Origin of the sequence: Arthrobacter sp. G119Y2, assembly GCF_038069765.1 — a bacterium.
Taxonomy (GTDB): domain Bacteria; phylum Actinomycetota; class Actinomycetes; order Actinomycetales; family Micrococcaceae; genus Arthrobacter_B.
Genome location: NZ_JBBPFS010000008.1, coordinates 1 through 115343, shown reverse-complemented (window position 1 = coordinate 115343; position 115343 = coordinate 1). Strand labels below are relative to the sequence as shown.

Here is a 115343-nt window from a genome sequence, read left to right as displayed (position 1 = left end):
ACACCAGAATGAGGCCTCAAAACAATGCCCAGGTTTGATTACGTGAAACCGCCGGAAAACACGTCTGTGCCTTATAAGCCGAGGCATCCCGTCCGCCAGCGCAGACGTCCGCAACGCCCCCGGACCGGAAATTTGCGTCTTCTCTTTGAGCTCGCCCTGATCCTCATCATCGTTATCCTGCTTTCCGATGGCGGTAATGACGGAAGTACCGCTGCTGCTCCGGATGAGGATGCGGTCACTGCCTCCGCGGAACCCACCGGGCCAGCTGCGGCGCCCGTTTTTCCCGGTGAGATGCGCGGCGATGTTGTGGGGCAGCCCGAAGATTCCCTCACCATCGACGGGCTCAGCGTCACCGCCTCGGAACTCTTTGACGGAAAGACGACGACGTATGACGATTCGCCGACCCTGTGTACGTCCACCACACTGAAGAACAACTCCGGCGCGCAGATCACGTTCGACACCTTTGACTGGAATCTCCAGACACCCGGAGGACTCATTAATTACACCGTTCAGTATGGAAGCGATAACCAGCTGGGCGCTGGCGGAAAAATAGCGCCGGGCGGCTCGACCAGCGGCGACGTGTGTTTCTCCAATGACGAAGCCGGTCCGGGGCAGTATGTCCTGCTTTACACGCCCCCTCTCACCTCCGACTATCAGCCGCCCTCCGGCCGTGCCGCCTGGCTCCATTTCCGGTGACGGACACCTATTGGTCCGCCAACAGGGTCTCCAGGACCAGCTGCACCGGTTCGGTGCCGGCCATGCTGCGGCGCACCACCGCGTAGATGGAGCGGACGGGAGCGGGGCGAACCACCGGGATCCGGCGGACGTTGGCGGGCAGCTGCTGGGCGCTCAGTGCCGGCAGCACCGTGATGCCGATGCCGGCGCTGACAAAGGCGATGGCGGTGGCATAGTCGTGGGCTTCGATCTGGAAGGTAGGGGTGAAACCCGCGGCCGCGCAGGCATCCAGCAGGTTTAGCCGGCACAGCCCGTGGGCGAAGTCGTTGTCCACCCACTGTTCCCCGCCCAGTTCCGCCAGCTCGATCTCCGTCCGGCAGGCAAAGGGATGATGGTCGGGCAGCACCGCCACGTAGGGGTCGTCCACCAGGTGGTGGGCGTCGAAGCCGCTGCCCGGAGTGATGCTCCCCTTGCGTCCGACCACCAGCTGGATATCGGGACGGTCCTCCGGGTCCAGAGCGACGTCGTCGCGCAGCTGCAGTTCCAGCCGGACGCCGGGCAGGTCGGTGGTCAGCCGCCGGGCCACTTCGGGCATCCAGGTGGCACCGACGGATGCGAAGTAGGCCATGGACAGCCGCCCGTTGCGTCCGGTCCGGAGATCGGACAGCATCGTCTCCGCCTCACTGAGCCGGGCCAGGATCTCTTCCGCCTGCGCTGCCACCGCCAGCCCCGCCGCCGTCGGACGCAGGCCGCGGCCGGCACGCTCGAGGAGGGTGAGGCCGGTTTCGCGCTGCAGGATCGTGAGGTGCTGACTGACCGCCGAGGGCGTGTACCCGAGGTTGGCCGCGGCGGCGGCCACGGAGCCGCTGGCCACCACGGAGGAGAAGATTCGAAGCCGGTGCACATCCAACATGCGGCTGACTCTACAGCTGTACTGAAGTGTGGATCAAGAATCGGAACTGGTGCTAAAGCCACCAGCGGGGAAGACTACAGGCATGACATCTACAGCTTCCCGCAGCGTTTCCGTTTCCAGCGGCGCCACTCCGCGCCTGTGGGCCGCGATGGCGGTGACGGTGGTGCTGTGGGCATCGGCCTTTGTCGGCATCCGGTCCGCCGGTGCGGACTACTCCCCCGGCGCCCTCACGCTGGGACGAATCGCGGTGGGGGCGGTGGCCCTGATGGTCATCGCCGCTGTGGCGGGACGACGACGCCGGGTGGCTGAAGCGGCGGCCGCCGGCGGGCCGGGCGGCCAGTCGGCGCACGGACGGCTCCGGGGCCGGATCCTGGCCCTCGTGATCGTCTGGGGGCTGGCCTGGTTCGGGGTGTACAACCTGGTGCTGAATGCGGCCGAACGGCACCTGGATGCCGGCACCGCAGCACTGCTGGTGAACCTGGCGCCCATGATCGTGGCTGTGCTCGCCGGACTGCTGCTGGGCGAGGGCTTTCCGCGGCGGCTGATCATCGGCATGCTGGTGGCCTTCGCCGGCGTCGCCGTCATTGCGGCCGCCACCTCCACCGGAACCGTCGATCCGGTGGGCGTTGGTCTCGGCCTAACCGCAGCCGTGCTCTACGGCGGTGCGGCCACCCTGCAGAAGCGGCTGCTGCAGTACGTGGACGCCGCCACCATGACCTGGATCGGGTGCCTGGCCGCGGCCGTGGCCTGCCTGCCGTTCCTCCCCGAACTGGTCCGGGAGCTATCTGCGGCGCCGCTGTCCTCCACGCTGGCCGTGGTGTACCTCGGGATCTTCCCCACGGCGATCGCGTTCACCACCTGGGGCTATGTCCTGGCGCGGTTCAGCGCCGGCCGCACGGCCGCCACCACCTATGCGGTGCCGGCCGTGGTGGTGCTGCTGTCCTGGCTGCTGCTCCGTGAGGTGCCGCCGGTTGCGGCGCTGTTCGGCGGGGCGCTGGCCCTAGCGGGTGTCGCGGTGGCGACGCTGCCGCGGCGGCGGACGGCCGCCGTCGTCGTTAGTCCTTAGCCGATCCCGTCGCGGATGATCGGGCAGGTCATGCAGTGCCCGCCGCCGCGGCCCCGGCCGAGCTCGGCACCCACGATCGGGATAACCTCGACGCCGGCGTTGCGCAGCGCCGCGTTCGTCTGGGTGTTGCGGTCATAGGTGAGCACCACCCCGGGCTCCAGTGCGACGGCGTTATTCGCGCTGTCCCACTGCTGGCGCTCGGAGGCGTAGTAGTCCCCCGCGGTCTCGACCAGGCGCAGCTGCCGGTAGCCCATCGATTCGGCGACGACGTCAACGAAGCGGCGGTCCCGCTCGTCGCGCACTTCCAGGCCCGGAGCCTTGTCGGAGGGGTGGATGGTGAAGGCATGAATGCCGTCCACGATGGCCGGATGGATGGTGGCCAGGTCCCGGTCGGCGAAGGTGAAGACGGTGTCCAGGTGCATGGCGGCGCGCAGCTTGGGCATGCCCGCGACCACGATCCGCTCGGCGGTCTTCGCCTGGAACAGCGCCTGCGCGAGCTGGGTGATGGCCTGCCGGGAGGTGCGTTCGCTCATGCCGATCAGCACGGTGCCGTTGCCCACCGGCATCACGTCGCCGCCCTCCAGGGAGGCCTGGCCCCAGTCCAGTTCCGCGTCGCCCCACCAGATTCGAGAGCCCGTGTAGTCCGGATGGAACCGGTAGATGGCCTGCATCAGCAGGGTCTCGTCGTGGCGGGCCGGCCAGTACAGCGGGTTCAGCGTCAGTCCCCCGTTGATCCAGCACGTGGTGTCGCGGGTGTAGAGGGTGTTGGGCAGCGGCGGCAGCAGGTATTCGGGCCGGCCCAGGGATTCCCGGACCAGGCCGACGTAGCCGGAGAGGTAGTCATCGGGAAGGTCCGACGTCGTGAGCCCGCCAATGAGGATCCGCGCCAGTTCCGGCCCGCTGAGTGAGTCCAGGAAGGCCCGGGTGCCGGGCACCAGGCCCAGTCCGACCCGGTTGGCGATGATCTTGCGGTCCAGCAGCCAGGTCCGCGCCTCGGGAATGTCCATGGTGGAGCCCAGCAGGTCGTGCAGTTCCACCACGTCCACGCCGCGGCTGCGCATCTTGTTCACGAAGTCCAGGTGGTCGCGCTGGGCGTTTTCCACCCACATCACGTCGTCGAAGAGCAGGTCTTCACGGTTGGTGGGGGTGAGCCGTTCATGGGCCAGCCCCGGGGCGCAGACGAGGACCTTGCGCAGTTTCCCGACCTCCGAGTACACCCCGTAGTTGGCGGCGTTTGGTGCGGAGGTGGCGGGAAACATGTGGTTCTCCTTGGAATATCCAGCCTGCTTCGCTGCAGGCTGCCGGGGTTTTGTTCGATGCGCTTTGCTGGAACGCAGCGCATATAAATGTGGAGGGGCGGACTTATTGTCCGTCCCTCCACAGTCTAGAAACTTAGTGGCCGCTTTCAGCCTGCTGGGCCTGCTTGCGGCGGCGGAGTGCCTCGTTCACGGCGGGATCGTCGAGCCCGCCCAACCATTTGAGCAGTTCGGGTCCGGCGGCCGGATTGGCGGCGACGGCGGGGCGGGCCTTGGGCTCGTCGGTGGCCAGTTCCTGCAGCCGCAGGCCGGTGGTGCCCGGGTCTTCGGCTTCGGCCAGGATCGCGACCTCGGCCGGGTCCACGTCCCGCGGCCTGGCTGCTGATGCTCCGGCATCGACGATGTCCGCCGCCGGGATGTTCATCAGCGGGGTGGTCCGCTTAGTGGACGGGGCGTTCTCGTCAGCGGGATGTTCCTGCATTTCGTTCTGCACGGGATCTCCTTTATCAGTAGCCTTACTGCCATCCTTGCAGAAGGTGGGGCAGGGTCCGAATCCGGACCCGCACGTGCCTCGTTCAAAGAGGCACTCCGGATTCGATCCCGTCCGGCGGATCTGCGGCATCGCACCCTCATTGAGCGGGCGCTGACCTATCTCCGCGAAGGCAAGCGTTCGATGGCCAGGAAAGACTTCGAGAAGGTGCTCGCTGAGAACAGCGCGTACCCGGGACTGCGCGAGCACCTCGCGGATCTCCAAGATTGAGCGGGGCAGCGACCTTCTTGTGACATTACTAGAGGCAGCACGCCTGGAACGAAGTGACTCCTCCATTGTCGCGCTTCAAGGGTTCAGGAAATTCAGCCAGGTTCAATAGTGCCCTTCCTCAACCGCCGCTTTCGCAACCGCTCTGGGAATTACAGCTAACCCACGAACGCCTGCTCGTAAAGCGCAGCTTGACTCGGCACTATTACTCCCGAGACCCGGAGAAGAACACTTCCATCGAAGTAGTGGTACGCAGTCCCGAAGGCCGGCCCCATGCTGCGCAATGTGTCCTGAATATAGGTCGAGCGGCTTTGAGCATCTTCAGCATTTGCAAAAACCTCTACCACCGCTCCGCCGTCAATGCCCGTCTGCGTGGGGTCAGCCGAAGCATCTGCAACCCACGCTGCCGTCATATACTGCCCGGGACGCCCGATCAGGTTGTTTGAGTCATTGTTTTCGGTCACTTCTGTAACCGACGAGACCGAAGGGATGGCAGCCTGAAGTCGCTCAGCAACGGTCAATGCCCCTACCGGCTCGGGCGGCACTTCAGCCGGTTCCTCAGCTGAGGACGTTGTCTCCGGACTGATTACAGTTGCGGTGGAAGGCGCCGGTTGATTTTCGGCGGATGGCCCGCCCTCCGAAGAGCAACCGGCTAATGCAATTGCACCAAGAACTAACAATCCCAAAACATGCTGCTTTCGCATTATTCCCCCAAAGTATACGAAATCTTTTCCAAAGACTATCTGGTCCCTGGGATCCCGATGACAGTTCGACAGGGATTGGTTGAGTTCATGCAGCTAAGACTGCTGTCAGATCATTGGCTCTACTACTGACGGCGTGCACCGTAGTCGTCAATACACGTCGGGCGTTGCCGGTCAGCCTGCCCTCCACGAGCGCCCTACCCGTTGGGGTCAGCTTTGTGTCTTAGACGAGGATGTGCTGAAGTTCCACATCCGAGTAGCCGGCTAGGTCCGGCTCGCAGGAAGGTCCCGTCAGACTTCGGGATGAGGATCTGTGCCATGCCATCCGGTTTAACTGGGGGTGCTCGGGCGTTGTCCAGATCGGTTGAGGGGAAGTTGGCCGTGATCCGGATTGGAGGGGAGGCGTAGGCGGCGGACGGTAACGGATGTAATAGCGTCTCTGAGGGCCCATAGCCCCCTGTTTCGACGGCGACATGCCGGAGCTTCCTCGACCGTACAATTGGCCTATACGTGCGACATCAATAATCGCTGCACGGCAGGGGCTCCGCGATGACCAGTCAAGCAATCAGTCTCCTGCCGCCAGCACAGAAAGTGGTAGCAGTGGCCGGCAACAACAACGCCAACCTGGTGTGGAGCATCGCAAATATCCTGCGGGGCACCTACAAACCCGCACAGTACGGGTCGGTGATTCTGCCCTTCACCATCCTGCGCCGCCTCGACTGCGTCCTGGAGGAGACCAAGGAAGCGGTCCTCGCGGAGCAGGAGGCAAAGAAGGACCTGAACATTCCGCTGGACACCTTCCTGCAGAAGGCCTCCGGGTACAGCTTCTTCAATACGTCGCCCTTCAATTTTCAACGTCTGCTGAATGACCCCAGCAACATCAGGGCGAACATCGAGAACTACGTCCAGGGATTCTCGGAGAACACCCGCGACATCTTCGAACGCTTCGAGTTCTACAAAACACTCGAGAAGCTCGATGCGGCGGACCTGCTCTACCACGTAACCAAGGCCTTCGACACAATCGATCTGCACCCGGCCACCATCAGCAACATTGAGATGGGCCTGATGTTCGAGGAGCTCATCCGCCGCTTCGCTGAAGCCTCCAATGAGACCGCCGGTGAGCATTTCACCCCCCGCGAGGTCATCCAGCTGATGGTCAAGCTGCTGCTGAACTACGACGACGAAGTCCTCACAAAACCGGGTATCGTGCGCAGCATTTACGACCCCACCGCCGGAACCGGCGGAATGCTCACAGTCGCCCAGGAGCACCTGCACGAACACAACCCGAGTGCCTCACTGGTCGCCTACGGCCAGGAAATCAACGACGAGTCCTACGCCATCTGCAAGGCTGACCTGCTAATCAAGGGCCAAGACATTTCGAAGATTTCTGTCGGCGACACCTTGGCCAATGATCAGAACATTGGTCAGCAGTTCGACTTTATGCTCTCCAATCCGCCGTTCGGGGTGGAATGGAAGAAGATCCAACCGCAGATCCAGCGCGAACACGAGCTGCACGGATTCGACGGCCGCTTCGGCCCGGGACTTCCCCGCGTCAGCGACGGGTCGCTGCTCTTCCTGCTCCACCTGGTGAAGAAGATGCGACCGGTGCACGAAGGCGGTTCCCGGATCGGCATCGTCCTCAACGGCAGCCCCCTGTTCACCGGCGGCGCCGGATCCGGCGAGTCCGAGATTCGCCGCTACCTGATCGAGAATGACCTCGTTTCGGCGATCATCGCCCTGCCGACGGATATGTTCTACAACACCGGCATCGCCACCTACGTCTGGATCCTGTCCAACGCCAAGAAGCAGAAAGCCCCGGGCCGTGAGGGGACGATCCAGCTGATCAACGGTGTCGAGTTCTACCGCAAGATGCGCAAGAGTCTCGGCTCAAAGCGCAAGGAACTCGGCCCGGAGGACATCAACCGGATCGTCCAGCTCTACGGAGCATTCGAAAACGACGGCGAGACCTCCAAGATCTTCGACAACCGGGACTTCGGCTACTCCACCATCACGGTCGAACGCCCACTGCGGCTGAACTTCGCGTTCACATCCGAGCGGGTCGATGCGGCCCTGGCGCAGAGACCTGTCCTCAAACTGGCGCATAATGACCAGGAGCTCCTCGAAAAGACACTGCGGTCTGCTGCCGAGGAAACCGGCCGGGTGTACAAGAATCGTGAAGAGTTCCTAAAGATTCTGAAACCTCTGCTGAACGGTACTGGCCTAAAGCTGCCGGCGCCGGTTTTCAAAGCGGTGCTCGCTGCCCTATCCGAACGTGATGAAACCGCGGACATCTGCACCGGGCCCAAAGGCAAGCCTGAGGCGGACCCTGATCTCCGCGACACCGAGAACGTGCCGCTGAACGAAGACATCCAAACGTACTTCGAGCGTGAGGTCCTCCCCCACGTTCCAAATGCCTGGATCGACGAGTCGAAAACCAAGATAGGTTACGAGATTCCATTCACGCGACACTTCTACAAGTACCTTGCGCCCCGCCCATTGGAGGAGATCGATGCCGACCTCACCAAAATCATCAGCGAGATCACGGATCTGCTTACAGAGGTTGAGCAGTGAAGGGAGTGTCGCCGTACTCGGAATACAAGGACTCAAAAATACCGTGGGTGGGCGCCATACCCAAGGAATGGAATGTCAGCCCCCTCTTTTCGGTCGCTCATGAAAGCAGGTCGAAAAATTCTGAGGACAGCGAGACCAACTTGCTCTCACTCAGCTATGGCCGAATCATCCGCAAAGATATCAATGCCGTGGGTGGTTTGCTTCCTGCCTCGTTCAGCACCTATCAAATAGTTCGACAAGATGACATAGTCCTGCGATTAACGGACCTCCAGAACGATAAACGCAGCCTTCGTTCCGCCATTGTTCCAGAGCGGGGAATTATAACCTCCGCCTATCTAGCGCTGAGTCCGACTCAGGTCGGTCCTCGCTTCCTCTCATATTTACTCCGGTCTTACGACCTTCAAAAGGTCTTCTATTCGATGGGTGGCGGTCTACGCCAGTCCATGCAATTCTGGGACCTCAAATGGCTTCCCATAGTTCTGCCGTCTGTAACAACTCAAGAATCGATTGTCCATTATCTCGACCGCGAGACGGCGAAGATTGATGAGCTGACCGCGAAACAGGAGCGACTCATCGAGTTGCTGGCCGAGAAGCGCCAGGCCATCATCACCCAAGCCGTCACGAAGGGGCTCGGCCACTCAGTTCCCACCAAGCCTTCTGGCATCCCTTGGGTTCCAGCATCGCCCATCCATTGGACGGCTTCGCGAATAAAGTGGACGCATCCAAAGCAGGAATCAGGGACGAGCGTCAACGGAACGGATGTCCCCGCCGGCTCAGGACATATAGGCGTCCTTAAAACTGGTGCCGTATCCAAGGGGTACTTTTTGGCTAGTTCCAGTAAGACCGTGGTACCCGAAGACGTCGACCGGGCGACGTGCCCCGTGCGGGGCGGAACCCTCATCGTAAACCGCGCGAACACGCCAGACCTCGTTGGATCAACCGGTGTGCCAGAAACCGACATACCTACGCTTTTCCTCTCAGACAAGCTATGGCAAATCGAATTCAAAGAGGCAAATACGCGGTTCATGTACTGGTGGACTAAAACAGATGGATACCGCTCACAAATACAATTTCGCCGCGTAGGCGCCAGCTCCAGTATGCAAAACCTCTCCTATTCTGACTTTCTTACGGTCGATCTAGCGGTACCACCCCTTAGTGAGCAGGGCGAAATAGCCCGATACCTCGACGGCAGGACGAAACAACTCGATACCCTCGCGTTGAAGGCGCAGCAGGCCATTTCGCTGCTTCGAGAGCGCCGCTCCGCCCTCATCTCCGCAGCAGTAACCGGCAAGATTGACGTACGCGAAATGGCGGCCTGAGCATGGCGCTTCCACAATGGCACGGTTTTATCGACCCGGTTATCCGGATCATGGCTGACGGACAGACCCGGCGAAATGCAGAAATCCGGGCGACCGTCGCCGAACGCGAACACCTCAGCGAGGAAGACATGGCGGAAATCATGTCCTCCGGTGAGGCACGCTGGGCCAACCGCATCAATTGGGCGGTCTTCGATTCGATGAAGGCGGGCCTGCTTATCCGGGAAGCCCGCGGGCAGTACCGGATCAGTGACGAGGGGCAGACCCGTGCAGCTGGCAGCGCCCGGCTGACACACGAGACACTGATGGAGTACGAGCCGTACCGCGCGTACCAGAACATCTCCCGCCGTCCCAAGGCTGCAACTGTCAGCGCACTGCCGGGTTCCGCGGAAGACGCCAGCGCCGTCGTCTTTGAGCCCGACCCGTCTGAGACCCTGGAGCAATCAGCTGCCCAGCTGAACCAAGTTGTCATTGACGAGATCTACCGCAATCTGCTGGAGCTTTCCCCCGATGCCTTCGAGCACCTGATCCCCTTTGTAGTGCGGGCACTGGGCTACGGCACGGACCGGGAGGACAACCTCAAGCCCACGCAGCGTTCCGGGGACAAGGGCGTGGACGGCATCGTCTGGCAGGACGCCTTGGGCTTCGACCGGGTCTATCTGCAGGCGAAGAGGTATTCCGAAGGCAACAACGTCGGCGCGCCCGAGGTCCAGGCGTTCAGCGGTGCGCTCGGCCAGTTCCGGGCCACCAAGGGCATCTTCATCACCACGTCCAGCTTTACCAGCGGTGCACGGGCTGTAGCCCGGGATACCGCGCACTACACGCTTATCCTGATCGACGGTCAGCGACTAGCTACGCTGATGTTCGAATACGGAGTGGGCGTACAGGTGGACCGCACCGTCGTCGTCAAGAAAGTCGATCAGGACTTTTTCGACAAGTTCTAGGGGGAAGAACGTAATGGCACAGCACAACGAAGTGATGTTCGAAGAGGAAATCTGCCAGGCACTCGCGGCCCAGGGATGGATCTATGAGCCTCAGCGCAAGGCGAGCGAGCTTTACGACGCCGAACGCGCCGTCGTACCCGAAGACGTCATCGGCTGGCTGCAGGACACCCAGCCCCATGAGCTGGGCAAGGTCCTCAAACCCGGCGATTCCCTGGCCGAACGTACCTTGGCCGAGCACAACCTGCTGAACCGCCTGTGCAAGGTGCTGGACAAACCCGCCACCAAGGAAGCCGGCATGCTCTCCGTGCTGCGCACCGGGTTCAAGGATGTGGCCGCGAAGTTCGACATGTGCCAGTTCAAACCCGCGATGGGGTTGAATCCTGAAACGCTGGAGCGCTACGGGAAGGTCCGGCTGCGGGTCATGCGTCAGGTGCACTACTCCACGGTTGACACCAAGAAGAGCATCGACCTGGTCCTGTTCCTGAACGGGCTGCCAATCGCAACCATCGAGCTAAAGACTGACTTCACCCAAAACATCAACGACGCCGTCGCCCAGTACCGCCACGACCGCCTGCCGCGGAACGCCAAGAATAAGGAAGAGCCGTTGCTGGCCTTCGGCCGCCGTGCCCTGGTGCACTTCGCCGTCAGCAACGACGAAATCCAAATGACCACCGAGCTGAAAGGCAAGGGGACCCGGTTCCTCCCCTTCAACCTCGGGAACGGCGATCACGCCGGGAACCCGGTCAATCCCACCGGATCCGCCAGTAGCTACCTCTGGGAGCAGGTTCTGCAGCCCGACGCGTGGCTCAACATCATCGGCAAGTTCCTGCACCTCCAGGTCAGCGACAAAACCGATCCGGTCACAGGCGAACGCGTTATCAGCAAGTCGCTGCTGTTCCCCCGCTACCACCAGTGGGATGTTGTCACCAAGCTCATCGAAACGGCACGCTCCGAGGGGCCGGGGCAACGTTATCTCGTGCAACACTCGGCAGGGTCGGGGAAAACGAACTCCATTGCCTGGACGGCACACCAGTTGAGCTCCCTGCACGACGCGAAGAATGAGAAGATCTTCGACTCCGTCATCGTCGTGACGGACCGTACCGTGCTTGACTCACAGCTGCAGGACGCGATCTACCAGATCGAGCACAAGTCCGGGGTCGTTGTTCCGATCAAGGGCACCGGCGGCTCCAAGTCCGCCGAACTTGCCGAGGCCCTGATCGCCCGGACGCCCATCATCGTCGTCACTATCCAGACCTTCCCTTTTGCTGTGAAAGCGATTGCTGAGTCGAAGGCACTTCAGGGCCGCAATTTTGCGATTATTGCCGATGAGGCCCACTCGTCCCAGACCGGGTCCACCGCCAATAAGGTCAAGCAGGCACTCTCTGTTGAGGAGCTCTCCGATGTCAACGACGGCGGCGAGATCGACATCGAGGCATACCTGGCCGCAGAGATGGCCGAGCGGGCGGACGCAAAGAACATCAGCTACTTCGCCTTCACGGCCACCCCGAAGGCCAAGACCTTGGAACTGTTCGGCCGCCCCGGGTCGAATGGACTCCCCCAGCCGTTCCACTTGTACTCAATGCAGCAGGCCATCGAGGAAGGCTTCATCCTCGACGTGCTGCAGAACTACACCAGTTACAAGGTGGCCTATCGGCTGGCGCACAACGGGCGCGACTACGACTCCGAAGACAGCAAAGTGGAGAAGTCCGATGCCCTGAAGTCGCTGATGAACTGGGTGAAGCTGCACCCGTACAACATCAGCCAAAAAGTCCAGGTCATCGTCGAGCACTTCCGCGCCAACATTGCCTGGCGGCTGGACGGCAAGGCCAAGGCCATGGTGGTCACCGGCTCCCGCAAGGAAGCTGTCCGCTACAAGCTCGCCATCGACAAGTACATCGCCGACGCCGGGTACGCTGATATGGGCACGTTGGTTGCGTTCTCCGGCGAAGTGAACGACCACGTCTCCGGGACGGAATCCTTCACCGAGATCAACATGAACTCGGGGCTCAAGGGCCGCACACTGCCCGAGGCCTTCAAGACAAATGAGTACCAGATCATGCTGGTTGCCAATAAGTTCCAGACCGGCTTCGACCAGCCGTTGCTTGTTGCCATGTACGTGGATAAGAAGCTTTCCGGCGTTTCCGCCGTGCAGACGCTGTCCCGGTTGAACCGCACCGCCGTCGGAAAGGACCAGACGTTTGTCCTCGACTTCGTAAACAAGCCTGAGGAGATTCTGGAATCGTTCAAGCCTTACTTCCGTGAGGCACGGCTAGAGGCCACATCCGACCCTAACGTTGTGCACGATATGCAGAGCAAGCTGGATGCCGCGCAGATCTACTTGGATTCGGAAGTGGACGGGCTTGTGCAGGCGTATATCCGGGAAGAGGGCAACAACGTTCTCTCGGGGTGGGTTGCTCCTGCTAAGTCACGGTTCAACACCCGCTACAACGCAGCGGTCGCGGCCGGGGACAAAACCACTCAGGACGAGCTGGACCTCTTCCGAAAGTATTTGGGCTCGTTTGTCCGTGCCTACGATTTTCTGTCCCAGATCGTGAACTTCGCTGACCCTGACTTGGAGAAGCGGTCCATCTACTTCAAGCTCCTGCTTCCGGTACTTCGGGTGAACGATGCTCCGGTGGCCTTGGACCTGTCGGGCGTTGTCCTAGCCAAGTACGCGCTGAAAGACAAGGGACAGGCGCAGCTCCAGCTCGTGGATGATGACGAAGCATTTCTGAAGCCAGCGACCGATATAGGAACCGGTGAAACGAAGGACCCGGTGCTTGCGAGTTGGGAGGAGATCATTCAGCAGGCCAACCTGCCTTTCGATGGCGAAGAGCTGGACGCCGTGGCCCACTTCGTGGAGGGCGTGCGGCGCGAGCTGGTGAAGAACGAGACCCTTCAAACTCAGGCGCGCAATAACTCCCGCAGCCATTTTGGCAGCAGCCCACACCTCGAAAACGCGGTTAGCGACGCCGTCACGAACTCCATGGAGAGTCACTACAACCTGAGCCTGCAGGCGTTGGGGGACAAGACCAAGATGCGGGCGCTCCTGGCGATGCTGAGCGGGTTGATCTATGAGGAGTTGCAAAAATAGTTGCAGGCATCCAAATAACCAGAACCCTGCTGCGCATTCTGGTGACCATCACAAGTTGTACCTCAAACCACGCGCACACTTCGGGTCATGTGGCCAGAAGACCCACATCGTCTCGGTCTCAAACGTGTAAGTAGGACCACCAGGGACTCACCGATCCACAAGCGAGGCTTCTGAATCTACAGAGACGTCCCGAAGGGCGGTACCGATGACAAAAGTTGCGGTGACCCTTCTACAGCAGTGCGGGATAGAGTCTTAGAGGGAACATGCTAGATCGAGGCTAAGGACAAGGCCCAAGATGTTTGAAGTTGTGTATGGAGAAAGTCGCAATCGCTACGCGGCAAGAGCTTTGGCGAAACGACTGGATGATGTCTTGGATGAGGGGACTGTGTACCTCGGTTACCCAGTGTTAGCCACTGCCGATGAAAAGGTCCAGCTCGATGCCCTTCTTGTTAGTCGTGCGCACGGAGTCGTCGCCTTCATCTTGTCAGACACCCAACCTTTCACGAGCGACGAATGGTCGGACTTAGTTGCCGAACAAGACCGTCTATACGCTGTATTGGAAAGCCACTTAAGCAGACACGATTCATTGCGTTCCGGTCGACGACTGGCGACATCACCGAATACAGCTACCATCTTCCCAAACGCGCCCCATAACGATACAAATGAAACACCTGACGAAGGTTTTTTCGGAGCGCTAGACGAAGCTATTACGTGGCTCGAAGGGCTGACACCTGTTTCTGAGCCGATTGAACGTGCATTGCATGCGGCATTGCAAAGGGTCACCACGATAAAGCCTGCGAAAAAGCGTGCTTCGGTAGTAAAACCTACTTCGAGAGGTGCGGTCATGAAGCAAATAGAGAAGGGAATCGCTAATCTTGACCGCTGGCAGAAAGCAGCGGCGATCGAAAGCCCTGAGGGCCCGCAGCGCATTCGGGGGTTAGCTGGATCCGGCAAAACGGTCGTGCTGGCCCTAAAAGCAGCATATTGGCATTCTCAGCATCCCGAGTGGAATATAGCGCTAACATTTCATTCACGTGCTCTCTACCAGCAAATTGACGATTTGGTTACTAGATTTGCTTTTGAACATATGAACGACAAGCCCGATCCAGATCGACTACGAATCGTTCATTCGTGGGGCTCGAGCGGAAAGTCTGGCATATACAGCTTAATCGCCAGGTCTCTTGGAGAGGTGACTCGTGACTGGTCTTACGCAATGGCAACATACGGGCGAGACAACGCTTTTCAGGGTGTCTGCCGCGAGCTGCTACTAGTTGCACAGAACCGAAATATCGATCCCATATTTGATGCAGTCCTGATCGATGAGGCACAAGATCTTCCTCCAGAATTTTTCCAGCTTGTCTACCTTTTCACGAAGGAACCTAAGCGGATCGTGTGGGGATACGATGAGCTTCAAAAGTTGTCAGACGCTGCCATGCCTTCAACCGATGAGTTATTCGGCAAGGGCCCTTCAGGTGAATCACTTATTAGCCTAGCGTCCGGCGAGGGAGAAGCTAGGAGAGACATAGTCCTTCCAATTTGTTACAGAAATACCCCATGGGCATTGGCAACTGCCCACGCGCTCGGCTTTGGAGTTTACCGATCTGGAGGCCTTCTCCAGCATTTCGATGAACCTACACTCTGGAAGGACATTGGCTACAACGTTCTTCGCGGCAGCTTAGAAGAGGGAACAACTGTTACTCTAGAGCGTTCCGCGGAAAGCTACCCGTCATATTTTCCCACACTTGTGCGGCCTGACGACGCGGTTATTCTGAAGCCTTTCGTGACAGAAGCGGAACAGGATTCCTGGGTGGCTGATGAGATTGTTAAGAACTTGGCGGATGACGAACTCGAGCACGACGATATCCTCGTCGTACTGCCTGACCCTTACCGCGCCAAGTCCCGTGCACCTCGACTTATGCGGGAATTGCACGCGCGAGGCATTCCTTCACATCTTGTCGGTGTCAATACCAGTGTTGATGAGGTCTTCCAAAACGGTTCAATCGCCCTAGCTCACATCCATCGCGCCAAGGGTAATGAAGCGCCAATGGTATATGCGATCGATTCACAATTTGCGTCATCAGATTTTAACTCAGTTACACGTAGAAACAGTCTCTTTACTGCGATTACGAGGAGCCGGGCCTGGGTACGAATCACTGGATTCGGCGATAAAATGTCGACAATTACCAGTGAAGCTACTGAAGTCGTCAACAATGGCTACCAACTCAAGTTTCCAATTCCTACTAAAGCCGAGCTGGCCGAGCTACGCCATGTGCACCGAGATCGCCCTGAACGGGAGGAAGCCGCCATCAAAAAGGCCACAGACAGTTTGATGACCTTCCTGGAAGCAATCGAACGCGGTGAGCTGGACATCCAGGACCTCCCCCCCGCAGTCCGAACACGCCTGACGCGGAGGCTTAGGCGGGGAGTATCTGATGACGACGCTTAGAACGGTCCGAGACGACATCAGGAATGTGCTGGACTACCTCGTTCAAGCCGAGCTCGCCCTGTTCACCAATGAGGTCTCCATGAGTGATCCGCTCGTTTCCTTTCACACCCAAAACAAGGAAGTTCCATTTCTTTTGAACCGAGCGCATCCTGGAATAGACCAGTACCTCTCTTGGGCCGAGTCCGGTGCTTATTCCGCGATGTTGTTTGATGGGAGCCTTTTACAGGCGACCTACCAAATATCTGACGGACTAGTAGTTGGACACAGGTTGGCGTATATCCCTTGTCCCTACGATGTTGACCTGGACTTACTTGCCGAAGGCGCGCCGATAGTTGACGTAATCGATTTATATCTAGACGATATGCCCGTACTGCGTTCACCTATAAGATTTGACTACGACCCCGACGCTGCGGGGATTGGACACCCAGCGACACATATGACGGTGAACGGTACTTCATGCCGTATCGCATGCATTGCGCCATTACACATTCATCGGTTCGCAGACTTTGTTTTTCGAAACTTTTATGCAGAATTTTGGCTCGTGCACCAGTCGTTTTTTGAAGCTGCCTCCTCAAGGCATATTGGCACTAAATCACTCACTTCTTCCGAAAGCCGAATACCTCATTTTTCTTGGGACCTTAACGCTGCACCTGTCTGAGTTCTTGATTTGACGTACTCATGCAGGCGAGCGCTGACCAATCACCTTCTGAATTCACTTCTCGCTCCGTCTTTGACTCGTTCGATGCACGTGGCGGGCGAATTCGGTCCTCGGTGGGCTGGTGCGGATCACTTGGCGTTTCAGCTGCACCCATCTCTTTACCAATGTGCAGTACAGCAGCGGAACAGGGGCGCTGCCAACTAGACAGGTACGAAACCTTCTCTTGGAGTTGCGCGGTGATCTTGTCGTCATTGCTTTCAAGGACGTGCACCAGGCCACTGAGCAACTCTGCGCTTTGTTCTCCGGCATGATGTCCCCGGATATTGCCAGGCAAGCATGATTTGAAACCATTGCCGTCAGGCCCGAGGTTAAACGTCCTGCTCCCGGCGCGTTTACATTCTAGTCGTTGTTAGCGAGCCACAGCGCTGGCCTGCGTATAAACATCCGCCGGCATCGGCCGCTGGAGTTTCCAGGTGATCGCAATCGGCTTTGACCCGGTGTGGTTCATATAGTCCAGTTGCCCCAGGCAAACGTACGGCATCGTCAGACCCGACTCATCGTTTTCACGCGCACGCGTGAACAGCAGGATCTGCGTACCGGCCGCCTTGTGGTCCAGATAGCGCTGACCCACCGGGCTGGTGGGGGATGTGCTGTTCTGTGATTCCCAGTGGAACACATCCGGGCTCATCGCATAGTCCTTGTACATGATGCTGGCAGCCCGATCCTTGGCATCTTTTTCCACCGTCACGAAGAACGCGTCGGTTCGGGTGTCCTCACACCAGGCCACACCTTCCCGGTGCCGGGCCTTCCGCCCATCCAGCGCCAGGTAGCCCAGCGCAGCCAGCACTTCTTCCCTCCTGTAGGTCGCGTGCGAGTACAGGGGCACGTGTGCCAGTCCGCGGCCCAAGCCCTTGGGGGAATAACGCGTTCGTTCGACACCGAGAGCAACCAGTTGCCGGATCTCGGCACAAACCGCCGGGAAGCTCCGCAGGAAATCGAAGCCGGCGTCGTAGGAGGTGAATTTCCCGCCCTCAGGCCACAGCGCAAAAAACAGCATCCGGGCAAGTGTCTGCTCACGGAATCCCAACTCCTCGTACCGCGGAGCACCAGCGGACACCAGCAGGGTGTACGCCTTGGCGCGTTCGGGATCGTCCACACAGAGCAGCGTGGTCATACGGCGGAGCAGCAGCGTCTCCTCCGCGACCGATCGCTGTTCATCCCCGCCCAGCAAAGGCGCCGGACCGGAGCCGGCTTCGGCCAATCCCGCAGCACGGATCAGAGAAGTCCAGGATTCCCCTGTTTTCCGGTAGACGTCCTCCAGTTCGCTGCCGGACTTCCGCAGGAAGTTCGCCAGGTTATTGTCCTTATGGAAACGTATGTCTGCGATCAACTGCGGCCGGTTGCTCCGCAACTGGATAATGAGGCCGTCCGTGATGATCTGCTGGGACACCCGGTCCAGCACAATCTGGGAACCCGAGGGCAGGAAAGGGAATCCCTTCTCCACTGCTTCTTTCAGTCCCTTTCGCCGAAGTCCGGTCATGGCGTGCAGTTTGTTGTCGAACCGGAACTCCCGCCGCTGCTGACCAATGAAGTCCAGGACGGTGAGCACGGCTTTGTCTTTGGCCCGGCGAAGGCCGCGGCCCAGCTGCTGCAGGAAGATGGTGGAGCTCTGGGTGGGCCGGAGCATCAGAATGGTGTCGACTTCGGGCAGATCGAGCCCTTCATTGAAAACGTCCACGGCGAAGATGCAGTTCAGCTCCCCCTTCCGCAGCCGGCTCAGTGCCGCTTTGCGCTCCTCTTCCGGAGTCTCACCCGACACCACTGTGGAGGGGATACCTGCCTTATTGAAAACGTCGGCCATGTATTTTGCATGTTCCACGGAAACGCAGAATCCCAGCGCCCTCATATCCTCAACGCTGGTGACCGTGCGCCGGGTTTCAGCGATGATCTTGGCCGCCCGCGCATCGTTGCCGGTGTAGACATTGCTCAGCTGCGTGGTGTCGTAATTGCCGCGCTTCCATTCCAGCTGGCTGAGGTCGACGTCGTCGGCCACTCCAAAGTAATGAAACGGGACCAGCAGGTTGGCTTCCAACGCATCCCACAGCCTCAGTTCGCTGGCCACCCGGCCTTCGAAGAACTGATCAGCAACGTTGACGCCGTCGCCCCGCTCCGGGGTAGCGGTGAGCCCGAGCAGCTCTTTCGGTTTGAACCAATCCATAATCCGGCGATAAGTCGCTGCCTCAGCATGGTGGAACTCGTCAATGACGACGACGTCGAATTGGTCGGGTGCGAGCGAGTCCAGGCCCTTCGCGGCAAGAGACTGCACGCTCGCAAACACATGTTTCCATTCGGAGGGCTTGTGCTTACCAACGAAGAGCTCGCCAAAGTTGCCGTCCTGCATCACATTGCGGTACGTGGACTGTGACTGGGCCAGGATTTCCTGCCGGTGCGCCACGAACAGCAATGTCAGCTTGCGTCCGGCGGCGTCGCAGAGCCGCTTGTAATCCAGAGCGGCGATAACCGTCTTTCCGGTGCCGGTGGCGGCGACCAGCAGGTTTCGGTGGTGGCTGTGGACCTCCCGTGCTGCCTCCAGTTCCTCGAGCATGCCCTGCTGGTACGGGTGCGGCTTAACCTCCAACCCGGTGGAACCCTGCGGAATAGAGGTCTTCTTACCACCGTTGGTGGCGAGAGCGGCGTCGAGCTTGTCGCCGTCGCGGTCCGGGTCGTAAGGCTGGAACTCCGGCTGCTCCCAGTAGCTGTCAAAGGTCACTTCGAACTTCTGCAGCAGCTCCGGAGTTCCCACGGCGGACAGCTTCACGTTCCATTCCAGGCCTTCGAGCAGGGCCGGAAGGCTGAGGTTTGAGCTGCCGACGTAGGCCGTATCGAAACCGGTATTCCGGCGGAACAGCCAGGCCTTGGCATGGAGGCGGGTGGCCTGTGTCTCGTAGTTGATGCGCACTTCCGCGCCGTAGGTGCGAACCAGCTCATCAATGGCACGACGCTCTGTGGCCCCCATGTAGGTGGTGGTGAGCACGCGCAGGGGAACCCCGCGCTCCCTTAGCGTTTCCAGGGACTTGCCCAGCAACCGCAGGCCACTCCAACGGATAAAAGCGCACAACATGTCCACCCGATCCGCGGACGCCAGCTCGGCGTTGAGCTCGGAGGCAAGACTTGGGTCATCCTTGCCGTTCGTCAGCAACGCCGGCCGGCTGAAGGACGTGGACGGCCGGAAGACCTGGCGGGCAGCCAGCCCTTCCGGCGGGAACAAGGAGGTCAGCTGCTGCGGCCCGGCCTGGATCAGTGCCGCGCCCTGCAGGTCGCTGAGGATGCTGTTGGCCACTGCTACGCGATCGGCTGGCGCGGCTGCGGCCAGGGCACGCCGTGCCTGGTTGGCAATATAGCGGGCCAGGACCTCTGGTGAGAGATCATCCGCGACCGTTTCAAAGGCAGCTTGCAGTTCAGGCTGCGTCTCCATCCGAGCTGTTAGATCTTCCGTGTGCAGTAGCTCGTAGAGACCTTCCGCCAGAGGCTCTGACTCTCCCCCATGAATGTTCAGCAATGCCCAGCCCTCTTATCAATTCCAGCAGTTTCTATTCCCAACAGCCTCCGGCCACTAGTTAGGATGTCCCTCCCGACGGTCCAGGCCTGGACCTAATCACCCGCGGTGCTGGAGCCCATTGATGAAGATACCCACCCGGACAACTTGCTGGAAGATCCCTGTCGACCGACTACCCGTCATGTCCAACAAAGTTTCGTCAAACGGGCGACCAGGATGTGTATGGGGGCGTTAGATACATCAGCTCCATCGCAGGATCGACGATCGGGGCTTCGAGTCCGTCGAACTCTGCCCGGAAATCCAGGCCTTCTTTAGTTTCCACTGTTGTAATCCTAGTCAAGACCCCAATCGCCTCCCCGCGAGCTACGTTGAAAGTCCTGCCAAAGTGCTTCGTCTTTAGACTGCCAGCTTTCAGCAGCGTCCACCCTCAAACTCCCGGACGCTTATCCGTGTGATCTAACGTCGGAGCGCATACAGGGCACGTCTTGTAGGTCTCCATTCGCTCCGCGCTGGCACGAGTCATAAATTTAGGCATATCGGGGGCGTTGTCACTTCCATGCCAGTCACGTACCCGCTCCAGGTCTGCGAAGTAGGGTTCCCACGCAGCGTCGCGATCCATGAACTGGCGCATGCTTGGACATTCGGGACGATGAACTTTTCCAGCACCGGAGAGAACGAAGCAATCGCCAGAATCGATCCAACGGCTCACGGTGAGCTTCTCCCTTCGTAGCGCGGCAATTAGCTCCTGGGCTAATTCCTCGTCGCTTAGATGCCCGAGGCGCCGTACATAGTCCTCCTGCTCGTAAAGGGCCCTTGCCGCTGCCTGTTTCCTCTCATGGATGGCCCTTACAGTCTCACTCATGATGTCCTTCCGTCGTCTCCAACGCCCAGCGTAGAGGATGGTTCGATCCTTTTATGCACCCAGCCATGTTGCATCCAGACACTTCGACAAGTGCCGCCTGGTACGCACCCCGGGGCCCTGAGTGCCGGACATCGGTGCTTCGAGTTCGGCCCGGCGCGGGCGCGGACCCGTTGCGCACGGTGGAGTGATCGATGGCTCCGCCGAAGGCTCCTCCCCCGCAGCACCATAAACTCTCGTCCACCTCCAGGGCACCGCCGTCGCCCTTCCCCAGCACGCACAACAGGTTCATCGCGCCGGTGAGTGGGCGCTCCCCAGCTCCGATCGGTTGGCTTTTTGGCCGAACTTGATGATCACTGCGTACCCCAGACAGACCCCGGCTGCCACGGCACCTGTTGCAGGCCACACTCGGTCAATCCCCCCAGGGCTCAGATACCAAGCAGCGACTGTGCTCACGCTCAAGCAGAACACCGACCACCAGTCCGCTCTGCGACGGAACACGACCAGCAAAGCAGCCAAATGCACGGTAACTGCCGTGAGCAATGCCGGCAGCACGAACCACCAGCTGCCAGTTACAAGACCGGTTCCCGCCGCAGCTAGCAGTACAACGCCTTCGGCTATGGAGGTGCTGCGTACCCAGGCGAGTCCTCGTCCGGTTGGGCGCCCGCTGGCGGAAGTTTTTGCACCCAGCAACACCGAAACGACGGCGATACAGACTGCCGCAAGAGCGCACGCCGCAGCCCACGAAGGGGTTGCAGCTAGGAGAAATGTGGCTGTGTAGGAGACAGTGAACAGGACCAACAGGGTGGTTGGCCCTTGCCGTGGTCGTGATCCCTCAATCGGATCCATTTATGGTTCCCGTTCGCTTGGTAAAACGTTGGCGGTTTGGTGCTATGAAAAGGGGTGCGGTAAATCTCTGACGCAGTCGGTCGCCTTTCCAGCGAGCAACTTTGCCTGTTCGAGGGGCCGGGCGGAAGTACGAACACGTTGCGCGTGCCAGCCGAAGTCAAGTTGCGTGAGTGCCGGCGCCAAGGTCATGGTCGTGGCAAGCCCCAAATCTGTCTGGAAAGGCGCGGTTTGCACCACCCGGAATGTCTCGATTCCGGTCTTTCCGAGGGTATCCACGAGAGCCTTGGCGATGAGCTGAACGTCTAACGGCGGGCTCGAGTGGACCAAGTTCCCGGAATGGTTTTGCGAGCGTGCATCTCCGCTGTGAAGGATTGAGGAATTATCCGCCAGATGAGCCACATTGCCCAGGGCACAGGCTTCCTCCACGCGGCCGCAAAGGATGGAGTACGCCGGGTCTGAGCTGAAAACGGGAAGTAGAGGATGATCATCGATGTCACTGGCCAGCTGGGGGTTTTCGAGTAGTTCCCTCACCCGGTCACGTCGATTCGATACTAGCGATTCACGGTCGGGAGCATACGCCACAGCTTCGGTTATTGCCCTCAGAGCAGCCGTTTCGAGGTCCAGATGGGCGGCTGCCCCGAAGGCACGCACTTGTGGTGTGACGACACTAGCGACAAATACGGGAACACCCCATTCGTTCCTAAGAAACCCGAGTTCGATTTGCCAACCCAATAACCGGATCCTGGCGGTCATCTCAGCGGCGCCCGGCACGGAATCCACGGCCACAGGAATTGCCGGGATCTTGCCGTACCAGGCGTTGACGAAGGTGTCTCGCTCGATCAGTTCCAGCAAGCCGAAAAGAGTAGCTTCCGCAACCGAAGACCCTGTTGCGCACCCTGATGAGGTGCCGAGGAACCACCGTGAATAAGCGGGTGTTTCCCCGTAATAAACGGCCTCGCGGGGGACCCATACCTCCTCGCCAGTGACCAGAGACTCTCCGCGTACCCACTCGTGTTCTTCGTGCCGATCAAACAGGGCAATTTTGCCCTTGTAAGCATCAGAGGGATAGGCGTCAAAGTCAGTGGGGCTCAGTGCACGCCCGGGCAGCGCAGCAGCCGAGGAGATGATACAGCTACCGCCGTCCTGCTGAGATCCGACCAGTCGCTCCATTCCTTCGACAAGGGCAGCGCGCCGTGAATCTGCAAGTGACGCAGCTTGACCAGACCAGGTCAGATGCCGGGAACTCTGTTCTGACTGAAGCGTGGTGACCCCTGAAGCTGGAGAGAGTGTAGTCCACTCGACGGAATCGTTGATTTCAGGTGCTAACCTCGCGGCAGCAGGGTTGACCAGGCCGTTCTCGTTCCAAGCCACCATTTGAAGGCTTTTGGCCCGTAATGAAAGACCATCCACCCACTCCGGATTGTTAGCGCTCCGGCTTCGTGGGTCTTGCACCGGTGTCCCGTCGTTGCTCCACTCTGTCGTGCGGCTGTCGATCGTGACGTCGGCTCGACGGGTGAGACCGGAGCACTGGTCGATCTCCCACAGTGCCACAGCTGGGTTTGGGTTTTCCAATAGTGCTAGGTCGTGCATGGCATCAGCGATGGGACCGAGGAGGGACCCGTTCTCCGCACCACCCACACGGCGCAGCCCGGCACCCGCGAACAGGCGCACCTGAAAAAGTGGACGCGTACGTATCCAGTGGTCGGTAACTTGCCTCGATTCCGCTTCATCTCTGCCGCCGGTGTTTGCAACCACCAATGTGGAAGGAGCCGTCCAAGTGACGGATTGCTCGGACGTGCGGTCATGCAGGACCCCCTTCACCGTTCTCAGCCCCAGCGCATAGTCTTGCGGGCAATCAAGTAAAGGATGCCTCCTACGACAATGAGGTAGAGACTCGAAATCCCTGTCTGGCTCCACTCCCCGATTCCAGTCAGCAGGAAAGTGATGACTTCTCGGATATGGAACACCGGAGTCCATGGAGCACTGGATTGCACCCAGTCGGGCATGTAGTCGAGGGGCATCATAGCCCCGCCGAACACGCCAAGACCCATAACAACGATCATTGCCAGCATGGTCACAGCGGTCATGGACGGCAACACATTGGCTAAGATAACGCCCAAGGAAAAAAACATAAAGTACCCCAGCACCACTCCTGCCAGAGCCAAGGGTGCTGTTCCACTGAGTGTCATTCCCAGCCACGGGGAAACCGCTATGACCACCAGGAAGATCGCCTGAACGATCGCAATCATGCCACCCACCAGAGCCTGTGCCACCAGGATATTGCCGGCACTCACCGGGGCACTCCGCAGCACTAGCAGCATGCCGTTCTCATGCCAGGCGGCAATGTGCTGAGATCCGGCAAAAACCGCAACAAATGCTATGCCAAAGGCAACAACATTTGCGGATATCTCATTGACTGAGTTTCCGCCATCCGCGGAGGGCATGTCTCCCAATCCCAGCACCAACGCCACTAGCAGCACAGCCGGAAAGACAAAGGTGAAAAAAAGAGTCGCGAAGTCTCGGAGATCCGCCTTGAACATCACCCGGGACAGGGTGGAAGTTGTCGTGGTCATGCTTCGTAGTTCCGTCCGGTGTAGGCCATAAAGGCAGTTTCAAGGGACCCGCTAAATACTTGGGCATTTCCGGTGTCAATGCCTGCTCCCGCCAGTTCTGCGAAGGCCAGGGCAGTGTCTCCGGTACAGGCATGCAAGCCAGACATATCAACGTCAACGGACGTGATCGTTGACAGTGCGGCGACTCGGTCTGCTTGATGCACAGCAGCGGGCAGCAGAATAGTCGCCTCAACGCCTGTCTCAGCAATCAGCTCACTCGGGGATTTCGTTACCAGTACTTTTCCGGCGTCCAAGATTGAGACCACGTCACACAATCGGGAGGCTTCCTCCAGATAGTGGGTGGTGTAGATCGTGGTCATGCCCCTGAACTCGGGAGAACGCAGCAAATCGACGAGGTTGTGCCGAGCCGCCGGGTCCAGACCGGCGGTCGGTTCATCCAGCAGCAGCAACTGCGGCTCGTGCACCAATGCTGAAGCAATGGCGAGGCGTTGCCGCTCTCCTCCCGACAGTTTCTCGGCCCGGGTATTGGCGTGCCGCGCCAGGTCGAGTACCTCCATGAGACGCCCGGTCCGTGTCTCACCGCTTCCATAAATGCCGGCCAGCGCGGACAGGTGCTCCCTAACGCTGAGCTTCGGGAAGAACGCGGTCCGCTGTGGCTGCACCCCGACTTTACGGTACAGGTTCTCGTCCCGGGGCCGGGGTGGCTGACCTAGGACCCTAACCGTGCCAATGCTCGGAGGACGGAAACCCAGGATGATGTCGAAGAGCGTGGATTTTCCGGCACCGTTAGGACCAATTACACCGTGAAAGGTTCCGGTTTGGACTGTCAAATCCACGTTACGGAGGATGGATTTTCCCCGTATGGACAGGGACACATCAGAGACCTCCACAGCCACTGGATCTTGGGATAACACGCGGAACTCCTTCTTTCGGTGAGGGGCGCTGGGCGCAGGACGAAGCCTGCACCCAGCGCCGGATAACTACATCAGACGTGCCGTTACCGCATTAAGCAGTGGCGCACGAAGCCGTCGAGGAGCAGCACGAGGTGCACGTCGACGAACAGGATGACGATGAAGAGGAGCAAGTGGAGCCAAAGGCCATCTCCGAGTAGTCAACGAAGTCTTTTACCTCGAGGGTATCGACGTCGAAAGCGTCCAGCTCAGCGGCCAAAGATGCAAGGTTATTCATTTTCTTCCCCATTTTCTGTGTGTTTTACTAAATGGCTGATTCACTGATGCGAATCAGAGCAGTGCGAGCCGAATGGCCCACACGCTTGCCAGCAGGAAGCTAATGACTGTCCCTGCCAGCAAGACTGGATACACGCGCACTAATATGCGTGTGAAGCGTGGAAGTCCGCGCGGCAGCTTTCGGCGGCGGAGCAGAGTTAGAAATGCGACAGATTGGAGCTGATCTACAGAGGATAATACCTCGAGAAATCTCGTACCGTCCGTGTTTGGGAAAAAAGATACAGCCAAGGCGATAACAATAAGGTCAACGAGTACTGCAGCCCCAGAAATGTACCTCAGAAATGATCCCTCCGGTGCAAAAAAGAACAGCGACAAAGGCACCAATGCTAAGCACAATGAGACGATCGGCCCAACCGCCACTACTCGTGCGCGGCGGCTTCGGGAAAGCAAGCCAAGCCCGTCCAACTGCGTGTTTAGCATAGGAATGATGCCAAACCGCGTGATGGAGAGGTGCGCTGGTCGGCCGGCCAGCGCACGAAACGTGCCCACATGTGCAGCTTCGTGCACCACGGTCACACCAATGTTCCACACGATCGCCACCAGAAATGCAGTGACGAACCATGCAGCACTCTGCGGATGAACCACTGTTAATAAGACCGATGGTGCAGCGATAACCATGACGACCGCTGATGCGACGGCCAGAGCCAATGCAATACCTAAAACGGGTGTTGTAGTTAGTGCATCGATGGACCATCTTGTAGGCGCGAAACGACTGAACCCGTTAGCGGCTGGAGCCCAAACACCAGTGCGCGTCGTGGATCCTATGTGCGCGCGGCTGTCCAAAACGTCAACAGCTGCAGCAGCGACAGTGAATGGACGGTCGATCATTCCAAACATCATTAGTTTGTGCAGCACACCAGCGACAGCCTGCGGAGGCAAAGGCATGCCTTGCCCTGCCAATTCTTCGGAAATTTCGGAAACGGTTCGGCTTCCGTTCACCAGGTCCAAGACCATGCGCTCCCGTAACCCGATACGGAGGATGCGCTGCTGCCCCTGAACAGATGCATCGGTTAGCACTTGTTCCCCGTCCCAACGCGCAGGTCCAATTTGTGTACCCGCTACCAGCGACGGCTGCCACGCTGTGGCCGCCTGACTCGGGCTTCCTGAAAGGGGCACATTCATGTGGTCGTCTCCATAGCCTGGGAAATCTGGAAAGCGATAAACGCTTCGTCAGCAACGGAGACCATCATTCGGTTGTTGGTCATGTGTATCAACGAATGGCAGAGTGACCATGCCGCCGCCTCGATACTCTCAGGCGAACGGCGTTCATCCTGGTAATCGAACTGAAGCACTCCCTCCGCATAGAGCTGTTCCAGGTCGCTGCGGACCCGGAGATTCGTCTCAGCCCAGTCACGGAGCAGTTGCGGCATTCCTGCCAGTTCGTTGTCCGCGATGGCCGGGAGGAGAGGAAGCATTTTTAGCCGTAGGTTCGCAACAGACGAAGCATGCATACTTTGCCCGCCTTCGGTTGTGTATTCGGTGCCTTCCGCGTAGCCGGAGATCCATCTCTGGTGGTAGGCGACGAAGAAGTCCCGAACCAGCTCGCGGTCACGCAGGAAGGCACACGCAGTGACAAAGCTCAGCTGAGTGGCTATTCCCAGCAAGAGAGTGCGGACGTCCTGGTTTCCGCGCTGCATAACCTTCACCGCCATAGAGGTGGAAGCGACGAAGTGCCGCTCGGCCAGTAGCATGCACTGCTCGCCGCCGTACCGGAATATTTCGCGTTCGTAAGGCCGTCGGTGGATGGAGTTGTTAGCCATAAAGACCGGGTTTCCGTCAGCATCGAAAAACCGAGGACGGTCTGCTTCTGTAAATTCGCCCACGAAGAGTTGCTCATAAAAGCCGTATTCCGTGAGCTCCACCATCGGATGCATGGACGGCCGACGCTTCAGGTATTCCTGCACCGGAACGATGACCGCAGCATCTACGGACGCTGAATCTACACTTCGTGGCACGCGGAGACGCAGCCTTACATGACTGCCCTCAAGCCAGTAATTTATATAGAAATAGTCGCGCACAAGGCCGCGCTCAATAAGTGATTCCACCAGCGGAATGAGGCACTCGGAAAGTAAAACATTCGGCATGCCCCCGTAATAAATGTGGTAGGCAACCCACCGGTAGGCACTTTCAGACGCCAGTGTCTCTTGTAATGATTCAGGCTCTGGCTTATACAGATCTGTTGTCAACGTCTAACCCTCCTCTTCTTCGCTGAGCGATATTCCCACCATGGCCTCGGTTACCCTCTGCGTGCTGTCCAGAACACCTGCCGACTCCTCCGGATCGGGCAGCAGCTCGGTGATTTCCACGACGGCTTCTGCATCAGCTAAACGGAGTTGGCTTCGAAGGTTGGCAACGCAGAGAGCCAGAGAAGCGTCGAAATAGAAAGGTTTTGCCCGGCTCCCGCTTCCGCCTTCCAATACCCGCAAATATGCCCGGGCCGGCACCCCATGTACCGCCCAGAAGCGCGACCATGCGAGAAACCCATCAGAGGTCAGTGGATCTGCGAGAGGGAGATCAGAGGCACGCATTAGCACGGCGGCCCTCACCACCACCATTCCCCCGAGCACCATGCGTGGGCGGACGATTATCCGTCCGGATTCCGGTACCTCTTTCAGCAGGTCAGCAGGCTTGTGGCTGAGATTACCCCCCGGGGTGAGAAGTGAAAGTGACTGGTGAAGCCTCGGTGTGGCGGCACTCACCAGATAACCGGAGTATTCCGGGTGCACCAGGTCCCCCGACGATCGGTTATTGAGGGTCACACACTGGCGCTTTTCATCCCATTTCAACTCCAGATCCTCGAGGTAAACGTCATTAGGTGCGGGGCGCAGCGGGTCCCCGGGCACCCGCAAACGGCGGCTTAGCACGGGTTGATGAAGATTCAGGTTCGAGAAGACGCTGCCCCCGGTGATCTCGACCAAACTCACGTTGCGCTCCGCAGCTTTATGTTCTATGTCCTCGGTCAGCTCCCTGGCTGATGTGTCAATCGCGTGGGAGAACCGAGAGACATGGAACCCTACGCCGCCGAAGCAGTCATTGAGCACTGTAGGGCTGCCCGGGGCACCGGATCGTTGCAGGAGCAGATTCAGGTGACGAAAGGGCGCCCGGATGGTTGGGGCGTGGTCCAAACGCGTCCGCAGCTCGATCGACAGATCGACAGGTGCGCCTGCAAGGATCTGGGTAAGATCAGCGGCGTCAAGCGTAGTGGAGTGCTGAAGCGACCTAAGGTCTTCGATTAGACCGCGTCGGGATTCCTCCCAACGCCACGCACCGCCCCACCTCAGCCAAGGATCTTCACTGAGGTCTGCAGTCGGAACGCGGTCAACTGCGTAGGCCTCGTAGGAGTTCAACAATTCTGTGTGAAAGCCGCGAAGAACTTCCGCGACGTTATCCACGGGCTTCCCGGCCTCAACCATATGGAGAAAATAGCCGTTTAAAAGAGCCCTCTTGCTGTGTAGGGTATCCAAGAGATCGATGAATGAGACCAGGTCTCCGGCTCCGTAAGAAGATAACAGCATCTTGTCGACTAGCCCCGGATCGGTTGCGGGAACGATGAGATCCTCATAAACAACCGAGCGCGGTGCCGGAGCATCAATGCCCGCGGCTGCGTAGGTTTCCTCCACCAGGCTGCGCAGCGATCGCACGAGTGCGGCCCTTGCCCTGGGATCTGTCTGACCCGCAAGTGACGCAGCCAAGGACCGATACCGGTGCAACTCATCTGCTAGCCGCGACCCCTGTTCCGAACCTGAGGCAAGCTGGCCCAAAGCGTGGTCGAAACCGGCGGAATCAAAAGCATCGATTTCTCGTGCGGGTGTCACGATGGCACCCAGGCGTGCAAGGCCTGCGACGAGATCCCCGGCCCGCTCACGGCTCAACGCACCCGCCTTCACTACGTCATCCACCAGTTCACCCCAGGTGGCCTCTCCTGCGCCCAACAGTTCTGCCACCAGTTTCATAACAGCATCGGAGCGCAGCTCGACGTCGGATTCGACACAGGCCGCGTAGTCGTCTCTGGTTTCAACATCCTTAAAAGTCCACACCGCCCGGTCAACTGTCCTCACACCCTCCGCCTCGCGGGTATAGGGGCTCAAGCGCACGATGAAACCCCGCATGAGTGAATGGTCATTCGCGACCGCCGAAAGGACACGGGCGAGTGGATATACATTCCATCGAGAACGTGTGCGGCTGATTTTGGCAGCGTTGCTCCCGGGAAAGGCAACAGCCCCCAAAGTGGAAAAAGGAGTTGTCTTCGCAGCAGCGCGCAGTAAGTATGCGATCATGGAGCGCTCGGCACGTTTTCCCCGCTTGTCCACAACGTCACCCGCATGCACACCGCGGCCGTATCGCTCTGCCGCCTCGAATAAGTCCGGGGCAGACACAGCCAACCCTCGTTGGAATTCAGGCTCCTCTGCCAGACGGACCAGACGGGCCCGTTGTGAACCTAGTAAGTCCTCAAAGGAGTTCGACAAGACAGATTCGAAGGCCAACCAGACACCAACATCATTGGCGGCCGCCCCCCATACACCTGCTACGTCGTTTCGGTCATCATCGCTCAGAGCACTCAGGTGAGCCGCAACTGCGGCAGCATCAAGTTTGTAGAGGCTTCGACGAAGAGCGACCAGTTGTTTTGTATCTTGGCCGCCGCCGCGACGAGCGGCGATCAAACTGAATACTGAATCACTAATCTCGCTCCGCCCTCGCCGCAGATTACCAAGAGCGGACCAGTAGCCTTCATAATCCTTGCGCGCAGACGGATCGTTGAGCTCAGATAATGCTGTCACGGGGACACCGCCTACGCGCAGCTGCCAGTACCTATCGAATACTGCCACCGGGAATCTCATACCGAGCCCCCCGCACATAGCTCGGCGCGCACTCTGCCGCTGGGCGCGTCCCTGCCTAGCATGATCATGAGCATGGGCGCCGACTCGCCGGTGTCCATGCCGGCATGATCGGCATGGGCAGCAGCGTCAAAGCCCAACACGGTACCCGTGCCTACACCGATTGCGCTGGCTTCCGTCAGCATGCTTTGACAAGCGGCACCAACCATCGCGTTGGTGAGTCGGTAGCCCCGGACGCCATGCTCTTCCGCGGCGGCGGTTACCTCGCTGCAAAGTATGACGGTGCAGGAAGCCAAGCGGGCAATGTAATTATGTAGGAAGAACGTTCCCTCCAAGAACTGAGTCTGATCCCCCTCATCAATGAGCTGCATACCGCTGTCGTCTTTCTGAAGATAAAGGCCAGGGGCATATCCTTCGACCTTATTTACATAGACCAGGAACTGCAGGGCGGGGCGATAGGGTGAACCGGCGGTCAAGGACCTCGCGGCCTCGTGAGCTCGGGCAAGCAGGATACCCAGCTCTGCCTCAGAAATTGATGTGCCATCGAACCGGCCAAAACTTGTTTCTCGTCCCGTGAGCGCCCGCCAGCGCTCGGTCCGGTTAATGGCGACCTTCGTAAGGTCCACGGCACAAAGTGATGTACGAGCGGAATAATCCGGTTCCTCGAGTGCCATGTCACGCTGGAGCGCCTGTGTGGTCGGGAAGTCCACAGCCTCCCGATCCTTCGGGAGGGCAGGAGGCCGGTGGGAACTGGCATTCTCTGCTACCTGACTGCTTGCCAAAAGGGGTTCCGATGCCACTTCGTCCCAAGCCTGGACTGCATATATGCCGTCGTGAAGGGGGTTCAGACCCAGAATTCGGGCTATGGCCGTTTCATCAACTTCCATGTCCCAAGTTGCCGCAACACCCTCGCCTAAAACCTCGTGTATTGCACCAAAGTACGTACCGATATCCATTGAGGTTGCTTGGTAGGCGAAGTCGTTGTATTTGAATGCCGAACGCCAATAGTTGATCGTGTAACAGAGATAGCTTCCAGCGACGAAAGGGTAACCCTGCGCCCGGCGCAATTCATCCGTGCAGTCCTGACTACTAAGTTGCTCCCATCCATTGGCAATGACGGAATAGTGGTAGAGGCCCGCTGCCAAATCTCCCCCAGTACCTTGCACCAAATAGACGTCAACGCAGTACCGGCCTCCTCCGGATGCAGACCCGCGGCCCCACTTCACACTGGACACGTGAGAATGGACTTCCGGTCGATCATTGAGATTGACGCTCAATCGGAGGCTGCTGATGCCGTATGCGACGTGGCATACATCAGTCAAGGTTTGCAAGTTGGGCTGCGGACATGGCGCAAAAAGGCCAGCGCCCGGGGACGACGGAGCAACTGGCCGGAAGGCTACGTCCCGGTAGGCACTAAAGACGAGGGGCGCGGTAGCCCAGTCCACCTCCCACTTGTCATTGGGTAAGCCGGAGCGAACGCGGTTGAGGATGAGGTCCGCGTAGCGGTAAGCCGCTTCCTTCTCGGGGACATCGGACCAGGGCTGGAGCAGTTGCAAGGGAGCTCCTTTACGGGAAAGGGTGGGGAAAGACATGGGGAAAGTAGGATCCGGAATCGTAACCGTGTTCTTCGAGGTACTCTCTGCTCCGTTTAGCCAGCCGCTCCATTTTTAGGGCGCGCTGTCGGCCCCATCCGAAGTCAAGCGGCAAGAGGCCCGGCACCACAGCCTTGAAACAAGAGAATCCGTGTCTGCGAGAAAGCGTTGACGCCACATTCACGGCGATGGGTGAAAAACCCGCCTCCTCGATTCGCCTGACCGTGTCTTCCAGGTCCGACTCAACAGAGTCCCCCGCATCATCTCGGCGAGCCAAAGAGGCTAATGAAACGGGGGGCTGTCCTATGTCTCCTACAGGTGTGGGTGCAGGAGACTCAGCGGCAGCCCACCCTGTCAACCAAGCACGTGCCTCGGGCAACCCAAACAGATCCGCATGATCCTCCACCGTGCGTACGAGAAAAGGGTCCGCAAGCATAGCCTGCAATTCAGTACGACGTTGATCTGCGTGCTCCTCAACGACCTGGAAGTCGGAGGCTGCCTCGACGAGAGCGGAACGCAGGGCGCGTTCAGGGCTCGGATGCGAGCCGGCCCCCAGACAAACTCCCCCGGAGGGAGTGTCGCACACCACTATCACCGTCGGCACGGAGATACCGACCGTGGCATCCAAAAAGCGGATATTGCGCCCAACCAAGCGGAGGCGACGCAGATAGTCGAGAGACTCCGCATCGCAGATTGTCGTTTGGTCAATCACGGGAAGCGGCAGGTTGCCATACCACGCTAGTAGGAACGCGTCACGTTCGATAACCTCGAGAAGCCCGTAAAGCTGTGCTTCTGCGTCCGTTCCACCCACTGCACACCCGTTGGAAGAATCCTGGACATACACAGGCTCATCGATACGGGCTTCAAAATAAACAGTGCGCGTTGGTAAAGCAACCTGGTTGTTGTTGGAGAGATCAACGCCCAGTGTCCAGGCTCCAATCACCGGGTTTGGCAAAGGCCAGTGATCCGGATCTAAACCGAAATCTGACGGGGTGACTGTCCGGACACCTTCGGGAACCATCTTCAGAACCTCATCCGGATCGGGGTCGGCGCAACATATGCGTTCGATACCCTCCACCAGTCCGACATGCATCGAGAGCGATGACGTATCGCAATGGCCTCCCCACGCCCGGATGTAATGAGACTCTTCTCCGTACTGAACGAAAAAACCAGACACTTTGGCAGTAATCAGGGAAGTCGCGTCCTCCGTCGTCGTGGCCGAAAGGACACCGGCAACAGGGTTGGAAAGGTCTTTAAGATCCCCGCTGCGGAAGTAGGAAGCGATCGGCTTGGTCCGGTATTCACTTGGAGTGGTCTCTGCGGGTTCAATTACCTCCCGATGTGCAGCCAGGTTTTTGCAATGGGCGCGGCACACAAAATTCAAGCGATAGATTCCCAAATCGTGGCGCCCAATAGCGACCGATTGACCGGAGTCATGGCCTGGAGCGAAAGCATCCACATAGGCACCCAAGAAGGGATGTCGCGCTTCAGGATGGGACGCCCGTCGCTTAGAAGCAGGAGAACGCAAATGAAAATTGTCCATGTCACGGACCCGGGCCGTGGCACACTCCGGGCATTCTCCCCGTTTGGGCAAGACTACGTACCGATCAGAATCCGCCTGCAGCATTGTCTGTTTCCTATCAGTGGATTGCCGCAACGACGGCTTCTAGGCCGCAGCCAGCCAGTGCATCAGACCTGATTATTCCCAGATAAGCCTCGCTCGATTGGCTTGGAACATCGGCGCCCGATGCGCCATCTGTCCTTTGGTCTTGCAGCAATGCAAGCACGTCGATATCCGGCCAAGCCAGCATCGATTCGGTTTTTGTCCCTTGAGGCAGCTGTTTCAAGGACAATAATTCGATGGCGGCCGCGGCAGCGGCTGCGGACCGTGAGCCCCCGGCGGCTGCATGCCACTGCACGCTTCCTCCGTTTTCCTTCCAGATTGCTGCTACAACAGAGATTCCGGCGGCTTGACCCAAGTCAATGAATGTAAGCGAGGCTTTCGACGGCAATATGTCGAGCAGGAAATCGGTTACAGAGTCCCCCGGACTAAGAGAAAACTGAACACCGTTTGGAGCCTGCGCATACGCGTCGACACGGTATTTAACGGCGGCTTTGTCAATTGCCCGGCGGGCAGCGTCCTCAGCGGTGAGGCCAATACCAACTGCGGAGTTGCTCCCCGCAGGAGCGCCTGCAGCATAGGCACGCGACGGTCGCAGAAACGATTCAGTGAGGATCTGATACTCACGCCCTGACTCGTTCCGCAACGTCGCAACGACGTTATCGGGTTCGAGTCTCGCAACAATGTCCTCATACACCTTGGCAATCGCATCGATACGGGCATCCGCTAACGTCCACAAACTTGCACCGGTCCGTTTGCCTCCCGCCGTTGTGGATACTACGGCTACTTTGAGCGGTAATTGCTTCAATTCAGCATCATCAAACCCAGTCGCAGGCATCGTCACGTCACCGGTCAAATTCCGCCAACCGGGGTATTCGCTTGCTCGTGAGTCGCTGAGCGCCGGTGACAGTACCGCGGGCGCCGGCACGACGTCGGCGGGGCTTACGGTTGCTGGGCTTCGCTCTTCTGAGGGCAGTACGCGGTGGGCCGTGGTCTCTCCGGTAACGACGTTCAGAGCGATGGCACCCTGACTCGTTTCAGCCTCGACTGCGCCTGTAAGTCCTTTGAACGCCTCATAAGACAGCAGAGCTCCGAGCATGCGCTGGACCTGGACCGTGGCTGCACGTCCGGTAAGCGGGTCGAGCCCTTGGTCAGCTGCCAGCAGACAGTCCTCAAGGTCTGTCATACGGCCCGCACGCTGAAGGGCTGTCACGGCATCAGAGCAGTTAGGGTTCGCCTGATTTGGTATGCCCCAGGTATGTGGCAGGGCCCAAAGAGTGTCGCCGTCCGGAACGATTACCAGAAAGCGTTCAGGGTGTGCACGTTCTTGTGCCTGAAACCAGGCTAAGGCTTCAGCTGTCGGGCTCACGATGATGTGATGAGCTGGGCTGAGACCCAGTTCCGTCTCGATGCGGAGACCTGCGGGCAGCGCGCGCGAGGCTGCCGAAACGGGATCAGTGATCAGGTGCACGTTATTGTGGCCGTTAGCCAGGAGATTGCGGGCTATGGTCTCGGTAAGGGCTGATAGCCCGATCAGATGGACCGAGGTCTCTCTAAAACGAGCGAAATCGGCATGCGGAGTGTCCGAATATTGGGCAAGGAAGGCTATTTGTTCGGCATATTCGGTCCGGTCTCTGGCGTCTACCTTGTCGATATCGGTCTGCGAGATCCAGCGCAAAAAGCCCTTTTCCGTGAGCGGACCCAATAGACCCTCTACAGTGGGCCACCGCGATGCGCCTATGGCAGCCTGAAGCTCTCCTCTGCTGACAGTTCCATCCAGGAAAGGAACAAGCCGTTCGAACAGCTGATAGGCTCCTCGTCCCGAGAGCTCAAGAGACGGCCCGGGTGACGAAAGCAGAAGACCGGAATTCGTCTCCGAATAGAAAGTGTCTCGCCTTAAATATGCGCGCGCCTCTGAAGACGATGCCAATGTATTCCCCCAAATACTTGATTTCACGATTACCATCACGAATGGATTATCTCCACCCCTTTGGAATCATCTGCATGGAACTATACACACGATGCACGGTTCACGGAAGGCCTAATTTGGTCCAGCAGCAACGTGCGGATTACGCGTAGATTCTGACGTTTACTGCGCTCAGACAGCATGCGAATTACACCGGGTGAGCGGCCATGAATGCGGCTACCCGGACCCACAAGCTTTAGGGGCTCGTTGATACACGAACGTAAACCATGACCAATCACTAGAGACAACAGCATCTCGGCCCTTAGGGCAGATCGAAGCGTAGAAACCATACCCTTGGTCTGGGGTTGAGTATCCCGACACGGCAAATCCGACGTACTGTTAAATGATCCTCCCCTTCGACCCGGCTAGGCTGGCGCTACATCAATCGTGGGCCCGCCGAGGGCACCACAACGTAATGCCAGCAAGGCGAAAGTCATCAACAGGGGGATCATCCAAGTGAGTGAACCGAATCAGCCGAACAACAATCCCGGACCGTGGAATGCGCCGCAGGGTCCGGGCCAGCAGGCTCCGCAGGGTGGGCCTCAGAGCGGAAGCCCTAACCCCGGCCCTCCGGCCGGACATCCCTACCCCGGCCCCCAGGGCGGCCCCGGCTACGCGGGCCAGACCGGCCAGCCGCAGGGCTACGCATACCCGGGCAGCCCGTACGGCCAGATGGTTCCCGCCGAGGAGCCGGCCCGCCCCAAGCAGGTCAACCTGGCATTCTGGTTCCTGATCGCCAGCGCCGTTCTGGGATTGATCTCGCTGCCAATCGCCATTGCCTACATGAACTCCCCGGAGTACCTCGAGTATCTGGAGACGGTCAGCCGGGACTTGGGGCTGGAAGTTGACTCAGCTTCCCTGTCCGCCGCCATCGCGAGCAGCTCGGCTACCTCGGTAGTGTCCGGCATCATCGGACTGGCTGTCAGGGTGGGGCTTGCCTTCCTCGTTCGGGCGGGCTTCAACTGGGCACGGATCGTCATCACGGTCTTCGCTGTGCTCTCGCTCTTCTCGCTGATCGGTCTGTTTGTGACCGGACCGGTGGTCGGCGTCCTGACCCTCGCAGCAGTTGTGGCAACCATTGCCGCGATCGTCCTGCTGTACATGAAGCCCTCCGGCGAGTATTTCGCACGGAAGAAGGCCTACCGGCAGGCGCAGAAATTTGGCGGCTACCAGGCGTAATACCCACTGACCCCCGGACCGGAGATGGTGCGCCCAGCGCACCAGACATCTCCGCGCCGGGGGTCTTTTGCTGCCCGCGCTGCCCTCTTCGCCCGCCCCAGCGGACCAGACGCTGCTTCCCGTCACGGTGGGCCTGAACGCCGGCAGGGCGGGCTTTCGCTCGGCAGCCTCAAGTAGCAGCAGGCCCGCCGGGTACACCTAGACCGTGATCAGTAGGATCAGGCCCATTGCTCCCGTCAGCAGGACCGCACAGCTTGTCCACAGAACAGCGTGCACATCAGCAGGAAAGCGTTCGGCCGCGATGCCGGTGACCCGCGAGGAGTAACGGCGGCGCTGGGTAAGGTAGATGCCGACGGCGAGGGAGCCTGTCACCGTGATGAGAACGAGAACCCACAGACCGTAGTGCGGAAGCCAGCGCAGAAAAATGAGCGCGGCGGTGAAGAGCGCCATCACGGTCCGGCCCCAGGCCAGCGTGGTGCGTTCGGGCTGCAGCCCGGGATCCTGATGCACAGGGACAGGTCGCCTGCGCATCAGTCCAAGAAAACCAAAATGGCTACAACCGCTGCCGTCGCCGCCCCGACCAGCCCCAGGAGCGGGACGATGAGGGGTACAGGCAACGGTCTTCCGTGCCGCATACTCGATTCCACGGAAATCCACCGCACTGCGGCACCGGCACTGATCAGCATTCCGGTAGCCACCAGGGTTACGGCCAGGACCTTGCGCAGGAGTTCGGGAAAGGCCTCGACGGCGAACGCCTCCAGCGCCAGCCCGCCGGCGAGGAAGCCCAGCGAGGTGCGAATCCAAGCGAGGAAGGTCCGTTCATTGGCCAGTGTGAACCTGGGGTCCGGTTCTGTGCCGCCGGGGAGCACCTTGCGGGTCAGCCAGCCGCGTTCATGGTCCTGCTCGGTCATTGCTCTCCTGCCAGGGGTCTCCGCCCATCGTATGCCGGTGGGGCCAGGGAGGACGAGTCTCCCCCGTTCCCCCCAACACAACGGTTGGAGATGGCCGATTTGATCAGTTTTCCCGGGCAGTCGGAAACTTAACCTTCGGATTCCTCCGTCTCGATACTGATCATCCAGCTGGTGCCGAACCTATCGGTCAGCATGCCGAACAGATCACCCCAGGGTGCCTTTTCCAGCGGCAGGGTCATCTGACCGCCGTCGAGCAGTTTGTCCCAGTAGCCGCGCAGCTGCTCGCCGTCGTCCCCGCTCAGCGAGATGGAGTAGCCGCTGCCCTCATCCAGATTCACGTTGCTGGGGGTGTCCGAGGCCATGAGCACCAGCCCGTTGTCGGTCGTCAGGGCGGAATGCATGATCTTGTTCGCCTCGGAGGGGTCCTCGGCCATGCCCATGTCCGCGAACGTGCTGCTCTCCAGGGTTCCGCCGAAGACGCTCTGGTAAAAAGCCATGGCCTCCCGGGCGTTGTCCCGGAAGCTGAGGTAAGGGTTCATGGTGGTGGCCATAGCGGTCTCCTTGTATTCCGTGGGATGGCAGTAGTTGCAGCTACGCTGCCAGATTAAACGTTGGCACAGGCGGTGAGGAAGACGCCTCCATTGATTCCGCCTTGTAGATCAGATTTCGCCTCGTAGATCGCGATGCTCGCTATTCGTCGTCCAGCACCCGGCATCACGACTTGCACCTCCGACAGAATCGCATATTGGGGAACTAGTTCTGAGACTTCTCATACGGCAGCCCCGTTCGCGACGAGACCGCCCCTACATTGGGTTGCTCGCACGTCGGGCATGATCTCGCGAGTACCCTCGGGCCTACGCAATGACCAGTAGATGGAGCTTTGCACCATCGGAGCGCTGGTTTCCGCAATACCAATCCTATGCGCGCCCCGGCCAGTCCCCACTCAATTCATGGAAGCCGCAGGTCGTCAGCTCACTCCTGTTGGCACACTAAGGACGTCCTCTGACCCGTGCCGTAGTATTTCACTAGGATCAAGGAAAGGGGAGAAATGTCAAAACGACCAGGGGTAGGAAATGAACTCCTCCAACAATTACAACGTTTGCAGGCGAGCGATCGTGCAGCGGCGTTTATCCGATCTGTTTTAGCCCCGCTTTACTCTTCAAGCGTCCTCGAAGGGGTGGTTCAGTTCACAGGGGGAGCGATGCGCCACACAATGTGGGCCGATGCGATTCGGGCATCCCATTTCTCGGTAAATCAACCCCGGAAAGCCCGCGCGATAGATTCACTTCGCGATGCTGCATATATCACCAAAAGGATTGCTGATACTTTGCCGCCTGATTCAATTGCTAGCCGGTGGTCCCTGCGTCTAGAAACGCTGGCCGCATCGCCGGACCTCCAATGCCACAACCCTTCACCAACTCACGATACTGCCTCGGGCCGGGCCCATCTGCTCGAGGTGTTCATGGCTGGCTGGGAGGGCCAGCATGGCAGCATTGAGCACCAAAGAATATGGGCACATGAAGCGGCCGTGGAGTTACTCGCGACACGCCAAAGCATAACGAATGTCATGGGGCGCTTGATGCAGCTTCTATCGTCCGCATCAGTCCTACCCAGATCCGAAGCAATGATTGCTGTACTTTGGCCAACCCCGGAGCCTTACCGTTGCTTACTAGCTTTGGAGGGTACTCGTAAAATCTCCGGCCTTGGCACACATGTATCAGTGCTTGATCCAAATGCGTCACAACTCAATCGGTGGGGCAACGCGAAGTCACGTGCTCTTGGAATGCTCGATAGGATTTCAGCCAATCATAACGATCGTGGGATCGCGCTGATTTCCCCAATCGCTCTAGAAGTATCTGTTGAATCGAACGACAGTCTGTCTGCTGCCTTACTCGCCCGAGAAATGGTTGCTGACGTGCTTGCGCCCCTGGTCGTCCAACATGGAACCTTCCAGCCGAGGTTGAACGAGTTTATCGCTACATACCACGAGGGCACCGAGAGGTTTACAGAGCATGACCTCCGCCCGCGAGACCTTGAGCAGACTACCGCAATGAACCTCTCCTGGTCATCATCATTATTGCCCGCGCTTCGAGTCTGGCAATTGGTAAGAACGGGACCGGGCAAGTTGACGACAGCGGCACTTAGCTGGGTCACTCTAGAGGCTGCAGGACACGAGAATGCTAAGAATTCACAACTCGCAAAGGTCTTGGCACTACACGCCTATCGAACCGAATTTGTGGCTTCCTACAGACGAACCGTAAGTGGAATCCTAAGCCTGCATCAGTCCTCCCGGAAGCTTCAAACACAGGTTGAGGTTCACGCTCGAAAAGCAGAGAGGCTCCTATCTCACAGCCAGAAGACGAACGCCAGAACCCATCTGCTCGAGAAGGCTGAGCATGAACGCGTTAAGTGCATCAGGATTACAGCGGAAGCCGACCACGCAAGACAAACTTTTGGTCTGGCATCCTCCAGCTTAGAGGCATATCTCGGATCTGACATCTCAGGAAATAGTAGGGACCTGCTACTGCGAAAGCCAGATAAATGGCTTGAGATCCTGATTGATACACAGCAAAGTGATAGGACGCCGACGACGAATAATATTCTCTTAGCGCTTCCCCCTGAAGGCAAGCTGAATCTTGAGTGGGCCGGGGCTTTGTTTAGCAACGCGAACGAAGCTGAGAGATTTCTCGTCGGAACTCAGCAACGAATATTGGGCCTACTTAACGCAATGTACGCGGCTCGGAACATGAACCTCCATGCGGGTCTCCACCGTATAGATGGTGCGGAGACAATTGATACCTCATCCGTCGAGATCGTGGGCCGGGTGCTTGAGGTTATCGCCTCTTGGTCGCAGCCCTCTTCGCCTATTCCCCCCACTTTAGATTCAGTTGTCAACGAACTCTCTGATCGATATGAGGCATGCTTGCAAGACCTACGAAACGGAAAGTGCCTCGCCGGGGAATCGGTTTTCGAGCTCACAGGACCAAAACACTCCGCGGCCCAGACACCGGCAGTAGCCTCCCTCGCCAATTAGGAGTTCCGCCTTGTCACAACAGGCCATCATTGCGCGAGTTTTATTTTCACAAAGCAAAGGCAGTGTAGAGTAGTATTTACAAAGTACTTGGGCATGGATTAATTACACCCTTGCGGCGCCATCAGGAGTTAATGACCTTCGGGGATAAGTTTACCCAGGAAGCCACTGCCTAGCTGTAAATCTTATGCAGGTTGTGAACGGCGTGGCAAAGTTAAATAGAGGCGAGGGTCTACAGTCATCCGACCTACGGAGACCCTCGTGACCCACGCTAACGCGCCCATGAGCGAAACCGGACGACTGCGCCTGGCACAAGTTGTTGTCGAGTCCGGATGGCCCTTGCGCCGGGCCGCTGAACGCTTCAGATGCTCGCCGGCAACAGCGAAGAAATGGGCCGACAGATACCGCTCCCGAGGACCGTCGGGGATGCATAATCTTTCCTCGTGGCCATTGTTCTGGCCGTATCAAACACCCGTTCGGACCGAGCGACGGATCGTCACCCTGCCGTTCACCCGGCGATGGGGACCGCGCCGCATCGCTCACCACCTGCACCTGGCCCGGTCCACCGTCGAGAAAGTCCTGCGCCGCGACCGCATGCCCCTGCTTTCGCATCTGGATCAGGCCACCGGATTGCCGGTCCGCTGGCCTAAACCCATCCGTATGAACACACGCTTCCCCCGGGGGCCTGGTACACGTGGACATCAAGAAATTCGGTCGTACCGGACGGCGGCGGACACCGGATGGTGGGCCGGTCCGCCGGAACCCGGAACAAGACCCGCACCGAAGCCAACCGCAGGCCCGGCTATGCCTACCTCCATCACGCAGTGGATGATTACTCCCGGCTGGCCTACTCCGAGATCCACACCGACGAGAAGAAAGACACCGCCGCCGGTTTTAGCAGCGCGCCCGGGAGTTCTTCGACGGGCACGGGATCACCGTTCTGCGGGTGCTCACGGATAACGGTTCCTGCTACCGCTCCAACGCCTTCGCGCAGGCTTTGGGACCGGGCATCAAACACAAATTCGCCCGGCCGTATAGGCCGCAGACCAACGGGAAAGTTGAGCGGTTCACCGCACTCTGGCGACGGAATGGGCGTACGCGAAACCCTATAAGAGCGAAGAAGCCAGGATCGCTAATTACGATGTCTGGCTTCATCACTACAATCATCATCGACCCCATACCGGGATCGAGGGCCTCTCAGCTATCGAGCGCGTTCATAACGTCCGTGAGAGTCACATCTAGCGCGCATTCCGCCGCCGGCTGAACCCGAAGGCCACCGCCGCCAGCAGCACCAGCCCCTTGATGATCTGCTGCCACGCGGCGTCGACGGACAGGATGGACAGGCCCTGGTTCAGCACGCCCATCACGAGTCCGCCGATGACCGCTCCGATCACGGTCCCCACGCCGCCCTGCACCGACGCTCCGCCGATGAACACGGCCGCAATGGCGTCCAGTTCAAACCCGCCGCCGGCGGAAGCCACCGCTCCCCCGGCGCGGGCGGTGCTGACTACGCCGGCCAGCCCGGCCAGGAAGCCCATGTTCACGAAGATGAAGAAGTTCACCCACTGCGTCTTCACCCCGGACATCATGGCCGCGTTCAGGTTCCCGCCCATGGCGTAGATGTGCCGGCCGAAAACGGTCCGGGTCAGCAGGAACGAGTACGCCAGCACCAGCGCCGCCAGGACAATCAGGATGATCGGAGTGCCCCGGTTGTACGCCAGCAGGTAGCACAGGTACATGATGGCCACCACGGCAATGCCGATCTTGAACCAGAAGGACAGGCTCCGCTCACGCGGCAGGCCCAGGCGCTGCAGGTCCGCGCGGGCCTTGAGCTGCTGCATGATGACCGCCACCGAGGCAATGGCCCCGATGCCCAGGGTGATGAGGTCCGGTGTGCCGGTGGTGGGCAGGGTGCCGGAGCCGATCGCGTTGAACGGCCGGGGCAGGCCGCTGACCGTGCCGCCGGTGAGCAGCACAAGGGCCACGCCGCGGAAGATCAGCATCCCGGCCAGCGTCACGATAAAGGCAGGTATCCCCACAAACGCCACCCAGAACCCCTGCCACGCGCCGATCAGGGCGCCGACGGCGAGCGAGAGGACAACGGCGCCCCACCAGGGCAGTCCCCAGTTGTTCATGGACAGCGCCGCCACGGCACCGACCACCGCCACCACCGAGCCCACGGACAGGTCGATGTGCCCGGCGATGATCACCATGACCATGCCGATGGCCAGGATCAGCACGTAGGCGTTCTGCTGGATCAGGTTGGAGACGTTGCCCGGATACAGCAGCCGTCCGCCGGTGAGGACTTGGAAGAGCAGGATGATGACGACGAGCGCGGCGAGGATGCCGTACTGCCGCAGGTCCACGCGGAGACGTTTTTTCGACGTCGCCGTGGGGCGCGGCGGGAGCGGTGCCTTCGCCTGTTCGGGAGTGGTGGTGGTCACGGTGCTTGTACTCCTTGGGGTCGGGCTGCGGTCATGTGCCGCATCAGTTCTTCCTGTGTCGCGTCGGCGCGCTGCACCTCGGCGGTGAGCCGGCCTTCGGCGATCGTGTAGATGCGGTCGGCGAGCCCGATCAGTTCGGGCAGTTCGCTGGAAATGACAATGACGGCTTTGCCCTGCGCCGCCATTTCGTTGATGATTCCGTAGATTTCAAACTTGGCGCCGACGTCGATGCCCCGCGTCGGCTCGTCGAGGATCAGCACTTCGGGACCGGAATAGATCCATTTGCTGAGCACGACTTTCTGCTGGTTCCCGCCGGAGAGGTTTCCGACGAGCGAGGACACGTTGGGTGTCTTGATGTTCATCTGCTGCCGGTAGTCGTCGGCGACGCCGTATTCCCGGTTTCGGTCGATGATGCCCAGCCGCGCGAGTTTCCCCAGGGCAGCGGCCGAAACGTTCACCACCACGCTGCCGATGAGGTTCAGTCCGTAGCGTTTGCGGTCCTCGCTGACGTAGGCAATGCCGTTGCGGATTGCCTCGCCCACGGTCCGGGTGCGGATTTCCTTCCCGTCCTTGTACACCGTGCCGGAGATGCCGCTGCCGTAGGAGCGCCCGAAAATGCTCATCGCCAGTTCGGTGCGGCCGGCGCCCATCAACCCCGCAAAGCCGACAATCTCGCCGGCGCGGACGGAGAAGGACGCGTTGTCCACGACGACGCGGTCCACGTCGATCGGGTGGTACACCGTCCAGTTCTCGACCCGGAATTTCTCCGCGCCGATGTCCGGTTCGCGCGGCGGAAACTGGGAATCCAGCGGCCGGCCCACCATGGCCCGGATGATGCGGGTTTCAATGTCGTCGGTGTCGGCGACCGGGAAGGTTTCGATGGTGCGGCCGTCCCGGATCACGGTGACCGTGTCGGCGATGGCCCGGATCTCGTTGAGCTTGTGGGAAATGATGATCGAAGTGATGCCCTGGTCGCGGAGCTGGGCGATTAGCCCCAGCAGGTGGGCCGAGTCGCCGTCGTTCAGGGCTGCCGTGGGCTCGTCCAGGATCAGGATCTTCACCTTCTTGGACAGCGCCTTGGCAATTTCCACCAGCTGCTGCTTGCCCACGCCCAGCTCGAGGACCTTTGTGGCCGGGCTTTCAACCAGGCCCACCCGCTCCAGCAGCGCTGCGGCCTCCAGATTGGTCCGGTTCCAGTCGATCACTCCGCCGCGGGCCACTTCATTGCCCAGGAAGATGTTCTCGGCGATGGACAGGTACGGGCTCAGCGCCAGCTCCTGGTGGATGATCACGATGCCGTCCCGCTCGCTGTCATTGATCGATCCGTAGCTGACTGCTTTGCCGTCCAGCGTGATGGTGCCCTCGAAGCTGCCGTGCGGGTAAACACCGCTGAGCACCTTCATCAGGGTGGATTTGCCGGCCCCATTTTCGCCGCAGATCGCGTGCACGCCCCCGCGCTCAACGTCCACCGAAACGCCGTCGAGCGCTTTGATGCCGTTGAACTCCTTCACAATCCCGTCCATGGAGAGGATGACGTCATTCATGCCGTTCTCGTTTCGGTACAGGGACAAGCGGGGCGCGGACCTGCCGCGCCCCGCTTGTCCGTAAGGAAGATCGTGAGCCTAGAGTCCGACGTCGCCGGCGCTGACGAAGCCCGAGTCCACCAGCGTGGTCTGCACGTCATCCTTGGTGACCACGAGCGGATCCAGGATGTAGGTGGGAACCACCTTGACCCCGTTGTCGTACGTTTCGGTGTCGTTGACCTCGGGATCCTCCCCGGCCACGAGCGCATCGATCATGGCTTCAACCTGTGCGCCGAGTTCGCGGGTGTCCTTCCAGACCGTCATCGACTGGCGGTCGGTGAGCAGCGCCTTCACATTGGCGGCGTCGGCATCCTGGCCGGTGATGAGCGGCCAGTCGGTTCCGGGCGTGTAGCCGGCACCGTCCAGCGAGGCTTCGATGCCCAGCGCCAGGCTGTCATTGGGCGAGAGCACGACGTCGACCTTGTCACCGCCGGTGTAGAAGGACTGCAGCCGGTTGTCCATCTCGGCCTGCGCGTCCACGGACTGCCAGCCGAGGATGCCGATGGACGTCCATTCGTCATTGCTGGCCGGGGACTTGCCGGAGGGGACCACCAGCTGGCCCTTCTCCACGTAGGGAAGCAGCACGTCCCAGGCGCCGCCGAAGAAGAAGGACGCGTTGTTGTCATCCGGGCTGCCGGCGAAGGGCTCGAGGTTGAACGGGCCCTTGCCCTCGGCCAGTCCGAGCTGCTCTTCGAGGAACTCGCCCTGCAGCTGGCCGACCTTGTAGTTGTCGAACGTGGCGTAGTAGTCCACCGCATCGGTTCCGTTGATCAGGCGGTCGTAGGCAATGACGGTGACGTCCTGCTCCTTGGCGCTCTCCAGGGTGGGGCCGAGGGTTTTGCCGTCAATGGCCGCGACCACGAGGATCTTCGCCCCGCCGGCAACCTGGTTCTGGATCTGGCTGATCTGCTGGTCGGTCTTGTCATCGGCGTACTGCAGGTCCACGCTGCAGCCCTTGGCTTCGAGCTTTTCCTCCAGGCCCTCGCCGTCGTTGATCCACCGCTCCAGGCTGCGGGTGGGCATGGAAATGCCGACGTTGCACTCGGCGGCGTCGCCTTCGCCGCCGGCATCGTTTGAGCCGGCCGGGGCGCAGGCGGACATCCCGGCTGCGAGCCCGAGGGTCAGAAAGAGGGTCGGAACATGCTTGATTCGGGTCATCATTGGGCCTTCGAAAAGGATCCGCCTGCTGCTGGGTCTTGGGCCGTCCGTCGCGGGGGTGCAGGCGGGGCCACGCTGTAGTGCTTGGGCTGGATCGGACGGGTACAACGCTGTAGCGCCACCGGGGACGGAGCGGCCGTCCCGGATTTGCAGGCGGGGACAACAATCCCACCGCGGAGGGCGGCAGGCAAGCATAGTTACCTAATTGCAACCGCAACGGCCCCTGGGTGCGCGTGGTCCTGTTGGCGGGCCCGGGCCTCTGCCTACCCCTCGGCTTGCTCGGCGGCCGGGGCTCCCCCGGTCCCCGGATCCGCTGCCCGGCGGTAGCCGCTCGGCGGCAGGCCCAGAACATCACGGAAGGCTGCGGCGAGGTGGGCATGGTCTGCGTAGCCCAGGTCGGCGGCAACGTCTGCAATGACGGCGCCGGGGTCCGAGCGCAGCCGGTCGGCTGCCTCCTGCAACCGGTAGCGGCGAATCATCGCCAGCGGAGGCAGCCCGACATGGCGCCGGGCCAGCCGCTGCAGGGTGCGGACGGAGACGCCCAGCCGATCCGCGGCCTGATCCACCCGGGTCAGCGACGAATCCGTGCGGATCAGGTCCTCCAGTCGGTTGGCCAGCCGGGCTTCGGCCACCGGAACGGGAATCTTCGTCTGGAGCCAGGACACGACGACGGCGGCGGCGCGGGCGCGGCGGGCGACTCCGCCGTCGTCGTTCCCGTTCTCGTTCTCGTTCCCGTTCCCGTTCCCGTGGGAGTCATTGGCGCCGCCGCCGGTTTGCTCTCCTGTTTCGGAGCCCATCGCGGCGAGGACGGCAGCGTGCAGGTCCGGGGCCAAATACTGAACTTCGGCGTCGCGCAGGGCGCCCGGATCGGAGGTGAAGGCAGGCACCGCGGCAGGCCGCAGCAGCACGCCCACCGCCCAGCCGCTGCCGCGCAGGTTCCGGTGTGAACTGCGGGTGGCCGGACCGGAAAGGCTGATGCCTTCGGGCCCAATGACGAGGTTCAGGGCGGGGAACGGCAGGATGTCCTGCCGCGAGACGACGCCGGCGCCGAGGTTCCATTCCGGAATCCAGAACCAGCGGACGCGGTCTTCCAGCTCGTGCGGCGGAAGCAGGCGGTGGAAGGCGGGCAGCCGTGCCGGATAGAGCAGGCCTCGTTCGTCCACGGTTTCCTCCTTCCCGGGAGGTGGCGATCCGGAGTGCTTGTCGCGAATCTTCAAGCTCGGGCTGCCGGCTTTTCCCTAGCCTGACACCATGACTACTTCAGAGAACACCACAACGTCAGAGTCTGCAGCCCGGGATCAGGGTACCGCGCCCGTTGCGGGCGTCACCGGCGCGCACACCACCAACGGTTTGCCGCACGGCTCCACCAGTCTCACACCGTTTCTGGCCGTTCCGGGAGCCCGCGAAGCCATCGAGTTCTACCGGGACGTTTTCGGTGCCCGGGTGGTCGATGTGACGGAGATGGGCGGCGTCGTCGTGCACGCTGATCTGGACTTCGGCACCGGGAGGCTGCAGCTTGGCGAACCCCATCCCGACTACGGCCTGGCGCCTCCGCCGGCCGGCGACGGTGACTGCTATTCCATGGGCCTGTACTGCTCCAGTGTGGACGACGTCGTCGCCCGCGCCGAAGCGGCAGGCGCCGTGGTCCGGGAACCGCTGGCCACCTTCGTCAGCGGTGACCGGTTCGCCAGCATCCGTGATCCGTTCGGGGTGCGCTGGTCCGTCATGACCCGGGTAGAGGATCTGTCCGAGGAGGAAAGCGCGCGGCGGGTGGCCGAGTGGGCGGCGGAGCAGCAGGGGTAGGCCCTGGGCACGCTCCCCGTCGCGGCAGCTCCTACTGGAAGTCGGCGAGCCAGAGGTCGGGCCCGAACACTTCGTACTGAATGTCCCGGGGCGGGACTCCGCGGGCGATCAGCGAACTGCGGACAGCCTGCATGAACGGCAGGGGCCCGCACAGGTAGTACTCGGCGTCGGCCGGGAGATCCACTGCGCTCAGGTCCATGAAGCCGGTGAACTCGCTGTCCGGCTGCGCGTCGCCGGAGGGTTCCAGGAACCAGGTGAGGGACGAGGCCCGGGACAGCTTGGCCAGATCCGCCTGGACCTGGTCCCGCAGGGCAAAGGAAGCGGCCGAGTTGTCGGCATGCAGCAAGGTCACCTGCCGCAGGGACGCGGACTGGGCGAGGTGGGAAATCATTCCGGCCATGGGTGTGATGCCGATGCCGGCACTGGCGAAAACCACCGGCCGGACGCTGGACTGAAGCACCACGTCACCGAACGGAGCCGAGAGCAGCACCTCATCGCCCACTTCCACCGTGGAGTGCAGCAGGTTGGAGACCTCCCCGTCCGGGGTGGACTGGCCGTGCACGCGCTTGACGGAGAACTGGCGGTGCCGGCCGTCGTCGGCGCGGGTAAGGCTGTATTGGCGCGGCTGGTGGACGCCGTCGAGCATCAGCGCTTTCAGCGAAACGTACTGTCCCGGCAGGGAGGGCAGCACGTCCCGGTCATCGGTGCGTTCGACCACGAAGGTCACGACGTCGTCGGTCTCGCGGATCTTCCGCACCACCCGCCAGGTGCGCCAGACGTCCTCGGGAGCCAGGTCCGCCGCGGAGTACAGGTCCCGTTCCGCATTGATGAGGACGTTGGCCATCAGCCAATAGACCTCATCCCACGCAGCAGCCACCTCGGCGGTGACTGCCTCGCCCAGCACGTCCCCGATGGCCCACATCAGATGGTTGTGGACTACCCCATACTGCTCGGGCCGCAGGCCGAGGGAAACATGCTTGTGGGAAATCCTCGACAGCAAATGGTCCGGCAGTTCATCGGGCTTGTTGACCAGGTAGCCGGCGAATGCCGCCACCGAACCGGCCAGGGCCAGCTGCTGCTTTCCGCCGGCCTGATTTCCCCGGTTAAACAATCCGTCCAGCAGTTCCGGTTTCTCGTTGAACATGTGCGCGTAGAAGCGCCGGGCAATTTCGCCGATATGCTCCCCCACCACGGGCAATGTTGCCTCAATTACCGGGCGGGATGTATCTGACAGCACTTCGGGCTCCTTTGCCGCATTGTTCGTGGACCGTGGAAATTGCCCAGGCCCAAGAGGTTCGGAATCCGCAGCGCATTATCTGCATCAAAGAGACCGCGACCGGAAAACCCGTTTCCGGATATCACAGTACCCTCTGTTCTACGTGTTGTAGAAATTGGGCGGGACGCTACTCCCCGGACGGCTGGCCGCGAACGGCGGACCACTTCTCCCCCAGGGCTGCATCGGCCAGCGGCTGCCAGTTGTTGGTCTGCAGCAGCGAGGCCACGGTGTCCCGGTTGATGTCGAGTTCCTGGCCTTCCGCCGCCACAGTCGGGAAGCAGACCCACAGCACCCCGCCGGGCTCCACGGCAGCGGCGGCGCCGGTCAGATCATGGGCCAGGTCAGCTGCGGTCCCGACAAACAGAATGACGACGTCGGCCGGCATGCGCGCGCCCGGCTCGGCCACAAGCGCCTGCTCGGGCAGGTACGGTGCCACCTCCGGACGGTCCTGCGCGCCGTAAACGGTAACCCGCTGCGCGGCGGCAACACCGAAGGGCTGGGCGGAGGAATCAGCAGAAGACATGGGTGGAACTCCATTTCACGGGCGTGAGGCGGTCTGGGCAGGGATGTCCGGCGGGCACGCCGACCAGCCGGTTGTTCCCATTCTTTCAGGTTCCGGCATCGGTGCAGGTCACGGCGGGTTTCGACCGCGCCGGGAGCTTAGTTCCTCCGCGGGGGACCGCTAAGCCAGCAGCACCCCTACAGCTTCCCGCCGGCACCGGAGGGCGGCGATCCCGCTGGCAACGGCAACCAGGAGCATTGCGCCCATGGACTGCAGCCCGGTGAGGGTGTCCCAGGCCAGGGCAAGCGTCAGGCTGACGCTCACGGCAAGAACTCCCGCCGCGGCCGCGAGTGTCCCCCGGGTGCGCAGAGCGAGCGCGATCAGGGCCAGACCGTAGACCGGGCTGAAGACGAGGTCGAAACCGATCAGGGGAACGGAAAGCACCGCCAGCCCGGTCAGTGCGGCCAGGGCTCCGCGCTGCCGGCGGATGCCGTTGCGGCCCTCGGACGCCGCGGTGAGCAAGTAGGCGCCCAGGATCAGGAGAGCAGGGACGGCACCCCACAGCAGGAAAACCGGATAGGCCGGCGTGAAGGGGCTGCCGATTTCCCGAACCGCAATCCGGAGCACCGACAGCAGCGACCCTGCGGCAGCCGCTGCCAGAAGCGAAGCATCTGCAACCCGGTCGGCTCTGTGCTCGGCGGGGACGGCCGGAACGGACATGTTTGGATCCTCTTCGAGTGGTACGGCGCTTTGGCCGCTTATCCCGAGCACCCTACACGCACCGGAATCCGGTAGGCAGAATATGCGCAGGCGGGACGGCGCCTCCCGTCGGCCCCTCCCCTAAGGGGGCTCCCATGGCACCCTCATCTCCACGCAGCGTGATTGTCACCGGCGGCAGTGGAAGCGCTGACCCTGATTCTGGCCCGAGAACTGCGCGGGGCGGAACATCACGGTCAATGCCGTACCCCCAACGCTTGACCTGCTTCAGTTCCGGCTCAGGCGACGGCACCGGCTCGGATTCACCCTGCGCCCGAGGCCCAGAAATACCATCCCTGAAAAAGGATCCAGATCAGCAGCTGGGCGAGGAGAAGGAAGAATGTCACGGCAGACAGCACAAGTCCGGTGATCGCCGCCGCCGTGGCCATCGACATATTCCTCCTTCCGATAATGAGGGCGGCAACGGCCAGGGCGATCCCCACGGGCCCAACCACAAGCGCCAACCCCAGGGCTGCGATATCCACCACGCACAGTACGCCCGCGACCAGCGAGCCAGCTGCCAGCCATCTCACGGTCTTCACCCGCTGCGGCGGCTGCGGGTAACCGGGAGGATGCGCGTGACCCGGCCGCTGCCGAAAAGTGGCAGGTGCCATTTCAGGGGGTCGAGGCAGCGGCGGATTACCGGGCTGCGGCTGTTGTGAATCCTGCGGATAAGCCGATTCGAACCTGTTGTCCATGTTTCCCCCAAGAGGTGGGTGTGCGCGGCTTCCGGCCTCAGAACGAAGTGATTGCAAGGCCGTCGCAGCGCCGTTTCCTCATTGTCAGCGACACCGGCTGACTTCGGGCAGACAGCTCAACAGTTGGGGATAACTTCCGCCCCTCCTAAACGGGACCCCGGTCCTTCCAACCGGAGGAGCAGAGGGCTGCGCCCGGGCCGGTACCATCGAAGGGGCGAATCTCGCTGTGCGTGTCCCGGCACAGGCACCGCCATCCACCCCCAGCTCCAAGGAATCCAATGCCGTTGAACAAGAAATCACTCACCGGCGACGGGTTTACCGGTTTCCGGCCCATCATGTCTTTGGACGTGAACCGGATTCCGCATCGTCAGGGAATCTTTGTTCTGCTGCGGCCCGCTGAATTTGAACCGCGGTTCCTTGCCGTCAGTACGGCCGGGGTTTTCAAGAAGAAGAACCCTTCCCTGTCGCGTACCGAGCTCTCCGCGGAATGGGTTCCCGACGCGGACGTCCTGTTCATCGGCAAGGCCGGCGCCGGCAGCAAGGGCAACCGCGGGCTCCGCCGCCAGATCTCGGAATTCCTGGATTTCGGCAACGGAAAGCCGCCGGGACACTGGGACGGCCGGTTGATCTGGCAGCTAACTGATGCGGAGGACCTTCTCGTGGCGTGGAAGGAGCTGCCCGCGGAGGAGCTCAACGCAGCCCTGGCTGCGTATCACGCACAGTTCCTCGGGCTACACGGCCGGTTGCCGTTCGCCAACCTTGTACAGGCCCGCACCTAGGGCAGCGACGAGATATCGCGCCAGCCTGCGCGGTGGGGGCCACGGTCGAGGCAGCCGTCTGGGCGGCGCACCTACCGGCGCACCTTCCGGCCGCGGACGCAGCAGGAGCCCGGGATAAAAGTCCCGAGCTCCTGCCGGTGCGAGTGCAGAAGAAGGCTAGGGGGTGGTTTTCACCCGGTCAACCGCATCCCCGCACCGTTCGCGGTTCACGCTCCTCCCGGTGCTCGGCGGGCAAATCCTGTTGCCTGCTCGAAGGCCCGTGCCACCTGCAGCAGGACAAAATCTTCCCCGTGGTTCATCACCATCTGCAGCCCTACCGGCAAACCCCCGCTGCTGAACCCTGCGGGCATCGACAATGCGGGCAGCCCCGTCGCCGAAATCAGGCAGGCTGAACGCATCCAGTCCAGATATGTCGTCAGCTCCTCGCCGTTGATACTGGTTGGATAGCGCAGCTCCGCGTCGAAGGGCAGGACCTGCGCGGCGGGCGCCAGCAGAATGTCATACCGGCCAAAGAATTCCTGAACCGACAGATGCAATCGGGTCCGCGCCGCGGCAGTGTCAACCACATCCTGTCCGGTCAGGGACCAGCCCTGTTCCACGTTCCAGCGGATCTCGGGTTTGATGCTCTCGGGGTGCTCCCGCACCGTGTCCCCGAGCATCTGGACGAATTCCAGGGCGCGCACGTTCCTGAACACTGTGTCTGCATCCTGAAGATCAGGGCAGGCCTGTTCCACCCTCGCGCCGAGTTCCTCAAACACTGCCAGTTGGGCTTCAAGCACCTTGAGCACTTCCCGATCCACCGGAACGCCCAGCCCGAAGTCCGGCGTCCAGCCGACCCGCAGGCCGGACAAATCCCGCACCAGCGGCCGGGCAAAATCCTCGGCCCGGACCGCACTCTTTGACGGTTCGGCCGGATGCGGGCCGGCCACCGCGGTCAGCATCAGTGCTATGTCCGCGACATCCCGGGCCATTGGCCCGCTGCGGCCCAGCCAGCCCCACAGGTCCCGGACGGGCCACGCCGGAACCACGCCGGCCGAGGGCCGGAAACCCACCACATTGCAGAACGACGCCGGTATGCGCAACGATCCGCCCATGTCGCTGCCGTCGCTGACCGTTTGGATCCTGGCCGCCAGCGCCGCCGCTGCCCCGCCGCTGCTGCCGCCGGCGCTCAGGTCCGGAGCATAGGGGTTGGTGGTGGTTCCGAAGACCTCGTTGAAGGTGTGCGACCCGGCGGCGAATTCCGGCACGTTGGTTTTGCCGGTCGTCACCGCCCCGGCTGCCTTCAGCCGCGCGATGATCAGGTCATCGGCGTCGGGTATGAAGTCCCGGAACAGCGGCGAACCCTGAGTGGTGCGCATCCCCTTGGTGTTGTGCGTGTCCTTGTGGGTCATGGGCAATCCGTGCAGCGGCGGCAGCGGGTGGTCGCCGGCGGACGCGGTGACCTGGTCGGCAGCCGCTGCACGGTCGCGGGCGCCCTCCGGGTCGAGCGTGACCACTGCGTTGATGGCCGGGTTCACCTCGGCGATCTGGTCCAGATGTGCGTCCAGGGCTTCGCGGGCCGAGACCTTCCGGGAGCGGATCGCAGCGGTGAGTTCCACAGCGGTCAGGGACTGCAGCTCCCGGGATGATGCCGACAGAGCCACGGCTAGGCCCCTGCTCCGCCGACCCGGGTCCGGATCGCGGCCAGTGCCGCGGTCAGACCGGTTTCCAGAGTGGGTTCGGGCGCCGGTGCGAATTCCGGATGGTGGTTGCCCGGTACCGGGGTTTCGCTGTTGAGCCTTTCGGAAAGGGTGGAGCCGAACATCCAGTACACCGAAGGCACCCCGATCGCGTCGGCCAGCAGGCCGAAGTCCTCGCTGCCCATGACCGGGGGCACATCGCGGACGTTGTCCTCCCCCAGCGCGGAGCGCAGCTGCTCCGTTACCTCGGCGGTGGCAGCGGGATCGTTGTAGCAGCGGGGGAAGCTCGAGATTTCCTCGATCACCGGCTCGGGCGCGCCGGAGGCTGCGGCTTCGGCTGTGATGATGCGGCGCAGGGCGGTGAGTACCTGATCGCGCACCGCCGGCTCAAAGGTGCGGACGTTGAGCGTGAACTCCGCGCTGGCGGGAATGATGTTTTCCTTCAGGCCGCCGTGGAAGGTGCCCACGGTGACCACCGCTGACTCCCGGGGCGGGACCTCCCGCGAGAGGATGGTCTGGATCCGCACGATCATGTGGGCGCCCAGCACGATGGGATCAATGGACTTCTCCGGCTGCGAACCGTGGGCCTGCCGTCCCAGTACCGTGACTTTCCAGGAGTCTGCCATGGCCATGGCGGTGCCGCTGCTGATTTCCAGGCCGCCGGCCACACCCGGCCACACGTGCTGGCCGTACACCACCTCCGGCTGCGGGGCCTTTTCCCACAAGCCGTCGGCCAGCATGGCACGGGCACCGGCAGCGGTCTCTTCGCCGGGCTGGAAGATGAAGACCACGGTTCCGGACCAGCTGCCGGTGCTTCGGGCCAGCAGCTCGGCGGCGGCCAGGGCCACGGCCATGTGGGTGTCATGTCCGCAGCCGTGCATCACCGGTACCCGGGTCCCGTCTTCCAGGGTGCCCTCGGCCGTGCTGGCGTACTCCAGTCCGGTGTTTTCGCCGATGGGAAGCCCGTCGGTGTCCGCGCGGAAACCAACCACGGGTCCGGGGCCGTTGCGCAGTACCCCGACGACGCCGGTGCCGCCGCAGAGGAAGGCGTCCAGTCCCAGCTCCTCCAGGCGGCCGAGCAGGAATTTGGATGTATTGGTTTCCTGCATGGACAGCTCCGGGTTTGCATGCAGGTACCGGTAGGTTTCCTGCAGCTTCTGCTGATCGGTTGTGCTGTAACCGTGGCTGGCAAGAATGTCATTGGTCATGGGATGGGCCTTTCGGAGACGGTAAGGGGTAGGAGTAGGAGGCGGGCGGGAACAAGGGCAGGCGCGGGGTCAGTTGACGAGTTCAGGTGCCGCTCCCGCGGTTTTTCGATCCCGGACCCACCAGGCGAGGGCAGCGGTCAGCAGCACCGTAAGCCCGGTGGAGAGCTTGGCCAGGGCCGGGACCAGCGGTACCACCACAAAGACGACAACCAGGGCCACGGCCACGGCCACCAGGGTGATGCGCGGCTGCTTGGCGGAAACCACCAGCTGGACGATCACGGCGCCAATGATGGACGGGAAGATGTAGAGCCGGGCCACGTCCATGACCTGGACGGGAATCAGGGTCAGGAGCCAGGTGCCCAGCAGGCCGACGAAAACCAGCATGGAGAAGACGTGGACCATGGCAGCGCCGCAAATGGCCATCAGGGCCGAGAAGTCCGCTTTCTTGGTGCCGGGCCTGGCCCCGATGGTCGCCTGGGCGACCATCGCGGAGGGCAGCAGCTTGTTGGCGATGTTGCCGATCATGAACGCCTGGTACATGGCTGCGGGGCCCAGCACCGGGTAATAGGTAATCGGTTCAACGAACCAGAGCACAAAGAAGGAGGCGCCGACGGCGAGCGCGGCGGTCCAGACCATGGTGCCGGTAATGCCGAGATCGGCGAAAAACACCAGGTAGGCGGGGCCGGCGAGGGACAGCAGCAGGGCGGCAAGCATGGTGAGCCGGCCCCAGCGGGAGGTGGTCTTGTCGAAACGGGCAAGGCTGGCGGCGGAATCGGCGGCCAGTGCAGATGTTGACATCAGGTTCTCCTCGAACAGTCGTTGGGGCGCGGGCTAGGCGGCGAGGCCGGAGGTGTGGGCGATGTAGGCGATGACCAGCCCCAGGACGATGGAAATCCCCAAGCCCCACTCCCGCAGCCAGGGTGCGTTCAGCTTCTTCGCCAAGAAGAGGCACATCCCCATGACAATGGCGGAGGCCACCACCGTCAGGACGTGCACGCTGCTCTTGGGCAGCTCGGCGATGCCCAGGCTGGCGAAGGCACCGAGCAGGGCCGCGGTGGGGATGATCGACATCAGGGCCGGGTTGACGTCGCGCAGCTTGCTGTCTCCGCGCTTGAGCAGCGGGGTAAAGATCAGGCAGCAGACCATCCACATGGCACCGGACAGGCTCATGGCGGTGAACGCGACGGCGTAGACGGTCTGGTTGTATCCCTCGCCGCCCAGGACAGCGTCCATGGTTCCGGCCGCAATGCTGGCCGACGCCGTTTCAGTGGCGGCCGACCCGACAAGCCCGATCCTGGTCAGCACGGCGGGTGTGCCGAAAAGGGACAGCAGCGCGATGCTCACGAGCACCACGGCCAGTGAGGGGCCGATGGCTGCCACGGCCCCTGCGCGGAAGGACGCTTTGAGCTCCGCGGGGCTGATTTCTGCGGCCGGTCCGGCGGCGGTTGCTGCCCGCATATAGATCAGGCTCTGAATGATGACGACGGCAAATACCGCCAGCGCGAAGACCCACAGGATGGGGATGTTGGCAATTTCCAGGATGTCCGTTGAGCTGCCGTTGCGCGGCAGGATGAGAAGTGACGAGCTCATGGGGGTTGGCTCCTTCAGTGCGTGCGTGGAGGGTGGGGGAAGTGGTGCGTGTCCAGCCGGATCAGGGTGTCTGCGAGCACCCTGACGCCGGTGGCGATCTGCCCGGTGGCAGTGAATTCCTCGGGGCAGTGGCTTTTGCCGTTGGCCGAGGGAACGAAGATCATTCCCATGGGCGCCAGCGCAGCCATGTGGACGGCGTCGTGCGTGGCGCCGCTGGGGACGGGAAGCCAGGAAACACCAGCTGCGTCGCAGGCGGCGGCGGCCAAATCCTGGACTCCGGGTGCTGACCGGACCACCGCGTTGTCGGTGGTCCAGCTCAGGTCCGCCTCGACGCCGTGCTGGCCGGCACGGGCGGCGATCTCCTCGGCCAGCCGGCGGCGGGTGCCGGTTAACCAGGATTCGTCGACACTGCGTACTTCGCCGTGCAGCCGGACCAGTGAGGGAACCACGTTGGGCGAGCTGGAAGCATTCTCCAGCCGGGTGACGGTGGCGACGCCGTGTTCGGGTGCGCCGCAGCCTTCGGCCCTGATGGCCAGAACGGCTTCCGCCGCGGCGACCATCGCGTCCCGGCGGTCGTCCATGGGACGGGTGCCGGCGTGGTCGGGGGTGCCGGTGAAGCTGGCGACCAGACGTTCGATTCCGGTGATCGCTGTGACGATGCCGATCTCGGTTCCGCGGGCCTCCAGCACCGGGCCCTGCTCAACGTGCAGTTCCAGGTAGGCGTGCGGCCGCCGTGTTCCGGTCCAGGCTGCCCTGCCGAGCAGGTCCGAAGGGTCCAGGCCGAAGTCCTCAAACGCGGATGCCAGGGTGCGGTCCGAGTAGTCGGTGCGGGCGAGGTCCCGGGGCGTGAGTTCCCCGGCCAGGGCTCGGCTGCCGAGGCAGCTAAGGCCGAACGGGTTGGACTCCTCTCCGAGGAAGTCGACAACCAGCAGGTCCCGGCCGAGGACGGTCCCCGATTCCCGGAGGGTTTCCACCGCGGCCAGTCCGCCGAGGACGCCGACGACCCCGTCAAACCGCCCGCCGCCGTCGACGGTGTCCGTGTGTGATCCGGTGACCAGCGGCGGGGCCGCCGGGTTCCTGCCGGGCAGGCGGCCGATGATATTTCCCGCATCATCAACGTGAACCTGCAGCCCCGCGGCGCGCATCTTGTCGGCGACCCAGTGACGGGATTCCCGGTAGGACTCGCTGAAAACCTCGCGGGTCCACCCGGGCCGGCCGGTACTGCGGAATTCGGCAAGATCCGTGAGGGCCGAATCCAGCCACTCGGTGGCGCCGGCATCAGCTGTATAAAGACCAGGCACTCGTCCTCCTAAATGCAATCGATTGCGCAACTGCCAAAAAAACACCCCGCCGGGGCGGGAGTGCCCGGCTGCACGCCGGGGTTGGGCACTACCCTCACATGCCGAACCCCACTAGTCCAGATCTTTTAAGGAATTACCTGAATATTTCGCGGCCTGATTTCGCCGTGTAAATTCTTGAATTCTTTTCGGTTAAATTGCCGGTTGCGGCCCGCGGTCGGGTCTAGACTTGCTCTTCCGGCAGGAGCCCCCTGCCCGTTGTTCCATAACCGCTTCTCCGGGAAGGCCCGCATCATCGGTGCAAACAGTCAGCGGCGTCCCTCACGTCCGGCCACGCTGGAAGACGTTGCCCGGTTGGCCGGGGTGCATCCGTCCACTGCGTCCCGTTCCCTGGCCGAACGCCCCGTGCGGATCAGTTCCGCCACAGTGGAGCGCGTCCGCGCAGCCGCCCGCACTCTGAACTACCGGCGGGACACCGCCGCCGCGGCCTTGCGCACCGGCAACTCCCGCCTGATTGGAGTGCTGGTTCCCCGGCTCACCGATATTGTCCTGGCCACTATGTACGGCGGGCTGGATGCCGAAGCCGCGGCCCAGGGCTATGGCGCCGTGGTGTCCAACGGGCTGGATGACCCCCTGGTCCGAACCGAACGGCTGGGTGCGCTGTTGGCACGCCGCATTGACGGCGTCATCCTGGCCGACGCCCGGCAGGGTGACACCTTGGCCGACGAGCTGGCAGCCGGCGCCGTCCCCTATGTCCTGGCCATGCGCACCCTGCCCGGCCATGTGTCCGTCAGCACGGATGACGCCGAGGGCGGCCGGTTGGCCGCGCGGCATCTGTTGGAGCTGGGCCACAGACACGTTGGTGTAGCTGCCGCCGACCCCCTGGCCAGCACGGGACGGGACCGCACCGCGGGGTTCCGCGAAGTGTATGCGGCCGCCGGCTGGCCCGTTCCGGACGCCCGGGTAGCGGCGACGGGTTTCGGCGTCGCCGCCGGACGCCGCGCCGGCACGGAACTGGCGGCCGTGGAACCGGCGCTGTCGGCTGTTTTCACCGTTGACGACTACACCGCCGTCGGCGTCATGGGGGCCATGCGCGACGCCGGACGCACGGTCGGCGCCGACCTGTCCCTGATGGGCTACAACGATGTGGGGCTGGGGGCTGAACTCCCCGTGCCCCTGACTTCCGTCCGGTCAGACATCGACTCCATGGGCCGGATAAGCGTCGCCCTCCTGATGGACCGGATCGCGGGCCGCGAGGTTTCCTCCGTACTGTTGCCGCCCGTACTCGTTCCCCGGTCATCCACTGTGCCCGTCCGTCCGGGCGGCTAATCACGGCTGGACCTCACGGCGGCAAAGGGGTTGACTGGTGCCCATGCCCCTTACCGGTGAATATGCCCCCAGTTCCAGCAAACGAGCCCGCGAGCAGGCGGAGCTGATCGAAAGTTCCGGCGGAACCGAGGGCACCACCCTCGGCGGCCGTCCGGTCATCCTGCTGACCACGGTCGGTGCGAAGTCCGGAAGGCTGCGCAAGACGCCGCTGATGCGGGTGGAGCACAACGGCGACTACGCCGTCGTCGCTTCCCTGGGCGGCGCTCCCAAGCATCCCGTCTGGTACTTCAATATCCAGGCCAACCCCCATGTGGAGCTGCAGGACGGACCGCAGAAGTGGGACATGCGCGCCCGCGAAGTCACCGGCGAGGAGAAGGCCGCGTGGTGGGAGCGGGCCGTCGCCGCCTATCCCCCGTATGCCGACTACCAGGCGAACACCGACCGCGAGATCCCGGTGCTGGTCCTGGAACGGATGGACTAGCTTTACAACGCATACGACGACGGCGGAACCGCTTGGGCTCCGCCGTCGTCGCATTCTGCTGCCGAGAATCGATCTTCCTTTGCCCGCAGGCCTTAGTTGCCGGACCGCTTCACGTACTTGCCCCGGGGCTCGCCCACCATCCCGCCGTTGCCGAAGACCTGGGCGCCGCGGAGGTAGGTGTCGGTTACTGCGGCAGTCAGCTCGAAACCTTCAAACGGGGTGTAGTCCTGAGTGGAGAGGGAATCCTCTGCCCGGACCGTGTACTGCACGCCGTCGTCCACCAGGCAGAAGTCCGCGTCATAGCCCACGGCCACGTCTCCCTTGCCCGGCATCCCGTAGCGGTCCGCCGGATTTTTCGAGACCAGCTCGGCGATCCGGTTGTAGGACAGACCCCGCTTGCGTCCCTCGGAGATCATGCCGGGCAACAGGTATTCCGCGCCGCCGAAACCGGACTTCGCCAGGAACACATCATCACGGGGATCGCCGAACTTGGTTTCGTCCTTGCAGCAGGCGTGGTCGGACGTCACCCAGGAGAAGTTGCCGGCAAGCAAGTGCTCCCACAGGGCCTCCACGTCTTCAGGCGAACGCAGCGGTGGATTGACCTTTCCGCCCATATTTGCCGTGTTGTAGTCCGCCAGCAGGTGCCCCACGGTCACTTCGCGGCGGAAATTGATGTGCGGGAACGTCTGCTGCATCATCATGGCCGCTTCGATTGCCTTGCGGGAGGACAGGTGCAGCAGATTGATATTCGGGAGCTCGGTCTCGTACGCCAGGTAGGAGGCAATGGTGATGGCCAGCCCCTCCGAATGCGGCGGGCGGGAGGCGCTGTACGCCTCGAGTCCCTTCAGCTCCCCTTCGGCCTCCACCATCTTGGTATAGGCCCGCATGATCTCAGCGGTTTCGCAGTGCAGGGAGAGGGAAATCTGGTCCGCGATGTCAGCGTACTTCGGGTCCCGGCGCGCCTTTTCAATGGCACGCATGACGAATTCGAAGTGAGCGTAGTCGTAGGAGTCCTCCGGCGGAATCATCAGGAACTTGCCCTGGTCACTGGAGCTGCCGTGCAGGCCGTGGATGCCGTAGAACATGAAGATCTTGAACGAGGGCACCCCCATGTCCAGCAGATCGGGAATCTCCTCAATGTGTTCCTTGAGGATCGGGGCCACGTGGAAGCCGTAATCGATGTAGGCCCGGCCGTCCGCTGCTTCAAGGATTTCCGGGAAGATCTCCTTGTAGGGGCCGGACTTATTGAGGTAGTAGGCGCCCGTCCGGATGTACGTGATGCCGCTGGTGACACCGCCCTGGGCACTGGCCCGGCTCTCGCTCTCCGTGTCCTCTCCCAATTCGTTGTAAATGCCCCAGTGCTGGTGCACGTCAACGACGCCGGGGAACAGGTGCTTGCCGCCGCCGTCGACCACTTCAGCGGCACTTGATGCATCGATGTTCGCCTCTACGGCAGCGAATTTTCCGTCCTTGATGGCGAGGTCCAGGGCTTCGGCGCCGTCGCCGCCGGGCCGGACAACCTGGACGTTCTTTACCAGCAGGTCATAGTTGCTCATGGTTTCCTCTTTCTACTGTGGGGTAAGTCAGTTGGTGGTGCCGTGCGTCGGAAGTCCGCCGGCATCGGCTTCGGTCAGATCCTGGAACAGGACGGCCAGGTCGGTGCAGTCCTGCAGGGTGCGGCAGCTTTCCCGCAGGCGTTCCCGGGCGGCCGGGGCCAGCGTGCGCCGCGCGTTGTCCTCAAATTTGCGGCCCAGGTCTTCGAATCCCAGCGGCCGCTGGGGTCCGCCCCGGGTGGTGAGGACCTTCTCGGTCACCGTCCGTCCGTCGGCCAGACGCGCGGTCAGCACGGCGGGGAACTGCATCGGGAAGATGGCCGTGCATTCCTCATCGGCCACCACCTCCACCCTGGCCATGATGGAGCGGCGCAGCTCATCCTGCGCCAGCTCGTCCGTGTAGTCGTCGAGGCCCACTTCAAGCCCTCCGCCGCCCAGCAGCCCGGCGGCCACCGCATACGGGCCGGAGAACTGCGCCATGTAGCCCGTCTCCGGTTTCTGTTTTACGGCCAGCGGTTCCCCGATGGTGCGCAGGTTCGGCGCCGGTACCCCGAGGGTGAAGGACTCGACGTCATCGGGCAGTATCCCGGCCCGGCGCAGGGCCGCAGCGGCATCCACCGCGGCGTGGGTGAAGTGGTTGGCCGGGTACGGCTTGAAGAAGATGTCCTGCACCTGCCACCGCTCCCCCAACCCGTCGGTGATTTCGGCAGGGTTGAACTGCCCGTGCAGCCAGGCCTGGAAGAAGCCGAAGCGTCCTTCGAGCACGGTCGGCGGGCCGGTGAGGCCGTAGCGGACTAGGTCCACCGCGCTCACCGCCGAATGTGCGGCCCAGCCGCAGTGAATCCGCTTGACCGTTCCGCCGGTGCGGTTGGACTCGATGATGCCCGAGGCCATGGAAGCAGCCACCCCCAGCGCATCGGTGACCCACTGGGCCTTTCCGTGCAGGGCTGCGACTCCGGCCGCGGCACCCATCGCTCCGCAGATCGAGGTGGCATGCTGGCCGTGCTCGAAGAACGTGGAGTTCTTGGCCTGGGTGTCATATCCGGCCATCCCCAGCCGGACACAGATCTCCAGCCCGACGGCGATCGCACGGATGGCATCCCGGCCGTCTTTTCCGGCGGCCTGAGCCGCAGCCAGCACGGCGGGGATGACACTCGCGCTGGGGTGCAGCACGGAGGGCAGATGGGTGTCGTCATAGTCCAGGGAATGCGCCAGGACACCGTTCACGAAGGCAGCCTGTCCTGCCGGCAGCAGGTCAGCGACGCCGACGGCGGAAGCCGCCGTCGTGCCGCCCTGGTCGGCGGCCCAGCGGCGGGCTGCCCTGCTGGTATCCAGCGGTGCTGCGGCCGCAGCGATGCCCAAAATGTCCAGCACCCGTGACTTGACGCTTTCAATCACCTCGCCAGGCAGGTCCTCATACCGGACACCGGCGGCGAAGTCACCCAACTGCTGGGCCAGTGTCCGTTCTCCCCCGGTCATTTCTCCCGCGCTCATGCGGTCACCAGCGCCAGCGGACGGACGGGTGAACCGGTGGCGCCGTAGATGTTCAGCGGCACCAGCACAAAAGTGAACTCGTAAAGCTGCCGTTCGGCCAGTTCCTCCAAATCGAGGGCCTCGATGATGTAAATCCCGTTTTCCACCAGAAACACCCGGTGGGCCGGAAGGGACGAGTGTCCCCCGCCCGGAGCCAACCGCTCGAAGGCGATGGAGTCGGCCCCTGCCGCGTGGATACGCTGGCCGGCCAGCCACTGTGCTGCCGCCTCACTGATTCCCGGAACCCCGGAGTCCTTGCCGACGAAGGGGGTTCCTTCATCGAACTTCCGGCCCCAGCCGGAACGGATCAGCACCACGTCTCCCTCGTGCAGGTCCACGCGCTGGGCGTCCAGGCAGCCCTGCAGGTCGGCGACGGTGATTTCGTATCCGCCGTCCAGCACCTCTCGGCCCAGGAAGCCGGCGGCGTCAAGCAGAATGCCGCGCCGAACCATCGGCTCGATGGTGTGGACGCCGTGCTCCACATATTTGCCGCCCAGGCAGGACTGCCCGGCGTCGGCTCCGCCAAAGAGCAGGCCGTCCTGGCTGACGTGGGCGAGCGCGTCAATGTGGGTGCCCACGTGCGTTCCGGTGCTGATCATGTCGTTGGCAGCGCTGCCGCCGTCGGCCCGGACCATGTCGCCGTGCCGGCGGGGCAGCGTGTGCCAGAACTGGGGATGGTTGGGAGACTGCGGCATGCCGACGCGCAGCTGCCGCCCCAAATCCACGGATGTGATGCCGTTCTTAACCGCATCCAGCAGTGCATCGCTCATCTGATAACTTCACTTTCCCTCAATGTCCGGACGTCCTCGTCCGTGTAGCCGATTTCGTTCAGGATTTCCGCGGTGTCCTGGCCCAGGCCGCGGCCCGTGAACCGAATCTGGCCGGGGCTCTTGCTGAGCCGGAACATGACGTTGTGCTGCAGGACCGGGCCTAGATCCGGGTCTTCCACTTCGAGCAGCATTTTTGTTTCCCGGATGTGAGGATCCTCGACCACATCACGGGCGTCGTACACGGCGGCCACGGCGGCGCCCGCTGCGGAGAAGGCCGCCAGTACGTCCTCGCGGCTTCGATCGGCGATCCAGCTGCCGACGTAGCTGTCCAGCTCTTCCACGTGTTCCACACGGGTGTTGCCGGCGGCGAACCAGGGCTCGGCGATGACTTCGGGGTGGCCCACCAGTTCCATCACCCGCTCCGCGATCCGCTGGGCGCTGGTGGATACAGCCACCCATTTGCCGTCCTTCGTGAGGTACGTGTTGCGGGGCGCGTTGTTGGTGGACCGGTTGCCGTGTCGCTGCCCAATCCGGCCCAGCTGCTGGTACACGGTGGGGCTGGGCCCCACTGCGGTCATGATCGGTTCCAGGATGCTCATGTCCACGGTTTGCCCCTCCCCGGTCGTATCCCGGTGGCGCAGCGCCATCAGCACTGCCGAAGACGCCGCGATCCCGCAGATGCTGTCCGCCAGCCCAAAGGCCGGCAGAGTGGGCGGCCCGTCTTCGGGCCCGGTCAGGTGTGCGAAGCCGCTCATGGCCTCGGCCAGCGTGCCGAACCCGGGCAGGTCCTTGTAGGGGCCGGTCTGGCCGAAGCCGGTCAGCCGCACCAGAACCAGTCCGGGGTTCAGCTCGCTGAGGACTTCGGGGCCCAGCCCCCAGCGCTCCAACGTTCCGGGACGGAAATTCTCCACCACCACGTCGGCTGTGGCCGCGAGACGCCTGAACACTTCAGCGCCGTCGGGAGTGCTCAGGCTCAGGGCAAGGGTGCGCTTGTTCCGGGAGATTTCCTTCCACCAAATGGAAACCCCGTCTTTGCTTTCGCCGTGACCGCGCATGCTGTCACCCATTTTCGGGTGTTCAATCTTGATGACCTCTGCGCCGAAATCGCCCAGCATCTGGCAGCACAGCGGTCCGGCCAGGATGGTGGACACGTCCAGGACCCTAAGCCCGTTCAGGGGACCGGTGTCTGCTGCTGTTGACTGCCGGCCGTCCGTTCCGGCCAGATCAGGGGGTGGTGCTTGCTCGCTCACGTTGTCTCGTTCCGTTCTGGGTGTCGTTGCAGTTCTCGCCGGTGCCACATCCGCGGCCTCTCCGGTCACCGAGTCTCCCGTCATGAGGACTCCGGCGCCGATGCTGATGCGGCCGCGTGTTCGGCGGCCAACAGGGCCAGCCCGAGGGCCGGCAGCAGGCCGTTGCCGGCTAGGTACCCTCCCGCGCCGTGGCCGGAGATGCCGTTCGCCGCGCCGCCTGAGGCGTAGAGGCCGGGGATAGCGGCGCCGTCAATCTTCAGGACCCGGGCGTCACCGTCCACCCGGAGCCCGCCCTGGGTGTGGAACAGTGCGGGCTGGACGGAAATTGCACCGATTCTTCCGGTCAGCGGCGCCTCAAAAAAGGTCCGCCCGAAGCTGTCTGGTGCGTCTCCTGCGGCAATGCGCCGGGTCTGCTCCAGCGTCCGTTCCAAGCCCGCAGGATTAATTCCTGTGGCCGCAGCCAGCCCTGCGGTGTCTTCGGCCCACTTCAGTGCCCCCGATTCGACGGTTGCCCGGAAATCGGCGAAACTCTCGCAGGCATCAAAAATGCGTTGATCCAGCACAATCCAGGCCTGCCCGTCCGCGTGCTTCAGCGATTCGAGCGCGTATTCGGAGTAGCCCACGGTCTCGTTGCCGAACCGCTGCCCTTCCCGGTTCACCAGGAATCCCCCATGCATGACGGTGGCCCAGCCGGCCAAAGAGGCCGAGGCCGTGGCGAGCGCGGCATGTCCCTGGTATGCATCCAGATACGCGGTATCGGCGCCAAGTCCGGTTCCGATCCGCAGTGCGTCCCCTCGGGACTCTTCACTGCCGTAGTACTGGGCCCCGGCAATCTCCGGGAGGTGCTCGCGGACCAGGTCGCGATTGTTGCCGAATCCATTGGTTGCCAGCAGAACCGCCTTGGCCGGAATCTCTTCAGTGCCGTCGGGAGTGGTGACAACGACGCCGGTCACTGTCCCCGCTTCCGTGGTTACGTCCACCAGGCGGGCCGGAGCATAGAGGTCAATCAGCGGTTCCGCTGCAACGCGTTCCCAAACCGCATCCAGCAGGGCCGTGCCGATCCGGCCGGGCACGGTGTGGCAGCGGTAGCTGCTGTGGCCGGGATAGGAGAAGTCGGTGACCAGCGTCAACGGGAGCTTGAGGTCGTCGGCCATCCATTCGACCAGGCGGGCGCTGACACCGGCCAGGGCCTCCGCCAGCACAGGGTCGGCGGTCCCCTTGGTTTTCGCCATGATGTCCGCAACGAAGGCTTCCGGCGAATCGTCCACTCCGGCCTCGGTTTGCCAGCGTGAACCGGCACCGGGAATCATCGCCGTGGACATTGCGGTGTTGTTTCCGCGCCGGAAGTGTTCATTGGTCTCGACAACTAGGACCGACAATCCTAGTTGGGCCGCACGCAGGGCGGCAATCAGGCCGCCGCCTGCTCCGGCCACCACCAGGTCCGGTCCCGGGAATTCTTCCTCGCTCATAGTGTGTGTCCTTCCATCCCGATCAGTGCGTGCAAGTTGTTGAGGACGGCAGCGGCATTCTTTTGGCCTTCCAGGCTGCGGACGAGGCGGTCCAGGCGTTCCGCCGGTTCCGGCCCCAGCAGCCCCGCGACTTTGGACCGGATGCTGTCGCGGTCCAGCGGGAAGTGGTCAACGTCGCCGCGCGGGTTGGCTGCCTCCGCTGCGGCAACCGTGCCGTCGGTGTAATGGAGTTCCACCCGCGTTCGCCGCTGGTCGGGAAGCAGCCGGTCATAGTCCGGGGAGGCCGTTACCGTGACCTTGGTGCTGAGGGCGCGGGCGGCGTCGAAATTCGGATGGTCCGGGTTCATGGTCGCCGGGGAGATCTCCCCCTGCAGGAGGGCGTTGGCAACCACAAAGGGGAAGGAAAACATGGCAGCCAGCCGGTTGCGGGGAGTCCCGGAGAACAGCGGGGCCGCCAGCGAATGGGTGACTACCTGAACCTCGGTCAGTGCTGCGGGGTCCAGCTGCTGCGGCCGCAGCTGCAGCGCGAGGTCCACGGCGCCGTGCGTGTACGAACAGGAGGAGTGCAGCTTCGCGTAGCCCTGGGTGAGCAGCCAGTCCCGGCCCAGCCCGCGGGTCAGTTCGGCCGGGTTCAGCGATCCGACGAGCGTGCCCAGGGTTGCGGCAGCCGCGCCGTCGTTGCCCGCCAGACCTGCAGCGGCAAGCCGCGCGGCGTTGAGTCCGGCGAGGTTGGCTCCGGCGGCCCACAGGTTACGGGTGAACTGCCCGTCAAGCACCATGGCCCAGGGGGCGGCCTGGGCCAGCCCCGCGCCGGCGTCAATTGCCGCCGCCACCTGCTCTGCGGGCAGACGGCGGATGAGGGCAGCGGCGCAGGCGGCTCCGGTGGCGCCCCAGTGTCCGTGGGTGTGCCAGTCCGAATTCCGGTTCAGCGCCCGGCCGAAGCGTGCAGCTACCTCGTATCCGGCTGCCACTGCCGTGAGGAATTCGGTTCCCGAGACAGCACGGGGGGCAAGCTGCGCGGCGGCCATGGCGGCAAAAACGACGTGCACGGCGGGATGACCCTTGGCATGTTTATTGCCTTCGTCCAGTTCCAGTTCGCAGGCAGCGACGGCGTTCAGGAAGGCTGCCGTTTCCGCGCTGGTGTTCAGGTCTGTGCCCAGCACCGGGCTGGCACCCGGGCCGGCCGCCCAGGCCGCGGTTAGTGCCTGCATTTCCGGAGTGCGGCCGCCGGCAGTGCTCACGCCCCACAGATCTGTCAGCATCAGATTCAGCCGTTCGCGCGCGGCTTCCGGTATGTCCTCATATTCAAGGCCGGTCGCGAACGCCGCCAGTTCCTCCACCGCTGCGGCCACTTCTGCCACAGATCTGGGCAGCTCCTCCCGGCGGAGCGCCACGGTCATCCCGCTGCCCTTCCGGCCAGGATGTTCCGCTGCCGTTCAAGCAGACCTGCCAGCTGAAGTGCCAGGGCGGTGGGGTCCACCAGGACCGGTCCGCCGCTGCTGCGTTCAGCTAGGTTTACGGCCGAGCAGGCGTTGAGCACGTAGTCGGCGGTCAGGGACTGCAGTGCGCGCTCCACTGCCGTGGACCACGCGGCGTCGTCTGCGATGTCCGCCAGCGCCAGCCCGAGCACGGACACCGGCTCGTGCAGCGGGCCGGTCCCGTAGCTGGCCAGTTTGCGTTCCAGTTCCCGTGCTATGGCTTTGTTCCGGGCAACGGCGCCGATACTGGCACCCGTTGCCGCCAGGAATCCCGTGCCCAGCCGCAGCAGTCCCAGGACGGGCCTGGCCTGCACGGGCGCGCCCGGCCCGACACCGGGATCCAGGACGCAATCGGGCAGGAACGCGTCGGCATCACGTGCGTCAACGGCTTTAAACCAGGCGGTCACCGCCGCTTCGGAGGCCGCGACGTCGTCGTCGTTTTCCAGTGCCCGCGGAACTTCCGATCCTGTCCCCAGAGGATGCAGCCGGACGCTCACGTTTTCCGGTGCCAGCCGGTCATAGCGGTCCTGGCGGCGGGCCAGTTCCTCGTCGGATACGGAGATGGGGGTCACTGCAAGAATGCGCATCGTGTCTTTCCTTTCAAGGGGCCGGGGGTGACGTGCCGTCACATGCCCAGATAGGCCTTGCGGACCTCTGCACTGTCAGCGAGTTCCGCCCCGCTGCCTTCCAGCACAATGGCTCCGCTTTCCATGACGTAGGCGCGGTCGGAAATCGCCAGGGCCTGTGAGGCGTTCTGTTCCACGATCAGCACGGTCACGCCTGTGTCGCGGATCTGTGTAATGGCATTCAGGACCTGGGCCACGAGGTTCGGTGCCAGCCCGATGGACGGTTCGTCGAGTGTCAGGCAGGCCGGCCTGGCCATCAGGGCGCGCCCGATGGCCAGCATCTGCTGCTGTCCGCCGGACATGGTGTCAGCGCGCTGGGTGCGGCGTTCCTTCAGGATCGGAAACAGCTCAAACACCTGGTCCAGCGAGGCAGCGATGCTTCCCTTGGGCTGGGTGTAGGCGCCCATGGTCAGGTTTTCGAACACCTGCAGGTTTCCGAACAGGGCACGGTCCTGGGACACGTGCACCAGCCCGGACCGGACCAACCGGTCCGCCCGGGTGTTGTGCACCGGCTCACCCTTGAATTTGATGCTCCCGCTGGAGGTGTTGATCAGCCCCGCAATGGCACGCAGCGTGGTTGTCTTACCGGCGCCGTTGGCCCCGATGACGGAGACAATCTCGCCCTCGTTCACGTTCATGGTCAGATCGTGCAGGATTTCCAGCCGCCGGTAGCCGGCTGAGACGGCGTCGAGTTCCAGGATCATGAGTAGTCCTCTCCCAGGTAGGCGTCGATGACCAGTTGGTCGGAGATGACTTCTTCGGGAAGTCCCAGGGCCAGCTGCCGTCCCTCGTGCATCACCAGCAGCCGTTCGGACAAGGCCATGACCGCGGCCATGATGTGTTCCACGAACATCACCGTGACCCCGTCGGAGTGGATGCTGCGCAGCAGATCGATGATGGGCGCCCGTTCGGTGGGCACCAGCCCGGCGAGCACCTCATCCAGCAGGATCATCCGGGGTTCCAGGGCCAGTGCCCGGGCCAGTTCCAGCCGCTTCAGGCCAGCAGTGGGCAGGGTGCCGGACATGGAGTACATGTACCCGTCCAAACCGACACGTTCAACGACGGCTGCCGCGTGTTCCCTCGCCTTGTGCGGCGAGCGGAACTTCACGTGCGATGCCACGGTGACGTTCTCCAGAACGGTCATGCTCTCGAACGGGCGCATGAGCTGGAAGGTCCGGACCAGCCCCTGGGACGCTACTTTGTCCGCCGACCATCCGGTGATGTCCACGCCGTCGAACACCATGCGGCCGGACGACGGCGGCAGCTGGCCCGACAGGACCGAGAACAGTGTCGTTTTGCCGGCGCCGTTGGGGCCGATAATTCCAAAAAACTCGTGCTCAGGAATCTCAAGGGTGGTTTCTCCCAGTGCCTTGAGGCCGCCGAAGGACTTGGACACACCCTCTAGTGTCAGCAGGCTCATTTGCGCATCCTTTCGCGGATGGTTCCGTAAATGCCCTTAGGCAGGAAGATGACGATCACGATGAGCAGGACCGCATAGACGGCGACATCCAGCCCGCTGGTGCCCTGCAGGAATTCAAGGAATTCCGGCGGGTTGCGCAGGAGATGGGCAATAACCTCCGACAGCGGACCCACCACGGCGGCGCCGATCAGCGGCCCCCACACGGTTCCCACTCCGCCGATCACCGCGGGGATGATCGCATCGGTCGAGACATGGATGCCGAACGCCTGTTCCGGTCCCACGAAGAGGTAGTACTGGCTGTAGTAGGCACCGGCCACAGCGGTGATGGCGCAGCTCATGGCCACCGTGATCAGCCGGTACTTCATCACCTTGATGCCCAGCGACTCTGCGGCCGTCGCGTCGTCACGGATGGCCTGGGCAAACTGCCCGGCGCGGGAGTGGGCGAAGTAGATGGTGGAGGCCATGGCCAGGCCGAGGATGACCAGCGGTATCCAGAAGTACAGCTTGGAGTCCTGGTCGAACTGCAGCATGGCCCAGGATTCTTCGGGGAGCAGCGGCAGGTTGATGCCGTCGGTCTTGTTCAGGAACTCAAGGTTCTGGCTGAGCAGGTAGAACATCTGCGCAAAGGCGAACGTGGCCAGCGCGAAGTAGGAGCCTGCCAGCTTGTAGCGCAGGCAGAAGTAGGCGATAGTCAGCCCGACGCCGGCTGAGAGGACGGCGCCGATGATCATGGACAGCCACGGCGAGACGCCGAACTCGCTGAGCAGGAACGCGTCAGTGTAGGCGCCAACGCCGAAGAACACGGCGTGGCCGAAGCTGAACATGCCGCCGTAGCCGCTCATCAGGTTCCACCCCACGGCCATGATGGCGAAGATCAGGGTCCGGACGGCCACCGGGCCTGCCGATTCCGGCAGGATGAACGGCACGAAAAAGAGCACGGCAAGGACGGCGAGGAGGAAGAGATACTGGCGTTTCGCGCCTCCGTCTGTGCGCAGGGGCAGCTTGGGTGCCTGCGGTGCGGAGGGCAGGGTTGCGTCGGTGGTCGTCATTGTTTGGCTCCGAACAGTCCCTGGGGACGCAGAAAGAGAATAAGGACGAAGATGCCGAACACGAGGATCAGGGACCCGCTGCCCGGTAGATAGAGGGACCCGACGGTCTGGAGGACGCCGATGAACAAGCCGCCCACCAGTGCTCCGGGGATGCTCCCGAGTCCGCCGAGAACCACGATGACGAAGGCCAGGGTGGTGAACTGTTCGCCCGCCGACGGCACCAGTGTCGTGAACGGAGTAATGAGTCCGCCGGCCACAGCCACCGAGGCGGCTCCCAGGCCGAAGGTCACTGCGTAAACCCGGTTGACGTTCACCCCCACCAGGGCTGCTCCGGTTCCGTTGGCCGCCACCGCCCGGATTGCCAGGCCCATTGAGGTTTTCTTCAGGACCAGGGTCAGCGCGGCGGCAACAGCCACCGCTCCGAGGAAGGCGATGATGCGCTGGGTGTCGGCCTGGGCTCCGAGGATTTGGATACTGCCGCTGATGGGCGCATCCACGCTCTTGGGCCGGCCCCCGAAGATCATCAGCAGCACGTTCACTATCAGCAGGGACAGGCCCAGGGTAACGAGCAGCGGACGGTCATGGCTGGCGTCGCTTGTGAGCCGGTTCAGCAGCATTGACTGCACCAGCCAACCGAATCCGAACAGCAGCGGAATGGTGAGCACCACTGCCACGTAGAGGTTCAGGCCCAGGCTGCTTTGGAGCACGTACACCAGGTACATCGAGAGAGTGAGCATGGCACCCTGGGCGAAATTCACGATGCCCAGGACACCGAAAATCAGTGTCAGCCCGAGGGAGACAAGTGCATAGACTCCGCCGAGCAGCAGCCCTGATACCAGGTACTGGGTCACGAGGGAGGGTTCCCGGTCACCCAGCAGGTAGAGGAAGGCCAGCCCGACGACGGCGATGCCGCCGATGGTCAGGGTAATGCGGGTGCCGCCTGCGGTGAGCGGGTTCGGACGTTTAGCGGCCGGTGCCGCCGGTGCTTCTGTAGTGGTCATGGGGGTCTACCTTGGGTTTAGTTGCCGGAGCCGGTCGGGAAAACCAGCTCCGCGGTGGCGAACTCCTGCGGGAATACCTGTTCCACGGCCCCGCCGAGGACCTGCATGACGATCACCGTGGCGTTCTTGTTTTGGCCGTTCTCGTTGAATTCGATGGGCCCGTCGAAGGCCAGCAGCGGATCATCCAGGCTCAGCCCGGAGATCGCCTCGCGAAGTGCTTCCGGATCGTCCGATCCGCTTGCTTCAAGTCCTTCGGCAATCACTTCCACCGCCTGGTAGGACAGCATGGAAGCCGTTTCCATCGGCTTGCCGTACTTCGCCTGAAAACGTTCGCGGATGTCGGCCGCCCGGTCGCTGGTGGCGCTGTAGTGGTAGTTGGCACTGAGGATTTCGCTGCCTGCCTCGCCCGCGGCCGCCGGGAAGGAGGTGTCGTCAAAGGCTCCGCTGGCGATGCCGAAAACAGCCTTGGTCTCGTTGGCCATGGAACCTACGGCTTTGGCCACCAGGAGGTTGTCCGGGTAATACCCGGTGACCGCAATAATGTCGGGGTTGGTGGCCAGGGCCTCGCTCACCTGTGTGGTGGCGTCGGAGAAGTTGCTGCCAGCGTAGGTGACCTCCTTGGTGACGGTGATGCCTTGCTTTTCGGCTTCCTCCTGGAAGGCATCGAAGACGCTGTCGCCGAAGGCACCCTCAATGTGGATATAGGCCACGGAGTCGATGGGCTCACCGGTCTGCTCTCCCATGGCGGCCAAAGCCTGGGCGCCGGCCTGCCCCATACTGCTGGCATCAGGCTGGATGCGGAAGGTGTTCTCATACCCCTGTTCCAGGATCTTGTCGTCCACTGCAACGTCAATGACAAAGGGAACCTTGGACCGCTCAGCTACGGAGGCAACGTTCTGGGTGACATCCGACTGATAGGTGCCGACGAGAGCTACGGCGCCTTCGCTGATGAGGCGCTGTGCTTCGCTCTGTCCCACCTGCGCCTCCCCCTGGCTGTCGCCGTCGCTGAGCACCAGCTCGGCTCCGTCCAGCGATTCAATGCCTCCGGCGGCGTTGATGTCCTCAACGGCGAGTTTGGCCCCGTCGTTCATCAGCCCGCCCACCCCGGCAAGGCTTCCGCTGAGTGGATGGACGGACCCGATCACCACGGTCTCGGCACTGTCTCCGCTCCCTGAACTCTCGGATGAGCATGCCGCCAAACCGACCAGGCTGACCGCCAGCACTGCCGCGGATAGGGTTTTTCTGTTCATTGTGGGATTCCCTTCATAAACACTTACGAGGACGGTTCCGCTGAGGGGAACACCCGACCGTCCTAACGTTCCGGCTAGCGGTCCCTCGTGGGATGGGTTGCGTGAAGCTTTGACCCATTGTGCACGGATGTGACCTGGATTACTAGGCGGAAATCAAAAGTTAACGCGGCTGTAGCATTCCGCCAAGCGGAACACTCGGGTATCGTGATGTTCCGGAGAGGATAACCATGACGTTGAAGAACGCCGCAGAGCAGGCACCCACGGCCGGAGGAACGGAGGCCGCCGACAGGGTGGCCGACGTGCTGCTGCTGTTTAGCAGGGCCGAAGGAGCACTGGGAGTCTCGGAGATCGCCAGGACCCTGCAGCTCAGCAAGGCGGTGGTGCACCGGATCCTGCAGTCGCTCAGCGCCCGGGGACTGCTGACCACCTTGGATGCCTCCGCCAGTTATGTCCTTGGCCCGGCTGCCATCGGCATGGGCAACAAAGCCTGGAGTCAGCTCGACTTCCGAACCCTTGCTGCTCCCGTCCTACGGCGGCTGCGCGACGAGACGAGGGAAACCACAACTCTTTCGGTGCTGACCAACCATTCGCGCATGTACCTGGACCAGTTCGAGAGTCCGCAGGAAATCAAGATGGTGGTGGATATCGGCGCACGCCATCCACTTCACTCCGGAGCCTCCAGCCGAGCCATTATTGCGTTCCTTCCGGATGCCTATGTCGATGAAGCGGTGACCGCACTCCAAAGTACAAAGTCCGACTTCCGGGAAGCGGATTACAGGCAGCTGCTGGAGACGGTCCGCCGGGATGGATACGCAACGTCCTTCAATGAGCGGGGCATTGGCGCAGCCTCAATTGCCGCACCGTTTTTCGACCGGACCGGCAACGTCTTGGGTTCAATCAGCTCCTGCGGGCCAATTTTCCGGTTCGACGCCGTTGACACCGAGGGGCACGCGGCCAAGGTGGTGGCCGCGGCCCGGGAGATATCCGATCTGCTTGCCCGTTAGGCCCCAAGACCAGTTAGGACACCATGCAGCGCAGCCAGCCAGTCCTCCCCCGTTCCTTCCTCTACGTGCCGGGAAACAAACCCGAGCTTTTCGCCAAAGCCGCAGCAGGTCCGGCTGACGCCGTCATTCTGGATTTGGAGGACGCGGTCCCCGTGGACCGCAAGGATGAAGCGCGGGCGGCAGTCGGGGCATGGCTCCGGGACGAGGCGCAACGCAGGGAAGCCCGGTCGGGCACTGAGCCGGCGCAACGGCAGTGGGTGCGGGTAGCCCCGGAGAACCTGGCTGCTGATCTGCACTCCGTCGCCGGGCCGGCCCTGGACGGCATCTTCCTGGCCAAGTGCAGCGCGGGCACGCTTCGGAAAGCGGCAGAATTACTCACCGATCTGGAAGCTGAAGGGGTCCTCTCCCCGCGCGCCGTCGGAATTATCGGCCTTATTGAGGATGCCTCAGCCCTGGTTGATCTCACATCTGTCACCGATTGCAGCCGGCTGGTGACGCTGGCCATTGGAGAGGTGGATCTGATGGCCGACCTGCGGATGGCGCGCAGTGCTTCCACGGAACCGGCGCTGGACTCGATCCGCAGCCGCATCGTCCTGGCGTGCGCGGCGGCGGGATTGAGCGCACCGGTGGCACCGACGTCGACCGCTATCCGGGATCTGGACGCCTTTGAGCAATCCGCCCGCAAACTGCTCGATCTGGGGTTCCGCTCCCGCACAGCCGTCCATCCGACGCAGGTGGACGTCATCAACCGCGTCTTCACCCCCAGCACGCAGGCGGTGGCCGCCGCCCGGGAAGTCCTGTCCGGTTTTGATGACAGCGGCGACGGTGTGACCTTGGACAGCAGCGGCCGCATGGTCGACGCCGCCGTTGTCCGCGCGGCCAGGGAAACCGTCAGTAGGGCCTCGCTGTTCTGATCCCGGCTTAACGCCCCCCCTCTAACCTGTATTTTGCTGCCGTTTTGACTCAAACGGAGGGAATCCACCGACCGCCAGCGCCCGGAAGCTCACGGGACCAGGACGACACTGCCGCACACCCGGCCGGATTCCAGCCGCAGCATCGCCTCGGCCACGTCGGCCAGCCGATACCGACTGTCGATGCGCGGCACCACCTCGCCTGCCTCGATCATGGCGGAAACGCGTTCAAGGTCTTTACCGTTCTCCCGGCACATCAGCCCCGTCAGCCGGCGGTTGCCGAAAAGCGACAGGACCGCACCACCGGCCTGCCGCTCGAAGATGGTCCCGGTCAGCCGATTGCCTCCCTCCCCGCCGGCAAGCACTGCCGTGCCGCCGGGCGCCAGTGCGCGGCGCAGGCGGGCCGGGGACGGGTTGCCGCCCACGTCGATAATCGCGTCGAAGCGGGGCCCGGCGGCGGCGAAGTCCTCCCGTGCATAGTCAATCGTCCCTGCCGCACCAAGCGACCGGACAAACTCCGCTTTGCCGGCACTGCACGCCCCGGTCACCTCGGCCCCGGCCGCCCGGGCCATCTGCACTGCAAAACTGCCGACGCCGCCGGCCGCTCCGAGCACCAGGACCTTCATCCCCGCGGCCACCCCTGCGGCGTCCAGGGCCTGCAGCGCAGTCAGCCCTGACACCGGAACCACTGCCGCCTGCACAAAGTCCAGACCGGTGGGCTTGAGCGCCAGCTTCTCCTCGGCTGCAGCGGAGAAGCCGGCAAAGGTGCCCCGGCCGATTCCATACACCTCATCCCCGACACGGAAACGAGTGACGGCGGCGCCGACGGCGGCCACGGTGCCGGCGAGGTTGTGACCCATCACCGGCTGCCGCGGCCGGCGCAACCCGACGGCCGCGCGGAGCAGATACGGTTTGCCCGTCATCATGTGCCAGGCGCCGCGCGCCAGCCCGGCGGCGCGTACCTGCACCAGCACCTCTGCGTCCCCCAGCTGAGGAAGCGGACGCTCGGCCAGACGCAGGACCTCCGGGCCGCCGTACCCGATTTGCAGCACGGCGGGGGCTGCAGCCGGCAAGCTGGCCGGCAAACCGGCCGGCGACGAAACGGCAGGGGCGGCGGGCAGAGTGGCGGACGGAGTGGACGGAGCGGAGGGGTCAGACGATACAGCGTTATTGGAGGTGCGTGACGTGCGGGACATAGCGGGTCCTTTCGAGGAAGTTCCTTCTGCAACACATCAGCCTTACAAAGTAAGAGCGACCGTACCTTACAAAGTAAGGCAGCGGTAGACTGCCCGCAATGACTTCCACAAACGCTTCCGCACACCCCCGCCAGCCGCTGACCCGCGAGCGGGTGCTCCAGGCTGCCGCCCGCATTGCGGACGACGGCGGACTAGGCTCCCTGACCATGCGCTCCCTGGCCTCGGATCTGTCGGTGCAGCCGATGTCGCTCTACCATCACGTGGCCAACAAGGAGGACATCCTGGACGGGCTGGTCGACCTCGTCTTTGACGAGGTGCAGGTGCCCTCCGAAACGCCCGGCGGATGGCGTGCAGCCATGGAGGCCCGCGCCCACGGCATGCGGGCGGCATTGTCCCGCCACCCGTGGGCGGTGGGTCTGATGGAAACGCGCACGACGCCGGGCACCGCCAATCTGCGCCACCACGACGCCACGCTCGGCGTGCTGCGCCGGTCGGGCTTCTCACTGGACGCAGCCGGTCATGCGTATGCCCTGCTGGACAGCTACATCTACGGTTTTGCACTGCAGGAGGCCGGGCTGCCGGTCGGCGTGCCCGATGCGGATCCGCAGATTGTGCAGGCCATGGCCCGCTCCATCCCGGCCGGCGAGCTGCCCTACCTGGCGGAGATGGCGATGGACCGCGCCATGCAGCCGGATTACAGCTTCGGTGCCGAGTTCGCGGTGGGCTTGCGCATCATTCTGGACGGCCTGACCGGACTGCCAACGCAATAAACTACCCGGATTGTTGAACAATCCAACGTGATCGCGCACACTGTAGGGATACCAACTCCCACCAGAGGTACGGAGGCCAGCATGCCGGTCATTGATCTGAACAGCGACGTCGGAGAGTCCTTCGGCAACTGGAAGATGGGCGACGACGCCGCCGTCTTCGAATCCGTTTCCAGCGCGAACGTGGCCTGCGGCTTCCACGCCGGAGACCCGTCCACCATCGCGCAGACCTGCCGCGACGCCGTCGCCGCCGGAGTCACCATCGGAGCGCACGTGGCATACCGGGACCTTGCCGGCTTTGGCCGACGTTTCCTGGACTGCTCCTACACGGAACTGCACGACGACGTCCTCTATCAGCTGGGTGCCCTGCAGGCCATGGCCCGGGCGGCAGGCGGCGAGATCAAATACGTGAAGCCGCACGGCGCCCTCTACAACACGATCGTCCGCCACGAGGTCCACGCGCAGGCCGTCATCGACGCCATCCGCACCTTCAACAAGGACCTGCCGGTCCTGCTGCTGCCCGGCGCCGTCGCCCTGGACAAAGCTGCCGACGCCGGCCTGCGCGGTGTTGCCGAAGCCTTCGCCGACCGCAACTACAACCCGGACGGAACCCTGGTGTCCCGGCGCGAAGCCAACGCTGTGATTCACGACGCCGACCAGGTCACCGCCAACATGGTCCGCCTTGCGACCGAAGGCACCATCACGGCCCTGGACGGCACGGTCATCCCCATGAACGCCGCGTCCATCTGCGTCCACGGCGACACCCCCGGCGCAGTCGCGATGGCCCGGGCCGTGCGCACCGGCCTGGAAAACGCCGGTGTCACCATCCAGAGCTTCGTATGACGTCCTCGCCCATCGCCGGCATCCGGCCCGCGGGAACCCGCGCGCTGCTGGTCGAGCTCGCGTCGCTGGCCGACGTCACGGCGCTGGACGCCCAGCTCAAAGCCCATCCGCTGCCCGGCCAGGTTGATGTCCTCGCCGCTGCCGGAACCGTTCTGGTCCGCTTCGCCGGACGGCGTGAGACGGTTGCCGCGGCCGCCGGGATTCAGGCGCTGGATCTCGCCCGCGCTGACTCCCCGGAAGCCCGCACGGTCACCATCGACACCGTGTACGACGGCGCCGACCTCGCCGAGGTTGCCCGCCTCACCGGCCTCTCGGAGGACGCCGTCGTCAAGGCCCACACCGGCAGTTCCTGGCTGGGCGGATTCGGCGGATTCGCTCCCGGCTTCACCTATCTGACCGGCGGGGATCCGGTCCTGAACGTCCCCCGCCGCGACAGCCCGCGCACCGCGGTGCCTGCCGGGTCCGTGGCCCTGGCCGGCGACTATTCGGCGGTGTATCCGAGGGAATCCCCCGGCGGCTGGCAGCTGATCGGCCGCACCAGTGCCGTCATGTGGGACCTCAACCGCCCCGACCCGGCCCTGATCCGCCCCGGCGACACCGTCATCTTCAATCCCGTCCGCGAACTCGTCGAATTATCCCATTCAGCGGCTGAAGCGGCTGTAACGCGGGCAGAAGACGGAGTTCGGGATTCCGTGAGCCCCGCATCGCCGAGCGAGGAACGAGCGAGCAGCGAAGGATCAGGGTCCCCTCACCGAGTTTGCGAGGCGGAGGGAGGATCCGAAGCGCTAAGGGGTGATGGAATCTCGCACTCTGTCTTGGAAGTAACCGCCCCCGGCCTGCAGTCGCTGATCCAGGACCTGGGCCGCCCCGGGTATGCGGATCTGGGCGTCTCGGCCTCGGGCGCCGCCGACACCCGCTCCGCCCGGCAGGCCAACCGCCTCGTCGGCAACGCGGCAAACGCAGCGGTGATCGAGAACCTCTTCGGCGGCCTCGAACTCACCGCGCACGGAGACGTCGTCCTGGCGCTGGCCGGAGCCGAGCTGCCCGCTGCCATCGTGTCCCCGGACGGCGGGCGCGACCGCCCGGCTCCCCTGAATGCTCCGTTCGCGCTGCTCGACGGCGAGATCCTCACCCTGGGCGCCCCCTTCCGCGGAGTCCGCAGCTATGTGGCCGTCCGCGGCGGCATAACCGTCCAGCCCGTCCTGGGCAGCCGCAGCACCGACTCGATGAGCGGCATTGGACCCGTGCCGCTGGACGCCGGAAACCTGCTGCCGGTCGGCGGCGTCACGGGCACGGCCCCCGTCGGCTCTCCCGAACCCGGCAGCCTGGGCAGCGGCGGCCGGCCGGGAACCCTCGGTGACGGCCACACTCCCACCCTGCTGCGCATCACCGCCGGCCCTCGGCAGGACTGGTTCGGCCCCGGCGCCGCCGACGCCCTGACCGGCCACACCTGGCGCACCACCAACGAATCCAATCGGATCGGCGTGCGTCTGACCACCGACGAAGACGACGGCGCCGCCCACCCGCTGGAACGTGTCCGGGACGGCGAGCTGCTGAGTGAAGGCGTGGTCGCCGGCTCGCTGCAGGTCCCGCCGTCGGGCCTGCCGGTCCTGTTCCTCGCCGACCATCCGGTGACCGGAGGCTATCCGGTGATTGCCGCCGTCGTGCCCGAGGACCTGCCGGTGGCCGCCCAGCTGCCGCCGGGCCATCCGGTCCGCTTTCTGTTCGTGAACCCCGATACCCTGGCGCCGCTCTCCCCCGACGCGGCCGCCGCCCTGTTTCCGGAAGGAACCCCATGAAGAAGGTCCTGATCGCCAACCGCGGCGAGATTGCCGTGCGCGTGGCCCGCGCCTGTGCCGATGCCGGAATCGGATCCGTGGCCGTCTACTCGGACCCCGACGCCGATGCCCTGCACGTGCGGCTCGCCGACGAGGCGCTGCCCCTGCACGGCTCAGCCTCCGCCGACACCTACCTGAACATTCCCAAGCTCATCGAGGCGGCGCAGAAAGCCGGGGCCGACGGCGTACATCCCGGCTACGGGTTCCTGTCCGAAAACGCCGACTTTGCGCAGGCAGTGCTCGACGCCGGCCTCACCTGGATCGGACCGGCGCCGCAGGCCATCCGCGACCTCGGGAACAAGGTCACCGCCCGCGACATTGCCGTCCGCGCCGGAGCGCCGCTGGTGCCCGGCACCGAAGGCCCGGCCGAAAGCGCGGAGCAGGTCCGTGCCTTTGCCGAGGAGCACGGCCTGCCGGTGGCCATCAAGGCGGCCTTTGGCGGCGGCGGGCGCGGCATGAAAATCGCGCGCCGGCTCGAAGACATCGAGGACGCGTTCGAGTCCGCCGTCCGCGAGGCGGTGTCCGCATTCGGGCGCGGCGAGTGCTTCGCCGAGCGGTTCCTGGACAAGCCCCGGCATGTGGAGGCACAGGTGCTGGCGGACACGCACGGCAACGTCGTCGTCGTGGGCACCCGCGACTGCTCCCTGCAGCGGCGGAACCAGAAGCTGGTCGAGGAGGCCCCGGCACCGTTCCTGACCGATGACCAGCGCGCCACCATCTCCGCCTCGGCCAAGGCCATCTGCCGCGAGGCCGGGTACACCGGCGCCGGCACTGTGGAATATCTGGTCTCCCCCGACGGGCTGATCAGCTTCCTGGAGGTCAACACCCGCCTGCAGGTGGAGCATCCGGTCACCGAGGAAACCACCGGCGTCGACCTGGTCCGGGAGCAGTTCCGCATTGCCGACGGACTGCCGCTGTCCTTCACCGAAGATCCGGCGCCGCACGGGCACGCGTTCGAGTTCCGGCTCAATGCCGAGGATCCGGCGCGCGGCTTCCTGCCCGGCCCGGGCCCGGTCGAGGCCTTTGAACCGCCGACGGGCCCGGGCATCCGGATGGATTCCGGCGTCCGCTCGGGCTCCGTGGTGCCCGCGGAGTATGACTCGCTGATGGCCAAGCTCATCGTGTGGGGCGAGGACCGGCCGCAGGCCCTGCGCCGGGCCCGGGCCGCCCTGGATGAGCTGGTAATCCGGGGCGTGCCGACGGTGATTCCCTTCCACCGGGCCGTGGTGCGGTCCGAGGCGTTCAACCGCGCAGACCGGCTCGGGGTGTACACAACCTGGATCGAGTCCGAGTTCGCCGAACCGCTGGCAGCCTCGCCGGAAATTGCCGCGTCGATGCCGGGGGCGGAGAGGGAGATCATCACGATCGACGTCGACGGCCGCGCCGTCGCGCTCGGCGTGCCCGCGGCGCTGCTGAACGCGCTGCGTGCCGGCGGCGGGGCCGGTTCCGCGGCTCCTGCAGCGGCGGCCGCGGACGACGGCGGGCTCCCCTCGCCGATGGCCGGGAACCTGGTGAAATGGCTGGCCGACGACGGCGCCGGGCTGGCCGAGGGCGATCCCGTTGCCGTCCTGGAGGCAATGAAAATGGAGACCACCGTGCGCGCTGACCGCGCTGGCACCTTCACCCGCGCCGAACTGGAACCGGGCTCCGCCGTCGCGCGCGGGGATTCCCTGGGCCGGATCGGCTCCTAATTCGTCCGGAGTACCGGCCGTCCCCCCCCTCCGGCCGGTGCTCCGGATCTCTTTCCCTGCACCGTCACTGCCTGTCCGCCCGCTAGATTAGGGAGATGCTTGTGAACCTGGGGGACATCACCACCGAACGCTCCGACCATGCGAACACCACGGTGTGGGTGGCAGAAGTGCTGCGCAGCCGGATTGCTGCCGGTGAGCTGCCGCCGGGCACCAAGCTGTCCGAGCAGCAGCTCGCCGCCTCCATGCAGGTTTCCCGCAATACCCTGCGCGAAGCGTTCACCATGCTCAGCATCGAATCCGTGGTCACCCGCTTTCCCCACCGCGGAGTATTCGTGTCCGCACCGGACGCCGCGGCAGTGCGGGAGATCTACCGGGTGCGCCGCATGCTCGAGCCCGCCGCCGTGCTCTGGGGGGCCGAGCTGGATCTGGAGCGGCTGGAAGCCGTGATCGCTCAGGCCCGCAATGCCAAGGCCCGCGGTGACGTGGCGGAAATGGCAGCCGCCAACCAGGCCTTCCACGAGTCGCTGATCGCCATGTCGGGCAGCCTGCAGCTGCAGCAGATGATGGGCCGGGTGCTGGCCGAGATGCGCCTGGTGTTCCATGCCATGAGCGCCCAGCCGGATTTCCATACCCGGTATGTGGAGGAAAACGCCGGGTTGGTGGAGCTCCTCCGGAACGGCCGCCGGGCCGAGGCTGCGGATGTGCTGCGCGGCTACCTCGACGCCGCGGAGGCCGAGCTGCTGGAGCATCTGGGCGCCTAAGCGGTCCTTCCCGAGCCGGACTTCGTCTACGCTGTCCCGTTTCAGACCAAATAGGTGCTGTCCCGGGCATCGGTGATCAGCATGTGCCCGGGCGCATGTCCGATAGCCAGCGAGGGTTTGGACTCCATGACCGCGGCCTGGGGTGTGACACCGCAGGCCCAGAACACCGGCACGTGGCCGTCCGGAATCTCCACGGCGTCTCCGAAGTCGGGCCGCGACAGGTCGCTGATGCCCAGCTCCTCCGGGTTCCCGACGTGCACCGGTGCGCCGTGCACGGACGGGTAGCGGGCGGTGATGCGGACGGCGTCGGCCACCCGTGATGCAGGCACCGGGCGCATCGACACCACCAGCGGACCGCTGATATCGCCGGCGGGTTCACAGCGGATTGACGTGCGGTACATGGGGACATTGGTGCCCTGGTCAATGTGCGCAATCCGGACCCCGCCCTCCTGCAGGGCAGCCTCAAAGGTGAAACTGCAGCCCACAATGAACGTCACCAGGTCATCGCGCCAGTAGTCGGTGATGTCCGTCGGATCGGCCACCTTTTCGCCGTCGACATACACGGTGTAGCGCGGCAGGTCGGTGCGGATGTCGCCGCCGGCCAGCAGCGGCCCGGAGGTTTCACCGGCGTCGAGCACCCCAAGGATCGGGCAGGACTTGGGATTGCGCTGGGCGAAGAGCAGGACGTCAAAGGCCTGCTCTCTGGGCACAATGATCAGGTTCGCCTGGGCGTAGCCGGCGGACCAGCCCGCCGTGGGCGTTACGAGACCGGCACGAAAAAGCGCGCGGGCTTCGGCCGGGGACAGCGCAGCGGTGTCGAGTGCTTCCGCCGCGGGAGTGTTGGGTTCACCGTTCATGGTCATGCGGGTCCTTTCCCAGAAATTTCAGCAGCCGGTTACCGCCCGGTTACTGCCAGAGGGCTGCCAGGCCGGAGAGGGATTTCCAGCCCAGGAACAGGGTCAGCAGCCAGGCAAGCACGCCGATGCCCAGTAGCCACTTCGGGTAGGCGTAGCCCCGCAGCAGGTCCCGCCGCCGCCAGGCGGCGTACAGCAGGATGCCGAAGCCGAGCGGGAGGATGAGCCCGTTGAAGGCACCAGCAAACACCAGCAGGGTCTGCGGTGCCTGCCCGAGCAGCAGGTAGGCAGCAGCGCAGAAGGCGATGAAAACCACCGTGATCAGGCTGCGTTTGCGGTCGCTGGTTGCCGTGGTGGTGACGAAGGAAACCGAGGTGTAGGCGGCTCCGATAACCGAGGTCAGGGCAGCGGCCCAGAACACGATGCCGAACATGCGCAAACCAATTTCGCCTGCGGCGGCAAAGAAGGCGTCGGCGGCCATGTTGTCCCCGCTCAGCGCCACGCCGCTGGACACGACGCCCAGGATGGCCAGGAACAACAGCATGCGCATGATGCCGGTAACGATGATGCCCAGCAGTGAGACCCGGGTGATGTCCTTGACGTGCCCGGGGCCCGTGGTGCCGGAGTCGAGCAGCCGGTGCGCGCCGGCATAGGTGATGTAGCCGCCCACCGTTCCGCCGATCAGGGTGGTGATGGTCAGGAAATCCACCTCGGCGGGCAGCACGGTGTTTTTCAGTGCTTCCCCCACCGGCGGAGCGGCGACGATGGCGACGTAGAGCATCAGCAGGATCATGACGGCGCCGAGCAGCACCACTATCCGGTCCAGGGCCAGTCCCGCCTTTTTGGACAGGAACACGAGGATCGCAACGGCGGCCGAAATGATGCCGCCGATCTTTGGATCCAGCCCGAACATGGCATTCATGCCCAGCCCGGTACCGGCGATGTTGCCGATGTTGAAGACCAGCCCGCCCACAAACACCAGCGCCGCCAGCAGCCAGCCGGCGCCGGGAAGCACCTTGTTGCCCAGCGCCTGGGCCCGCAGACCGGAGACGCCGATGATGCGCCACACGTTCAGCTGCACGGCAATGTCCACCAGGATCGACACCAGGATCGCGAAGGCGAAGGCCGCCCCGAGCTGGACCGTGAAGACAGTGGTCTGGGTAATGAACCCCGGGCCGATGGCACTGGTGGCCATAAGGAACATTGCCCCCAGCAGCGCTGTGCGCTTGGCGCTGGGTTTGGCCTTCGGCTTCCGGGGTTTGGCCACTTGGGGAGGCAGGGCTGTCATATCGGTTCCGATCACTCGAAGAAATGTGGTCGCGGCCACAAGGACTTCCAGCAGTCTAAAGGTTGTTCAACAATCCTTCCTGCATTGTGTTCAACAATCCCCGGAGTTTTACTTGTTGTTTACAACTGCCCCAGCACCCTACGACCAGAGGTCGCCCAGACCGGCCAGGGAATTCCACCCCAGATACAGGGTCAGGAGCCAGGCCAACACCCCGACTATCAGCAGCCACTTCGGGTAGTTGTAGCCGGCCAGCAAGTCCCGGCGCCGCCATGCCGCCCAGAGCAGCACCGCGAAACCCAGAGGCAGGATCAACCCGTTGAACGCACCGGCAAACACCAGCAGCGTCTGCGGCGTCTGGCCCAGCAACAGGTAGGCAGCGGTGCACACCGCGATGAACGCGACCGTTAGCAGGTTGCGGGTCCGCGCCCGTGTGGTCAGGTTGGTGACAAACGAAACCGACGTGTAGGACGCGCCGATGACCGAGGTCAGGGCAGCAGCCCAGAAAACGATCCCGAAAAGCCTAATGCCCACTTCCCCGGCAGCAACTCCAAACGCTTCAGCGGCGTAGTTGCCGCTGGTGAGCACCGCACCGCCGGCGACGACGCCAAGAATCGCCAGGAACAGCAGCACGCGCATGATTCCGGTGACGATCACCCCCAGCAGGGAGGCCCGGGTGATGGACCCGAGGTTCTCGACGCCGGAGTTTCCGGCGTCCACCATGCGGTGCGCTCCGGCATAGGTGATGTAGCCGCCCACGGTGCCGCCGATCAGCGTGGTGATGGCCAGGAAATCCACCTGGTCGGGCAGCACCGTGTTTTTCAGCGCCGAGCCCACCGGCGGATTGGCAACTATGGCGACGTACAGCATCAGCAGGATCATGAGGGCGCCCAGGAACACGACCACGCGGTCAAGGGCGAGCCCCGCCCGTTTGGAGAGAAATATCAGGATGGCGAGCAGCGCGGAAAGGGCGCTGCCGATCTTCGGGTCCAGTCCGAGCATCGCGTTCAGGCCCAGTCCGGTCCCGGCGACGTTGCCGATGTTGAACACCAGGCCGCCGACAAACACCAGCACCGCGAGCACCCAGCCGATGCCGGGGAGCACCTTATTGCCCAGCACCTGGGCGCGCAGCCCGGAGATGCCGATGATCCGCCAGACGTTCAGCTGCACCGCTATGTCCACCAGGATCGACACCAGAATGGCGAAGGCAAAAGCCGCACCCAGATTCACGGTGAATACCGCGGTCTGGGTAATGAAGCCCGGGCCGATGGCGCTCGTGGCCATCAGGAACATGGCGCCGAGAATGGCGGAGCGCTTGGCGTCCGGTCTGCGCCGCGGCTTGCCGCCGCGCCGCCGGCCGGCCGCGTTCGGTCCCGCGGCACTTGAACCTGCGGCGCCCGGTCCTGACGCGCCGGGCGGAAGGTTGGATCCGTGCGGGTCCTCTTCGCCGGGGGATGTTCCGTCGCGCATGTGCTCCTCCGATTCGTGGGAGGTTCTCCAGTGACGCGGCCAGTGTATGGCGCGCCCGGGCCCGCGTGAAGAAGCAACCGTTCGGACCCCGGACGGTTCCGGGACTGTCCTTCAACCGCTGCGGGCGATCAGAGCCAGGGCCTCGGTCTCCCGTCCGGCAGTCACGAGGGCGGTGAAGTACATGCTGAAGCTCTCCTGCGCCAAATAGCTGCTGAGTCCGTGGCCTGCAACCGGCTCAAAGGACCGCCCGGCGGCGGTGACCTCATCCGAACTGAAAATCCTTGCGCCCCAGGACTCCTCCACCGGACTCACTCGGGCGGCGCCGGGGTTGAGCGTCACCACGGCAACGACTTTGCTGACTGCGGTCCCCGCTTCGGCGAACCGGTCCTCGGACGCCAGCGTGACATAGACATCGGCCGCGCCGTCAGTGGCCAGATCCACGTTAAGGTCCTGGGCGGAAGCCGGCTGGACTCCGGCGGAAGCAAGCAGCACCGCGGAGGTGACGCGGTACTGGGTCTGGTCCAGCGCCAGGGTTGCCATGGTGGTTCCGTAGGAATGGGCCACCACATGGACGTCCGGAGGCGGGCCCTCCCCGGCAGAGCGGGCCAGGTACAAGCCGTCCAGTGCCGCGGCCAAGGCCGGAGCCCCCTTTTCCGCGCTGGCCATGCCGCCCACGGTGGCTTCAGTGGGCGGTTCATAACCCATGTACGCCACCACTGCCGTGGATGGGCCGTGGATGCCGGTCCTGCTTTGTTCCCGGGCGAGGGACTGCGCACTGTCCGCGAGCGCAGGTGCACTCTTCGCGGAGGTATTCATGCCCGGCACCAGAAAGGAAATGCCGGCGGCAGTGTCCAGCCCCTCCCCCACGCTGACGGCGGCCAGGGGAACAGTGGTGCCGGGGTCGAAGGAAATCAGCTGCCGGGTTTCCGGTCCCGGGGAGTCCAGCGCCGCGAGCAGAGCGGTCACCGCCCGTCTGCGTTCGGACTGCCGGAGCCGCTCCAGTTGCCTTTCGGGGTCGTTTTCCGCGCCCCCGCCTGCCGCCGCCCGGCCCGGATTCCGGACCAGGTCCCGGTGAACCGCGGCCAGGACCCTGCGGTTGGCGGAGTCGCGGACCTTGTACGGGGCTCCTTCCAGGTTTCCCACCAGTGCGGGGAGGGCAGCTGCCAGGGCAGCCTGCTGGGGCCCGTTCAGTTTCGCCCAGAAGTTGATTTCTTCGTGCGGGCTCATGCCGGCCAGAAACAGCCGGGCATCCGGTTTCCGGCCCAGCTCGGCCAGCAGCTCCGGACTCAGCAGGGACAGCTGCGCATACAGCGCCCTAATGTCTTCGGGCGTGGCATCCGGGGCCGCCGCGTTGGCAAAGGCCGCTTCCATGTCGCCGCGCAGGGCGGATGACAGATCCATTCGGTCCGACGGAAAGGTGGCAACCGCGTCCGGGGCGGAACGGGAAATCCTGGCCAAGGCTCGCAGGCAGTCGCGGTGTGCCTGGTCGAAGCGCGCAAACAGCGCCGCAGCCCGGGCCCGGAGCGGTTCCGCCACGGCCTCCCGGACTGCGTCTTGGGCACCCCGCGACGCGCCCTCCCTCCCCATGTCCTCCAACTCCCCTTCCAGCCGCAGGGAGGCGGTTTCGATGTCGGATTCCAGTGCCCGCCGCTGCGCTTCGATGCTGGTCAGTTCGTGGCCAAAGCGGTCAAGGACCGAACCAAACTCACCGTTGGTTTCCACGTATTCCCGGGTGTGGGCCAGCGGAGCGTCAAACGCCTGAAGAACAAGGCCCTGCTCCGGTGCGGAATAGATGCCCCCGAGCCCCTGCCATTTGGCGCCGGCCGATTCGACGGCTTCTTCGAAGGCCGCGGCTCCGTCACGGACTTCCCCTGCCAGGGCCTGGATCGGTTCGCCGTCGGGCAGTATCCGAAGCTCGGTCAGCTCGATGTGGAGGTGGTCCGTCATTCCACTGGCCTCAGGTCCAGGGGGCCGCCGTACCGCGGCATGCGGTAGTTCGGCGGCAGGGAGGCGGCCAGGCGCTGGGTGTCACGGACCATCTGCTCGTCACCCTGCAGGTATTCCGTTACGGCTTGGGCGACGCCCTGCACCGCGTTGTTGCACCGGGTCATGATGGCCGCCATGTCCCGGCCCAGCACCCCGGTGCAGATGCGTCCGGCGGCTTCGGCGATCTCGGTGCAGACGCCCAGCGCGTCCTGAAGTGCATGATCCTGCTCTGACAGCAGTCTCCTGGCCCTCTCCAGCTCATCGAGGTCGTGCCGGGTGTCGCGCAGCAGAGCCTGCACCGATGCCACCTGAATATCCATTTCCATGTGTTCCTCCTTGAATTCGAGGAACGTTACGGGCCACGGCTGTGCCGCGGAGGAACAGGGCATCAGCTGTGGAAGGGCCCGGGATCCGATCAGCGCTGATCCGGGAGGTGGAGGAAAATGCCCGCTATCCGTCGGTGTTGTCCGGTACATAACGCCCGTAGGTCGGCTCGGCGAACCCGGGGATGGCTCCCGGGGCCACAAGCCGGCGCTTTCGGACAGCGGCACGCGAGCGAACCGTTCCCACGGCCTGCCGCACTCCCACCCGTACGGCGGGCCCGTGCCCCGGCAGCAGCAGCGAAGCGTCCAGCTTGCCGAGCTGGCCCAGCGAGCGCCGGGCGCCGTCGTCGTCGCTGTGGAACATGGAATCGAGCATCTGCGGCCCCCGGTGCCGGCTGAGCGCGTGGCCCGTCACCAGCGCATCGCCCGTGGCAACCGCATGGGCCGCGGGCAGATAGAACGCCGTATGGCCGGGCGTATGGCCGGGGGTGGGCACCGCCACGGGCGAGCCGGGCAGGGCCGCCAGTTCGTCGTCGTTCCAGGGTGCTGCGGTGGGCACCGCCACCCGTCCCGCACCGCCGGCAACCAGCACATGCCAGGTCCAGTGCAGCACGGACGGCTGCCAGATCCGGCCCAGGATCTGCGCCGCGGAGACCTGTTCCCGGTCCTGCCCCAGCACGTAGGGATGTTCGGGCGCACTGCACAGGACGGGATGCCCGTAGGCGGCAGCGAAGTAGCCCGCCGTTCCCGCGTGGTCCACGTGGGCGTGGGTGACCAGCACGGCCGCCGCATCCGCCGGGTCAAGTCCGGTGTCGCGGATTGAGTCCAGGACCAGCGGCAGATCCCCCGGATACCCGCCGTCGATCAGCGTAAACGCGTCCCCGGAGCGCAGGATGATCCAGTTTGAGGCCGGCCCCTCCACGAAGAAGACACCCGCTGCCGGTTCCGTCACTGCGTACTTGGGTGTGCCGCCGTACTTTGGTGTGCCGCCGTACTTTGGTGTGCCGCCGCGAACTCGCATCCCCTGTACCTCCTCTACAGAGATATAGTCCGCCCGCTGCCGTACCGCAATCCCCGGGAATGCCGCGCTCCAGCCGGAGGTTGTGCCGGCATGGACACCTCTGACACTGTTTCCGAACCGCTGCCGCCCGTCCGCCAGCTGCGCCTGGTGATCGCCGCCGAGGATTATGAGGCCGCCCTCGCCTTTTACCGCGACGCCCTCGGCCTCCCCGAGCAGGAGGCCTACTCCGGCGGCGACGGCGCCGAAGTCACCATTCTGGACGCCGGCCGTGCCACGCTGGAGATCTCCAATCCGGCGCAGGTGCGGCTGATTGACGGGGTGGAGGCCGACGGGCGGCCCAGCCTGAAGCTGCGGGTGGCCTTCGAAGTCGACGACGCGCGGCGGGCGACGCGGGCAGCGGTCGACGGCGGCGCGGAGCTGGTGGCCGACCCGCGGGAAACCCCGTGGCGGTCGCTGAATTCCCGGCTCAACGGTCCCGAGGGCCTGCAGCTGACGCTGTTCGAGGAACTGGACTGATTCCCACAGCTACCCTGCTGCGGGTTGTCCCCCTGGCCGTTCCCCTGCACCTGGACCTCCACCTGGACTGAGCGGTGCGGTAAGCCGGGGTTTTGTAAGCTGGAGGGGTGCTCCGATCCCCCGCCGCCTCCATGACCGCAGGTGCGGGCCGTTTCGCCCCGAGCCCAACCGGAGATCTGCACGTCGGCAACCTCCGGACAGCCATTCTTGCCTGGCTGTTTGCCCGGTCCACCGGGCGGAGTTTCCTGCTCCGGGTGGAAGACCTGGATCCCGAGCGCTCGCGGACCGAGGCAGGGCAGCTGCGTGACCTCACCGCCGTCGGGCTCACCTGGGATGCCGCCCCGGTGCGGCAGTCGGAACGCACGGATCTTTATCTGCAGGCCATCGGACGGCTGGCCGAGCAGGGCCTCGTGTACGAGTGCTTCTGCACCCGCAGCGAAATCGCCGACGCACCGCGCGCTCCCCATGCCCCGCCCGGCGCCTATCCCGGAACCTGCCGCCATCTCAGCGAAGACGAACGGGCGCGACGGCGGCAGCTGCGTCCCGCCGCACTGCGCCTGCGCAGCGGGGTCGGGGAGTTCACGGTAACCGACGTGCTGCACGGCAGCTTTACCGGACCGGTGGATGATCTGGTGCTCCTGCGCAATGACGGCGTTCCGCCCTACAACCTCGCGGTGGTTATCGACGACGCCGCCCAGGGCATCAACCAGGTGGTCCGCGGCGGGGACCTGCTCAGTTCCACACCGCGGCAGGCCTACCTGGCCTCGCTGCTGGGCCTGCCTCCGGTGGAGTACGTCCATGTTCCCCTGGTCCTTAATCCGCGCGGCCAGCGGCTGGCCAAGCGCGACGGCGCCATCACCCTCGGCGCGCTCGCCGGCGCCGGCATGGACACGGACGGTGTGCGGAACCTGATCCTGGCCTCGCTGGGTTTGCCGCCCGGCCCGCTCGACGACGCACTCGCCGCCTTCTCCGTGGCGCGGCTGCCCCGCGAGCCGTGGGTTTTTGAAGCACCGTTCCCGGCTACACGCGCCCCAGGTGTATCCCCAGCGCCAGGATAAAGGCCGCCAGCCCGATAACGCCGACGATGGCGGCATCGCGGCGGTGGTGCAGCCAGAGCCAGGACGGCCGTTTCGTGAAGAAAGCATAGAGTCCGGTCAGCAGCAGGATCAGTCCGGCCATTCCCACGTATCCGGGCAGGCCGGACGCGACACCCTGGGCGATGACCAGAAGCAGCATGATGAGCCCGAAAACGAAACTGCCCCAGTGAAAGGCGGGTTCGCCGCGCGGATGTGAAGGTGTAACCGAACTGGTCATTGCTGATCCCAACCGGAGCCGCCGGCACCCGGCAACCGGGGCCGGGGCTCCTCGACTAAGCGCGTAGCTTGCTCGTTCCATTCTCCGGGCCGCCGCTGCGGCTGGGAATACCGCACCCCGGCAGGACCGCTTGAACGAGCTAAGCAGCAGCCCGAAAAAGACTTCACCCGCCACCCTTGACCTCTCCCGGGCAACGCGCGTAGCTTCGTAATCAACCGAAAGGTTGAACAACCAGCACCTTGATTACAACGACAGAAGCTGACCGACTGCATGAAATCCAACGGCGATGACCCTCTCCTGGACAGGGCCTTCCTGGCTCTGGCCGATCCGGCCCGCCGCCAGATTATTGCCCGGCTGTCCCGGGGCCCTGCAACGGTCAACGAATTGGCGGAACCCTTCGAGATGTCCAAGCAGGCCGTCTCGAAGCACATTCAGGTCCTTGAGCAGGCACAGCTTGTCACGAGAAGCCGTGACGCCCAGCGCCGGCCCGTCCATCTGAACCCCGCACGGTTGGAGGCGCTCACCGCATGGATCGGCCAGTACCGGCTGGTCCGCGAGGAGCAGTTCCGCGGCCTTGATGCCGTGCTTCGCAGCCAGGCCGCTCCCGGCGGCCGCCAGGCAAAGGATCCATCATGACCAACGCTCTGGAGCTCAACGTCCCTGACGGACTTCCCTTCATCAACTTTTCCCGCGAGGCGGACTATCCGGTTTCCCAGGTCTTCCGCGCCTATGAGGACCCGGATCTCATTGTTCAGTGGCTCGGTCCGCGGGGCATGAAAATGGAGATCGAACACTATGACTTCCGCACCGGCGGTTCCTACCGCTACATCCACACCGGTCCGGACGGCGTGCCGTACACGTTCAGCGGCATCTTCCACACGGTGCGGGAGAACGAATTTGCCGTCCAGACGTTCGAGTTTTCCGGTTATCCCGACGTCGTAAGCATTGAGTTCATGACGCTGGAACAGCTCGACGGCGGCCGCACCCGCATCAGCGCCCATTCCGTCTACCCCTCCATGGAGGCCCGCGACGGCATGGCTGCATCCGGCATGGAAGGCGGCGTGGCCGAGGGCTTTGACCGGCTCGACGAGCTGCTCGCCCAACTCCAGGAAGGCGCTCTGCAGGGAGAAGGTGCACCGTGAGCAATCCGCTGACTGTTAATGCCCCGGAGGGAACGCCCTTCGTGGAGTACGAACGGGAGTTTGATTTTCCGGTGCACGAAGTATTCCGCGCCCACGTGGATCCGGAACTCTACGCGCAGTGGATCGGTCCGCGCGGGCTGAGCACCAGCATCGACGTATTTGAGCCTCGTCCGGGCGGCGCCTACCGCTTTGTGCAGGCAGGGGACGACGGCGCCGAGTACGCCTTCCGCGGAGTGTTCCATTCCGTCCGGGAGAATGAATTCCTGCTCCAGACCTTCGAGTACGAAGGGTATCCGGACGCCGTAACGCTCGAATACGCTACGTTCACGGAGTTGCCCGGCGGCAGGAGCAAACTCGCCGGCCGCTCCGTGTTCCCCACGCTGGAGGCCCGGGACGGTTTCGCTGCCGAAGGCATGGAAACCGGGATGTCCGAGGGCTATGACCAGCTCGACGAAGTCCTGGGCGGAAGCCGGGCCGGAACCTAACCGCATAACCGCGAGCAGAAGGTAGGAGCACTCATGGACTGGACCTTGGAGGTGGTGGTCCTGCCGGTCAGCGACTTGGACCGGGCCGTCACCTTTTACCGGGACCGGATTGGATTCAACCTGGATCACCGCACCGTCAACGGGGACATGGATTTCGCGCAGCTGACACCGCCGGGATCGGGCTGTTCCATCGTGATCGGCAATCTGCCGTCCCAGCAACAGATGGAGCCCGGATCGATGAGCGGCATGCAGCTGGTGGTCTCCGACGCGCGGGCGGCCCGCGAGGAGCTGGTTGGCCGCGGCGTGGAAGCCAGTGAAGTGACCGTCATTGACCCGCGCGACGGCGGAACGTTCTTCGGTTTCTCGGATCCGGACGGCAACACCTGGGCCGTGCAGGAAATGCAGGTCCGGGCCGAGCAGCCGCTGATCCCCCGCAGCACTTCGGACCCCTGAGGGGCGGCACGGCCGTTCCGGATTTCCCGGAGTCCGCTTTCCCGGGAGCCCCTTTCCCGAAGTCCGCTTTCCCCAGGGTCGCTAGTACAGATAAGGGGCGTAAAGTCCGATCTTGACCCTGTTATCTGTACTACCAACAGGAAACACTACCAACAGGAAACACTCCCAACAGGGGCCGCCCCGGCTAAAGCGTGCGCACCACCCGTGCCGGCGAACCGACCACCACCGAGTTCGCCGGCACGTCCCTGGTCACCACGGAAGCAGCAGCAATGACGGCGTTCTCACCAATCGAGACTCCGGGCAGCACGGTCGCGTTGGATCCGATCCACACGTTGCGTCCGATGACGATGGGCGCCGGATGCATGTCAGTGCGGCGGGCGGGGTCGAGATCGTGATTGAGCGTGGCCAGCACGGTGTTGTGGCCGATGAGGCAGTCATCCCCGATGACCACCCCGCCCTGGTCCTGGAACTTGCATCCGGCATTGATGAAGACGCGTTTTCCGATGGTGGTGTTCTTTCCGAAGTCCGAGGAAAACGGCGGAAAGACAGTCACGGTTTCGTCGATGTCCCTGCCGGTCAGCTGCGCCAGGAGTTCCCGGACCCGGGCCGGTTCCTGGTACCCGCTGTTCAGCTCGCCCGTGATGCGCAGTGCTTCCTGGCTGACCTGGTGCATCGCCGCGTGCAGCGGGGAACCTCCGGTGATGGTCCGGCCGTCGTTCAGTGCCGCGAGAAGGTCCTCGAGGTCCATGGTGTCCTTTCGATCAGCTGTCCCTCGGACTTTAGCCGTGCAGCACCTACCCCCGCAGCACCCTAACCCTGCAGCGCGCCGGCAAACCACCCGGTAATCGTGGTCGGATGCGTGATGGCGGTCCCGACGACGACGGCGAACGCCCCCGCCTCCAGGCAGGCGCGCGCCTGCGCCGGGGTATGGATCCGGCCCTCGGCGATCAGCGGCACGCCCAGGTCCAGGGCCGCAATCTCGGCGAGCAGTTCCAGGTCGGGGCCGTCGGTTTTGTCCCGTTCACCGGTGTAGCCGGCGAGGGTGGTGCCGATCAGGTCCGCTCCGGCGTCGGCGGCGGCCTTCGCATCGGCAGCCGATCCGCAGTCGGCCATCACCAGCACCCCGGTCTGCTCATGCAGGGCGGCGATTGTACCGGCGAGGCTGCGTCCGTCCGGCCGGGGCCGGCGGGTTCCGTCAATGGCGACAATGTCCGAACCCGCCGCAGCGCAGGCCAGCGCATGCTCGAGCGTGGGAGTGATGAAGACGCCGTCGGCGCCGTCTTTCCACAGCCCGATCATCGGCACATCCACGGCAACGCGGGTCTGCTCCAGGTCCCGGATGCCCTGGATCCGGACAGCTGCGGCCCCGCCGTTGACGGCGGCCTGCGCCATCTGCGCCATGGTCCGCGGATCACGCAGCGGCTCCCCCGGATACGCCTGGCAGGAAACGATCAGCCGGGACTGCAGGGTGGTCAGGTCAAGCATGGGAGTTCTCCAGGGGTGGTGCGGTCGGGGCAGAAGCAAGGCGGTCAAAGGCAAGTCTGGCGGCTCCCACCAGTGCGGCGTTGGTGCCGAGGGCAGCCGGAACCACGGGCAGTCCGTCCAGCGGGTCCATCAGCTCGGCCCGCAGCGCCGCCCGGAACGGGGCCCACCACAGATCACCGGCCTCGGCCACGCCGCCGCCGATCACCACGACGGACGGATCCAGCACGTTGGCGAGCCCGCCCACGGCTTGTCCGGCGGCTGCTGCACCGAGTGTGAAGGCCCGGACGGCGGCAGGATCACCGGCGGCGGCGCGGGCAGCGACCTCCCGGGCTGACCCGGCGCCGGAGGCAGCCTCACCGGCCAGCCGCCGGTACAGGTTAAGGATGGAGGGTCCGGAGGCAATCGCTTCCACGTGCCCGGCCCGGCCGCAGCTGCACGGCAGCGCCCGGCCGCCGTCGTCGTGCGCGTAGGGCGAGGCCAGATGCCCCACGTGCCCGGCCACTGCCCGCGCGCCCAGATGCGGTTCGCCCGCCAGAATCAGGGAGCCGCCGACGCCGGTGCCCACCGCCACGAGCAGGCTGGAGTCCGCGCCGGCCGAGGCGCCGAGCCAGTGCTCGCCCAGGTTGTGGGCGTGCACGTCGTTGACCGCGTAGGCGGGCAGTCCGGTGTGTTGGGCCAGGTGCGCCGCCAGCGGAGTGCCGGCCCAGCCGGTGAGGGAATCGGTGGCCGAAACCACCGACCCCTCCCGGGAGTCGATGACACCGGCCGAGCCGATGCCCACTGCCGCCGGCTCCAGCCCCAAGGCCCGGGCCCGTGCCAGCAACATGGTAACGAGCCCGACGGCGGTGGCCAGGATCGCCGCCGCTCCGGCGGTGGCCGGGGTGGGGCGGGACTCGACGGCGTGCAGTGTGCCGCCGGCGTCGACAATGCCGGCGGCCGTTTTGGTGCCGCCCAGATCCACCCCGATGACGCAGCGCCGGGCAGGAGGCATCAGTTTGGCCGCAGGCATGGCTAGATCAGGCCGTTGCGCTCAAGGATGGTCCGGATGGCGGCTGTTTCCGCGTCGTTCAGGTTCACCATCGGTGCGGACATGATGTTGGTGTCGATGACGCCCATCAGCATGAGTGCGGTCTTGAAGGCGCCCAGCCCGGCAGCTCCGCCGGAAACGCGGCCCGGGGTGGGGGTGTAGACAATGTTGAAGACGTCCGCCAGGCGGTCCTGTTCGGCTGCGGCGGCAGCAAAGTTGCCGCCGGCAGCGGCGTCGTACAGCCGGCGGTAACCGGCCGGGTCCACGTTGCCCAGGCCGGGCACGACGCCGTCGGCGCCGCCGAGCAGGGCGCCGTCCACCACTACTTCATGGCCGGTGAAGATGGAGAAGTTGTCGATCGAGCGTGCGGCGAGGACAAGCTGGCGGAAGGACACGTCGTCGCCGGAGGAATCCTTGACGCCGGCAATCACCTGGTCCCGGCCCAGCTGGATGAGCAGGTCCAGCGGCAGCTTGTAGTTGGTGCGCACGGGCACGTCGTAGGCGAAGAGCGGCACGTCGAGGGCAGCGTGGATGCTGCGGAAGTGGGTGTCGGTTTCCTGCGCGCTGGTCAGTGCGTAAAACGGGGACGTCACCACAAGTGCGTCGGCGCCCAGGCCCACCATTTTCCGGCCTTCTTCAATGACGCGGTTGGTGGTCTGCTCGGAAGCGCCCACGATCAGCGGAACCTCACCGGCATTGACGCCGGCAATGGTGCTGACCACCAGGTCGCGCTCGTCGTTGGTCAGGTACGGCACTTCGGCGGAGGAGCCCAGGACAAACAGGCCGTGCACGCCTCCCTCGAGCAGGTGCTTGGTGACCCGGGTCAGGGAATGGGTGTCGATGCTGCCGTCAGCGGCACGCGGGGTGACGACGGGCGGGATGACGCCGGTGAACCGGCGGATGGGCTGAGAGGCCACGGATATCTCCAAAGTGCTGGTAATGGTTGGTGCGGTGGAACGGGGTGAAAAATCAGGGGTGCAGCAGGCTGGGCGCGGCGCCCAGGAGCTTGCGGGTGTACTCGTCGCGGGGGTTCGCGAAGATGCCTTGGGCCGGCCCCTCTTCGACGATCCGGCCGTAGTACATGACGCAGATCCGGTCGGAGACGTAGCGGACGGTCTGGATATCGTGCGAAATGAACACCATGCCCAGGTTCAGTTCCCTCTTCAGGTCTGCCAGCAGGTTCAGCACCTGGGCCCGGACGGAAACGTCCAGGGCCGAGGTCGGTTCATCGGCCACGATGACCGCCGGGTCCAGGGCCAGGGCCCGGGCAATGGCCACGCGCTGGCGCTGCCCGCCGGACACCTGGTGCGGGGTAACTTCGGCGGCGGTGTAGGGCAGGCCCACCAACGCCAGCAGGTCCTTGACCTTCGCGGCCCGCGACCGCGCGTCGCCGATGCCGTGGACCTGCAGCGGATCGGTGAGGATGTCCTGGATGGTCATCCGCGGATTCAGTGCGGTGGACGGGTCCTGGAAGACGACGGCGACGTCCTGGCCGAAGCGCTTCCGGTCCGAGGCCCGGCGGGTGCTGATCGGCTTGCCGTGGAACAGCACCTGCCCGGCGGTGGGTTCCTGCAGCCCCACCAGCACGGAGGCCAGCGTGGACTTGCCGCAGCCGGATTCCCCCACCACGCCCACGGTTTCCCCGCGGCGGACGGTGAAGTCCACGCCGTCCACCGCCTTGACGATGTTGGGCCGGAAAATCGATCCGGTCCGGGTGCGGTGGTGGACCTTGAGTCCGCGCAGTTCCAGGACCGGGGTGTTCCCGGCGGACGTCTCTGCGCCCGTGGAAACGGCGCCCGTGGAATCTGTGCCCGTGGAATCTGTTCTCAGGGAATCGGTGCTCATGCTTGTCCTTCGGCACTGGTACCGGCGGCGGCCAGGGCGGCGCCGTCGTCGTTGTGGCTCTCGGTCAGGTGGCTGGCCCAGTAATGCTCGCCCTCGCCCACCCGGACAAAGGAGAGAACCTGGTCCGGATCGGCGTCCGGGCGCAGGGACCGTTCGGCAAAGCGGTCTCCGGCCGCGAACTCGCGCGGCGACGGGACGGTGCCCTGGATCTGGTGCAGGCGGTCGGCGTCGGATTCGATCGACAGCACGGCGCCCAGCAGGCCCCGGGTGTATTCGTGGTGCGGGTTGCGCATCAGCTCGGAGGAATCCGCGGATTCCACCACCTGCCCCGCGTACATCACCGTGATCCGGTGTGCCAGGGACGCCACCAGGGCCAGGTCGTGGCTGACGAAGACCATGGCAAAGCCAAGTTCCTCGCGCAGCTCGTTGAGCAGGTCCACCACCTGTTTCTGGACGGTGACGTCCAGCGCGGTGGTGGGCTCGTCCGCCACGATGATCTTCGGTGAACGGGACAGGGCCATGGCCACGAGGACGCGCTGGCGCTGTCCGCCGGAGAGTTCATGCGGGTAGCTCTTCAGCGTCCGCTCCGGGTCCAGTTTGACCAGTTCCAGCAGCTCGCGCGGGGACTTGCGGCCGTTGCGCCGGGTCAGCTGCAGCAGCTGGTCCTTGATCAGCATGGACGGATTCAGCGAGCTCAGTGCGTCCTGGTAGACCATGGCGATCTGCTCGCCGCGCAGTCCGCGGTAGCGCTGGTCGCGCTCGCGCTTGTCGTTGGTCAGCAGTTCCTTCCCGTTGAAGGTGATGGAACCGGAGAGCACCGCTGTGGGCGGCAGCAGTCCCATGATGGCCAGTGAGGTGATCGACTTTCCGCAGCCGGACTCCCCCACCAGTCCCATGGTTTCGCCCTCGCGGACGGTGAAACTGACGCGGTCCACAATGGCGGTGTCGCCGTAGCGGCCGGGGAAGCGGATGGACAGGTCGCGGACTTCGAGGATGACCGGCGCGTCGGCGGAAACGGCGGGCAGCCGGTCGGTGCGGCGCTTTTCCACTTCGGCCAGCAGGTTCAGTTCCTGCGCCAGTGCGGCCAGGGACCCGGGCTGGTTGATCCGGGTTCCGACGTCGGCGTCGTCGCTGAGGACGGTGGCATTGGGTTCCACCACCACACCCTCGGCGGCGGCAGGAGCGACGACGCCGGCGGGTGCGACGACGGCGGCAGCGGCCGGAGCGGGAACGGCAACCGCCGCGTCCTTCACCGCCGCGTCCTTCACCGGCGCGTCCTTCACCGGTGCCGCACGGCGGGGCCGCGGGTTCACCATCGCGTCGGTGAGGCCTTCGGCGAGGATGTTCAGCGCCAGGACGGTGAGCAGAATGGCGATGCCGCCAAACGTCGTCGGCCACCAGGCACCGCTGAAGACCACGTTGCGGCCGTCCGCCATCACGTTTCCCCAGGACGCCGACGGCGGCTGGACGCCGGCGCCGAGGAAGGACAGCGAGGCTTCAAGGATGATCGCATCGGCCACCATGACGGTGGCGAAAACGAGTACGGGGGCTGCGGTGTTGCGGACCACGTGCTTGGTGAGGATGAACAGGCGGCCGGCTCCGATGACGCGTTCGGCGCGCACGTAGTCCTCGCCGTACTGGGCCAGGACATTGGCGCGGACCACCCGGGCGAGCTGGGGCGTGTAGACAATGGCAATGGCGAAAATGATGACCGGAACGGTCGAGCCGAAGAGGGCCACCGAATGGTCCTTGAGGGCAAAGAGCAGGGCGGCGGCCAGGGCGATGCCGGGGAACGCCATCATGATGTCCAAGACACGCATGATGCCTTCATTGACCCACTTGCGCGAGGTCGCTGCGAGTGCGCCCAGGGTTGCGCCGAGGACGACGGCGACAAGTACCGATCCGAGGCCGATGGCGGCGGAAACCCGGGCGCCGTACAGCAGCCGGGAAAAGACGTCGTAGCTGTTGCCGTCGGTGCCCATCAGATGCTCGCCGCCGGGCGGAAGCACCGGGGCACTGGATTCGTTCTCGCCGAACGGAGCGAGCATGGGCCCGGTGACGGCGATGAAGGCCACCAGGACCAGGAAGCCCAGGGCGAGTTTGGAGCTGAGGTTGAGGGAGGTGAAGCGGGCACCGGAGGAGGCGAGCCGTTCAGCGAGTCCGTTGCGCATGGTTTATACCGTCCGGATCCGGGGATTGATGAGCACGTAGAGGACATCCACCAGGATGTTCACGACGACGAAGGCCACGGCGATGGTCAGCACGGCGCCCTGGACGAGGTTGGTGTCCGAGGTGTTCAGCCCGACGATGATCAGGTCTCCCATGCCGTTGAGGTTGAAGATCTTCTCGATCACCACGGCGCCGCCGAGCAGGTAGCCGATGCGCAGGCCCAGGACGGTCACCGGCGTGACCAGGGCGTTGCGCAGGACGTTCCGGGCCACCACGGTCCGGTACGGCACGCCGTTGCCGATGGCGGTGCGGACATAGTCGCGGTCCAGCTCCTCTACCATCGAGGTGCGCACCACCCGGATGAGGGACGCGGAGACCGGCAGGCCCAGAGCCAGGGCAGGCAGCGCCATGGAGTACAGCCAGCCGACAAACCCGTACTGGTCGGCCCAGTCCAGGCCGCCGGTGGGAAAGATGGAGCCGGCGGGCAGAGCAAACCACTGGATGAGCAGGATGGCCAGCCAGAACGACGGCGTCGCGATCGCTGCGATGGAGAAGACGCGGATGGCCTGGTCCGGCCAGCGGTCCCGGTACAGGGCGCTGGTCACGCCCAGCACCAGGGCCAGGAACACGGCCAGCAGGATCCCGAGCAGGGTCAGCTGCAGGGTGACCGGGAACGCGGCCGCGATCTTGGACGCCACGGACTCCTCCGGCGGGTTGGTGAAGCCGAAGTCCAGCCGCACCACGCCGCCCAGATACCGCAGGAACTGGACAAACAGGGAGTCGTTCAGGCCGCGGTCCTCGCGGAAGGCATCCTTGGCCTCTTCACTGGCGTTTTCGCCCAGGACGGCGGTGGCCCGGTCTGCCGGGATGACTGACAGGACGATAAAGACCATGATGGTCACGCCCAGCAGCATGAACGGCAGTGCTGCCAGCCTGCGGCCCAGCAGGCGCAATAGTGTTGCCATGTTTTATTTCTCCAAGGTGGTGCGGGGCCGGGCTGCCGGACGCGGAGCTCGCGGGGGGACGTCCCTGCGTCCGGCAGGCCGGGGTCTTACTTCCGGCCTACGCCTACGAAGGAGAGTCCGGTGGTCGGGAGGGGCTGGAAGCCGTCAAGCGTTCCGCTGTCCCAGGCGGTGGGGAGCTGGCGGTGGAACAGCGGGTACAGCGGCACCTCTTCGGCCACGATGTCGACGACGGCGGCGTGCAGCTTCTTCGCCTCCGCCGGGTCCAGCTGCACGGCCTCGTCCAGCTTTGCCTGGACCTCCGCGTACTCCGGGGTTCCGGACCAGGCCATGCGGTTCTTCGCCCAGGTGTCGCCGCGGTAGAACCAGCTCAGCAGCAGGTCACCGTCGTTGCCGAAGACGGAGGGGTCGCCTGGGGCGATCAGCACGTCGAAGTTCTGACCGCCCACCTTTTCCGGGGCGTAGACAGCGGCCGACTGCAGCGGCTCCAGCGTGGTGGTGATGCCGATCGCGTCCCAGCTTTCCTTGATCAGAGGAGTCACCTTGGTGACCCAGCCGGCGTCGGTGGAGGTGAGCGTCAGGCTCAGGTTTTCCATTCCGGCTTCCTTGAGCAGGGCCTTGGCCTTTTCCGGGTCGTAGCCGTAGACGGTGCCGGCCTCGGTGTAGGAGGGGTGGCCCTTCTGGAAGTAGGAGGTGGCGGCAGCCGCGTTGCCGAGCAGGGCCTTGGAGATGATGTCCTCGGTGTTGGTGGCGTAGTGCAGTGCCTGCCGCACCCGCTTGTCGGCGAACTTTTCCGACGCGCAGTTGAACATCATGAAGAGCAGCCCGAAGGACTGCACTGATTCCACGTCCAGCTTGGCCTTGAGCTGGTCCACATCCAGGTAGGGAATGTCCTCGATCGCCTGGGTCCGGGACGGGACAGCGGCCACGCGTGCTGCCGGGTCCGCCAGCAGCAGCCACGTCATGTCGGTGACCTTGGCCGGATAGGAGCCGTTGTATTCCTCGAACTTCTTGAAGATGATCCGGTCTTCCTTGACCGCGGAGACAAACTTGTAGGGTCCGCTGCCGACCGGTGCCAGGTCAAAGGCGGCCTGGTTTGCGGCCAGGGCCTTGGGAACCACCTTGACCACGGAAATGCGCGGGCCGAATTCAGCGAAGGGGTATTTCAGCTTGAACTCCACCGCGTCGCCGTCGGCGGTGACGGAGGCGATGAAGGGGACAAAGCCGGCGAAAAGTGACTTGTTGGCCGGATCCAGGACCCGCTCAAAGGAGTAGACGACGTCGTCAGCGGTGACGGGCTCCCCGTTATGGAAGGTGGCACCTTCCCGAAGCGTGACCCGGTAGGTGGTTTCGTCGACCTTCTCCGGTTCGGCGGCGGCGAGGGCGAGATACGGTTCGCGGGTGGCCGGGTGCAGCTCGGTCAGCCCTTCGAAGATGTGCAGGTTTGCTGCGACGGGGGTGGCACCCGTGGCGGTCATCGGGTCGAAGCCGGTGGAAAGCGAGTAGGAAATACCGGCCTCAATGGAATCTGCGGCGGCGCCGGTTGCGGTGCCGGCAGCTGAACCGCCGGGGCTGCAGGCCGCGATCGACCCCGCGAAGGCTGAAGCCGCGCCCAGGACGCCGGCAATTCGGAGGAAGTCTCGGCGGCTTGCGCTCCGGAGGAAACCGGTGCTTGCTGAAGTTGTCATCAAGGTGCCTCACCATTCAGGGGGTGTGATGTGGATATCGGACGTAGGACATCCCATGCGGGTTGAGTAGACTGTAGGCTGAATCACAAGCGGGGGTCAAGCACGTCACATTTGTGACCCGGCAGAACATCCACGGCGCTGCTCTGCGCGGCCGATCCCTGTGAAGATTGCCCGAAGACCTTTTTGACGGAGGAGTTCCGATTTTGGTGAGCGACACCCCAGCGCCGATGCCCGGCACGGCGGACCATTCCTTCCCCGCACCCCCTGCCCGCTTGGAAGCCAGGCCGCCGCGTTTCAGTGCGCAGGCTCGGCTGGCGGCCCTGCAGAGCGACATCATGGAGCTGATTCTGGACAGCAAGCTGCAGGCCGGAAGCCCGCTGCCCACCGAGGCGGAGCTCTGCTCGGCACTGGGCGTGGGCCGCAATACCCTGCGGGAATCGCTGAAGGTACTGCAGGCCCTGGGCGTGGTGGAAATCCGCCACGGCTACGGCATGTTCGTTGCTCCCACCAACTTTGATGCTCTGACCGCAGGGCTGAGTTTCCGCGGACGGCTCTCGCTCAGGCAGCAGGGCAAGGAAGCACTGGAGCTGGTGGATGTCCGGCAAACCCTGGAATCCGGACTGATCGGCCAGGCCATGAGCCTCATGACTGCCGCGCATCTGGCGCGCATTGAGGCCACGGTGGAGGAGATGGAATCACTCGCCGACCAGGGCCGCGCCCTGGCTGCCGTGGACTCGGAGTTCCATCGGCAGCTTTTCGAGCCGCTGGGCAATGAACTGCTGACCCACCTCATGTCGGTGTTCTGGGATGTCTACAGCCGGATCCACGCCGAGGCCGGCATGAAGGCTGCCAGCCTGCACGCCACCGCACAGATGCACCGGGAGATCTTCGAAGCCGTACGGGCCGGGGACAAGGTGCTGGCCTCGGAGCGGATCAACAGCCATTTCGACGGCATCCGTGAAGCTATTGCCGAGCTGGTCAACCGATGACCGCAGCGCAGGCAGCTACCGATTCGAAGGAAGACACAATGAAGGTTTTGACCCTGGACAGCAGGGAAGCAGCCGGGGCTGCGGGAGCGGCCCTCGTGCGGGACTGCGTGGAGGCCAAGCCCGACGCCGTGCTCGGTTTTGCCACCGGCTCCTCCCCCCTGCCGCTCTATGACGCCCTGGCGGAATTCGGCCTGGATTTCTCCCGCGTCCGCGGTTTCGCCCTGGACGAGTACGTTGGTCTGCCACCGGGAGATCCCCGCAGCTACGCAGCAGTTATCGACACCGAGGTGGTCCGGCGGCTGGGCCTCCGGCCGGGATCCGTTCGTGTTCCCGATGTCGCCGCCGCCGATCTGGACGAAGCTGCACGGGACTATGAGCGGGCCATCCGCGCTGCGGGCGGCGTGGACCTGCAGATCCTCGGCATCGGCCACAACGGGCACCTTGCCTTCAACGAACCCGGCGCCGCACTGGATTCACGCACCCGCGTGGAGCAGCTCGCCGAACGGACCCGGCGCGCCAACGCCCGCTTTTTCGACTCCCCCGATCAGGTGCCCACCCGCTGCCTGACCCAGGGCATCGGCACCATTCTGGATGCCCGGGAGCTGCTCCTCATTGCGCACGGCGCCGACAAGGCCGACATCATCGCCCGGGCGCTGCAGGGACCGGTCAGTCCGGACTGCCCGGCCTCCGCCCTCCAGCTGCATCCCCGCGTCACCGTGCTGCTGGACCGGGCTGCCGCAGCCGGACTCCCGACCGGGTTCGCAACCGGGTCCGCTGCCGGTGAGGGCGGACAGTGACCGCCCTCGCTTCCCCGCCCGTCACTGTTCTTCGCGGCAGGGCACTGGTGGGGTCCGAGATCTTGGCGGACAGCGCCGTCGCCGTTGCCGGAACGGGAATCCTCTACGCAGGGCCCGAGTCCGGGCTGTCCGCTGCGCTGTCGGCAGCCGGCGTCCCGGCCGGGAATGAACCCAACACCATCACACTCACTCCCGGGCAGCTGGCCGTTCCCGGACTCGTGGACCTTCACTGCCACGGAGGCTACGGCGTCGACTTCCCCTCCGCTGACGCTGCCGCTGCCCGCACCGCGCTGCATCGGATGCATGCCGCCGGAACCACCACCGTGCTGGCCAGTCTGGTCACCGCTGCCCCCGCGGACCTGCTCTCCGGCCTGGAGATGCTCGCCGGGCTGGCCTCGGCCGGCGACATTGCCGGCATCCATCTGGAAGGGCCTTTCCTCGCTGCGGCCCGCTGCGGCGCCCAGGACCCGCACTGGCTGCGCTCCCCCGACCCGGATTTCGCCGGGGAACTCATTTCCGCAGGCGGCGGTCACCTGCGGACCATGACGTATGCCCCGGAGCTCCCCGGCTCCGATGAACTCGTGGACCTGCTTGCCGCGCATTCGGTGGTGCCGTCGGTGGGGCACACCGCTGCAGCAGCTGACGCCGCCGGCGCCTCCCTGGCACGGGCAGCCGCCGGACTGGCGGGCCGGGTTCCGACGGTCACGCACCTGTTCAACGGCATGGACCCGATCCACCACCGCTCCCCCGGCGCCGTCACCGCAGCGTTGCGCGCGGCCCGTGCCGGGACCGCCGTCGTGGAGCTGATCGCCGACAACATCCATCTTGATCCGATAGTCGTCGCCGCGATGTTTGAACTGCTGGGGGCCGAGAATATCGTGCTGGTGACGGACGCCATGGCGGCGGCCGGACTCGCCGACGGATCGTACCGGCTGGGGCCGGCCGAGGTCCGGGTCCGCGGCGGTGTGGCCCGGCTGCCCTCCGGCTCCCTTGCCGGCGGCACCGCCAGCATGCTGGATCTGGTGCGCAACGCCGTGGCCGCCGGGGTACCGCTGGAGCTCGCCCTGCATTCCGCCACCGAGGTTCCCGCACGGGTGCTCGGCAGGACCGGACAGATCGGCACGCTCGCCGCAGGCGCCGCCGCCGACGTGCTGCTGCTGGATGCCGGCCTGCGTCCGGCCGGCGTGATGCACCGCGGCACCTGGATTACCGCGGCGTAGCCGCCGCACGGGCCTGGCTATGCCTCGCGGAGCACCACGACGTCCTTGGGCGCGAGGGTGATCTGCTCGCCGGCGGCAAGAACCCGTCCGGTGAGAAGATCGGTGCCCGCGGCATGCGCCTGGACGGTGACCGGGGTGTCAGCGTGGTTGAGCAGGAAGGACGTGCGGACGTCCTCGAGCGACCGGACGGTGAATTCCAGCTCGGGTTCGTCGGCGTACGGGCCGATGAGGCCCTGCTCGGCGAGGACGGACCGGAGAATGGACGAAAGCCCGTTCTGATCCAGCAGGGTGCCCACATACCAGGCGGCCCCGCCGGCCGGGAACGGCTTCCTGGTCACGGCGGGCCTCCCGGCGTAAAAGTCATCATTGTAGGTGCCAACCGCCTCGGCTCCCTCGGCAACGAGGATTTCAAAGACGCTGCGCGAGGTAACGGTCCGCTCCCCTCCGGCGCCGGACAGCGAGATCCGGTTCACGACGTCGTCGGGCAGCGAATCAGTCTCCTCCACGCGCACTCCGAACAGCGAAGCGAGCGGCCCCGGCACATCGGTGAGGAAAGCGTTGGTGTCCTGGTCCACCCTTCCGGAATGAAACGTGGAGACAACGGATCCGCCGCGTTCCGCCACCGCCCGGAGCCGCTCCGCCGTATCACCCTTGATCATGTGCAGCAGCGGGGCGACGACGACGTCGTATCCGTCGAGCGGCGCATCCACCGGGACAACATCGAGTTGGACGCCCGCCTCCCAGAGGGCACGGTGATATGCAAGGACAACCTGGGGATAGCTCACCGTGCGGTTCAGGCCGTCGGTCATCTCGGAGGCCCACCAGCTGTCCCAGTCGAACAGCAGTGCGGCCCGGGCCGGGGTGCGGGCGCCGAGGACGGCGTCTCCCACCCGGCGGAAGTCCGCCCCGAGTTCCGCCACCTCGCGGAAGGCACGCGTGTCAGTGCGCCCGGAGTGGTCCAGCACGGCTCCGTGGTACTTTTCGCAGGCGCCGCGTGACTGGCGCATCTGGAAATACAGCACCGCGTCCGCTCCGTGGGCAACGGACTGCCACGACCACAGCCGCAGCACCCCCGGACGTTTTACGGGGTTGATGTCACGGCTCGCCGTGATGGTGGGCGTCTGCTCCATCACCCAGAACGGATCGCCGCCCTTGAGCCCGCGCATGAGGTCATGCGTGAACGCCATCCGTGCCTCGGACCGGTCGGTGGGCGGATAGTTGTCCCACGATGCGAAGTCCAGTTGTTCAGCCCAGCGGTGGTAGTCGATGGGCCGGTACATGCCCATGAAATTGGTCGTGGCGGGGGTCGAGGCGTCATGCTCGCGGATCGCGGCCTTCTCCTCCACGAAGTTCTGCAGCATCGCCTCTGACATGAACCGGAGATAGTCGAGGGTGATCCCCTGGAAGGCCGTGTGGTTTTGGCCGCGCCAGTGCTCGCTCAGTGCGTTCGGCGGAACAATCTCGTCCCAGTCGGTGAAGGTGTGGGACCAAAAGGCCGCGTTCCATGCCTCATTAAGCCGGTCCAGGCTCCGGTAGCGTTCCCGGAGCCAGCTGCGGAAGGCGGCGGCACAGTTGCCGCAGTAGCAGGCGCCTCCGTACTCATTCCCGATGTGCCAGGCAACGAGCTGGGGATGGCCCGCGTACCGTTCGGCGATCTTCCCGGCCAGGCGGGCCGAAAGCCTGCGGAACACCGGCGAGCTCGGGCAGGCGTTGTGCCGCTGTCCGTAGACGTGCCGGCGGCCCTCAAAGTCGGTGCGGTTCACCTCCGGATGCCGGTGCGCCAGCCACGGCGGAAGTGCCCCGGTGGCGGTGGCCATGACGAACCGCCGCCCCGAGGCGGCAACGCGGGCGACGACGGCGTCCAGCAGGGTGAAGTCGTAGTCGTCTTCGCCCGCGGAAATCAGTGCCCAGTCGAAGACGCCGAGGGTGAGAGTGTCAATGCCGGCAAGATCGAAGGCGGCGTGGTCCGCTTCCCAGACCTTCGGCGGCCACTGCTCGGGGTTGTAATCACCGCCGTACAGCACCTTGTTCTGCAGGACGGGGCGGATAGGGCTGGTGCCGCTCACGCGATGTACTTCTCCTCGATGTCCGTGGTCAGGGTATGGGCGTTTTGCAGCACAACCGCCGCAACGATCGACGCCAGCGCGATAAGGGCGAGTTCGGACCCCACGCCGACGACGCCGGCGCACGCAATAACGATGGCTGCGGCCCCGATGGTGGCCCGGTGAGAGGACCGGACCAGACGAAAGGCGAGGCGGAGGATGTCACGGGTGCGGAAGTTGTAGAGCGAGTTGATCACCATGGCGTGAAGGGCGGCCACGGCCACGAGGAGGAACACTGCGCCCTGCGCGGCGCCTGCGAGCACCAGCGGCAGCCCCGGCGGAATCACGGAGTCCAGGAAGGCGACGTTGATGCCGAGGATGGCGATGACCGTCAGCACCAGCCACCACCAGCGGAGGGTGCTGGCCGCGTTGAGCCGGTACCCGCGCCAGAATGATTGGGCAGGCGCCAGGTGTTCCTCGCCGGTGCTGGCGCGCCACGCGAAGATCACGGCGGCGAACGCAGGGCCCGCCGGAAGGAGGCTCAGTGCGGCGAGGGGTGCGTTTGAAGGATCGGGGGACAGCGTCACCAGCAGGACCAGCCCGGGCGACGCAGCTGCCAGAAAGAGGATTTCCAGAACGAGGACCCGGTAGACGGCGGCCGTGATCTGGCCCAGCGTGCCGGACGTCAGGGTGTCTGTCGTTTGGCTCATTGTTGCTCCTTCTGGGAAAAAATGCCGCGGTCACCGGGGCCCGGCGAGGGCCCCGGTGACGGCGTCTGCTTGCTGCCGGTATCTGTATGTTGTCGTGCGGTCTACTTGCTGTCGGCGTAGCGGTCGTAGGCGGTGTTCACCAGGTCGATGTACGTGCCCATGCCCTTGCCCTCAAGTTCAGCGACGTAGCTGTCCCATTCGGAGAGATCACGCTGGCCGAGAATAAACTGCAGCGTGGCCTGCTTGGCGGTATCGGAGAGGGGCGTCTCCAGCAGGGTGGCCTGCTCGCGCTCCGCTTCTTCCAGCGGGAACGGCGGAGCCAGCGGAAGGACGTCCTTCTCCTTCATGATGTCCTGGAAGGCCAGTTCCTCCTCGGAGAACGTTGACTGGAGCAGGTCCGTCGTTCCGCCGTAGGCAAAGACGCCGCCGCCGAATCCAAAGTCCTTCTGCAGGTGCTTCGGTGCACCCGCGTTGAGGCTCACGTAGTCGACGTCGGCGGCCAGTGTCCGCTTCCCGTCCGCGTCCTTGGTGAAGGTGGTTCCCTCAACGCCCCACTTGGCGAATTCCATGCCCTCTTCCGAGTACCAGAGCCAGTCAATGAACTGCATCATGGCGGTGAAGTTCTCACTCTCGAGAGCCTCGGCGTTAATCATGATGCCGTTCTCGAGAAGGCTGGTTCCGGCCACAACGTTGCCTGCCGGTCCCGCCGGCAGCGGGATCTTCGAGACAGTGGCGCCCGGGACGGTATCGCTGAGGGCCTGCCGGTAGTCGTTCACGAGGGTCTGTGCGTTGGTGCTGATCGCGAAGGACTTGCCGCTCACGAACTTCTGGTTGGCTGACTCATCATCCTGTGTGAAGCTCTCCGGATCGATCAGCCCGTCCTCAACCAGTCCGGCCACATACTCAACGAACTCGCGGTACTCGTCGGTTGTCCCGGTGAACTCGAATTTCTCGTCGTCTTCATTCCAGGATGCCGCGTTCCAGCCCCAGCCGGCCGAAACGCCGTAGGTCATGGAGATGATGTTCAGGAGGCTGTCGCCCTGGAACCGGTCCGACAGCGGGTAGGAATCGGGGTTCGCGGTCTTGATTGCCGTCAGGACCTCACGGAATTCGTCCCAGTCCTTCGGATCCTCGAGTCCGAGTTCCTCCATGACATCGGTGCGGACCGCAATCGTGTAGTCCTGCCAGACGGCCTCGTGGACTCCGGGCAGCACATAGAACTCGCCGTCAGCCTGGCGGAGCCCCTCGATGTTGTCTTCAAGCCCCCAGTTTTCGATTTTCTCCGAGAGGTTCGGCATCAGGTCGAGGTACTTCGAGACGGGGAGGATTGCGCCCGAGGACACGAACGCCTCTTCCTGGCCGGGGTACGTCTTCGGAATGATCATCGGAGCGTTGCCCGCACCGACGATCAGGCTGCGTTTCTGCTCGTAGTCACTCATGGGAACCACTGTGGGTTCCAGGGTGACGTTGGTCCGCTCGGTCAGCTCTTCCCAGAACAGCCAGTCTTCCTTGAGCGGGTAGTTCGGGTGGTCGCTGAACAGAATTGAGAAGTCGAGGGCTTCCGTGGCTTTGAACTGGTCGCCGGCTTTGTAATCCGCCATGGCACCGGCATCTTTGCCGGCAACATCGGCGCCGTCGGCTTCGCTGCTCGACGAGCACGACGTGAGTCCGGCGACAAGGGCGACCAGCGCTCCTGCCGCAAGGACCTTCCTGGGTGTGGACAGCATGTCTTTCCTTTCGTTGCCGACAGGTCGGCGTTGAGGGGCGGTAAACGGGAGGTGCCGAGCCGTCAGCCTTTGACGGAACCGAGCATGACTCCCGAGACGAAATACCGTTGGACAAAGGGGTAGAGGCAGAGGATCGGGAGCACGGTGAGGACCATCGTGACCGATTGGATGTTCGAGGCGACCTGGGCGAGGTCCGAGCCGCCGGCTGAAGACGACGCATTGGATGCACCGGCTATGAGGTTTCGGAGATAGACCGTGACGGGGAAAAGATCCGCACGGTCCATGTAGAGGAAGGCCTGGAACCAGGCGTTCCAGAAGGCGACGGCGTAGAAGAGCACCATTGTTGCCATGACCGCTTTGGACAGCGGCAGGACAATACGGAACAGAATGCCGAAGGTGGAGAGACCGTCAATCTGGGCGGCTTCCTCGAGTTCTTCCGGAAGGTTCTCGAAGAACGATTTCATCACCAGCAGGTTGAAGACGGAGATGGCGTTGGGAAGCACTATCGCCCAGAGCGAGTTCGTCATGCCCAGGCTGGAGATGAGGACGTAGTTGGGGATGAGCCCTCCGTTGAAGAACATCGTGAAAACCGCGATGCCGATGAGGAACTTGCGGCCGCGCACCCGTTTTTTTGACAGCACGTAGGCGTAGCACGTGGTCAGCACCATGGCGATGATGGTGGCCACCACTGTGTAGACCACGGTGTTCTTGTAGTTCGTCCAGAACAGGGAGTCGTTCAGCACCAGCTGGTAGGTGGTGGTGTTGAACCCCTTGGGCCACAGGTTCACCTGGCCTGCCCGGATGGCTGACTCGCCGCTGAATGACTGCGCAATGATGTTCACGAACGGGTACAGCGTCACGCCGACGACGCCGAGCAGTGCGATGGTGTTGAAGACCTGGAAGATCCGCTCACCCCGGCTGGAACGGACGCGGCGGGGCTTCTGCTCCGGCTTCTTCAAGTCGGTGGGTGCTTGGGCGGTGGTTACCACAGGCTTGTCCCTACTGTTCGGCGGGAAATCGCATTGGCGGAAAGAATCAGGGTGAGGCCGATAATGGCTTCAAACATGCCGATCGCTGCGGCGTAGCTGAAGTTGTTGGCCTCCAGCCCGACCCGGTAGAGATACGTGGAGATCACGTCGGCAGTGGGATAGGTGAGCGGGTTGTACAGGAGCAGGATCTTCTCGAACCCGACGGAGAGGAACGTGCCGATATTCAGCACCAGCAGGGTGACCATAGTGGGGCGGATGCCCGGCAGCGTGACGTGCCAGGTCTGCTGCCACCGGTTCGCTCCGTCGATACGTGCGGCTTCGTAGAGCGCCGTATCCACGCCGGTCAGGGCGGCCAGGTAGAGGATGGTTCCCCAGCCCACCGTCTGCCACACCTCGGACGAGACGTAGACGGTGCGGAACCATTCCGGTGTCTGCAGGAAGGGAATGGCGTCCCCGCCGACCGCCCGGACAATCTGGTTCACCGTGCCCTCCAGCGAGAGCAGCTGCATGAGCATTCCGGCAATGATGACGATCGACAGAAAGTGCGGCAGGTAGGAAATCGTCTGCACAAAACGCTTGAAGTACCGTGACCGGACTTCATTGAGCATCAGCGCCAGGATGATGGGGAGCGGGAAGCAGAAGAGCAGCGTGAGCGAACCGATGGCGAAGGTGTTGGCGAACACGGCCCAGAACGTCGGGTCGTTGAGGAACATCTCCACATAGCGGAATCCCACCCATTCTTCGCCGAAGATATTGCCGCCGGGCCGGAAGCGGCGGAACGCGATGACGTTTCCGAGCATCGGCACGTAGCGGAAGATCGCGAAGAACAGCAGCGGCAGAATGACGAGGACGTAGAGCTGCCAGTCGCGCCGCAGGCTCTTGCTCCACGGCACATGACCCGTCTTCGGATGGAAGGGACGGCGTCTCTTTCGCGGCGCAATCTCGGCGGACATGCCGACGGCGGCTGCAGCATCGGGTCCCGTTGCGCCGGCGCCGGTGGTCGACACACCGGTTTGGTTCAGGCTCACAGCGCCCCCTCGAGTTCCGGCCGGATCGCCGTGGTGACGGTGCTGACGCTGGTCAGCGCCCGGTCCGCTCCCACCCGGCGGAGACCGCCGACGAGCTGGAGCCCAACGGCTGTGTGGATGTCATCGCTGGAGCGGGCCACGCGCAGTTCAACGGCTCCCGGCTCGACGATCAGTTCCCCGTCGAGGCCGGTGAACGCGGTGAGGTCTGCCGGGACCGTCAGGGCGACGCGGACGGACTCCCCCGGTTCCAGCTCCACGCGGGCAAATCCGACGAGCCGCTGTATCGGCCGGGTGACCTGGGCGGCGGCATCATGCAGATACAGCTGGACGATGTCCGCCGCCTGCATAACGCCCGTGTTGGTTACTGTCACTTCGATGGTGACCTCGCCGTCGACCTCCCAGTCGGAGCGGCCCTCCACTTCGCGGACGCCGCTCCACTCGAAGCTGGAATAACCGATTCCGTGCCCGAAGGCGAAGGCCGGGGAAGGGTCCAGGTCGGAGACCCCGGATTTCGCTCCCAGCGGGGCGGTCAGGTAAGTCCCCGGCTGCGACCCCGGGTCGCGGGGAATGCTGACGGGCAGGCGTCCGGACGGTGAGAACCTGCCGCTGAGCAGGTCGGCGACAGCCCGGCCGCCCCGCTGGCCCGGGAAGAATCCCTGCACGACGGCGGCTGCACGGGAGGGTGCGTCACCGAGGGCATAGGGGCGGCCGGCAAGGAGTACCACCACCACCGGCGTCCCCGAGTCGAGGAGCGCCGCGAGCAGCTCCGACTGCACTCCGGGCAGTTTCAGGTCGCTCGCGTCGCAGCCTTCGCCGGAGGTTCCCCGGCCGAAGAGCCCGGCGCGGTCGCCAAGGACGACGACGCACACGTCGGCTTCGCGGGCCGCGTCAACAGCATCCCCGAAACCTTCCCGGCCGGGGCCGTCAACGGTGCAGCCCGGCACGTGGGTGACTTCGGAGAAACCGGCACGGAGCTCTTCGAACACCGTGGGGATATCGATTCCGACGGGAGTCTCCGGGTGTTTTCCGCCCACATGCACGGGAAACGAGTAGCAGCCGAGCATGGCCATCGGGTCATTGGCGAGGGGACCCACAACGGCGACGCGGGTTCCGGCTGCCAGTGGCAGGACCCCTTCGCTGTTGGCCAGAAGGACCAGGGATTCACGAGCCATCAGCTCCGCCAGGTCCCGGCCCTCCGCGGTGTCCAGCTCCAGCGACTCGACGCCGGCCGGGAGAGGAGACCAGTCCTCGTCGAGGAGACCGATCGAAATCTTCTGGGTTAGGACCCGGAGTGCCGCGCGGTCAATCAGGGCTTCCTCGATGCGGCCGTCTCTCACGCCCTCGAGCAGCGGCGACCCGAAGGTGTCGACTGTGGGGAGTTCGACGTCGACCCCGGCATTCAGGGCAAGCCCGGCCGCAGCCGTTCCGTCTTCGGCGACGCGGTGCAGCCGTTCCAGGAAGCGGATGCCGAAGTAGTCGGCAACGACGGTTCCGTCGAAGCCCAGGCGGTCGCGGAGGATTCCGGTGAGGAGGGCTTTGTCCGCGGCGGAGGGCACCCCGTCAATTTCCGTGTAGGAGTGCATGACCGAGCGGGCTCCGCCGAGCCGGAGGGCGGCCTCGAACGGGGGAAGGAGGACGTCGGAGAATTCCCGGGGCCCCATCGATACGGGAGCGAGGTTCCGTCCGGCCCGGCTGGCCGAGTAGCCCGCGAAGTGCTTCAGGGTGGAGATCATCCCCGCGCCCTCGAGGCCCTTCACATAGGCCGTACCAATGGTCGCGACGAGGTAGGGGTCCTCGGAGATGGTCTCTTCAGTGCGGCCCCAGCGGTAATCGCGTGCCACGTCGAGGACCGGTGCCAGGCCCTGGTGGATGCCGGCGGCACGCATCGATCGGCCGATGGTGTCCGCCATGCGCTGGATCAGTCCGGGATTGAAGGTGGCGCCCCATGCAAGGGGAACGGGATATGCGGTGGCACGCCAGGCGGCAAAACCGGCGAGGCACTCCTCGTGGACAAGGGCCGGGATGCCGAAGCGGCTGCGCTCCACAAGGTGTTCCTGAGAGAGCGCAAGTGACTTTGCGGCGGCAACGGGTTCCACCGGCGCCGTACCGAAAGGCCTGGTCAGCTGGCCGAGTCCATGTTCGGTGACAGCGTTCCAGTCGATGGGGTCGGCCGCCAGGTCCTGTTGGAGCGGGGCTACTCCTCCGCCGGAACTGTCGGCCCCCACCCACACGCCCACCAGCTGGGCGGCCTTCTCCTCAAGCGTCATCCGGGAAACGAGATCGGCTGCGCGGTCCGCAGGAGACGCGGACTCGTCACGCCAGAGCTCTTCGCTGCTCGAGCGGGCGATGCGTGGCATATGACTCCTTTGTCAAACAATCGGGTAAGCGGCTGCCGACCCGAAGAAGACAAAGTTCCCCGTGCACCACAGCGGCGTAGCACTAAAAGTTTCGAAAACAGTTGCGAAAAGCTTGCCTGAACATTAGCGCGTTATTGGAAGGTGTCAAGGGTTGGATTTCCGCTCTTCCAAAATCCCCCGGAACAGCGGGTGGAATTCTCAGTATTTGGGAGGTGCAACCGCGAAACGGAGTGCTACGGTAGCAGGATTGTTTTCGAAATACAGACGAGGAAACCCATGCCCATCGATACCCCGGCCCCTGCTGCTGCCGGCTCCGGCCGAATGACAATTTCCGCAATCGCAGCTTCCATCGGCGTCTCGGTTCCGTCGGTATCGAAAGTGCTCAACGGACGTTCCGACGTCGCCCCGGCCACGCGGCGCAAAATCGAAAAAGCCCTGCAGGACCACAACTATCAGCGCAATAGCCGTCAGACCGGTGCCAGCGCCGCCCGGCTGATTGAGCTGGTTTTCCATGAACTCGATTCCGCCTGGTCCATTGAGATCATCCGCGGTGTGGAACAAGCCGCGCGCCGCAACGGCATGGGTGTCGTCCTCTCGGATCTGGGCGGTCACCACAGTCCCGACCAGCGCTGGATGCGGGAGATCATCGCCCGCCGTCCGCACGGCATCATCCTCGTCCTGTCGACCCTCACCCCGGAGCAGAAACGCCAGCTGGAGACACGCTCAATCCCCTACGTGGTGCTGGACACCAACGGTGAGACCATCGTCGGGGCGCCGGCAGTCGGTTCCAACAACTGGCAGGGCGGGCTGCTGGCCACCAGGCACCTGCTGTCACTGGGTCACCGCAGGATCGCCATGGTCTCAGGGCCCGAGGACGTACTCTGTTCACGCGCCCGGGTGGACGGGTACCGCGCAGCGCACTCTGAAGCAGGCGTTCCCCTCATGGAAGACCCCATCAGGTGGGGCAACTTCACCGTCAACGGCGGGTACGAGCACGGCCGCGAACTGCTCTCCCGCCCGGACCGCCCGACAGCCATCTTCGCCGGCTCGGATATGCAGGCCCTTGGCGTGCTCCGTGCGGCCCGTGAGCAGGGCATCGATGTCCCCGGACAGCTGTCGGTGGTCGGTTATGACGACCTGCCGCTCGCGGCCTGGGTGGACCCGCCGCTGACCACCGTGAATCAGCCGCTCCTGGAAATGGCCGATGCCGCAGCAACTATGGTGCTCGGCATCGCCCGCGGCACCGATCCCAAGCCACGAAGCATTGAGCTCGCCATTGAACTCATTGTCCGGGACAGCACCGGGCCGGCCCCCGTTTAGCCGTTGCGCTGCCAGCCGGGCCAGGGGAAGCACCTTTCTGCCATCTCGGCGGAGAGGAACCCGGGGACCGGTTAAACAAGTAAGGCCCGCACCATCACTGGTACGGGCCTTACTCTCTCAACCGAAATATTGTCCGGCGGTGACCTACTCTCCCACATCCTCCCGGATGCAGTACCATCGGCGCTGTGGGTCTTAGCTTCCGGGTTCGGAATGGGACCGGGCGTTTCCCCCACGCTATGACCGCCGTAACCCTTCCACCCGCACCACCCCCAACAAACCCGGGGTGAGGGGAAAACAATGGTCACAACAAGAAACACACCCCCACCAACCGCTGCATAAGCGGCCAACCAGGCGTGTATTCCCCATAGGTGAATACAACATTCTTCATTCTACGGCACCCGCCCCCTGTTAAGAGAGCGATGGTGCCGGTTCCAGGAGTGACAAACCACACGGGTTTGTTATCCGGGAACCACATAGTGGACGCAAGCAGCACATGATCTAACACAACCCTTTATACTTTGGAGGACCG

The 115343-nt window shown here is 63.7% G+C and carries 97 protein-coding genes, 1 rRNA gene and 1 pseudogene; 32 read left to right on the top strand and 67 right to left on the bottom strand.

Annotated elements, in window-relative coordinates; genetic code table 11:
• Window positions 1-132: 132 nt before the first annotated feature.
• Window positions 133-696: a hypothetical protein gene (locus WKB88_RS16100; RefSeq protein WP_341395564.1), complete on the top strand. Its 564-nt coding sequence runs from the start codon at window positions 133-135 to the stop codon at window positions 694-696.
• Between the two features lie 7 nt (window positions 697-703).
• Here WKB88_RS16100 and WKB88_RS16095 read toward each other — a convergent pair whose 3' ends face one another.
• Entirely contained in the window at window positions 704-1588 is an 885-nt protein-coding gene (locus WKB88_RS16095) for a LysR family transcriptional regulator (RefSeq protein ID WP_341395563.1), read from the bottom strand.
• 82 nt (window positions 1589-1670) lie between these two features.
• Between WKB88_RS16095 and WKB88_RS16090 the strand changes: the two genes are divergently transcribed.
• A complete protein-coding gene (locus WKB88_RS16090) occupies window positions 1671-2654 on the top strand; it encodes a DMT family transporter (RefSeq protein WP_341395562.1) in 984 nt (327 codons plus the stop codon).
• On the opposite strand, the gene WKB88_RS16085 is transcribed toward WKB88_RS16090, so the two are convergent.
• The 3 genes from WKB88_RS16085 to WKB88_RS16075 form a co-directional block, all read right to left on the bottom strand.
• On the bottom strand, window positions 2651-3913 hold the full coding sequence (locus WKB88_RS16085; protein ID WP_341395561.1) for an arginine deiminase: 1263 nt from the start codon (window positions 3911-3913) through the stop codon (window positions 2651-2653). The two genes, WKB88_RS16090 and WKB88_RS16085, sit on opposite strands and share 4 nt — an antisense overlap.
• Before the next feature lie 133 nt (window positions 3914-4046).
• Window positions 4047-4403 (bottom strand): variant leucine-rich repeat-containing protein, encoded by a 357-nt coding sequence (locus tag WKB88_RS16080; RefSeq protein WP_341395560.1) that lies wholly within the window; start codon window positions 4401-4403, stop codon window positions 4047-4049.
• 422 nt (window positions 4404-4825) lie between these two features.
• Window positions 4826-5371: a hypothetical protein gene (locus WKB88_RS16075; RefSeq protein WP_341395559.1), complete on the bottom strand. Its 546-nt coding sequence runs from the start codon at window positions 5369-5371 to the stop codon at window positions 4826-4828.
• A 546-nt stretch (window positions 5372-5917) separates the two neighbouring features.
• Between WKB88_RS16075 and WKB88_RS16070 the strand changes: the two genes are divergently transcribed.
• From WKB88_RS16070 to WKB88_RS16045, 6 genes are all read left to right on the top strand, one after another.
• The gene (locus WKB88_RS16070; RefSeq protein WP_341395558.1) at window positions 5918-7939 is read left to right on the top strand and encodes a type I restriction-modification system subunit M; all 2022 of its coding nucleotides are present in this window, start codon (window positions 5918-5920) and stop codon (window positions 7937-7939) included.
• Window positions 7936-9258: a restriction endonuclease subunit S gene (locus WKB88_RS16065; protein ID WP_341395557.1), complete on the top strand. Its 1323-nt coding sequence runs from the start codon at window positions 7936-7938 to the stop codon at window positions 9256-9258. The genes WKB88_RS16070 and WKB88_RS16065 overlap by 4 nt, the downstream gene beginning before the upstream one ends.
• Before the next feature lie 2 nt (window positions 9259-9260).
• Window positions 9261-10199 carry a restriction endonuclease gene (locus WKB88_RS16060; protein ID WP_341395556.1) on the top strand — a complete coding sequence of 313 codons (939 nt, stop codon included), beginning with the start codon at window positions 9261-9263 and terminating at the stop codon, window positions 10197-10199.
• A 13-nt stretch (window positions 10200-10212) separates the two neighbouring features.
• Window positions 10213-13293: a type I restriction endonuclease subunit R gene (locus WKB88_RS16055; RefSeq protein WP_341395555.1), complete on the top strand. Its 3081-nt coding sequence runs from the start codon at window positions 10213-10215 to the stop codon at window positions 13291-13293.
• A 295-nt stretch (window positions 13294-13588) separates the two neighbouring features.
• Window positions 13589-15739 carry a DEAD/DEAH box helicase gene (locus WKB88_RS16050; RefSeq protein ID WP_341395554.1) on the top strand — a complete coding sequence of 717 codons (2151 nt, stop codon included), beginning with the start codon at window positions 13589-13591 and terminating at the stop codon, window positions 15737-15739.
• A 25-nt stretch (window positions 15740-15764) separates the two neighbouring features.
• Window positions 15765-16397: a DUF2290 domain-containing protein gene (locus WKB88_RS16045; RefSeq protein WP_341395553.1), complete on the top strand. Its 633-nt coding sequence runs from the start codon at window positions 15765-15767 to the stop codon at window positions 16395-16397.
• Window positions 16398-16806: 409 nt separating this feature from the next.
• Here the strand turns inward: WKB88_RS16045 and WKB88_RS16040 are convergent, their stop codons facing one another.
• The 12 genes from WKB88_RS16040 to WKB88_RS15990 form a co-directional block, all read right to left on the bottom strand.
• Entirely contained in the window at window positions 16807-19872 is a 3066-nt protein-coding gene (locus tag WKB88_RS16040) for a DUF3427 domain-containing protein (RefSeq protein ID WP_341395552.1), read from the bottom strand.
• Window positions 19873-20152: 280 nt separating this feature from the next.
• A complete protein-coding gene (locus WKB88_RS16035) occupies window positions 20153-20275 on the bottom strand; it encodes a hypothetical protein (RefSeq protein ID WP_341395551.1) in 123 nt (40 codons plus the stop codon).
• Window positions 20276-21703: 1428 nt separating this feature from the next.
• Entirely contained in the window at window positions 21704-23332 is a 1629-nt protein-coding gene (locus WKB88_RS16030; protein ID WP_341395550.1) for a YcaO-like family protein, read from the bottom strand.
• A gap of 155 nt (window positions 23333-23487) precedes the next feature.
• Entirely contained in the window at window positions 23488-24234 is a 747-nt protein-coding gene (locus WKB88_RS16025) for an ABC transporter permease (protein ID WP_341395549.1), read from the bottom strand.
• Window positions 24231-25070, bottom strand: a complete 840-nt coding sequence (locus tag WKB88_RS16020; protein ID WP_341395548.1) for an ABC transporter ATP-binding protein — start codon at window positions 25068-25070, stop codon at window positions 24231-24233. The genes WKB88_RS16025 and WKB88_RS16020 overlap by 4 nt, the downstream gene beginning before the upstream one ends.
• A gap of 169 nt (window positions 25071-25239) precedes the next feature.
• On the bottom strand, window positions 25240-25335 hold the full coding sequence (locus WKB88_RS18260) for a hypothetical protein (protein ID WP_445818946.1): 96 nt from the start codon (window positions 25333-25335) through the stop codon (window positions 25240-25242).
• A gap of 140 nt (window positions 25336-25475) precedes the next feature.
• Entirely contained in the window at window positions 25476-26498 is a 1023-nt protein-coding gene (locus WKB88_RS16015; protein ID WP_341395547.1) for a hypothetical protein, read from the bottom strand.
• A 101-nt stretch (window positions 26499-26599) separates the two neighbouring features.
• Window positions 26600-27667 carry a lantibiotic dehydratase C-terminal domain-containing protein gene (locus WKB88_RS16010; protein WP_341395546.1) on the bottom strand — a complete coding sequence of 356 codons (1068 nt, stop codon included), beginning with the start codon at window positions 27665-27667 and terminating at the stop codon, window positions 26600-26602.
• A gap of 3 nt (window positions 27668-27670) precedes the next feature.
• A complete protein-coding gene (locus tag WKB88_RS16005) occupies window positions 27671-30259 on the bottom strand; it encodes a lantibiotic dehydratase (RefSeq protein WP_341395545.1) in 2589 nt (862 codons plus the stop codon).
• Window positions 30260-30315: 56 nt separating this feature from the next.
• Window positions 30316-31872: a nitroreductase family protein gene (locus WKB88_RS16000; protein ID WP_341395544.1), complete on the bottom strand. Its 1557-nt coding sequence runs from the start codon at window positions 31870-31872 to the stop codon at window positions 30316-30318.
• Window positions 31873-31882: 10 nt separating this feature from the next.
• Complete coding sequence (locus WKB88_RS15995) at window positions 31883-33451, bottom strand: YcaO-like family protein (RefSeq protein WP_341395543.1); 1569 nt, start codon at window positions 33449-33451, stop codon at window positions 31883-31885.
• A 97-nt stretch (window positions 33452-33548) separates the two neighbouring features.
• Complete coding sequence (locus tag WKB88_RS15990) at window positions 33549-35498, bottom strand: hypothetical protein (RefSeq protein WP_341395542.1); 1950 nt, start codon at window positions 35496-35498, stop codon at window positions 33549-33551.
• Window positions 35499-35951: 453 nt separating this feature from the next.
• Between WKB88_RS15990 and WKB88_RS15985 the strand changes: the two genes are divergently transcribed.
• A complete protein-coding gene (locus WKB88_RS15985; RefSeq protein WP_341395541.1) occupies window positions 35952-36674 on the top strand; it encodes a hypothetical protein in 723 nt (240 codons plus the stop codon).
• A gap of 198 nt (window positions 36675-36872) precedes the next feature.
• On the opposite strand, the gene WKB88_RS15980 is transcribed toward WKB88_RS15985, so the two are convergent.
• The 3 genes from WKB88_RS15980 to WKB88_RS15970 all read right to left on the bottom strand — a co-directional run bounded on the left by WKB88_RS15980 (window position 36873) and on the right by WKB88_RS15970 (window position 38136).
• Window positions 36873-37184, bottom strand: a complete 312-nt coding sequence (locus WKB88_RS15980; protein ID WP_341395540.1) for a DUF202 domain-containing protein — start codon at window positions 37182-37184, stop codon at window positions 36873-36875.
• A gap of 20 nt (window positions 37185-37204) precedes the next feature.
• Window positions 37205-37585 carry a YidH family protein gene (locus WKB88_RS15975; protein WP_341395539.1) on the bottom strand — a complete coding sequence of 127 codons (381 nt, stop codon included), beginning with the start codon at window positions 37583-37585 and terminating at the stop codon, window positions 37205-37207.
• Between the two features lie 128 nt (window positions 37586-37713).
• Complete coding sequence (locus tag WKB88_RS15970) at window positions 37714-38136, bottom strand: VOC family protein (protein WP_341395538.1); 423 nt, start codon at window positions 38134-38136, stop codon at window positions 37714-37716.
• Window positions 38137-39488: 1352 nt separating this feature from the next.
• Between WKB88_RS15970 and WKB88_RS15965 the strand changes: the two genes are divergently transcribed.
• Complete coding sequence (locus WKB88_RS15965) at window positions 39489-40619, top strand: hypothetical protein (protein WP_341395537.1); 1131 nt, start codon at window positions 39489-39491, stop codon at window positions 40617-40619.
• A gap of 258 nt (window positions 40620-40877) precedes the next feature.
• Window positions 40878-41858: pseudogene (locus WKB88_RS15960) on the top strand (IS481 family transposase).
• On the opposite strand, the gene mmsB reads toward WKB88_RS15960, so the two are convergent.
• From mmsB to WKB88_RS15940, 4 genes are all read right to left on the bottom strand, one after another.
• Window positions 41855-43060: a multiple monosaccharide ABC transporter permease gene (gene mmsB / locus WKB88_RS15955; protein WP_445818942.1), complete on the bottom strand. Its 1206-nt coding sequence runs from the start codon at window positions 43058-43060 to the stop codon at window positions 41855-41857. The pseudogene WKB88_RS15960 and the gene mmsB overlap by 4 nt on opposite strands.
• Window positions 43057-44604: a multiple monosaccharide ABC transporter ATP-binding protein gene (mmsA, locus tag WKB88_RS15950; RefSeq protein WP_341395536.1), complete on the bottom strand. Its 1548-nt coding sequence runs from the start codon at window positions 44602-44604 to the stop codon at window positions 43057-43059. Before mmsA ends, mmsB begins: the two co-directional genes overlap by 4 nt.
• 78 nt (window positions 44605-44682) lie before the next feature.
• On the bottom strand, window positions 44683-45804 hold the full coding sequence (gene chvE, locus WKB88_RS15945) for a multiple monosaccharide ABC transporter substrate-binding protein (protein ID WP_341395535.1): 1122 nt from the start codon (window positions 45802-45804) through the stop codon (window positions 44683-44685).
• Window positions 45805-46064: 260 nt separating this feature from the next.
• Window positions 46065-46964: a helix-turn-helix domain-containing protein gene (locus WKB88_RS15940; RefSeq protein WP_341395534.1), complete on the bottom strand. Its 900-nt coding sequence runs from the start codon at window positions 46962-46964 to the stop codon at window positions 46065-46067.
• Between the two features lie 88 nt (window positions 46965-47052).
• Between WKB88_RS15940 and WKB88_RS15935 the strand changes: the two genes are divergently transcribed.
• Entirely contained in the window at window positions 47053-47604 is a 552-nt protein-coding gene (locus WKB88_RS15935) for a VOC family protein (protein ID WP_341395533.1), read from the top strand.
• Between the two features lie 31 nt (window positions 47605-47635).
• Here the strand turns inward: WKB88_RS15935 and WKB88_RS15930 are convergent, their stop codons facing one another.
• From WKB88_RS15930 to WKB88_RS15915, 4 genes are all read right to left on the bottom strand, one after another.
• Window positions 47636-48841, bottom strand: a complete 1206-nt coding sequence (locus WKB88_RS15930; RefSeq protein ID WP_341395532.1) for a globin domain-containing protein — start codon at window positions 48839-48841, stop codon at window positions 47636-47638.
• 166 nt (window positions 48842-49007) lie between these two features.
• A complete protein-coding gene (locus WKB88_RS15925; RefSeq protein WP_341395531.1) occupies window positions 49008-49403 on the bottom strand; it encodes a hypothetical protein in 396 nt (131 codons plus the stop codon).
• Window positions 49404-49562: 159 nt separating this feature from the next.
• Window positions 49563-50102: a hypothetical protein gene (locus WKB88_RS15920; RefSeq protein WP_341395530.1), complete on the bottom strand. Its 540-nt coding sequence runs from the start codon at window positions 50100-50102 to the stop codon at window positions 49563-49565.
• Window positions 50103-50401: 299 nt separating this feature from the next.
• Window positions 50402-50671 carry a hypothetical protein gene (locus WKB88_RS15915; protein ID WP_341395529.1) on the bottom strand — a complete coding sequence of 90 codons (270 nt, stop codon included), beginning with the start codon at window positions 50669-50671 and terminating at the stop codon, window positions 50402-50404.
• A 443-nt stretch (window positions 50672-51114) separates the two neighbouring features.
• Here WKB88_RS15915 and WKB88_RS15910 point away from each other — a divergent pair, with 443 nt between their 5' ends.
• Complete coding sequence (locus WKB88_RS15910) at window positions 51115-51615, top strand: hypothetical protein (protein WP_341395528.1); 501 nt, start codon at window positions 51115-51117, stop codon at window positions 51613-51615.
• A gap of 206 nt (window positions 51616-51821) precedes the next feature.
• Here the strand turns inward: WKB88_RS15910 and WKB88_RS15905 are convergent, their stop codons facing one another.
• From WKB88_RS15905 to WKB88_RS15885, 5 genes are all read right to left on the bottom strand, one after another.
• Entirely contained in the window at window positions 51822-53258 is a 1437-nt protein-coding gene (locus tag WKB88_RS15905; RefSeq protein WP_341395527.1) for an amidase, read from the bottom strand.
• Window positions 53259-53260: 2 nt separating this feature from the next.
• Window positions 53261-54502 carry an amidohydrolase gene (locus tag WKB88_RS15900; RefSeq protein WP_341395526.1) on the bottom strand — a complete coding sequence of 414 codons (1242 nt, stop codon included), beginning with the start codon at window positions 54500-54502 and terminating at the stop codon, window positions 53261-53263.
• Between the two features lie 69 nt (window positions 54503-54571).
• The gene (locus tag WKB88_RS15895; protein WP_341395525.1) at window positions 54572-55300 is read right to left on the bottom strand and encodes a hypothetical protein; all 729 of its coding nucleotides are present in this window, start codon (window positions 55298-55300) and stop codon (window positions 54572-54574) included.
• A 33-nt stretch (window positions 55301-55333) separates the two neighbouring features.
• Window positions 55334-56092 carry a DUF5058 family protein gene (locus tag WKB88_RS15890; RefSeq protein ID WP_341395524.1) on the bottom strand — a complete coding sequence of 253 codons (759 nt, stop codon included), beginning with the start codon at window positions 56090-56092 and terminating at the stop codon, window positions 55334-55336.
• Window positions 56093-56106: 14 nt separating this feature from the next.
• Window positions 56107-57393, bottom strand: a complete 1287-nt coding sequence (locus tag WKB88_RS15885) for a M20 family metallo-hydrolase (RefSeq protein WP_341395523.1) — start codon at window positions 57391-57393, stop codon at window positions 56107-56109.
• 255 nt (window positions 57394-57648) lie between these two features.
• On the opposite strand from WKB88_RS15885, the gene WKB88_RS15880 reads away from it, so the two are divergent.
• Window positions 57649-58719 (top strand): LacI family DNA-binding transcriptional regulator, encoded by a 1071-nt coding sequence (locus WKB88_RS15880; RefSeq protein WP_341395522.1) that lies wholly within the window; start codon window positions 57649-57651, stop codon window positions 58717-58719.
• Between the two features lie 43 nt (window positions 58720-58762).
• On the top strand, window positions 58763-59200 hold the full coding sequence (locus WKB88_RS15875) for a nitroreductase family deazaflavin-dependent oxidoreductase (protein ID WP_341395521.1): 438 nt from the start codon (window positions 58763-58765) through the stop codon (window positions 59198-59200).
• Window positions 59201-59292: 92 nt separating this feature from the next.
• On the opposite strand, the gene WKB88_RS15870 is transcribed toward WKB88_RS15875, so the two are convergent.
• The 12 genes from WKB88_RS15870 to WKB88_RS15815 form a co-directional block, all read right to left on the bottom strand.
• Window positions 59293-60756 (bottom strand): dihydroorotase, encoded by a 1464-nt coding sequence (locus WKB88_RS15870; protein ID WP_341395520.1) that lies wholly within the window; start codon window positions 60754-60756, stop codon window positions 59293-59295.
• Between the two features lie 27 nt (window positions 60757-60783).
• The gene (locus WKB88_RS15865) at window positions 60784-62247 is read right to left on the bottom strand and encodes an MmgE/PrpD family protein (RefSeq protein WP_341395519.1); all 1464 of its coding nucleotides are present in this window, start codon (window positions 62245-62247) and stop codon (window positions 60784-60786) included.
• The gene (locus tag WKB88_RS15860; protein ID WP_341395518.1) at window positions 62244-63056 is read right to left on the bottom strand and encodes a cyclase family protein; all 813 of its coding nucleotides are present in this window, start codon (window positions 63054-63056) and stop codon (window positions 62244-62246) included. Before WKB88_RS15860 ends, WKB88_RS15865 begins: the two co-directional genes overlap by 4 nt.
• Complete coding sequence (locus WKB88_RS15855) at window positions 63053-64306, bottom strand: CaiB/BaiF CoA transferase family protein (protein ID WP_341395517.1); 1254 nt, start codon at window positions 64304-64306, stop codon at window positions 63053-63055. The genes WKB88_RS15860 and WKB88_RS15855 overlap by 4 nt, the downstream gene beginning before the upstream one ends.
• A gap of 80 nt (window positions 64307-64386) precedes the next feature.
• A complete protein-coding gene (locus WKB88_RS15850; RefSeq protein WP_341395516.1) occupies window positions 64387-65775 on the bottom strand; it encodes an FAD-dependent oxidoreductase in 1389 nt (462 codons plus the stop codon).
• Window positions 65772-67175, bottom strand: a complete 1404-nt coding sequence (locus tag WKB88_RS15845; protein WP_341395515.1) for an MmgE/PrpD family protein — start codon at window positions 67173-67175, stop codon at window positions 65772-65774. Before WKB88_RS15845 ends, WKB88_RS15850 begins: the two co-directional genes overlap by 4 nt.
• Window positions 67172-67840 (bottom strand): hypothetical protein, encoded by a 669-nt coding sequence (locus WKB88_RS15840; protein ID WP_341395514.1) that lies wholly within the window; start codon window positions 67838-67840, stop codon window positions 67172-67174. The genes WKB88_RS15845 and WKB88_RS15840 overlap by 4 nt, the downstream gene beginning before the upstream one ends.
• A 38-nt stretch (window positions 67841-67878) precedes the next feature.
• The gene (locus tag WKB88_RS15835; RefSeq protein ID WP_445818941.1) at window positions 67879-68583 is read right to left on the bottom strand and encodes an ABC transporter ATP-binding protein; all 705 of its coding nucleotides are present in this window, start codon (window positions 68581-68583) and stop codon (window positions 67879-67881) included.
• Window positions 68580-69299, bottom strand: coding sequence for an ABC transporter ATP-binding protein (locus tag WKB88_RS15830; protein WP_341395513.1), 720 nt, complete (start codon window positions 69297-69299; stop codon window positions 68580-68582). The genes WKB88_RS15835 and WKB88_RS15830 overlap by 4 nt, the downstream gene beginning before the upstream one ends.
• Window positions 69296-70348: a branched-chain amino acid ABC transporter permease gene (locus WKB88_RS15825; protein WP_341395512.1), complete on the bottom strand. Its 1053-nt coding sequence runs from the start codon at window positions 70346-70348 to the stop codon at window positions 69296-69298. Before WKB88_RS15825 ends, WKB88_RS15830 begins: the two co-directional genes overlap by 4 nt.
• A complete protein-coding gene (locus tag WKB88_RS15820) occupies window positions 70345-71349 on the bottom strand; it encodes a branched-chain amino acid ABC transporter permease (RefSeq protein WP_341395511.1) in 1005 nt (334 codons plus the stop codon). The genes WKB88_RS15825 and WKB88_RS15820 overlap by 4 nt, the downstream gene beginning before the upstream one ends.
• A 17-nt stretch (window positions 71350-71366) precedes the next feature.
• Window positions 71367-72599, bottom strand: coding sequence for an ABC transporter substrate-binding protein (locus WKB88_RS15815; protein ID WP_341395510.1), 1233 nt, complete (start codon window positions 72597-72599; stop codon window positions 71367-71369).
• A gap of 227 nt (window positions 72600-72826) precedes the next feature.
• Between WKB88_RS15815 and WKB88_RS15810 the strand changes: the two genes are divergently transcribed.
• On the top strand, window positions 72827-73603 hold the full coding sequence (locus WKB88_RS15810; protein WP_341395509.1) for an IclR family transcriptional regulator: 777 nt from the start codon (window positions 72827-72829) through the stop codon (window positions 73601-73603).
• Between the two features lie 23 nt (window positions 73604-73626).
• The gene (locus tag WKB88_RS15805) at window positions 73627-74517 is read left to right on the top strand and encodes an HpcH/HpaI aldolase/citrate lyase family protein (RefSeq protein WP_341395508.1); all 891 of its coding nucleotides are present in this window, start codon (window positions 73627-73629) and stop codon (window positions 74515-74517) included.
• Window positions 74518-74606: 89 nt separating this feature from the next.
• Here WKB88_RS15805 and WKB88_RS15800 read toward each other — a convergent pair whose 3' ends face one another.
• Window positions 74607-75710, bottom strand: coding sequence for an NAD(P)-dependent alcohol dehydrogenase (locus WKB88_RS15800; protein WP_341395507.1), 1104 nt, complete (start codon window positions 75708-75710; stop codon window positions 74607-74609).
• A 98-nt stretch (window positions 75711-75808) separates the two neighbouring features.
• On the opposite strand from WKB88_RS15800, the gene WKB88_RS15795 reads away from it, so the two are divergent.
• From WKB88_RS15795 to WKB88_RS15775, 5 genes are all read left to right on the top strand, one after another.
• A complete protein-coding gene (locus WKB88_RS15795) occupies window positions 75809-76480 on the top strand; it encodes a TetR/AcrR family transcriptional regulator (protein ID WP_341395506.1) in 672 nt (223 codons plus the stop codon).
• Window positions 76481-76561: 81 nt separating this feature from the next.
• On the top strand, window positions 76562-77320 hold the full coding sequence (locus WKB88_RS15790; RefSeq protein ID WP_341395505.1) for a LamB/YcsF family protein: 759 nt from the start codon (window positions 76562-76564) through the stop codon (window positions 77318-77320).
• Complete coding sequence (locus WKB88_RS15785; protein ID WP_341395504.1) at window positions 77317-79119, top strand: 5-oxoprolinase subunit B/C family protein; 1803 nt, start codon at window positions 77317-77319, stop codon at window positions 79117-79119. Before WKB88_RS15790 ends, WKB88_RS15785 begins: the two co-directional genes overlap by 4 nt.
• The gene (locus tag WKB88_RS15780; protein ID WP_341395503.1) at window positions 79116-80849 is read left to right on the top strand and encodes an acetyl/propionyl/methylcrotonyl-CoA carboxylase subunit alpha; all 1734 of its coding nucleotides are present in this window, start codon (window positions 79116-79118) and stop codon (window positions 80847-80849) included. The genes WKB88_RS15785 and WKB88_RS15780 overlap by 4 nt, the downstream gene beginning before the upstream one ends.
• 95 nt (window positions 80850-80944) lie before the next feature.
• The gene (locus WKB88_RS15775) at window positions 80945-81610 is read left to right on the top strand and encodes a GntR family transcriptional regulator (RefSeq protein ID WP_341395502.1); all 666 of its coding nucleotides are present in this window, start codon (window positions 80945-80947) and stop codon (window positions 81608-81610) included.
• A gap of 41 nt (window positions 81611-81651) precedes the next feature.
• Here WKB88_RS15775 and WKB88_RS15770 read toward each other — a convergent pair whose 3' ends face one another.
• From WKB88_RS15770 to WKB88_RS15745, 6 genes are all read right to left on the bottom strand, one after another.
• Window positions 81652-82467 (bottom strand): putative hydro-lyase, encoded by an 816-nt coding sequence (locus WKB88_RS15770; RefSeq protein WP_445818945.1) that lies wholly within the window; start codon window positions 82465-82467, stop codon window positions 81652-81654.
• Window positions 82468-82516: 49 nt separating this feature from the next.
• Window positions 82517-83752 carry an NRAMP family divalent metal transporter gene (locus tag WKB88_RS15765; RefSeq protein ID WP_341395600.1) on the bottom strand — a complete coding sequence of 412 codons (1236 nt, stop codon included), beginning with the start codon at window positions 83750-83752 and terminating at the stop codon, window positions 82517-82519.
• A 138-nt stretch (window positions 83753-83890) separates the two neighbouring features.
• Window positions 83891-85042 carry an NRAMP family divalent metal transporter gene (locus tag WKB88_RS15760; protein ID WP_445818944.1) on the bottom strand — a complete coding sequence of 384 codons (1152 nt, stop codon included), beginning with the start codon at window positions 85040-85042 and terminating at the stop codon, window positions 83891-83893.
• Between the two features lie 288 nt (window positions 85043-85330).
• Window positions 85331-87166, bottom strand: coding sequence for an alpha/beta hydrolase (locus WKB88_RS15755; RefSeq protein WP_341395499.1), 1836 nt, complete (start codon window positions 87164-87166; stop codon window positions 85331-85333).
• The gene (locus WKB88_RS15750) at window positions 87163-87531 is read right to left on the bottom strand and encodes a DUF6507 family protein (RefSeq protein WP_341395498.1); all 369 of its coding nucleotides are present in this window, start codon (window positions 87529-87531) and stop codon (window positions 87163-87165) included. The genes WKB88_RS15755 and WKB88_RS15750 overlap by 4 nt, the downstream gene beginning before the upstream one ends.
• 124 nt (window positions 87532-87655) lie before the next feature.
• Window positions 87656-88549: an MBL fold metallo-hydrolase gene (locus tag WKB88_RS15745; protein WP_341395497.1), complete on the bottom strand. Its 894-nt coding sequence runs from the start codon at window positions 88547-88549 to the stop codon at window positions 87656-87658.
• Between the two features lie 90 nt (window positions 88550-88639).
• Between WKB88_RS15745 and WKB88_RS15740 the strand changes: the two genes are divergently transcribed.
• Together WKB88_RS15740 and gluQRS are read left to right on the top strand one after the other, a co-directional pair.
• The gene (locus tag WKB88_RS15740) at window positions 88640-89065 is read left to right on the top strand and encodes a VOC family protein (protein ID WP_341395496.1); all 426 of its coding nucleotides are present in this window, start codon (window positions 88640-88642) and stop codon (window positions 89063-89065) included.
• A gap of 131 nt (window positions 89066-89196) precedes the next feature.
• On the top strand, window positions 89197-90123 hold the full coding sequence (gene gluQRS, locus WKB88_RS15735; RefSeq protein ID WP_341395599.1) for a tRNA glutamyl-Q(34) synthetase GluQRS: 927 nt from the start codon (window positions 89197-89199) through the stop codon (window positions 90121-90123).
• Here gluQRS and WKB88_RS15730 read toward each other — a convergent pair.
• A complete protein-coding gene (locus tag WKB88_RS15730) occupies window positions 90086-90379 on the bottom strand; it encodes a hypothetical protein (protein WP_341395495.1) in 294 nt (97 codons plus the stop codon). The two genes, gluQRS and WKB88_RS15730, sit on opposite strands and share 38 nt — an antisense overlap.
• A gap of 270 nt (window positions 90380-90649) precedes the next feature.
• Here WKB88_RS15730 and WKB88_RS15725 point away from each other — a divergent pair, with 270 nt between their 5' ends.
• The 4 genes from WKB88_RS15725 to WKB88_RS15710 are packed head-to-tail and all read left to right on the top strand — an operon-like array spanning window position 90650 to window position 92459.
• The gene (locus WKB88_RS15725) at window positions 90650-91015 is read left to right on the top strand and encodes an ArsR/SmtB family transcription factor (protein WP_341395494.1); all 366 of its coding nucleotides are present in this window, start codon (window positions 90650-90652) and stop codon (window positions 91013-91015) included.
• Window positions 91012-91521 carry an SRPBCC family protein gene (locus WKB88_RS15720; protein WP_341395493.1) on the top strand — a complete coding sequence of 170 codons (510 nt, stop codon included), beginning with the start codon at window positions 91012-91014 and terminating at the stop codon, window positions 91519-91521. Before WKB88_RS15725 ends, WKB88_RS15720 begins: the two co-directional genes overlap by 4 nt.
• Window positions 91518-92006: an SRPBCC family protein gene (locus tag WKB88_RS15715; protein ID WP_341395492.1), complete on the top strand. Its 489-nt coding sequence runs from the start codon at window positions 91518-91520 to the stop codon at window positions 92004-92006. The genes WKB88_RS15720 and WKB88_RS15715 overlap by 4 nt, the downstream gene beginning before the upstream one ends.
• Before the next feature lie 33 nt (window positions 92007-92039).
• On the top strand, window positions 92040-92459 hold the full coding sequence (locus tag WKB88_RS15710) for a VOC family protein (RefSeq protein ID WP_341395491.1): 420 nt from the start codon (window positions 92040-92042) through the stop codon (window positions 92457-92459).
• Between the two features lie 184 nt (window positions 92460-92643).
• Here the strand turns inward: WKB88_RS15710 and WKB88_RS15705 are convergent, their stop codons facing one another.
• The 8 genes from WKB88_RS15705 to WKB88_RS15670 form a co-directional block, all read right to left on the bottom strand.
• Complete coding sequence (locus WKB88_RS15705; RefSeq protein WP_341395490.1) at window positions 92644-93207, bottom strand: sugar O-acetyltransferase; 564 nt, start codon at window positions 93205-93207, stop codon at window positions 92644-92646.
• A 62-nt stretch (window positions 93208-93269) separates the two neighbouring features.
• Window positions 93270-93944 (bottom strand): N-acetylmannosamine-6-phosphate 2-epimerase, encoded by a 675-nt coding sequence (locus WKB88_RS15700; protein WP_341395489.1) that lies wholly within the window; start codon window positions 93942-93944, stop codon window positions 93270-93272.
• Window positions 93937-94953: an ROK family protein gene (locus tag WKB88_RS15695; protein WP_341395488.1), complete on the bottom strand. Its 1017-nt coding sequence runs from the start codon at window positions 94951-94953 to the stop codon at window positions 93937-93939. Before WKB88_RS15695 ends, WKB88_RS15700 begins: the two co-directional genes overlap by 8 nt.
• 2 nt (window positions 94954-94955) lie before the next feature.
• Window positions 94956-95888, bottom strand: a complete 933-nt coding sequence (locus WKB88_RS15690; protein ID WP_341395487.1) for a dihydrodipicolinate synthase family protein — start codon at window positions 95886-95888, stop codon at window positions 94956-94958.
• A 52-nt stretch (window positions 95889-95940) separates the two neighbouring features.
• Window positions 95941-96816: an ATP-binding cassette domain-containing protein gene (locus WKB88_RS15685; protein WP_341395486.1), complete on the bottom strand. Its 876-nt coding sequence runs from the start codon at window positions 96814-96816 to the stop codon at window positions 95941-95943.
• Window positions 96813-98987, bottom strand: a complete 2175-nt coding sequence (locus WKB88_RS15680; RefSeq protein ID WP_341395485.1) for a dipeptide/oligopeptide/nickel ABC transporter permease/ATP-binding protein — start codon at window positions 98985-98987, stop codon at window positions 96813-96815. Before WKB88_RS15680 ends, WKB88_RS15685 begins: the two co-directional genes overlap by 4 nt.
• A 3-nt stretch (window positions 98988-98990) precedes the next feature.
• Window positions 98991-99950: an ABC transporter permease gene (locus tag WKB88_RS15675; protein ID WP_341395484.1), complete on the bottom strand. Its 960-nt coding sequence runs from the start codon at window positions 99948-99950 to the stop codon at window positions 98991-98993.
• 86 nt (window positions 99951-100036) lie between these two features.
• A complete protein-coding gene (locus WKB88_RS15670; protein WP_341395483.1) occupies window positions 100037-101635 on the bottom strand; it encodes an ABC transporter substrate-binding protein in 1599 nt (532 codons plus the stop codon).
• A gap of 206 nt (window positions 101636-101841) precedes the next feature.
• On the opposite strand from WKB88_RS15670, the gene WKB88_RS15665 reads away from it, so the two are divergent.
• Genes WKB88_RS15665 through WKB88_RS15655 form a run of 3 tightly spaced genes read left to right on the top strand, consistent with a single transcriptional unit; the run spans window position 101842 to window position 104641 of the window.
• Complete coding sequence (locus WKB88_RS15665) at window positions 101842-102624, top strand: FadR/GntR family transcriptional regulator (RefSeq protein WP_341395482.1); 783 nt, start codon at window positions 101842-101844, stop codon at window positions 102622-102624.
• A 38-nt stretch (window positions 102625-102662) separates the two neighbouring features.
• Window positions 102663-103421, top strand: coding sequence for a glucosamine-6-phosphate deaminase (locus tag WKB88_RS15660; protein WP_341395481.1), 759 nt, complete (start codon window positions 102663-102665; stop codon window positions 103419-103421).
• Window positions 103418-104641 (top strand): N-acetylglucosamine-6-phosphate deacetylase, encoded by a 1224-nt coding sequence (locus tag WKB88_RS15655; RefSeq protein ID WP_341395480.1) that lies wholly within the window; start codon window positions 103418-103420, stop codon window positions 104639-104641. The genes WKB88_RS15660 and WKB88_RS15655 overlap by 4 nt, the downstream gene beginning before the upstream one ends.
• A gap of 17 nt (window positions 104642-104658) precedes the next feature.
• Here the strand turns inward: WKB88_RS15655 and WKB88_RS15650 are convergent, their stop codons facing one another.
• The 6 genes from WKB88_RS15650 to WKB88_RS15625 form a co-directional block, all read right to left on the bottom strand.
• The gene (locus WKB88_RS15650; protein WP_341395479.1) at window positions 104659-106707 is read right to left on the bottom strand and encodes a beta-galactosidase; all 2049 of its coding nucleotides are present in this window, start codon (window positions 106705-106707) and stop codon (window positions 104659-104661) included.
• On the bottom strand, window positions 106704-107393 hold the full coding sequence (locus WKB88_RS15645) for a hypothetical protein (RefSeq protein WP_341395478.1): 690 nt from the start codon (window positions 107391-107393) through the stop codon (window positions 106704-106706). The genes WKB88_RS15650 and WKB88_RS15645 overlap by 4 nt, the downstream gene beginning before the upstream one ends.
• A 101-nt stretch (window positions 107394-107494) precedes the next feature.
• A complete protein-coding gene (locus WKB88_RS15640) occupies window positions 107495-109120 on the bottom strand; it encodes an ABC transporter substrate-binding protein (protein WP_341395477.1) in 1626 nt (541 codons plus the stop codon).
• A 62-nt stretch (window positions 109121-109182) separates the two neighbouring features.
• Entirely contained in the window at window positions 109183-110109 is a 927-nt protein-coding gene (locus tag WKB88_RS15635; RefSeq protein ID WP_341395476.1) for a carbohydrate ABC transporter permease, read from the bottom strand.
• Window positions 110103-111062 carry an ABC transporter permease gene (locus WKB88_RS15630; protein WP_341395598.1) on the bottom strand — a complete coding sequence of 320 codons (960 nt, stop codon included), beginning with the start codon at window positions 111060-111062 and terminating at the stop codon, window positions 110103-110105. The genes WKB88_RS15635 and WKB88_RS15630 overlap by 7 nt, the downstream gene beginning before the upstream one ends.
• Window positions 111063-111133: 71 nt before the next feature.
• Window positions 111134-113494 (bottom strand): beta-xylosidase/alpha-l-arabinosidase, encoded by a 2361-nt coding sequence (locus WKB88_RS15625; protein ID WP_341395475.1) that lies wholly within the window; start codon window positions 113492-113494, stop codon window positions 111134-111136.
• 321 nt (window positions 113495-113815) lie between these two features.
• On the opposite strand from WKB88_RS15625, the gene WKB88_RS15620 reads away from it, so the two are divergent.
• Window positions 113816-114814, top strand: a complete 999-nt coding sequence (locus WKB88_RS15620; protein ID WP_341395474.1) for a LacI family DNA-binding transcriptional regulator — start codon at window positions 113816-113818, stop codon at window positions 114812-114814.
• Between the two features lie 131 nt (window positions 114815-114945).
• Here WKB88_RS15620 and rrf read toward each other — a convergent pair.
• Window positions 114946-115062: ribosomal RNA gene (rrf, locus tag WKB88_RS15615) — 5S ribosomal RNA — on the bottom strand.
• Between the last annotated feature and the right edge of the window lie 281 nt (window positions 115063-115343).

Bases quoted from the DNA above. Each gene is read 5' to 3' on its own strand.
- WKB88_RS16095 (WP_341395563.1), bottom strand. From the start codon at position 1,588: ATGTTGGATGTGCACCGGCTTCGAATCTTCTCCTCCGTGGTGGCCAGC.
- WKB88_RS16090 (WP_341395562.1), top strand. From the start codon at position 1,671: ATGACATCTACAGCTTCCCGCAGCGTTTCCGTTTCCAGCGGCGCCACT.
- WKB88_RS16085 (WP_341395561.1), bottom strand. From the start codon at position 3,913: ATGTTTCCCGCCACCTCCGCACCAAACGCCGCCAACTACGGGGTGTAC.
- WKB88_RS16075 (WP_341395559.1), bottom strand. From the start codon at position 5,371: ATGCGAAAGCAGCATGTTTTGGGATTGTTAGTTCTTGGTGCAATTGCA.
- WKB88_RS16070 (WP_341395558.1), top strand. From the start codon at position 5,918: ATGACCAGTCAAGCAATCAGTCTCCTGCCGCCAGCACAGAAAGTGGTA.
- WKB88_RS16060 (WP_341395556.1), top strand. From the start codon at position 9,261: ATGGCGCTTCCACAATGGCACGGTTTTATCGACCCGGTTATCCGGATC.
- WKB88_RS16055 (WP_341395555.1), top strand. From the start codon at position 10,213: ATGGCACAGCACAACGAAGTGATGTTCGAAGAGGAAATCTGCCAGGCA.
- WKB88_RS16050 (WP_341395554.1), top strand. From the start codon at position 13,589: ATGTTTGAAGTTGTGTATGGAGAAAGTCGCAATCGCTACGCGGCAAGA.
- WKB88_RS16040 (WP_341395552.1), bottom strand. From the start codon at position 19,872: ATGGAGACGCAGCCTGAACTGCAAGCTGCCTTTGAAACGGTCGCGGAT.
- WKB88_RS16025 (WP_341395549.1), bottom strand. From the start codon at position 24,234: ATGACCACGACAACTTCCACCCTGTCCCGGGTGATGTTCAAGGCGGAT.
- WKB88_RS18260 (WP_445818946.1), bottom strand. From the start codon at position 25,335: ATGGCCTTTGGCTCCACTTGCTCCTCTTCATCGTCATCCTGTTCGTCG.
- WKB88_RS15995 (WP_341395543.1), bottom strand. From the start codon at position 33,451: ATGGACAATTTTCATTTGCGTTCTCCTGCTTCTAAGCGACGGGCGTCC.
- WKB88_RS15975 (WP_341395539.1), bottom strand. From the start codon at position 37,585: ATGACCGAGCAGGACCATGAACGCGGCTGGCTGACCCGCAAGGTGCTC.
- WKB88_RS15970 (WP_341395538.1), bottom strand. From the start codon at position 38,136: ATGGCCACCACCATGAACCCTTACCTCAGCTTCCGGGACAACGCCCGG.
- WKB88_RS15965 (WP_341395537.1), top strand. From the start codon at position 39,489: ATGGTTGCTGACGTGCTTGCGCCCCTGGTCGTCCAACATGGAACCTTC.
- mmsA (WP_341395536.1), bottom strand. From the start codon at position 44,604: ATGAATGACGTCATCCTCTCCATGGACGGGATTGTGAAGGAGTTCAAC.
- chvE (WP_341395535.1), bottom strand. From the start codon at position 45,804: ATGATGACCCGAATCAAGCATGTTCCGACCCTCTTTCTGACCCTCGGG.
- WKB88_RS15935 (WP_341395533.1), top strand. From the start codon at position 47,053: ATGACTACTTCAGAGAACACCACAACGTCAGAGTCTGCAGCCCGGGAT.
- WKB88_RS15925 (WP_341395531.1), bottom strand. From the start codon at position 49,403: ATGTCTTCTGCTGATTCCTCCGCCCAGCCCTTCGGTGTTGCCGCCGCG.
- WKB88_RS15920 (WP_341395530.1), bottom strand. From the start codon at position 50,102: ATGTCCGTTCCGGCCGTCCCCGCCGAGCACAGAGCCGACCGGGTTGCA.
- WKB88_RS15910 (WP_341395528.1), top strand. From the start codon at position 51,115: ATGCCGTTGAACAAGAAATCACTCACCGGCGACGGGTTTACCGGTTTC.
- WKB88_RS15900 (WP_341395526.1), bottom strand. From the start codon at position 54,502: ATGACCAATGACATTCTTGCCAGCCACGGTTACAGCACAACCGATCAG.
- WKB88_RS15895 (WP_341395525.1), bottom strand. From the start codon at position 55,300: ATGTCAACATCTGCACTGGCCGCCGATTCCGCCGCCAGCCTTGCCCGT.
- WKB88_RS15890 (WP_341395524.1), bottom strand. From the start codon at position 56,092: ATGAGCTCGTCACTTCTCATCCTGCCGCGCAACGGCAGCTCAACGGAC.
- WKB88_RS15875 (WP_341395521.1), top strand. From the start codon at position 58,763: ATGCCCCTTACCGGTGAATATGCCCCCAGTTCCAGCAAACGAGCCCGC.
- WKB88_RS15870 (WP_341395520.1), bottom strand. From the start codon at position 60,756: ATGAGCAACTATGACCTGCTGGTAAAGAACGTCCAGGTTGTCCGGCCC.
- WKB88_RS15865 (WP_341395519.1), bottom strand. From the start codon at position 62,247: ATGAGCGCGGGAGAAATGACCGGGGGAGAACGGACACTGGCCCAGCAG.
- WKB88_RS15860 (WP_341395518.1), bottom strand. From the start codon at position 63,056: ATGAGCGATGCACTGCTGGATGCGGTTAAGAACGGCATCACATCCGTG.
- WKB88_RS15850 (WP_341395516.1), bottom strand. From the start codon at position 65,775: ATGAGCGAGGAAGAATTCCCGGGACCGGACCTGGTGGTGGCCGGAGCA.
- WKB88_RS15845 (WP_341395515.1), bottom strand. From the start codon at position 67,175: ATGACCGTGGCGCTCCGCCGGGAGGAGCTGCCCAGATCTGTGGCAGAA.
- WKB88_RS15840 (WP_341395514.1), bottom strand. From the start codon at position 67,840: ATGCGCATTCTTGCAGTGACCCCCATCTCCGTATCCGACGAGGAACTG.
- WKB88_RS15835 (WP_445818941.1), bottom strand. From the start codon at position 68,583: ATGATCCTGGAACTCGACGCCGTCTCAGCCGGCTACCGGCGGCTGGAA.
- WKB88_RS15830 (WP_341395513.1), bottom strand. From the start codon at position 69,299: ATGAGCCTGCTGACACTAGAGGGTGTGTCCAAGTCCTTCGGCGGCCTC.
- WKB88_RS15825 (WP_341395512.1), bottom strand. From the start codon at position 70,348: ATGACGACCACCGACGCAACCCTGCCCTCCGCACCGCAGGCACCCAAG.
- WKB88_RS15820 (WP_341395511.1), bottom strand. From the start codon at position 71,349: ATGACCACTACAGAAGCACCGGCGGCACCGGCCGCTAAACGTCCGAAC.
- WKB88_RS15815 (WP_341395510.1), bottom strand. From the start codon at position 72,599: ATGAACAGAAAAACCCTATCCGCGGCAGTGCTGGCGGTCAGCCTGGTC.
- WKB88_RS15810 (WP_341395509.1), top strand. From the start codon at position 72,827: ATGACGTTGAAGAACGCCGCAGAGCAGGCACCCACGGCCGGAGGAACG.
- WKB88_RS15805 (WP_341395508.1), top strand. From the start codon at position 73,627: ATGCAGCGCAGCCAGCCAGTCCTCCCCCGTTCCTTCCTCTACGTGCCG.
- WKB88_RS15800 (WP_341395507.1), bottom strand. From the start codon at position 75,710: ATGTCCCGCACGTCACGCACCTCCAATAACGCTGTATCGTCTGACCCC.
- WKB88_RS15795 (WP_341395506.1), top strand. From the start codon at position 75,809: ATGACTTCCACAAACGCTTCCGCACACCCCCGCCAGCCGCTGACCCGC.
- WKB88_RS15790 (WP_341395505.1), top strand. From the start codon at position 76,562: ATGCCGGTCATTGATCTGAACAGCGACGTCGGAGAGTCCTTCGGCAAC.
- WKB88_RS15785 (WP_341395504.1), top strand. From the start codon at position 77,317: ATGACGTCCTCGCCCATCGCCGGCATCCGGCCCGCGGGAACCCGCGCG.
- WKB88_RS15780 (WP_341395503.1), top strand. From the start codon at position 79,116: ATGAAGAAGGTCCTGATCGCCAACCGCGGCGAGATTGCCGTGCGCGTG.
- WKB88_RS15775 (WP_341395502.1), top strand. From the start codon at position 80,945: ATGCTTGTGAACCTGGGGGACATCACCACCGAACGCTCCGACCATGCG.
- WKB88_RS15770 (WP_445818945.1), bottom strand. From the start codon at position 82,467: ATGAACGGTGAACCCAACACTCCCGCGGCGGAAGCACTCGACACCGCT.
- WKB88_RS15765 (WP_341395600.1), bottom strand. From the start codon at position 83,752: ATGACAGCCCTGCCTCCCCAAGTGGCCAAACCCCGGAAGCCGAAGGCC.
- WKB88_RS15760 (WP_445818944.1), bottom strand. From the start codon at position 85,042: ATGTTCCTGATGGCCACGAGCGCCATCGGCCCGGGCTTCATTACCCAG.
- WKB88_RS15755 (WP_341395499.1), bottom strand. From the start codon at position 87,166: ATGACGGACCACCTCCACATCGAGCTGACCGAGCTTCGGATACTGCCC.
- WKB88_RS15750 (WP_341395498.1), bottom strand. From the start codon at position 87,531: ATGGAAATGGATATTCAGGTGGCATCGGTGCAGGCTCTGCTGCGCGAC.
- WKB88_RS15745 (WP_341395497.1), bottom strand. From the start codon at position 88,549: ATGCGAGTTCGCGGCGGCACACCAAAGTACGGCGGCACACCAAAGTAC.
- WKB88_RS15740 (WP_341395496.1), top strand. From the start codon at position 88,640: ATGGACACCTCTGACACTGTTTCCGAACCGCTGCCGCCCGTCCGCCAG.
- gluQRS (WP_341395599.1), top strand. From the start codon at position 89,197: ATGACCGCAGGTGCGGGCCGTTTCGCCCCGAGCCCAACCGGAGATCTG.
- WKB88_RS15730 (WP_341395495.1), bottom strand. From the start codon at position 90,379: ATGACCAGTTCGGTTACACCTTCACATCCGCGCGGCGAACCCGCCTTT.
- WKB88_RS15725 (WP_341395494.1), top strand. From the start codon at position 90,650: ATGAAATCCAACGGCGATGACCCTCTCCTGGACAGGGCCTTCCTGGCT.
- WKB88_RS15720 (WP_341395493.1), top strand. From the start codon at position 91,012: ATGACCAACGCTCTGGAGCTCAACGTCCCTGACGGACTTCCCTTCATC.
- WKB88_RS15710 (WP_341395491.1), top strand. From the start codon at position 92,040: ATGGACTGGACCTTGGAGGTGGTGGTCCTGCCGGTCAGCGACTTGGAC.
- WKB88_RS15705 (WP_341395490.1), bottom strand. From the start codon at position 93,207: ATGGACCTCGAGGACCTTCTCGCGGCACTGAACGACGGCCGGACCATC.
- WKB88_RS15700 (WP_341395489.1), bottom strand. From the start codon at position 93,944: ATGCTTGACCTGACCACCCTGCAGTCCCGGCTGATCGTTTCCTGCCAG.
- WKB88_RS15695 (WP_341395488.1), bottom strand. From the start codon at position 94,953: ATGCCTGCGGCCAAACTGATGCCTCCTGCCCGGCGCTGCGTCATCGGG.
- WKB88_RS15685 (WP_341395486.1), bottom strand. From the start codon at position 96,816: ATGAGCACCGATTCCCTGAGAACAGATTCCACGGGCACAGATTCCACG.
- WKB88_RS15680 (WP_341395485.1), bottom strand. From the start codon at position 98,987: ATGCGCAACGGACTCGCTGAACGGCTCGCCTCCTCCGGTGCCCGCTTC.
- WKB88_RS15675 (WP_341395484.1), bottom strand. From the start codon at position 99,950: ATGGCAACACTATTGCGCCTGCTGGGCCGCAGGCTGGCAGCACTGCCG.
- WKB88_RS15670 (WP_341395483.1), bottom strand. From the start codon at position 101,635: ATGACAACTTCAGCAAGCACCGGTTTCCTCCGGAGCGCAAGCCGCCGA.
- WKB88_RS15660 (WP_341395481.1), top strand. From the start codon at position 102,663: ATGAAGGTTTTGACCCTGGACAGCAGGGAAGCAGCCGGGGCTGCGGGA.
- WKB88_RS15645 (WP_341395478.1), bottom strand. From the start codon at position 107,393: ATGAGCCAAACGACAGACACCCTGACGTCCGGCACGCTGGGCCAGATC.
- WKB88_RS15640 (WP_341395477.1), bottom strand. From the start codon at position 109,120: ATGCTGTCCACACCCAGGAAGGTCCTTGCGGCAGGAGCGCTGGTCGCC.
- WKB88_RS15630 (WP_341395598.1), bottom strand. From the start codon at position 111,062: ATGTCCGCCGAGATTGCGCCGCGAAAGAGACGCCGTCCCTTCCATCCG.
- WKB88_RS15625 (WP_341395475.1), bottom strand. From the start codon at position 113,494: ATGCCACGCATCGCCCGCTCGAGCAGCGAAGAGCTCTGGCGTGACGAG.
- WKB88_RS15620 (WP_341395474.1), top strand. From the start codon at position 113,816: ATGACAATTTCCGCAATCGCAGCTTCCATCGGCGTCTCGGTTCCGTCG.